Raw genomic sequence first — 96015 nt, 5'->3', positions numbered from 1 at the left:
TCTATTCCACCGATTTAAGAAAAAAATAGGGTGAAAACAAAGAGTATTTGAAAAGCATTGAAGATGCTAACTTTATTGAGAGGGATAAAAATGAAGTTAATAGAGGTTCCCATAAATATATTGTTTATGAATTACTCGATGAAAAATGTAGAATTTACGATAGTTGAGGATGAATTTATCCCAACAATTAATAGTAAGTATTATTATATTATGAGTAAAAAATAAAATTAAAGCATGAAACTAGAAAAAGTCTTTAAAGATAAAAAAATAGTTATTACCGGACATACAGGATTTAAAGGATCCTGGCTTAGTATTTGGTTAATCAGTCTTGGGGCTGAAGTTAAGGGAATTTCATGGGATATTCCTTCCACCCCTTCTCATTTTAAGGAGGCTGGTTTGGCTGACAAATTGGAAGATCATCGGTTCGATATACGAGATGTTGAAAAGATCAGAGTTTTTTTCAAAAGTGAGCAACCTGATTTTGTATTTCATTTAGCAGCCCAACCTCTGGTTAGATTGTCCTATAGAGAGCCTCTTCTTACATATTCTACAAATGTTATGGGAACAGCAAATATCCTTGAAGGATTACGGGAGCTAAAAAAAGAATGTATTGCAGTTCTTATAACCAGTGATAAGTGTTATGATAATGTAGAATGGGTTTGGGGATATAAAGAGACCGATGCTCTTGGTGGACCGGATCCATATAGTGCTTCAAAAGGTGCAGCAGAGCTTATAATCAAATCTTATATTAAATCCTATTTTCAATCAAAAGATAATTTAGTTAAGATCGGAATTGGAAGGGCAGGGAATGTGATTGGTGGAGGAGACTGGGCAGGAGACAGGATTGTTCCTGATTGCGTAAAAGCCTGGTCAAAAAATGAAGTAGTGCAGCTGCGAAATCCGATGGCAACAAGACCCTGGCAGTTGGTGTTAGAACCTTTGAGCGGATACATCAATCTTGCAATGGCTTTGCAAGAAAATTCTAAGTTTCATGGAGAGGCTTTTAATTTTGGACCTCCTTCTGAAAACAACCAGACAGTTCTTGAACTCGTAAAAGAAATGCAAAAACATTGGGATCAGGTGAGATATGAAGATATATCCGAAAGCCATGATGGTCCCTACGAATCAGGACTTCTAAAGTTGAACTGTGATAAAGCACTCTTTTATCTGAAATGGAAAGCAGTCCTGGACTTTGAAACTACGATTCGTATGACTTCTGAATGGTATAAAAATTTTTATAGCAGAGGTACGGACGTCTATGAATACAGCAAAGCTCAGATCGAGGAATACACAGAAATAGCCAGAAGGAAAGGGTTACTCTGGGCGAAATAAAAAATCAATCATTTTATTCATGAACACTAACCCTCGCTAGTAAAGAAGTGAGTAATAAAATTAAATGAAAGAAATTAATGAAATAGATGGAATACTCCTAACCCCGTTAAAAATCATTCCCGGTGAAATGGGGAATGTATTACATGCCATGAAGAAAACGGATCCCGGTTTTTCAGGATTCGGTGAAGCTTATTTTTCTACAGTTGAAAAAGGGAAAATAAAGGGCTGGAAGAAACATCTGGAGATGACTCTTAATTTAGTCGTTATCAGTGGAATAATCAAATTTATAGCTTATGATGATAGGGAAGACTCAAAGACAATGGGCGAGTTTGGTTCTGTGGAATTGTCACGTAATAATTACTATCGTCTTACAGTTCCTCCTAAAATCTGGTTATCCTTTAGTGGAATTGGTGAAGAAAATATTCTTTTGAACATAGCTAATTTATTACATGATCCTAAAGAAGCCAACAATATGCCGATAGAAAATATACAGGGTGGATGGTGAATTTATGAAAACAATACTCCTCGCCGGTGGATTCGGTACGCGACTTGCGGAATACACTGATATGATTCCAAAACCTATGGTTCCGATTGGAGGAAAACCTATTCTCTGGCATATCATGAATGCATATTCTAATTTTGGACATAAGGACTTTTATCTGGCTCTGGGGTATAAATCGGAATATGTGAAGGAATATTTTTTGAATTATAAAACTCTTAATTCTGATTTTACAGTTGATTTGTCAACAGGTGCAATTTCTACACATTCTTCCTCTTCTATGGATTGGAGAATAACGCTTGTTGATACAGGGCTGAATTCAATGACGGGTGGGAGGGTGAAGCGACTACAATCGTATATAGGAAATGAAACCTTCATGCTTACTTACGGAGATGGAGTTTCAAATGTTAATATAGAAGAATTAATTAAATTCCATAAGAACCATGGAAAGATGGTAACTGTGACCTCCGTACATCCGGCGGCTCGATTTGGAGAATTGGATATCAAAGAAGGTGCAGTAAAAAGTTTTCAGGAAAAGCCACAGACCACTCAGGGCTGGATTAACGGAGGGTACTTTGTGATTGAGCCTGAGTTCTTTGATTTAATCTCCGGGGATTCTACAATTTTGGAAAGGGAACCGCTTGAACAGGCAGCGAAGATGGGGGAACTCATGGCATACCAGCACGATGGATTCTGGCAATGTATGGATACGAAAAGAGATAAGGATTATTTGGAAGAACTATGGAGTTCGGGAAAAGCTCCTTGGAAGATTTAAACTATGAATAAACTAATCCGACTTTCAAAATCCTGTTTATCCGATTCTGAAAAACAAGCAGTATTAAGGACATTAGATAAAGAGTTATTAGGGATGGGGGAAGAAACAAAGCTCTTCGAAACCATGCTCGCTGATTTTTTTGGAAGAGAAACAGTGTGTGTTAATACAGGAACTGCTGCTTTACAATTAGCAATTCAAGCCTGCGGTATAGGAAAGGGTGATGAAGTTCTTGTTCAGTCTCTAACTTATGTTGCCAGTTTTCAGGCAATTTCTGCTACAGGTGCAAAACCGGTTGCCTGTGATATAGAACCAAAGTATTGTTCCATCGATCTGGACGATGCTATAAAACGTCTGACTCCAAATACTAAAGCTATTATGCCCGTTCATTACGCGGGTCAACCGGGGAATTTGGAAGCCATTTATCAATTTGCCGAAAAAAATAAACTTAGAGTGATAGAAGATGCTGCTCATGCTTTTGGAACCGTATACAAGGGACAGAAAATTGGAGCATTTGGAGATGTTGTCTGTTTTAGTTTTGATGGGATTAAAAATATTACTTCCGGAGAAGGTGGATGTATTGTTTCTTCAGATGAAGGTGTTTTAAATAAAATTAAAGATTTACGGTTATTAGCAGTAGAAAAGGATACTGAGAAAAGGTATAGTGGTCAAAGGAGTTGGGAATTTGATGTTGTTGAGCAAGGTTGGCGATACCACATGAGTAATATTATGGCGGCAATAGGTATTGAACAACTCAAGCGTTTTCCTGAGATGGCTAAGAAGAGGCAGGAGCTTGCAAAGCTTTATGATAAAAAGTTTCAGAATCATTCGAGCATAAAAACATTCCAAAAAAATTATGATGAGGTCGTTCCACATATATATCCGGTTCTCATTTCTGGAATGAAAGACAGGGAATCCTTAAGAAAACAGCTTCTTGAAAAAGGAATTCAGACTGGCCTACACTACCAACCCAATCATTGGTTAACATATTATAAAGATCTGAAACCAAGTGCATTTCCGAATACTGAGAAAATATATAGTGGACTTCTGACCTTACCATTGCATTATGATTTAACAGTAGAAGATGTTGAGTATGTGGCGGACGAGTTAGAAAGAGCGGTCAACCTTAGATGAAAAGTAAAAGATAAAATGCAAACGGTAAATAGAGATTCGAAAAGTAATCCATTAATCAGTGTAATCATGAACTGTTATAATAGCTCGAAGTATTTGAAAGAAGCTATAGATTCTGTTTTGGTCCAAACCTACACTAATTGGGAGATTATTTTTTGGGATAACCAATCTACAGACGAAAGTGCTTCTATATTTAAGACTTATAAAGATGAACGCATGAAGTATTTTTATGCACCGGAGCATACCACTTTGGGTGCTGCCAGGAATTTAGCTGCTGAAAAAGCCAGTGGAGAGTGGATAGGGTTTTTGGATTGTGATGATATTTGGCTTCCGGAAAAACTAGAAAAGCAGGTAGCTATTATTGCAGAGGAAGATGATAGTTTGGGGTTGGTTTATGGGAAGGTTATTTCATTTATTGTTCCCGAAACAGAAAGTAATATTTTAAGTTCCGGTGCTGAAAGATATAACAGGGAAGTCTTAAATGAAGTTTTACCTGAAGGTAATATCTTTAATCGATTAATCTATGAGAATTTTATTTTTTTAGTATCCGGTATGGTGAAAAATGAATTCTTTTGGGGAGTTGGAGGTATAGATTTTTCTTACAAGCAAGCTGAAGACTATGATTTGTTTGTTAAGATTTCCTATAAGTATAAAGTTAGAGCTGTTCAAGAAGTTATATGTAGATATCGTATACATCAGAATAATAATTCACATTACCATGGGAGGTGTGGCTATGAGGAGTCTATTAAAGTATTGGAAAAGTTTAATGAACCGGAAATAAATCAGGCCATTAAGACTTGGTATACTGGTTTGGCTATTTATGAAATTAAACAGAAAAAAATAACTAAAGGTTTTTTTATTCTTATGAGAGATGGAAGTTTTATAGTGTTTATGAAAAAACTATTACGAATACTATTGTTAGCCTCTAAGATATAATAAAGGATTTAAAGCTAAGTGGAGACATTATTTAACAGAAAAAATCTTAAAAGTATAATAAATAAAATCTTAATTAGTTTAAGCGTTATATTTACTTCATTTACTTTTTTTTTCCAAGTAACATTTAATAGTGAGTTATGGGCTTTAGTTCCTTATATTTTACTAATGCTTTTGGTTTTTCTTAATATTGGTAATGTTATAGAGTATTTTTTTTTAAATTTGTATCCAAAGCAAAAATATATAGATTTTTTTATTGGTATTTTTTGGATAATTATAATAATTAAGATAATTGTTACATTTCTTGAATATCGGGAAGTCGGCGAGATCTTTAGGTATCTATTTTTATATGCAGCTCCGGTATTGTTTTATTTTTTTGTGGTAAGTATTAAGAAAATTGAATTAATTACAGTATTGTTAAAAATGATAGTAATCTGTGGTATGATAATAAGTACACAGTTTGTTTATGAATCCTATAATAAATCTGTTAATGATAAACTTACGAATTTTTCTGAAAAAGCTTTTTATTATTCAATGAAGCGAATGAAGACAGAAGATATAGGGAATGCAAATCAAGCAAGATTAAGTACTGGTTCGAGAGCGCAAGGTATTCTATCAAAGCACAGCATGACTTCTGCATATATAATAATATGTTTTTATACTCTATTGTCTTTAATCAGGGAATATAAGAAGAAAATCAAGTTTTTTATTTGGAGTCTGGGCTTTTCTGTTCTTGTATTGGGGATGAATACTACATCTATCGTCGTGTATATGATAGTTGGTTTATGGTTTTATAAAGATATTTTTAAAATATCAAAGGTGCGTAAGGATATATTTGTAAAGCAATACCTCTTCCATTCGCTTTTAATAATGTTTCTTCTTCTAAGTGTTTTTACAGTCTTCTTCTTTGAATTTATTTCTTTGCTTATTTATAGAGCGTTTAATATGTTGGTTAATCAGCTTTTATTTGTTTTTACATCTTCAAAAGATAGCTACACAGTAGGTATTATATTTGAAGAAATTTTACATTTTTTAGATTTGTGTTTGGAATATCCTTATTTATTAGTGTTTGGAGATTTATTTAAAAAACCAATATATGCAATTGGTGGTGATGTTGGCTTTTTGGACTCAATAACATTAATTGGATTTCCTCTTTATCTTAGTATTTTTACAGGTTTTATTCTTTTTGGTATGAAGTTAAGGTTAATTAAAGATATAGTTATAAATGATGATACCTGGAAACAATTGGAGTTGTCCTATGTGAGTATAATGGTATTTTTTTTGATGGATATACATTATTCAATATGGTATGATAAGTCGCTAATCATTATATTCTTTATTCTATGGGGTATTTTTAGAAGAAATTTATACTTATTAAGGTTTAAATAGAGGGCAAATTAGGCTTGTACTTAGCTTGGGCTTCCCCTTAAGAAAAATAGGGATGACGAATCCCTTTATCAAATTTACTGTGAAAGTTTTTTATATGAACTCTGAATGGTTAGAGAAAAATAAAATTCAAGTAGTTTTAACAAAATGATCCTAGGAATCGACGCATCAAATATTCGTGGTGGAGGTGGAGTAGTTCATCTTGTAGAGCTTTTACGAGCTGCTGAGCCTCAGAAATATCAATTTGAGAAAGTCTTTGTTTGGGGTGGTACTTCTACTTTAGATAAAATAGAAGATAGAAATTGGCTTGAAAAAGTATATGAACCTTTATTGAATAAGTCTTTGTTACACAGAACTTATTGGCAAAAGTTTCTACTAAGTAAACGAGCTAAGCAAGTTAATTGTGATATTTTATTTATTCCGGGTGGAACTTATTCAGGTGGTTTTCGTCCTTTTGTAACTATGAGCCAAAATCTTTTACCTTTTGAAGTAGAAGAAATTAAAAGGTATGGGTTCTCTTTATTTGCGATTAAGATGAAAATGTTAAGAATTACTCAATCTAAGACTTTTAAAAGTGCTGATGGAGTAATTTATTTAACTGAATTTGCGAGAGAGAGAGTATTAACTCAATTAAATAAAACTAAAGAAAATACTGTAATTGTTCATCATGGTATAAACTCGAAATTTTACGGTAAGCCTAAAGAGCAAAAAGAAATTTCTGAATATTCAACTTCAAATCCGTATAAACTACTCTATGTTTCTTTTATTGGAGAATATAAACATCAATGGAATGTTGTAAAAGCGGTGGATATTTTAAGAAGGAAAAACATGCCGTTAGAGTTAACTTTAATTGGGAATCCTGATGAAAAAAAAGCATTTATAAAATTAAAAGAAACAATAAGCAAAGTGGATCCTGAAAATCGGTATATAAAGTATTATAGTGGTATTTCTCATCAAGAAATAGAAAGCTTTTACAAAGGATCTGATCTATTTGTTTTTGCATCTTCTTGTGAAACTTTCGGACAAATTCTAACAGAAGCAATGGCATCAGGATTACCAATTGCTTGTTCTGAAATGTCTGCCATGCCGGAGTTATTAGGTGAAGCCGGAGTTTTTTTTAATCCACTAAAACCGGATTCAATATCGGATTCCATTGAAAAACTAATTATGAATAAGAATTTTAGAGTGGAATGTTCTAGTAAAGCATATAACAAAGCCCAAAAATTTTCCTGGGAAAAATGTGCTGAAGAGACATTTTTATTTTTTAATAGAATAGCATTAACAAATATAAGTAGTAATTAAACCAATGAAAATATTAATCTTAGGTACAACTGGGATGCTGGGTAGCACCCTATTCAAATACTTTTCTAACTCAGAAATCGATGTGTGGGGAACGGTTAGAAATTCTGTCATGCTTGATTTTTTTACTTCTATACAGAGAAAAAAAATAATATTAGATGTTGATATAACTAAACAAGATAATCTTGTAAAATTGTTTAAAGAAGTCAAACCTGATATAGTAATTAACTGTATAGGAATTATAAAACAACAGGGAAATGCAAAAGATCCTTTAACTGTATTACCAATTAATTCTATGCTACCTCATAGATTAAGTGGATTATGTGAATTGATGAATGCTCGTTTGATACATATAAGTACTGATTGCGTATTTTCCGGTAAGAAAGGTATGTATATTGAAGAAGATATCTCTGATGCAGAAGATTTGTATGGCAAGTCAAAATACATAGGCGAGATTCATGATAAAGAGCATGTTTTTACAATCAGAACATCAATTATAGGACATGAGTTAAATTCAAATTATTCTTTAATAGATTGGTTTTTGTCTCAACAAGGAATTGTAAATGGATATAAAAAGGCTATATTTTCCGGTTTTCCAACAATAGAATTAGCTCATATCATTAAAGAATACATACTCCCAAATCCAAACTTATATGGTCTATATCATATATCCACTGAGCCAATAGATAAATATAATCTATTACAAATAGTGAAAAAACACTACCGGAAAAATATTAATATTATTGAAAATCAAGAAGTAATTATTGATCGTTCTTTAAATTCAGAAAAATTTAGAAAAGTAACGGGTTATGTTCCTCCGAATTGGGATGAGTTGATTCAGAGAATGTTGAGATATAAACTTGATTATATGGATAGAAAAAATGTTTGATAATAAAGTATTGCTTATCACCGGTGGTACAGGCTCTTTTGGAAATACTGTTTTGAAAAGATTTTTAGACACGGATGTAAAAGAGATTCGTGTATTTAGCAGGGATGAAAAAAAACAGGAAGATATGAGAATTTCCTTATCTAATGATAAGCTTAAATTCTATATTGGTGATGTTAGAGATTACGACAGTATTTACCAGGCTACTATTGGAGTTGATTATATCTTTCATGCTGCCGCTTTAAAACAGGTGCCTTCCTGTGAGTTTTATCCAATGGAAGCCATTAAAACCAATGTGATAGGAACAGATAATGTATTGAGTGCAGCTATAGCTAATCAAGTCAAAAGAGTAGTGGTTCTTAGTACTGATAAAGCTGTTTATCCTATCAATGCAATGGGGATATCAAAAGCTATGGCAGAGAAAGTGATGGTGGCAAAATCCAGGAATATTATGAATGATATAACAGTTTTGTGTGCTACCAGATATGGGAATGTAATGGCCTCAAGAGGTTCGGTCATTCCTTTGTTTATTGAACAACTGAAAAAAGCTGAGCCATTGACGGTCACAGATCCGAATATGACAAGGTTCTTAATGTCTCTAGAAGATTCTGTAGACCTGGTATTGCATGCGTTTAATCATGCAAAGCAGGGTGATCTATTCATTCAAAAAGCACCGGCCTCCACTATAGCAGATTTGGCATTGGCTTTAAAAGAACTTTTTCGGAAACAAAATGAAATAAAAATAATCGGAACCAGACATGGTGAAAAATTATATGAATCCTTAGTATCGAGAGAAGAAATGGCCAAAGCAGAAGATATGGGAAGATATTTTAGAATACCCGCAGATAATCGTGATTTAAATTATAAAAAATATTTTGTAGAAGGTGAGCAAAAAGTTTCTGAATTAGATGATTATACTTCACATAATACAGAAAGATTGAATATAGAAGGAATCAAAACTTTACTTTTAAAACTAAGTTATATACAGGAAGAACTTAATGCTTAAAGTGATGACCTTGGTCGGAACTAGACCCGAATTGATAAAAATGAGTAGAGTGATTGCTGAGTTGGATAAATATACCAGCCATACTCTGGTTCACTCCGGACAGAATTATGATTATGAATTAAATCAAGTTTTTTTTGATGATTTAGAAATTCGAAAACCGGATTATTTTCTAAATGTTGCATCAGATACCGTGGCAAAGACTATTGCTGAGGTAATCACCAGATCGGATGAAATTTTTGAGGAAGTTAAACCGGATGCTCTTATGTTGTATGGAGATACAAATACATGTTTGGCCGTAATACCTGCTAAAAGAAGGAAGATTCCTGTATTCCACATGGAAGCAGGAAATCGATGTTTTGATCAAAGAGTTCCCGAAGAGTTAAATCGTAAGGTGGTGGATCATCTGAGTGATATAAATATGGTATTAACAGAACATGCCAGGAGATATTTGTTAGATGAGGGTATAAGACCTGAGACAATTATAAAAACCGGTTCTCATATGGATGAGGTTATAAACTACTATTTACCTAAAATAGAAAAATCAGAAATACTTGATTCATTAAGATTAAACAAATATCAATATTTTATAGTAAGTACCCATAGGGAAGAAAATGTTGATACAAAAGAAAATCTATTAGATTTGTTGATCTCCTTAAATTCAATAGCAAAAGAATACCAATATCCGGTGATAGTTTCTACACATCCAAGAACCAGGAAGCGATTGGAATCTTTGACTGAAATTGAAGTCCATCCGTTAATACAGTTTATGAAGCCATTCGGATTAATAGATTATCTTTCATTACAGATGTCTGCTTTTTGTATTCTTTCTGATAGTGGTACTATTACAGAAGAAGCATCTTTACTTAATTTACCTGCGATAACTATAAGAAATGCTCATGAAAGGCCAGAAGGTATGGATGAAGGAACTTTAATTATGAGTGGGCTAAAACAAGAGAGAATATTGGAATCAATTAAAGTTATTACTATGCAGCATGACTATAAAAAGAGGACGATACCTATAGTAAAAGATTATGAAGGTGGTCCTGTTTCTAAACAAGTTGTCCGCATTATCCATAGTTATACCGATTATGTGAATCGGACAGTCTGGAAGAAATATTGATAAAGTAGAAATGAGTCCGGAAGAATTATATAAGATCATACAACAGCCTGAAAACTCATTAGTTGAATTTAAAAGGGATGATATAAGACCGGAGAGTCTGGCTAAGGAAATTGTTGCCTTTGCTAATTTTAAGGGAGGACATATCATTATTGGTGTGGATGATATAAGCAAAGAAATCATAGGCCTTCAAAGGAAAAACTTTGAAGAATGGCTTATGGATACTGTGTTTGCTAAATATATCACTCCCTCAATTATACCGATATACCAGGAAATTAGTTTAGAAAATGATAAGAAACTTGCTGTAATCACTGTGGAGCAGGGAAGTCTCAAACCCTATGCGGTTAAAAAATCAGAAACCGAAACAATTTATATAAGAATTGGAAGTACCTCTCGAATTGCAGATAGAGAGCAAATTTTGCGAATGAGCCAGGAGTCGGGTTATTATCACTTTGAGATTGCTCCTGTATCGGGAACTAGTATTCATCAGATAGATAGTGAACTTTTTTCCCATTTTTACAAGAAAACTATGGAAGAAGAAGTTGTAGACTGGAATGATTTTCAATTAAGGCTTTCCCAATTAGATTTCTTAGTTGCAGGGACTCGTTCTGAGTTTGTTTGTAGTATTGCAGGACTTATACTTTTTGGAAAAGATATTCTTCGCTTTTTACCACAATATGGTATTCGCATCATTCGCTATAAATCTACAGAAGTTGAATTAGAATGTATAGAAGATAAGTTATTTACAAACCCCATTGCCAGAATTAAAAAGTTAGCAGAAATTGAAAAAAACGGAATTGTTGATTCTGCCATAACTTATCTGGCTGAGCATCTTTCTGAGGTGAAAATTGATAAAGATGGGATTACAAGAATCCGAGAGTGGAGAGTTCCGGAATCTATTTTAAGAGAACTTATTGTAAATGGATTAATTCATAGAGATTATACGAAAAGAACTAAAAATGAAATACGAATTTTCTCTGATAGGATTGAGTTTGAAAGTGCAGGACGACTTCCGAATACTTTAACTATTGAAAAAATAAAAATAGGCCAGAAATACCCCAGAAATCCCATTTTGGTTCAGTATGCTCAGTATTTAAATCTGATGGAGCATAAGGGTTTAGGAATTCGTAAAGTTGTTCTGGCTGAACTGAAAAAACATGGTTTTGCAGAGCCTATTTTTCAAGAAACGGAAGATAGTTTTTGTGTTATTGTCTATTTTAAATGAGAGAATCATTTTGAAAATCTGTATAATCGTAGATGATTACTTACCCGGAAGCATTAAGGTAGCGGCTAAAATGATGCATGAATTAGCTGTAGAATTTGTTTCCCAGGGGCACGAAGTTATGGTAGTAACACCGGGTATCGGGATAAAAGCTAAATATGAAGTTTTAGACTTGGATAATGTAACAGTATATAGGTTTCGCTCCGGTGAGATTAAAAATGTATCAAAAGTTAAGCGAGCGATTAATGAAACTTTGCTATCTTTTAGAGCCTGGCATTTTTTAAAACCAGTTTTTAAAGAGAATCCTCAGGATTATATTATTTATTATTCTCCTACAATTTTTTGGGGATACCTGGTAGGCAAATTAAAAAAACTGTGGAATGTGAAAAGTTATTTGGTTTTGCGAGATATATTTCCACAGTGGGCAATTGATAATGGAATTTTAAAAAAGAATTCTATTATAACCAAATATTTTTTATGGTTTGAAAAAAAGAATTATTCTTCAGCAAATACTATCGGATTGATGTCAGCTAATAACTTGAGATGGTTTTCTACTTATTATAAAGGAAATGCAAAATTAGAATTACTGTATAATTGGGTTGCAGATAAGCCTGTGACTCTTACTGATAAGCCTTACAGGAAAAAACTAAATATAGAAGATAAGGTCGTTTTCTTTTATGGTGGGAATATAGGTCATGCCCAGGATATGAGCCAGATATTGCGATTGGCTAAGAATATGCAGGAATACAGGGAAGCTTATTTTGTATTGGTGGGAGCAGGAGATGAAGTTGAATTAGTTCGTAATACAATTATGAATGAAAATTTGACTAATATAACTCTATTAGATCCTGTTTCTCAGGATGAGTTTAAAAAAATGATGGCTGAATTTGATATTGGATTATTTTGTTTGAATAAAAATCATACAACGCATAATTTTCCTGGAAAAATACTTGGCTATCTGGTGCAGGAGATGCCTATATTAGGAAGTGTTAATCCGGGGAATGATCTGAAAGAGGTGATTGAAGAAGCCGGAGCCGGATTTGTAGTAGAAGCCGGAAATGATGAGGCTTTGTTAGAAAAGGCAGTGATGTTGTTGGATGCTAAATGGAGAGAAAGACTTGCCTTGAGAGGTAAGAATTTGCTTATAAAGGAATTCTTAATTTATAATACGGTTAGTAAGGTTTTACTGGATAAATAGTATTTTGAAAAGAATGATTATATTAGAATTATTTTGGGGTTGGATTCCAATCATAATTTTATTTATCTATGGTTTAGAAAAAAATAATTTTCTTATTGAGTGGGGAAGTTCTTCTAAATATTTTTCATATACAACGATTTTAATTTCATTTATTCTTTCAATTACTTACTTATATAAGCTAATTTTTTCCTTTAAGTTTAGTAAAAAAGAAGGATTATATTCTTTTTTTTTGGTCATTTCTTTTGTTTTTTTAATTGGATTATTAGGTCCTTTTTTTATTCCCCCTGCTGATACTATATATCACCTAAATGTTCTTTGGGATTTTCTTTTTTTTAAGACAACAAAGGATTATCCAAATAGAGAGTTTATCGGCAAGATAATATTTGAATCCATATCTTTCTTTGCTCAACCTGTTAAGTGGAATGAAAGGTTAAATATTGTATATGCTTTTCATCTCATTGTATTTTCTAACTTAGTTCTATCTGCTTATATTTCATCACGACTATGTTTTTTAAATGTAAAGTGGTCAGTTGTGTCTGCGGTGCTAATGATTTTATTTTTCGGGACAAGTCAATTTAGTTATATAAGTTATTATACTTTAGCTCCAACTTCGATTAATATAAGTATATATTGGCTGTTATGTTCGATGCTAATCTCTTTAATTATAAATAAATGCGAAAAGGATCAAATAATCCAGATTGGAATGTATACTTTATATGGATTATTGTTTACTCCAATATTGTATTTTCATCATAAGCAAGAAATAGGATTTCTATTTTATCTTTATCTACTCGTCTCAATCATACTTTCCTTTAAACTAATTACACACTTCGAATGGTTCTTTTTTAGAAAGTATATTTATTTACCTCTGATATTTGTAATATTATTTTTCCCGCATCTAACTCCTCTTAAGAAAATCTTTTCTATTTTTGATTTGTCATTAAAAGAGGAATTATTTAATCATGTTATGATTATAAAAAATTTATTCATTATTGGGAAGTTAAATGGACCTAGGATTTACGATACCTTATCATTCTATGGTTTTATTCCACTGATAGTGGTAAGTATTTACTTTCTATTGCCTAAGCAATATAAATTCAATAATAAAAAGAAAGAGGAAACGTTTTTTATTGCTATGCTTCCTGGCTTAATGCCTTTTTGGATACTGCTTGTTCCATTTAATGTTCTAATATGGGCAAAGTCTATAACTGCTGCAGAAGTTTTTTGGCGTGCTACTTATACCACACAATTTTGGATATCAATTGCTTACTTACTCCAGATTCTTGAACCTAAAGTAACCTTATTCATTCAGAGAAGATGCAAGCAATTATTAATAAGATGAAAAAAAAAATCTTTAATCAGTTATTTTTTTTTATAAGCTTAATATTTCTAATTGCATTATCTTATATCAGTCGCCCGCCAATTTATGGAAAATTAAAGTTTATCTTACTTAATACTTTTTGGCCTTATTATGATATAGCAAAAGAGTTGGATGAGAATTCATTAGTTAATACTAACACTTTTTTCTATTCTGACCCTGTTTCGGAATATTCCTTTTTTGCTGCATTTGGGATGCAGGTAAAGATAATCTGGAGAACACTTGATCCAATGTATGATCACACCATTCCCATCCAGACTCTCATTTCCCAATCCAATCCTCCTTCCAGGCATTGCCTCATCAACCTCAAAGGCTTTCCAGACACCTGGGTTCCCCATCTCACCGGACACTGGGATCCAATCATTTCTAACACTGCCCGCTTTTACGAACACAATGGCTATCGGGGGAAAAAGCTTGCCATTACTATAGAGAATCAATTCAAAGATAAGTGTATTGTCTTGAAAGACAAAGAACTTCCCTGGGAAGCAGGAGAAAACTTCCGCTATAGAGCTCCTAATCTGAATTATTCTGAACAACAGCAAGATGTTCATATTTTACAATTTCGTAAGAGTCTCTTTCATGATAAGTATACTATTCTAATTGATGCAGGCTTTATAACCCAGACCAGAGAAAAGCTTCTGGACTATCTTGCTGTAAATGAAATTTATCGTATTGATGAGATTTTTATTACCCATCCCCATAAGGATCATTACTCAGGACTTTATGAACTGATTCAATTTGGGATTCCTATCGGTAAGGTATGGATGAATATACCCCTGAAAGAAAACTGTGACCGAGAAATTCCCTGGGGCTGTGATTATCAAGATTTACTAAAGTTGCAAAATCTAATGAAGGAAAAAAACATTTCTTATTCTGAAATTCATCATACAGATCCGAAAAATCCTAAAGTTCTGTATCAGGATGAGTTTAATAAATTGGAACTACTCTTTGCCAGTCCTCCTGTAAATCCTCAGGCCGGGAATGTCGACATTAATGATTTATCCATGATTATGAAGTTAAAAACTAATAAAACAACCTATCTTTTCACCGGGGATTTAAATAGTTCTTTAAGTGAATACTTAAAGTCTGAACCGGCTTTTCAGGCTGATATTTTCAAAGTGTCTCATCATGGAACGGAAGGAACAGCTTCTAATAACTTTTTTGATAGGGTAAATGCTAAAGTGGGTATAGTTCCCGGACCGAAGCATCTGTGGTGTGCAGAGAGAAGTGTCCGTATACGGGATTACTTTAAATCTAAGAAAACAAAAATGTATATTTCCGGTTTTCATGGAGATATTCTAATCAGACATTTTAGAGATAAAGAATATAAGATTTCCACGGAAATATCGCCTGAGGAAATTTGTGGAGAAAAGAAGTCTCTCTTTCGGAGAATTTTGGAATTTACTTTTACATTTGACTGAATTCAGGAAGAAAAATTAAATAATACGTAAAATGAAGTCCCGACGATTTTTTAATACATCTAATTAGACCTAAGTTCTAATAAAACTACCTACCGTGAAAGAATGAGAGTCCGAATTTGATTTAGAGTATGGCTTGACTTGCCAGAAACAATAAAAAAAATGAACTGATAGTTCCAAAATGAATAATATCAGGCCCTATCCTCCATCTTATACCCGCAGGCATTCCCGTATCCATGAGAGAATTCTTTTAAGCTTTTTCTTTCAGTTTGTTGTGGGGGCTTCTCTTGTCATATTTTTATCTACCTATTTTAAATGGGGCTTCTTTTTTTGGAAAACGATAGATTTAAATAGTAAAAATACGCTTATCGGGATTATTGTAGCCTTTTTTGGAATAACTTATACCTTGAGAAGGCTACTTCGGTATCCCGGAGCCCAGTCGGTCGCTTATGTCTTACCTACTGTTGCCATTGGTTATGGTTTGTTAATACCCTATTTTCTTGTCGAGAGGCTGGCGTATAGCTCCCAGGTAATGTTGATAGGTTTCAGTGTTACGCTTTTCTGGTGTTATGTCGGATATTTTATAGGAAATCGATATCGCTTGGTTCGCTATGCCCTCGTGCCCCTCGGTGAGGCAAAAGAGCTAAAAGAAACCCATGGCGTTTTATTTCTCAGGCTTTCGAAACCTGATTTGACCAATGAAAGAGTGAATGCTGTAATTGCGGATCTTCGGAGTCCGGAGCTTTCAGCGGAATGGGAGAAGTTTTTAGCCCACTGTACCTTAAGTAGGATTCCGGTTTTTCATATTAAACAGGTAAAAGAATCCCTGACCGGCAGGGTAAAAATTAACCATCTTTCAGAAAATGAGTTTGGTTCTCTTCTTCCTTCCCGATTTTATGAAAAAGTGAAACGGTTAATCGATATTTTCGCGGTTCTTTTTTTATTTCCCTTTTTAATACCCTTCCTTGTTTTTGTGGGCATATTAATTAAATTGGAAAGTAAAGGGCCCGTTTTTTTCTTACAGAAGCGCATGGGTTTTCGAGGCCGTTCTTTTACTATGTTTAAGTTCAGGAGTATGTATACGGATAGGAAAGGAAAAGGTTTTACAGAAGGGGGAGGTGACCCACGGATAACAAAGGTTGGGAAAGTTATACGTAAATACCGTATTGATGAGCTCCCTCAGGTTTTTAATATTCTTATCGGACAGATGAGCTTTATAGGCCCCAGACCGGAGTCTCTTGAGTTATCAGAGTGGTACGAAAAAGAAGTACCCTTTTTTAGTTACAGGCATGTGGTGAGGCCCGGAATTTCCGGTTGGGCGCAGGTAGAGCAGGGATATGCAGCCGAAGTCGAGGGAATGAACGTGAAGTTGGAATATGATTTTTATTATATAAAGCATTTTTCTTTTTGGTTGGATACATTAATTACCTTTAAAACGATTAAGACAATTTTAACAGGATTTGGTGCAAGGTAAGAGTTTTAGGAGATATTATTATGTGTGGAATTGTAGGATATATAGGTGAAAAAGAAGTTACTCGAATTTTATTGGAAGGCTTGAAGCGTTTAGAATACCGCGGATATGATTCGGCGGGAATTGCTATTTTAGATAATGCTGAAATTTCAGTTGTAAAAGAAAAAGGCAAGATTGCAGAGCTTGAACGATCGATTCCTCAGAAAAAATACGAAAACAACATTGGTATTGCTCATACCCGCTGGGCGACTCATGGAGAGCCTTCTAAGGCAAATGCACATCCTCACCTAAGTTTTGATGGAAAAATTGCCGTAGTTCATAATGGTATTATTGAAAATCATGCCATTTTAAAAAAGAGACTTCAGGCGGAAGGTGTAAGCTTTAAAAGTGAAACCGATAGCGAAGTCCTACCTCACCTGATAGCTAAATATTATAACGGGAGTATAGAAAAGGCAGTTCAAAAAGCTCTGCTGGATGTGGAAGGAACATTTGGTATATTGGTTCTCTGTTTAGATGAACCTGAGGTGATTATAGGTGCGAGGCATGGTTCTCCTGTTGTATTAGGAATCGGACATAATGAAATGTTTATTGCCAGCGACATTTCTGCTATAGTCTCTTACACTCGAAATGTGGTGTATTTGGAAGATAATGAAATGGTTGTTCTAAAGAAGAATCAATATCGGACACTTTCCCTAACTGCAACCGAAATTATTAAAGAAGTTCATGAAATTGATTGGAATATTGAACAAATCGAAAAAGCTGGTTTTGAGCATTTTATGTTAAAAGAAATTTTTGAACAACCGGAAACTATCCAAAACGCATTTCGTGGTCGAATGCTTATGGATGAAGGGATTTCAAAATTAGGAGGGATTCCTTTTAATAGTTCGGAATTTCATAAAGTGGATAGGATTATCATAATCGCCTGTGGAACCAGTTATTATGCGAGCCTTGTAGGAGAGTATTTGCTTGAAGACATCGCTGAAATTCCTGTTGAGGTAGAATATGCATCCGAGTTTCGTTATCGTAACCCAATAATAACTCCCAACACGGTTGTATTTGTTATCAGTCAATCGGGAGAAACAGCTGATACCCTGGCTGCTTTACGGGAAGCAAGGCGAAAGGGGGCTAAAGTTTATGGCATAACCAATGTGGTGGGTTCTACTATAGCCAGAGAAACAGATGGTGGAGCCTATATTCATGCGGGTCCTGAAATAGGTGTGGCTTCAACGAAAGCCTTTACTTCTCAATTGGTTGTTTTGATTTTAGTTACATTAGCTTTCGGAAGGAGAAGCCGTCTTTCAAGAGATAAAGGTATTCGTATTCTTAAAGGTCTAAAAGAACTTCCTGAAAAAGTAAGAGAAGTATTGGCTCAGGCTGAACATATTAAGAAAATCGCAGAGAAGTATCATGCCTATAATAATGCACTGTATCTCGGAAGAGGATATAACTATCCGGTTGCTTTAGAAGGTGCTTTAAAGTTAAAAGAAATTTCTTATGTGCATGCAGAAGGCTATCCGGCGGCTGAAATGAAACACGGGCCAATAGCTCTTATCGATGAGAATATGCCGGTGGTAGCCATTGTTACGAACTCAAGCATTATCGACAAGGTGATTAGTAATATACAGGAAGTAAAAGCAAGAAAAGGGCAGGTAATTGCTATTGCTACAGAGGGGAATGCTAGTATTCAAGAACTTTGTGATGATGTAATCTATGTTCCCGATGTAATTGAACCTCTTTCTCCTATAATTAATACGATCCCTTTGCAGTTATTTGCTTATTATATTGCCGTGATGCGCGATTGTACAGTTGACCAGCCGAGAAATTTGGCGAAAAGTGTTACAGTAGAGTAAGGATACTATTATATAACCAGTAATAAAGAAATTAATTTATGAAAAAAGCACTAATAACAGGAATAACAGGTCAGGATGGTTCATATTTAACAGAACTATTATTAGAAAAAGATTATGAAGTATACGGAATTGTCAGGAGAGCTTCACTTTTTAATCGTAATCGTATAGAACACCTTCGTGGAAATAAAAACTTGAATTTGATTTATGGAGATATGACTGATTCTAGTAATCTAAATCGAATATTAGAAAAAGTTCAACCTGAGGAAATTTATAATCTCGCTGCACAATCACATGTTCAGGTTTCTTTTGAAGTTCCGGAATATACAGCAGAAGTGGACGCGGTAGGAACTCTTCGTTTATTAGATGCAATTAAACAAACCGGTGTTAAGTGCCGGTTTTATCAGGCATCTACATCTGAGCTCTATGGTAAGGTTCAAGAAATTCCTCAGACAGAAACAACCCCCTTTTATCCACGTTCTCCTTATGCAGTAGCCAAGTTATATGCCTACTGGGCGGTAGTGAATTATAGGGAAGCCTTTGGTTTACATGCTTCAAATGGAATTTTGTTTAATCATGAATCTCCCAGAAGAGGGGAAGGTTTTATTACCCGAAAAATCACTCTCGGTCTCGCAGAAATTCTTTCCGGTGAAAGAGACGTATTGTATCTGGGGAATATAGATGCAAAACGAGATTGGGGTTATGCTCCTGATTATGTAGAAATGATGTGGATGATGTTACAGCAGGATACGCCTGATGACTATGTAGTGGCTACTAATGAGACACATACGGTAAGAGAATTTGTAGAAAAGTCTTTCTCCATTGGTGGAATCGATATTGAGTGGCAGGGAAAAGGTGTGGAAGAAAAAGGCGTTGATAAGAAAACGGGAAAGATTCGGATAGGGATTGATAAGAAGTATTTTCGACCTACAGAAGTGGATATTTTAATCGGAGATCCGAAAAAAGCAAAAGACAAACTTGGCTGGGAACCTAAAGTGAAGTTTGAAGAATTGGTAAGAATTATGACCATAGCTGATTGTAAGGCTAAAGGGATAAAGCTCTAACGTTATTAAAGTGTTTATGAGAATGAGAAGATATTTCAGGAAAATCAATACTGCTATAAGAATCTTAAGAACGCAAGGATTTCGAGCTGTATTCTTACAGATCAAATTAAAAATATTCCATAAGCGAAAATATGAAATTTGGATAAAAGAGATTGAAGGAAGGAATGAAATAAATATTTTATCTGATTTTAAAAAGAAGCCAAAAATATCTATAATATTAGCTACGTATAATAGTGATTTGACATATCTGGAAGAGTGTATTGAATCAATTTTAAAGCAGAAATATAGTAATTGGGAGTTATGTATAGCCGATGATGCTTCTACAGATGTTGAGGTTAAAAAGGTATTACAGGCATATTCAGAAAGGGAGGAGAAAGTTAAAATAATATTTAGAGAAAAAAATGGACATATTTCTGCTGCTACAAATACTGCTTTGAGTCTTGCATCTGGTGAATATATTACAATGGTGGATCATGATGATATTGTACCTTCACACGCACTTCTTGAGTTTGTTTCTTTATTGAATAAAAATCCGAATGCGGAATTGATTTACTCCGATGAAGATAAAATAGATAAAAATGGAAAGCGATTTGGTCCTTTTTTTAAACCAGATTTTTCTCCAGATACATTTAATTCAATAATGTATATAGGACATCTTACGTTATATAAGAGAAGTATAGTTGAAGAAATAGGTGGTTTTCTGGAAGACTATTGTGGTTGTCAAGATTATGAAATGACAAGAAGATATATTGGAAAAGTTGGTTATTCAAATATATATCATATACCTAAAATATTGTACCATTGGAGGGTTGCTGAGGGTTCTATAGCTGAAAATCCGGAAAATAAGCCATATGCATTTGAGAATGCTAAAAAAGCAATAAAACGTGATTTGAAAGAGCAGTGTACTGTTGAAAATGGAGTATTCAAAGGAGTTTATGTTGTTAAATATAAAGCAGATTTTAGTAAGAAAGTTTCCATCGTTATTTGTACTAGAGATAAAGTTTCTTTATTAAGAAGTGCGATAAATTCTATTCTTAACAAGAGTACTTATACAAATTATGAAATAGTCGTTGTGAATAATAATAGTATTGAAGAAGAAACTTTAAATTATTTCAAAGAAATTGTAAAGTTAAAAAATCCTATAACTATAATTGATGATTATAGTAAGTTTAATTTTTCAAAACTTAATAATAAAGCAGTATCTATGTGTAGTGGTGAATTTATAATTTTTTTAAATAATGATACGGAAATTATATCAAAAAGTTGGATAGAAGATCTTTTAGGTTATGCACAGAAATCACATATAGGTGCAGTTGGAGCGAAGCTTTATTTTGAGGATTACACTGTTCAACATGCAGGAGTGATAGCAGGACTTGGTAGTGAAAATATTGCCGGCCATGTTTTTCGTGGAGTAAATAGAGAGCATTCGGGATATTATGGTTCTTTAATGGTTCCATATAACTACTCTGCAGTTACTGCTGCTTGTATGATGGTGGAAAGAAAGAAATTTGAAGAAGTTGATGGTTTTGACGAAGAACTGGAAATTGCTTATAATGATGTAGACTTATGTTTCAAACTTTTGAATAAAGGTTATTACAATGTAGTATTACCTTTTGTTGAATTATTTCACTATGAATCAAAAACAAGAGGTATAGAAGATACAAAAGAAAAGCTTAAAAGATTTGAGAAAGAAAGAAATTATATGAGTAAAAGGTGGAAAAGTATAATTGAAGGGGATCCGTATTATAATAAAAACCTTTCTTTGCATTATGGAGAAGAATATTTACCATCATTTTATACTTGAATAACTATGAATAATATAAAAATTATAGTTGCTTATCACAAGGAATCTTCAGTGTATCAGAGTAATGTTTATATACCTATACATGTAGGAGCAAAGATATCTAATATAAAACTACCATTTATTCGGGATGATAGTGGAGTTAATATATCAGAAAGAAACGAAAGTTATTGTGAATTAACTGCCATATATTGGTCTTGGAAAAATTTAGATACTGATTTTATAGGTTTTATGCATTATAGAAGATTTTTATTTTTTAATTCTAGTTTTTTATTTAACCTCAAGAGATATTTTTATAACTTTGGAAGATTAATACATTCTCGATTAATTATTAATAAAATATTAAATATGCCTGAGTTATTTCAATTTAAAACATCTGATTTTGCAATTATAACTGAAGAATTAAGAAAAAGCGAAAAGATAATCCCATTATTATTACAAGAGTATGATGCTATCTTGCCAAAGAAAGAATATTTAGGAAAAAAAGTTATTACTCAATATGCTCAATGTCACGATGAAGTGGATCTAAAGATATTTTATGAAACAGCCGGAGAATTGTATCCAGAGTTAGGAGAATATATTTACGATTCAGTATTACAAAGATATTTATATCCAGCAAATATGTTTGTAATGAGAAGGGTACTGTTTCAGGAATATTGTGAATTTCTATTTAACATACTTTTTGAAGTGGAGAAAAAAATAAATATCAATGAAAAGATAGGTTATCAGAGAAGAGTTATTGGATTTTTAGCTGAACGATTTATGTTCCCTTTTATTGAGTATAAAAAGCATACATCAAAAATTAAAGTCAAAGAAGTTGATATAATTTTGTTTCAAAGTTGAGGCTATGGTGAATTCTAAATTTGTATCTATTATAATGCCGGTTTATAATTCTGAAAGATTTATAGCTCAAAGCATTGATAGTGTGCTGAAACAGACATACAAGAATTACGAACTTATTGTAATAGATGATCTTTCAACTGATAATAGCCGGGATGTAATTGACAGGTATCAGAAAAAAGATAAAAGAATAATGCCTATTTTTAAAGCTCAAAATTCCGGTTCAGCGGACACTCGAAATAAGGGAATTGAAAAAGCTTCTGGAAACTACATTGCTTTTCTTGATTCTGATGACATCTGGGATGAACATTTTCTTGAAAAGCAACTTGTATATATGAAAGAAAAGGGTTCTGTTTTTTCTTTCTGTAGTTATCGAATTATTGATGAAGAGGGAGTTGAGGTATTAAAACCACATATTGTGAAACCGGAACAAGTTGACTATAAAACAAATCTTCTTTTTAATAGGGTTGGTCTTTTAACAGCTATTTATAATGCAGATTACTTTGGAAAATTATATTTTGATGTTTCTTTAAAAAGTATAAGGGATGATTATGCCCTTTGGTTGGATATATTAAAAAAGATTCCTTATGGTTATGGGAATCCTGAAATTCTTGCTAGCTTTAGGCAGAGAAGGGGCTCGATTACCTATTCTAAAAAAAAGTTATTCTGGCCGCATTACAGAATGCTAAAGAACCGAGAAAAACTGGGTATATTTCGCTCTTTATTTTATACACTGCATTTTTCTTATTATGCCTGGAAAAAGTATTTTTTTAGAAAACGATGAATCCTGAAATAAAAGTTTCAATCTTACTTTCAACTTATAACAGTGAAAGGTATTTGAAAGAGCAATTAAGTTCTATTATAAACCAGACTTATGCTGATTGGAATTTATTGATAAGAGATGATGGTTCCACAGATTCTACTCTCGAAATAATTAAATCATTTAATGAACTCAGGTTTAAGGTTTTAGAAGTGGGTCCAAACCTCGGAACTATAAGAAGTTTCTCCAGACTATTGGAATTAGATACAGACTCCGATTACTTTTTCTTTTGTGACCATGATGATATCTGGAATGAAAAAAAAGTGGAATATCAGTTGTTAGAGATGATTAAAATTGAAAAGGAAAAAGGAAGTGATTACCCTATATTGATACATTCTGACTTAACCTTAGTTGATGAAAATAACACAATCATAGCAGATTCTATGTGGAGTTATGGGAAGTTTTTTCCACATAGAAAAAGTGTTCCACAACTAATCGTTCAGGGAACAGTTACCGGTTGTACTATAATTGGAAACAGAGCACTTCATAGTAAAATATTTCCAATACCAAATACTGTATTAATGCATGATTGGTGGGCAAGCATAATTGCTTCCCTTTTTGGATGTATAATTTCTGAGAATAAAACTACAATCTTTTATAGATTACACTCTACAAACCAAATAGGCACTCAAAAGTCTTCCATATTACAGACATGGAATAGGATAACAAAACCAGATAAGTTTATAAAATATTTTTATGGAACATTTATGCAAGCTGAAGAGGTATATAATCGATTTCAGATAAATCTAAATAAACAGCAAAAAGAGATATTCTTAGTGTATATAAATTTGTTGGATTATAGTCGATTTAAAAGAATTTATCTTGCACTAAAGTATGGATTTGTTCGTTCCACATATTATCGAAATATATTGTATTATATAGTTCTATTTTTTGCTTCCAAAAAGAAATTAGATGAAAGACGAGATTACTTGAAGAGCCAAGGTAAATGACAACGATTAAAAAATACAATATACCCGGTCCTATCCTAATAGAACCAAAAGTTTTTGGTGACGAGCGTGGATTTTTTCTAGAATCATTCAAAGCTTCTTTATTTGAGAAAGAAGGTATACCTTCTTTTTTTCCACAGGATAATCACTCCCGCTCGAAAAGGGGAGTCTTACGTGGCTTACATTTTCAAATTCCTCCTTATGAACAGGGAAAATTGGTAAGAGTTGTGAGGGGGAAGGTTTTTGATGTGGCTGTAGATATTCGCAAAGGATCTTCATACTACGGACAATGGATAGGTGTTGAGCTATCAGGGGAGAATAAACATATTTTTTGGGTTCCGCCGGGTTTTGCTCATGGCTTTTTAGTTCTGGAGGATGATACCGACTTTTTATATAAGGTTACACGGGAGTATTCGCCGGAGCATGAGCATGGAATTATATACAATGATCCTGATATTTCTATACCCTGGCAGGATATTCTGAAAACAGGAGATATTGCCTTATCAAAAAAAGATATGATATTACCTTCATTAAAGAGTTTTACTACTCCATTTAGATATTAAATATAGAGGAAATTATGTTATGAAAAGACATATTTTAGTTACAGGTGGTGCCGGATTTATTGGAGTAAATTTTGTTTATGATATATTAGAAAGATATAAAGATATACAGGTCACGGTTCTGGACAAGTTGACGTATGCGGGAAATCTGAAGAGTCTACAGGTTCTTGAACAGGATGAACGATTTAGATTTATTCATTCCGATATCGCAGAAAAGGGAGAGTTATTCCGTGATCTGGTAGAATGCGATTATAGTGAGGTGGTGCATTTTGCAGCTGAGAGTCATGTGGATAGATCTATAAGTGGGCCGGAAGATTTTGTCTTTACAAATGTGGTGGGTACTTTTAATTTATTAGAACATGCAAGGCAGAGGTACGAAGCAGGGAAGTTAAATCGATTTTTACATGTATCTACAGACGAAGTTTTTGGGAGCCTTGAGAAGGATGGCTTTTTTACAGAAAAAACATCCTATGCACCAAATTCTCCTTACTCGGCCAGCAAAGCTTCTTCGGATCACTTTGTTAGAGCCTACTATCATACTTATAAATTGCCTGTTGTAACTACAAACTGTTCTAATAATTACGGGCCCTATCAATTTCCGGAAAAATTAATTCCCTTGATGATCTTGAATTGTTTGCAGGGGAAAAAATTGCCCGTATATGGAAAAGGTGAGAATATTCGAGATTGGTTATATGTCAAAGACCATTGCTCAGCTATCTCTACTGTATTAGATAAAGGGAATTTAGGGGAAACTTATGTAATTGGAACCCGTAATGAAATGAGAAATATTGATATTGTAAATCTGATTTGTGATATCATGGATGAAAAAAATCCAGAAGGAAAACTGCATCGAAACTTGATTGAGTATGTGAAGGATAGACCCGGTCATGATTTTCGCTATGCCATTGATCCTGCAAAAATCGAAACAGAACTTGGCTGGAAGCCACAATACTCTTTCGAAAAAGCTATTCGTGAGACAATTAATTGGTATTTGGAAAATCAAAGCTGGTGGAAGGAAGTGTTGGATGGCTCCTATCAGCAGTATTATGAAAAACAATATGGGAGTAGGTGATCGTGTTAAAAAAGGTATATGAAATTACTTTTCAGTGGATTGAACAAGATGAAGACATTCTATCATAAATCTTTAACTCCGGAAAAATGGAGTGAGAAACCTATGGAATATCAGATTATGAGTATCGGAGTTGAAATATGAATCGTAAAGGAATTATTCTTGCCGGTGGTTCCGGTACCAGGCTTTATCCTGTTACTTATGTGGTATCTAAACAGCTTTTGCCAATCTATGATAAACCGATGATATACTATCCCTTAAGTATTCTAATGCTGGCTGGAATTCGAGAAATTCTTATTATTTCTACACCTGAGGCTACACCGCTTTTTCAACAGTTATTGGGGAATGGAAAAATTTGGGGTATAGATATACAATATGCAGTGCAACCCTCACCTGATGGTCTGGCTCAGGCCTTTTTAATCGGTGAAAGGTTTATTAATGGAGCTGAATCTTCCTTGATACTGGGTGATAATATATTCTTTGGTGATGGGATGGAATCTTTATTGAAAGATACAAATGCTAACAAGGATACGGCTACTGTTTTTGCTTATCATGTTCATGATCCGGAAAGATACGGAGTTGTAGACTTTGACAAAACCGGAAAAGTTTTATCTATAGAAGAAAAGCCTAAAGTTCCCAAATCAAATTATGCTGTAACCGGTTTGTATTTTTATGATAAGAATGTGGTGGGATATGCTAAAAGCTTAAAGCCTTCTAATCGTGGAGAATTGGAGATAACTGATTTAAACAAGTTATACTTGGAAGCAGGAAACCTGGATGTACAGCTGATGGGAAGGGGTTATGCCTGGCTGGATACGGGAACACATGAATCCTTATTAGAGGCTTCTAATTTTGTGGAAACAGTAGAAAAAAGGCAGGGTTTAAAAATTGCCTGTCCGGAAGAAATTGCTTTTCGCAAAAACTTTATTACTGCCGAACAATTAGAAAAACTCGCAGAACCCTTAAAGAAAAATACCTATGGTGAGTATCTTTTACAAATTTTAAAGGAAGAATTGCGATGAAAGTTCTGTATACGGGTTCTCTGGGGCAACTTGGGTATGAACTGCAAAAAGTATTTAATAAAAAAAGCATATACTCTAAGGGCTATGACATTCAAGATTGGGATATTAGTTCATATGAAATATCTAAAAAAGTTTTATTGCAAGAAAAGCCTGATATCCTGATTAATTGTGCGGCCTATACTGCTGTAGATAAAGCTGAGGAAGACATAGAGTTAGCTTACAGGATAAATGCAGAAGCCGTCAAGGCCTTAGCAGAACTCTGTCAGGAATTTAGAATATACTTTATACACATTTCTACAGATTTTATTTTTACCAGAAAGACTAGGGAGGATGTACTTCCTTGGACTGAAAAAGATTTTTCTGAGACAGAAGGAGTGTATGCTCTTTCCAAAAAGCAGGGGGAAGAAAAGCTTTTCGAAGTCTTAAAGCAAACGGACAGGCTAAGCAATATCGAAGATTTCACAACAGCTCTTCTTATTCGAACCAGTTGGGTTTATTCCTCACACGGTAAAAATTTCCCCAAGACTATTCTGCGTTTAGCCGGAGAAAAAGAGAGCTTAGGAGTCATTGAAGAGCAAATCGGAAGACCGACCTATGCAGAAGATTTAGCTGAATTTATAGCAAGATACATTGATATAAAACTAAAGGGTTCTGAGAAAACTTTTGAACTCCTACCCGGTGGTATCTATCATTTTTCTAATTCCGGTGTGGCAAGCTGGTATGATTTTGCTTATGAAGTATTAGAAAAATATTATGAAAGAAATTCTCATGCCATTAAAATAAATCTTCGTCCTATAAAATCCTCTGAGTATCCGACTCCTGCACTAAGGCCTTTTTTTTCCGTGATGGATTTAAGTAAAGCAAGGACTATCTGGCCTAATATTCCTCATTGGAAAGAAGGTGTTTCGAGGTTTTTAGATGAACTATCGGTCTTATAAATCAGGAGTAGGGAATAAGAGTAAAAATAAAACAGGCTCCTTCTCCTACTTTTGAGTTTGCATGAATTTTTCCACCGTGTAATTCTACAATTTGACGGGTTATGCTTAAACCCAGGCCCTTACTTTCGGAAGATATGGCTTCTTCTTTTTCGTAAGGCATAAATATTCTTTCAAGAAACTCTTCCGGAATCCCCACTCCTGTATCCGAAACTTTCACTTCAATAAACTTTTCTTCGGAAAGAAGATCCCTGCGATTTTCTTCTTCTACTTTTAGGCTAATACTCTTTGCCTCAATAGTAATTTCCCCTTCATTTGTAAAACGAATCGCATTTTCTAAGAGATTATGAAAGACCTGTATCAAGCGATTTTCATCCCCTAAGACGGGAGGTAGTTCTTCCGGAATATTATTTCTTACATATAAGTTTTTTCTGCTAAGAATTGGTGAAAGGAGATCTAAAGCAACTGTAGCTGTAGCCTTTAGGTTTACAGGACCTGTCTGAAGTTGAATTTTCTTTTGCTCAAAGGAGCTAAAATCTTCCAGTATTTTGGATAGATGAACAATTTGTTCGATTCGTTTTTGTATTTCACTGAGTTTATTTTTGTATTCCTGTATTGTTTTTCGTTTTTTAGAACTGAGAGTGATTTGGATTAATCCCAGGATTTTTTCTCCGGGGGTTTTTATTTCTTCCGCAGTTCTGTGAAAAAGAATTTTTGCATCATTTAAAGATTCCTTTAAATCCTGAACTTTTTCTGAGGATTGTATTACACTGTCTTTTTGGGAAAGAATGACTTCTTCCTGGGTTTGAATCACTACTTCTCTGGCTTTTTGTTTCTCGGAAAGTAAGCTGTATTCTCGATATACCATTCCTAAAAATAAAAATAAAACACCTAAGATTTCAAAACCATTTGAAATGAGAGGAGTCTCGATTTTGGATTGATACACACCCGGTAAGACTAATAGAGCCGTAAAGTGAAAACAACTTGCAAAGAGCATAAATATGGCTGGTTTAAATAGCTGTAAAAGTGATCGAAGACCCATAAGGGAGAATATAATAAAATAAAAAAGAATGAATCCCGAATTAAGCCTGTCCTGTATTCCGGGAAAAAATGGAAAAAAGAGAAACACTATAGGACTAAAAAATAAGAGTTTTGAGTAAGATGTTTTCTCTTCTAATTCATATTCTAATAAGAGATATTTGGTGGAAAATATAAAATATAAAATTGCACTAAAACTTAAATATAGTTGTAAATAAGTTGGTAAAAAAAGCATCCAGGAGGGAGGATTGCTCAGAATAAATAAAGAGAAGAAGATACTTGTTTTATCTTTTGTTTGTCTATACTGAAAAACAAGATAGAAAAATACGGGTAAACTCAAACCAAAAAGAATATAAGGATAAAATGTTTGCATAGTTTATGTTAAAAATAATTCTGAAACGATATTTGATCTTTTTTAGGCGAAAAAAAGGATAAATTAGTAAGGTAAAACTTACGTCTCAGCATTAACAAAATAGTAGAGTATAAGTTTGATACAAATGCAATCAAAAAATAGGGATTGAAAGGAATATTCTTTTTGCATCCTCTAAGAAAAGATGATTTTTAATTGAAATATATCCTTAAAGAAATATGATAAAACTCAGCTTAGAGGAAATGATATGGTGCTACACGAGTTAAATGGTTATATGCGAGTAGAATGGTTAGAAAATGAAAAAGCCATACTCGATAAATGGTATAGTTTATTATTAACAGTAGAACAATTTGAAGAGGCGGTTCTTGTCAAGGGTCTTGAATACAGTAAAAAACATGCTGGAAGAGCCTGGATCGTTGATATGACAGAAGCCAGAGGGGCCTTCAGTCCTGAAATTCAGGAGTTTATTAAGGATAAAGTTTTTCCGGAATTTACGAAGAATGGAGTTAAATACTTTATAACAGCGAAAGGTGAGAGTGCGATTACTCGTTTAAGTAACCAGATTTACGAGGCACAACTCGGACCGGCAGGAATTATGCTTTTAGAAGTTCCATCTTTTGAAGTAGCCAAGCAATGGTTAAAAGATAATTAATTTGAGTAAGAATGATATGTTTGAAATAACGTTTGTTATTTTTTAAAAAAGCTTCTAATAAAAAACCTATTGACGTTTTATACGAATCCAATTTCCTAGCAGACAAGAATGGTGCAAAACCTTGAAGATAGCCATACCTAAAGAAACGAAACAATTAGAAAGAAGGGTGGCACTCACTCCTGATGTCATAAAAAGCCTTATCAAAGCGGGCTTTTCCTGCTCTATCGAAGCAGGTGCCGGGGAACAATCAAATTTTCTCGACAATGTTTATAAAGAAGTAGGTGCCGAGGTAGTATCGGACAAAAAGAAACTCTTTTCCGATGCAGATGTTATTTTGCGCGTGAATGCTCCTGAAGTCGAGGAAATAAAGCTTTATAAAAAAGGAGCCGTACTGATATCCTTTTTATATGCCTATACCATCCCGGATGTTATAGATGCTCTTTCGAAAGCAGGAGTTCAGGCATTCTCAATGGATGCTGTCCCTCGGATTTCTCGCGCTCAGAAAATGGATGCCTTAAGTTCTCAGGCTAACCTTGCAGGTTATAAAACTGTAATCTTAGGTGCAAATGCTCTCGGTAAAATTTTTCCTCTCATGATGACGGCTGCCGGTACTATCACTCCTGCTAAAGTTCTAATTTTTGGTGCAGGTGTTGCGGGTCTGCAAGCCATTGCAACTGCCAAAAGGCTGGGGGCTATAGTGGAGGTAACCGACGTTCGTCCGGAAACCAAGGAACAGGTTGAATCCCTCGGAGGAAGGTTCCTGGAGGTTGCGGGAGAAGGAGTCAAAACCGAAGGTGGTTATGCCAAAGAGGTTTCTCAGGAATACCTCCAGAAGCAAAAAGAGATGATTGCCAAACATATTAAAGAAGCTGATATTGTGATTACAACAGCTCTTGTCATTGGTAAAAAAGCTCCGATTCTTGTAACGGAAGAAATGGTGAAATCTATGAAACCCGGTTCCGTTGTTGTGGATATGGCAGTTGAGTCCGGGGGAAACTGCGAAGTGAGTGAATTGAATAAAACCGTGGTGAAGCACAATGTCACTATCATCGGGCAGGCAAATTTACCCTCTTCTCTTCCTGTAAATGCAAGTGAGTTATATGCGAAGAATATCAGCACTCTTCTTCTGCATCTGGCCACTAAAGATGGGTTTAAATGGGAAATGGATGAAGACATTACCAAAGGTAGTTTGATTGTTCATAATGGTGAATTGGTGCATGCTTTCACAAAGGAAATTTTAAAGAGATAAGTTATGGAGTTAATTTATATTCTAATACTGGCTATATTTGTGGGGTTCGAGTTAATCTCTAAGGTTCCTCCTACCCTGCATACACCTCTCATGTCAGGTTCTAATGCGATTTCCGGGATCACGATAGTTGGAGCCCTTATCTGTGCGGGTCGAGTGGAAAATTATCCTGTAAGTAAGATTCTGGGTCTGCTTGCACTTTTCCTGGCAACTTTGAACGTTGTGGGCGGATACCTGGTAACAGATAGAATGTTACAGATGTTTAAGAAGAAGAAATAGGAGGGAGAATGGAAAATCAAATTGTAAAAATCGCATATCTCGTTGCTTCCGTTCTCTTTATTTTCGGAATCAAAATGCTTGGAAAAACCTCTACTGCAAGAAACGGAAACCTCGTTTCTTCTCTGGGTATGCTCGTAGCGGTCGTAGCGGTTCTTTTTGAAAAAGAACTCGTGGGTAAAATCGGTATTACTTTTCCGGAAATTCTGGCTACTTTTCTTATTTCTTCTGTAGTAGGGATTGTAATTGCGAAAAAGGTGGAAATGACTTCCATGCCGGAGATGGTCGCACTTTTCAACGGGTTTGGAGGAGCTGCTTCTGTTTTTGTCGCTGTTTCCGAATACTGGAGGATGTACGATCAGAATAGCTTTGCTACGGAAATGAACGCTGTAGTAGGGATATCTATTATCCTCAGTATCATTATTGGTGCAGTTACTTTAACCGGTTCTCTAATTGCTTTTGGAAAACTGAGTGAGAAAATCACCGGAAAAGCGATAGTATTCCCCGGTCAGCATTTACTGAACCTTCTATTCTTCCTCGCTTCTATCGGAGCCAGCATAATGGTACTTCTCCAGCCCCAGGATCTGATGTTTGTTATGATTGTGGTTGGAATTGCTTCTCTTTTAGGAGTTTTAACCGTGATTCCTATCGGTGGTGCGGATATGCCGGTGGTGATTTCACTCTTAAACTCTTACTCAGGAATTGCAGCCTGTACCACAGGATTTGTTCTGAATAACCAGCTCTTAATTATTGCAGGAGCTCTTGTGGGAGCTTCGGGAATCATCCTGACTCAGATTATGTGTAAGGCCATGAACCGTTCCCTTATGAATGTGCTCTTAGGTGGCTTTGGGCAGACTGTAGGTGGAAGTACCGGTTCCGGACAGGAAATCGTGGTGAAAGAAGTGGATGCTGAAGGTGCTGCTATGATCTTTGATTCTGCTTCTACAGTGATTATTGTTCCCGGTTATGGAATGGCCGTAGCTCAGGCTCAACACGTAGTTCGTGAATTAGCCGACCTGGTCGAAAAGAAAGGTGCTTCTGTAAAATTTGCGATTCACCCGGTTGCGGGTAGGATGCCCGGTCACATGAACGTTCTTCTGGCTGAAGCCAATGTAAGCTATGATAAGTTAGTAGAAATGGAACAGATAAACGACGAGTTTAACTCCTGTGACGTTTGCCTTATCATTGGAGCAAATGATGTGGTAAACCCGGCTGCCAGGAATAACCCGGAAAGTCCGATTTATGGAATGCCTATCTTAAACGCAGATAAAGCCAGAACGGTGATTATGTGTAAACGGAGTATGGCTTCCGGTTATGCGGGTATACAGAACGAATTATTTGGTTATGAAAACTGTCTGATGCTTTTTGGAGATGCCAAAGCATCTATGACTAAAGTTGTTTCCGAATTAAAAGAACTCTAATCTTACTCAATGCACAGAAGGTTTTATTTTCTGTGCATTCTTCCTCAATTCTCAAGCCTTTTCTACATAAAACTGATTGATTTCCCTGAGCTGGATCTTACGATTACCCATAAAGTAAGAGAAAGGGAGAGTTTATGTTTTTCAGAAAAGCATTAATTTCTATTTTAGTATTATTTACCTTTTATAACTGTTTCAGGAGTTTTCGACCGGCAGAAAATGTAAAAGAGAAATATACCCTCATGGTCTATATGGTTGGAAGCGATCTGGAAAGTGATCCTGCTCACGGAGGAGCTGCCACCCGTGATATAAAAGAAATGCAGGCCATTGGTTCTACTCCAAATATGAATGTGATCGTGGCTACAGGTGGGGCCAAGCAGTGGAAAGATCCGGAAATTGATCCTACAAAAATCCAACGCTGGTATATCACAAATGGAGGGAAAAAGAAGTTAGACGATGGTGAAGGGAATAATATGGCCCAAACCGATACTCTCTATAAATTTATCCTTTATTCTATGGAAAAATATCCGGCAGATAAGTATGGTTTAATCCTCTGGAATCATGGAGCCGGTTCTATTGATGGTTATGGATTTGATGAAAATAACGGAGAGCAATCTTTAAAGCTTTATCATATCCGCGATGCTCTTGATATTATAAAAAAGAAAACCGGAAGGACTATGGAGTTTGTAGGTTTCGATGCCTGTCTGATGGCAAATTTGGAAGCAGCCTATGCCCTTTCTCCTTATGCCGACTTTTTAGTAGCCTCCGAAGAACTTGAACCCGGACATGGTTGGGATTATAGAACCGTACTCAAACCTATTGCAGAAAATCCAAATATTAGCGGTCGTAAATTAGGTCGTGAAATTGCAGTGGGATACGAAGCCCACGCACTGGTTCATTTTACTTTTTCTTCGATTACACTTTCGGTTATACAATTAAAACAGTTAGAGGATGTAATATCTGCTCTCGATGTTTTTGTAAAAAAAGCCGGATCGGATATAAAAAATAAATCTTCCATGAAACTTATTACCAAGGCCAGAGCCAGGGCTGAGGATTATGGAAATGCTCCTTTTGTTTCTTCCGATATGGTGGATCTGGTAGATATGGCTTATAATCTAAAAGATAAGTACCCCGATGAGTCTAAAAAACTGATCGAGGCAGTAGGAAAAGCGGTGAGTTATAAAATCAGGGGTAGGGGAAGACCGAGAGCGAATGGGATTTCCATATACTTTCCATCCAGGAGTCGCGATAGGTTTATCCATAATTCCTGGATGTATCAGAATCTTCCTTTTTCCGAGCCTTACAAAGCTTTTATTAAGGACTATTCAAATAAACTGGTTGCTGACAAATATCCCGTTCGATTTGCAACTACTCCTAAAGCAGAAGGAAGTAAATCCGGTAACGGAAAAGAAAAGATTTATTCTATAGAGTTTGATCCCCGTGAAAGTGGAGATGTGGCGGAAGTTTATTCCATACTGGCTGTTGCCGGGGGAGCAAAAAATCCTCATATCAAGTTTTTTCTCGGACTCGATGACAATGTAGCACTGAGTGGAAATACGGCCAGTTATCGTTTTGAAGGCCAGTGGCTGACTTTAAATGGTAACTATGCTCCTATGTTTTTACTGAATAAGGTAAAGAATGAGGAAGGAGCGGAAATAAAAAACTACGCTATCCCTGTTCGTGTGAACGGAAACAAGATGGATATCATGGTTTTATATGATAGCTCTACTAAAAAATATGAGATTTTAGGAGCCAGGAATCCGCCCGATCCGAAAACAGGAAAGGTAAGTCGCTTTCTGAAAAAGTTGGAAAAAGGAGATAAAATTATCCCACAGTGGAGGTTTTATGATTCAAAAAAGAATTATAAAGGAACCAAGGATGGAAAAGAATTTGTTATAGAAGATGAACTTCAAATTTCCTCCAAAGCACTACCGGTAGATAAAGCTGAATTTTTTCTTGGATTCTATTCTATCGATGACGCACGTAATGAATCGTATTCGGAATATATCAGGATAGAATAATGCGATATATACTATTTCTTCTTTTTTTTACTTACTGTTCTTTTCCGGCTAAATTTAAAGCCGGAAAAGCCGTACAGATAGAAGGTGAAACCTTTGATTCCAATGTAAAAACCCTGAATCTTTCCCAGTATGATCTCAAGAAAATACCGAAAGAAATTCTTGAATTTACCAATTTAGAAGTTTTAAATTTGGAAGAAAACTATATAGAAAAGATAGAAAACCTGGATAATCTTAAAAACTTAAAGGTTTTAAAATTGAAAGGTAATTTCATTCAGAAATTAGAAAATCTCGATTCTCTGACAGAATTAGAAGAGCTTGATCTCTGGAATAATAAGATAAAGAGAGTGGAAAATCTTTCTAAACTTAAAAAACTTCGCAAGCTCGATTTATGGGCCAATCCCTTAGAGGCAAAAAGCCATGACTGGGAGGGACTTATTTCTGTAAAAGAATTGAGCTTGAATAATTGCGGTATCGAGTCCATCTCTGGCTTGGAAAAGCTTGATTCTCTGGAGAGCCTTTCTCTGGATGAAAATCCTTCACTTACTGAGTTAGATGGACTTACCGGTCTGAAGAATTTAAAAAAGTTAAATATTGCCGAAACAGGTATCAAAAAAATGAAGAAATCTACAGCAAACTTCTTACAAGAAAGAAGAATTCTTATTAATGGAAAAAAAGCGGAAGAGTTTCTTCGTGAAACTTCTATTCGTATTGAATAATTATTTCAAAAAGTCGGGGAGTTCTACATCCTCGTCTTTTTCTTTGTACCAATCGAGATTGCTGAAGTCGCCCAGAGGTTTCATATTTTTTTTCTGAAGTTGCTCTAAAGCTGCTTTCTGACAGGTTGCATCAAAGCTACCATTTTCCGAAAGTTTAATGGATTTGCGAAAACTGGCTATGGCTTTTTTTGTCGCTTCATTCATTTGACCGTTTACTTCTGCACCGTAGAACCCGAGTTGTTTTAGAGTAAGTTGTGTATCTTTTACTTTCCAATCCATTATCTTTTCCTGTAGGTATCTTTTTAAAAGAGGTATTCAGGGAAACAAGAAAAATTATATTTAATAAAAGTTTTTTGCGTGAAAATTATTAGATTGTTTTTATAAACTTCTGCTATGCTTTTTAAGAAAAATTTCTTCATATTTTTGCTTTTGGGTTTTTTACAGGGTCTCAGTGCTGATTCATTTCGCTCCATGAAAAATTGCATTTTTAATTCTAATATTAGCTGTCTGAAACTCTTTTCAAAAAAGAAAGGTTTATTAAAGAAAACCGATGTTAACGGTTGGAGTGGTCTTCATTGGGCCGTACATGCTCGAAAAGAAAAGATCGTCGAATTTCTTTTGGAAAATGGACTAAAACCGGAATCCGGAGAAGCGGGAACTTCTCCACTTCACCTTGCCGCCTGGAATGGTAATTTGAACATAAGCAGACTTCTTCTGGATGCCGGAGCGGAAATAGATAATCAGGATAAATATGGAGATACTCCGTTAATGTCAGCAGCAATTGGGGGGCATTTTAAACTTTTAGAACTTTTGATACAAAAAAAGGCAGATGTAAATCGACAAAACAAACAGGGAAAGACTGCTCTAATTCGAGCTGTTGAGTTTGAACAAATAGAAATAGCTAAATTGCTTCTGGATAATCAGGCTAAGTTATCTCTTTTAGATGGAGAAGGTAAGTCAGCTATGTTGTATGCAGTAGAATCCGGGAATAAGGAAATGATTCGTCTTTTGAATCGTTATGGAGCCAACAATCCCTATAAAGCTTTATATTCCTGTATCAAGGCTAACAATCTTCCCTGTTTTCAAAAAAGTTTAATTTCTGAAGATATGCTATCTTACCGAGAAAATGGAAAAGATTCACTTTTGAAAATAGCCATTGCAGAGGGAAGCACAAATATAATAAACTTTATTCTTCAACATGAGCTTTCGGATTCTTTATTTTCCGACAAAGAGGGAAGTGAAATGTTGCTTTTGGCTTCAAGGCTTGGAGATATCAAACTGGTTCAAAAGTTACTTGATAAGGGAGCCTCTCTTCATTATTCGAATGCAAAAGGAGAAAATGCCTTATATATTGCCTGTCAACACAAACATACTCAACTTGTTTCTCTTTATCTGAATTTAGGTATAGACTATGATAGTCATAATTCCCATTCCAAAAGTTGTTCTTCTCTCATGAAGAATAAGGAATATGAAGATATTGCAAAACTTATTCAAAAGCATATAGATAAAGAGAGAATGGAAGAAGCGATAGAGAAGGAAGATATGTCTTTTATTAAAGTCCATATACTAGACTGGAAGAACTCGACTGTATTTTGTGGAAATGAAACACTACTCGGTTGCGCAATTTTAAAGAAGAAATACTTGGTAATGGAGTATTTAGCTGAAGATAAGGATTTACAAAATAAAACAAATCTGAGGAACAAATCACCCTTATTTCTGGCAGCGGAGGAAGGAGATGAAAAAGCTATTTCTATTTTAGTTAGAAATAATATTCAGATTAAAGAGAATTCTTTTCTGAAAGTTTTCTTTGAAAACGCTTCTGCTACCTCGATTGAAGCATTATTGAAAGATGAAAATCTTTCACCCTATTTAAAACCTTTAATGAACCGCTTATTTCTATACGTTCTTGAACACAAATTGGGTGATTCTGTTTATCAGTCTTTTTTAAGTTCTTCGTTTTTGGAAACTTATACAGAGACTAATGAAGATGGCAAGACCCTATTGCACCTATCTTTGGAGAATGGAAATAAAGAACTTGTGGAAACCTTAATCCGTAGAGAACCCAAACTTTTAGAGATGCCGGATTTAGAAGGAAGGCTCCCTTTGCATTATGCATCTTTAAGGGGAGAAGAAATGTTACGTTTGTTGAGCTCAGGCTATTCCAATTTAGATATACAGGATAAATATGGATATACTCCTTTGCAACTTGCCTTATTGCAGGGCGAATATGATAGCTGTTTTTACTTATTAGAGAAGGGTGCATCTCCTTATATTACAAACAAAGAAGGAGATAACCTATTTTCTCTTATATACCAACAAAAAGATATTCCAAAAGCGTTTCTGCAAAAGATCCTGAGCTTTCATCAAGAGTATGAAAAAGAAGAAGTCGATAAAAAAATGTGGATGTTTCTTTATGCCCGTGCAGCAAACTTTGAAGGGTTTGTAAAGCATTTTTCAACAGATATACTAAATGAAAGAGATCCATCTTCTATGACAATACTTATGAGAGCGGCTTCTGTTTCTGATAATGGAAAGATTGTAAAATTTTTGTTAGATGCGGGAGCAGAAAAAGAAGAAAGGAATTATTCCGATAGAGAAAATACGGCATTATTGTATGCTCTTTTGAATAAAGCAGATGCTTCTGCTATAGAATTAATTAAAAGAGGAGCATTTTATTTTCGTTCCAATCGAGCAGGGATGACTCCTTTACAGGCCGCTATCCTGTATTCAGGAGATGAGGTTATTGATTTACTTATAGAAAAAGGTGTGGATATAAATTACCTGAGTCTGTATGGCTCCCCTTTACATGTAGCTGTAAAACGAGGAAGTAAAAATTTGGTTAAAAGACTGTTGGAAAAAGAAGCTAATCCTGACAGAAGAGACTCGGAAGGATTCACTCCTTTAATGTTGGCAGCTAAATTAGGAAAAGAAGAAATTTTACAGCTTTTACTTTCTAAGGGAGCTTCGAGGGAACGTTTGAATCCTTTTACGGGTATGTCTGCCCTGCATTATGCCTGTCTCAATGGACATGAAAAGACAGTTGCGCTTCTTATAGAAAAGGGGAGTAGTGTTAATCGACAGGTGCCTGGAAACCACTCAAAATATTCCGGATATACTCCCCTACATTTTGCCAGTATCAGTGGAAATGTAAAAACAGTGCAGCATTTGTTAAATTCCGGAGTTTTACCTTTTGAAGAAGATGCTGAAGGAAATACGGCCTTGCATATTGCTGCAAGCGGACATGACCCGGTAATCTTAAAATTGCTTCTAAAACGTTTTTCAAGTTTTCAAAGGTATCCTTCTCCTGAAAACAAACATAAACAAACCCCTTTAATGTTTGCCAGCGAAAATTCACTTTCATTTGTTCGCCTTTTATTAGATTATGGAGCCAGCATTCGAGAAGAGGATGAACAGGGTAGAACTGCATTGTTCTATGCTCTTGAATCGAATAAAGAAGATATAGCTAAGTATTTAGTATTAAAAGGATCTGAAATACAGGTGGAAGATATTTATCGAAATACTCCATTATTGATTGCTGTGAAACATTCTAACTTTGAAATAGCAAGGCTTTTAATAGACAATAAAGCGGATGCGAATATTCAAAGTCGGGATAATTGGGGAATTAGTAATAGATGGACACCACTCATGTGGGCTGTTCATAATAAGAAAAGGGATCTGGTGAAACTTCTATTACACGCAGGAGCGAGAGTTAAAACACGAGACGCCTCAGGAAAGAATGCTCTTCAGTTAGCTACTGAAGTTGGTGCTGATAGCGGAATTATGAGTTTACTCGAAGTATATTCTAAGAAACAGAGGAACTGAAAAAGTAAAGTGGATTTTTTGCCTAAATATTTAAAAAAAAGAATATAGCAAAATAGAAAGAATAGAAAAATTTCTTGAACTCTTCTCTTGATAGAAGAAACGTTTTCCCATCTTATAAAAAAGGATATGAAAATGTTTCAAGTTCGAAAAATACTATTTTTTATTTTGCTTATCTCCTTAAGCTGTCATAAAACTGAAAACAAACCTTTTGTTGTTTTACAAAACCCGACTGCTATAAAGGCTTTGATACCTGAAAGTCCGCTTTCTTTTTCCCTGGAGGGGGGAACTTATTATGGAGAGCAAGAACTTAGCCTCCGAATTAATTCTGATGGTACAGAGAATGGAAAAATTTTCTATAAACTACAAAAAGTATATTCGGTATATAAAGAAGATGCGGAAGATTTTATTGAATATTCACAAGCTATAAAATTAAAGCCATCTAACTCTATAATCTATGTTTTAAAAGCCTACCTAAATATAAATGGGCATAGAACCGAAACTTTACAGAAAACGTATTCGGTTCGCAATAAAGTTCTTAGTCCTGTAATGTACCCTCCGGGCGGAACTTTTCTAAAAGCTCAGAATCTTAGATTTGAGTCTCCAACAGAAGGAGCGATAATTCGCTACAGCTTTGGATCTGTAAAGCCGGATATGGAAAATGGAATCATTTATAAGGGAGAGTCTATATTTGTAGAATCGAATACTCTTGTTTCGGCTGTGGCGTATTTTGAAAATAATCCCGGAAGTATTTCCTCGATAAAAGAAGAATTGTATTCTTTCGTGAAAGAATTACCACAACCTGTATTCAGTCTAAAAGAAGGAGAATATAAGGAGTCTAAACTACTTTTTATTAGCCCGCCTGTAAGCTCTGCTTCTGTACGTTATACTCTAGATGGAACGGAACCCACGAGAGAACAGGGTATTTTAATTGATCCGAATAGTCAGTATGAAAACAACAGCAATGAAATATACTTAAATCAAAACTATTATATACGGGCCATTGCTTTTACTGAAGATGAGATTTCAAAAGTCAAAGATTTCAGATTTATTTTAAAAGTTCCGGATGAGCCTAAACTTAGCTTGTCTGAGGGTACTTATACAGGAAAGCAAGTAATTTTAATAAATGTAGTGGAAGACGATGTCGACGTATATTATACTACAAACTCTAATCTTCCCCGGATTCAAGCGGAGTATCTATATAGGGAGGCTATAGAAATCTCAAATAGTCTTACCCTCAGGGCAATGGCTTGTTATAAGAATACACAAAATTGTTCTTCTACAGTCATTAGAAACTATGTGATAGAAGGTACACTCTCGCAACCTGTGCTTTTTCCCCCGGCCGGCGACTATGATGTACCCGGAGAAATACAGTTCATTGATATAGAAAGCGGATCTCAGATATACTATACTTTGGATGGAACTGAACCTAAACCCGGCGAAAGTCTGCTCTATATTTCCCCCATTGTATTTGATAAAACTCTTCATCTTCGAGCAGTAGCTTACAAGCCCGGCTATAGTCTATCATCTGAAGTTTCAGGTTTTTATAATTATAGAGCTTTTCGTCTTGAGGACATACAGAAATTATATGCTAATGCAAACCTAGAATATGGACAGAAAGCCGGAGAAGGGCTTACATCTGAGGTACTGAGAGCCATTGAACTCGTACAGACACATCCTTCCCTGATTCAGGATTTAAATAAACGACAAAAATTTGTAGAACAAAATGCAGCTCTTGCCGCTTCAGAGCTCTGCACTTCTATTGTAAGATACCTGTATTTAAAAGCCTATTCTAAGATATATCCTGAAAGAATATTAAACCTTCCTCCTGGCTTTGCAGAATTTTATATCTACGGAGTTGATAAGGGCTATATTATCACCGACTCAGGGGGGCAGACTTTTAACTGGGTTTTAAAAGGAACCGAACTGGTGAAGGGCTTTTTAAATGAAATCTATTATAATTCCTGGGACAAGTATAGGTATGAAGAAGGTTATAATACAGACGCTGCATTATTAGATTATGCTAATTCATCTGAAAAGCAGATATTCTTCTTACGCGATGGCCCGGATGTGAACACGGCAAGCCACACCTTTCTTGCTATTAAACATCCTACAGATGGATTTAAAATGCTGGACACTTACCATCATCCCTGGACAGGAAAAGGATTCTATGAAAACGCAGCTTCCGGCGGTATTTATAAAGTACGCTTTGGTCCAAGCGGTACCCGCTGGTTACACATTGTATACTCGTATACGAAAAATTAGCATAAGAATAGTGAACTTTTATCTGCTCTTTTTTTTAAGAAAAACATTTGACCTCTTCCTTTTGTATGTTAACTTAGGGTAAGGAGGTCTTATGTTTACATTCATTTTTTTATCTCTACTGTTTTTAACTTCTCCTATTCTTTCTGAAGATAAAGCTACGGGTATCATTAAAAAATTAGAGTCTACTCTCTGGGGTGAGAAATCTTCTTCCGGACGAATAAAGATTATCATCAAAAAGCCCCGTTTTAAGCGTACAATGGAGTTAGAATCCTGGGAAAATCGTAAAGAGAAAAAAACATTCATCCGCATCTTAAAACCGGATAAAGACAGGGGAATCACTTTTTTAAAATGGAAAAACGAACTCTGGCAATATTTACCCTCTATAGGAAAAGAAATAAAAGTTGAGGGTTCCTTAATGCAGGATTCCTGGATGGGATCCGATTTTAGTAATGATGATTTGGTTCGTTCTTCTTCTATCACGGAGGACTATTTTCAATCGATTCAAAAAGAAGATAAGGATATATACGAAATTTTGCTCCTTCCCAGGCCGGGAGCTCCTGTAACCTGGAAGAAGATTCTCTATAAAATCCGCAAAAGTGATTTAATGCCGCTTCGACAGGAGTTTTACGATCACAGGGAAAATCTGGTAAGGATTCAAAAATTTTCTTCTTATAAAAAGATGAATGGCAGATTAATTCCTTCTCTCATGCAGATGGAAAGTTTAAAGGCGAACGGAAAAGAGAAGTCAAGAACCATTATGATTTTGAAGGATATGAAGTTTAATCAGAATATTGATTCTTCTGTATTTTCTAAAGCAAATTTAAGGAAATAGTTATGTTCAAAACAGCCATCCGCTATGTTCTCGGTTATAAACACCGAACTCTTTTGACTTTCTTTTTAATTCTAATTGGTAGTTTCTTAATTTCTTTTCTGCGTTTTTTTTCTTATGGGAGTCATGAACTTATGATATGGAATGTGGTTGGTCTACATTCCGGTTATGTACAGATAGCTGCAAACGGCTGGTTGGAAAGTTTGACTCTACAAAGGGCCCTGGATACAGACGAAAAACTTATAGATAGAATTTCAAGTATAAAAGGAGTGCAGGTAGTATCTCCTCGAATTTTTAGCTATGCCTTAATTAACTTTAAAGAGAATTCCAAATACGTTTCGGTATTAGGAGCCAATCCGGAAAAGGAAAGATTCGTTACCACCGTGCATGAAAAAATAAGAAAAGGAGAATATTATAAGAATACAGAAAGTGAACATGAGGCAAATATTGGCCATAAACTTGCCCGTAACCTCGGTATGCAGGTAGGAGATTCCGCCTATCTTATCGGTTCTCAATTTGATGGTTCCATGTCCGGTATCAAGATAAAGCTGGTAGGAATTTTCCAGGCCAGCGATACAGAGTTGGATACTTCGAGAGTTTTTATAAATCTTAAAAGTGCGAAAAAACTCTTTGCTCCGGATAACTCGGAGGAAAATATTACTCGATACACTTCTCTTGCTCTCGGAATTAGAAATCACCGTGAGGCTGAGCTAATATTCCAAAACCTTAAAAAACAATATCCCCTGCCTGCTTTAGAAAAGGGAGAACTACGGGAAGAATCGGAAAATTTTGAACCGGTGGCTTTAAACTGGGAAGATTTGAATCCGGGGATTTTACAATTTGTTTTGTTAGACCAAATTCAGGGTGAGATGAGTATTGCTTTCTTGATTCTGATTTTAGCTTTTGGTGTATTGAATACAGTACAGATGTCTATACAGGAAAGAATACGGGAGTTTGGCAGTTTATTAGCCATAGGAACAAAGCCTTTTGATATTCAAAAGATGATAGTATATGAGGTATTACTTATATTAAGTCCGGCTATTTTTTTAGGAAATCTCATAGCCATCTTTTATGCAAACTATCTGGATAAGCACCCAATAGTCCTTACAGGAAATACAGCAGATGCCTATGCAGATCTCGGTTTCTTACCCGTACTGAAAGCTATAGCAGATCCAAAAGAGATGTGGATTGGAGTCCTGAGCCTTTTAATCCCTTCCCTTATATTTACAGTATTGGCTACCCGCAGGCTCTACCGTTTAAATCCTGTAGAGATAATCAATTCCTGAGGAGGAAATATGAATTTGAAGGATAAGCTACTTCTTCTTTTCAGGCTGGGTTTACGAAATATACTCAGGCAGAAAAAGCGTTCCTACCTGGTAATGTCTACGGCGGCTGTGGGAATGATTGGTGTTTTATTTACTCTTGCTTCTATAAACGGCTACTATAATTCAATGATCCTGGTTGGAATTCAGTCGGGACTCGGGCATATCCAAATACGTCCTGATGGTTATCAAAAAGAAAGAAAACTCGGTATGTATTTTACAAGACAAACAGAGCTCGAAGAAGAATTTAAAAGAATCCAAACTCTCTTTTTTTCAGCTCGATTTGAAAGGGAGGGCTTACTCAAAGTAGGAGCCCGTTCAACCGGGGTTGTCTTAATGGGCATAGAAGAAAAAAGTGAAATAAATGTGAGCTACTTTTCTAAATGGTTAATAGAAGGAAACTTTTTCGAAACTCAAACGGAAAAGGATAGGCAAAGTGGGACTATTCCCTGCCTTATAGGCAAGGTAAATAGCTTGAAGTATGATGTAAAATTAAATGAAACCCTGGTTCTTTCCTTTTCAGACAAAGAAGGTGATTATAAACCGGTACTCTGTCGGATACAGGGAGTTTTTCAATCGCCTTCCGAGCCTGTAGACAAATTTACAGTCCTCTTACCAAGAAAAGATCTTTCCAACTTATATGCAGGTAGGGACGATTATTTAAGTTACTATGTGGGTTTGACAGAATCCATAGATAAAGCACAGGCTATGAAAGGAAAGCTTTTGGAACTTATCGGAAAAAATTCAGCTCTTGAGGTCTTGAGTTATAAAGACCTCGAACCCTCTCTGGTATGGCTTATGGATGTATCTGTACAATTTGGCTGGATTGCCAATATAATTATCATGTCAGGCTTTGCTTTAGTTCTTTTTGAATCCATATCCATGTCTGTGTTTGAGAGGATAAAAGAAATAGGAATTTTACGGGCCATAGGTTCCTCGCCTTCCCTTATTTTTTGGATGGTTTTATTTGAATCCAGTCTATTAAGTATCGGTGGTTCTATACTGGGCATATTAGGAGGAGGTCTTGTTTCAGTATATTATTCTTACAAAGGATTAGATCTTTCTAATTTTGCAAAAGGTTTCGAAATGATGGGTAAGTTTTCCAGCACCATATATCCCACATTAAGCGTAAATGATATATTAGGAAGCTTGCTTCTGGCTATAGTAATCGGGATAATTTCTGGAGTTTATCCTGCGATTAAAGCCATACGGGTAGTTCCGGTAAAAGCAATTTATAACAGGTAAATGAAATGGATATTATAAAGATAGAGAATGTAAAGAAGCAGTTCAAGCAGGGTGAAAATGTAGTAGAAGCTTTACGGGGTGTTAGTTTTAGCATACAGGAAGCCGAATTTGCCGCACTCGTGGGTCCATCCGGATCAGGAAAAACAACTTTGTTAAATATTATCGGGGGACTTGATTCCCTGACAGAAGGAAAAGTTGAGGTAGATTCAGAAGATCTTAGCACAATGAAAAATAAGCAGTTGAGCGAATTTCGTCTGAATAAAGTAGGATTTGTTTTTCAGGCTTATAACCTGATACCGGTTTTGACCGTTCTGGAGAATGTTGAATACGTTCTTATGCTTCAAGGGAAAAAGCCAAAAGAAAGGAAGGAAATTTCGCAAAAACTTCTTCATGAAATGGGACTCTCTGAACTTGAAAACAGATTTCCTCGCCAGATTTCCGGTGGACAGCAACAACGTGTAGCTGTATGTCGTGCTCTGGTCTCCGATCCGGCTGTTGTTCTGGCAGACGAACCAACTGCAAATCTCGATGGGAAAAATGCGGAATTACTTCTGGATATTATGCAAGAAATGTGCGAAAAGAAGAAGAGAACTTTCCTGTTCAGTACACACGATGAAAGGGTAATGAAAAGAGCAAAGCGATTAATAATATTAGAAGATGGTAAAGTACTTAATTAAGCTATTCTTATTTGCCTTTCCATTTCTTCTTTTGGCCGAACCCGTCCAACTCGAAGAGGAAATTATTCTTGATGAAGAAGATCTTGTAACAGAAGAAAAACCAAATCCAATTGAAATGAAAGGTTTCTTCCGGGAATTATTCTTAACTACAGAAAAAGAAGCGGAGAATCAGAAATCTCTTACTTCCTCTTACAGCCGTCTTCGCTATGGATTTCAATATAGGACGGAAAAAATGCAGTGGGAAGTATTACAAAACCTTGATACCATTATAAGTTCGAATAAGGATTTTCCGCTGTATGATAGCTATTGGAATATGCGGGTAAGAAACCGCTTACTTCCTCTTGAAAAAAGCTATGATCAGATAAATAGTACAAAGCTACGGACGGACACACATCGTTTATCTTATGCTTATTACGGAAGAGATTATACCTTAAAATTAGGAAGACAGGTTATAAGTTGGGGACAGGGAAGATTATTAAATCCTATCAATCTGCTTACACCTATTAATCCATTTCTTCTGGATCTGGAAGATTTACAGGGCACCGATACTCTTTATTTCTTAAAAAGTTTGAACGCTCTTGATTTAATGGAAATACTCATAACACCCATCCGGAGGAACTCTGAGAATAAAACAAATAGTCTTTCCTTGAAAGATACAAATATATTGCTTCGTTACAAAGTAAGCAGGGATAATATAGACTATTCTGTATTGGGAGGAATTCATTATCACTCTTATGTCTGGGGCTATGACCTGGTACTGACAAAGTGGGATGCTTCTTTTCGCATGGCCTATCTCGGTCGGCGAGAATCCGATCCGGAAAAGAATCCCTTCTATAATCGCTATGAAAATCCCATACCACCGGCAACAATACATCAGGGAGTATTAGGATATAGTTATGCATTTTATGGAAAATACAGGTTTAATTTTGAGATCTTTATGAATTCGGGGAATTCAAATTCAGATAAAGCACTCAGGAAAAATATGGAATATGAAAGTCTTGTCTCCATGTCTTATCTTCCAGCTTCGCAGGATGAAGCAAGTTTTTTCAGAACTTCCGGTAGGATCATCACAAAAAATAAGGTATTACCGGAAGTTTCTCTGGGTTATACAATTTCCCAATTATGGTCTATGGATAGTTTTATAATCTTAGACCCTCATCATAAAAGTGGTTTTTTAGGGTTTATCGTATCGTATAATTTAAGCGATAAGGGAATTTGGAATAGTGGCCTGCAAACATTTTTCTCTCAAACAAAAAGTGAAGAAGCAGAGTTTGCCAATTACCAGTCTATGTTTTATACCTTCGTACGCTGGAGTTTTTGAAAATTCTAAAAATCTTATATAATGATTAAATCATTAAACATTTGAGAGTTTTAAATATGATCATTTTTTGACTTGAAACTTATATACCTGTATATATATTGGAATCTCTTTTAGAAATTCAAAAAAGACGTTTAACAATGCAGGCCAAAATCATAGAGAATAGTAGTTTACCCCTGGTTCTAACTTATATGAGTCCACTTTCCTGGTATAGAATGATGCGGAGAAAACCTGTATTTCAAATTCATGCAATCACGCTCTGGCCTTTTGTTTTTTGCCGTGGAAAAATTGGACCTGTAACCCGCAATCATGAGAGCATCCACATTGCCCAGGCTACAGAAACTCTGGTATTTTTCTTTTATATTATTTATCTCTATGATTGGCTTAAAGGCTTATGGAAATATCGGAACGATTATAGAGGGTATAGTTCTCGTTTTGAAAAAGCTTACTATCGTATTCGTGCAGAACAAGAAGCCTATACAAATGATAAAAATCTGAATTATTTTTCCGTAAGAAAATCTCGCGAATGGTTGTGGAAATACAAAGTATAAAGTAGCCGCCTTATTATCAGCGGCTAAATCATTATTTAAACAATCCCGTACTTTTCAAACGCTCTTTTTGTCTCTGTATGGATTTGGGCGTTCTTTTTAGACTTTTAGCCAGTTCCAAATTGGACTTATTATAGTTTTTTTTGAGTTTGTCCAATTCTTTTCTTGTCCATTTTGCTCCATTCTTTTCAAGTGAGATGCCAAATTCTTCCATCCTGATACTTCTTTTTTTGGCATTTATGGATTGCAGGGAGCGATTAAACATTTTGAGTAATTCTCGTTCCGGTTTATCTATATTCTTTTTCAGTTTTTGAACTTCTTTATTTGTCCACTTCTTATTCCGATTCAGAAAATTGTCTTTTGTTTCGAGTGATAGCCTTCTTTTTTTTGTACGCTCACTGACCATTTTTTTCCAGGTAAGATTATTTTTTCTGGCAAGATCTAAATCTTCCTTCATAAAACCGTTCTTGTTAAGCCAGATCTTTGTTAAAGAGCTTTTCTTCTGGGGCAGAATGGATGAACTAAGAATAAATTCTACCCAGGAATCCAAATCTTTAATAGAAGATAGCTTCTTTTTAAGGGCTTTATCTTCCTGCATACGATACTCCTTTATGTTATGATAAAAATCATAATTTTATCTGTCTGGTTTTAATTATTTCATATTGGAGTGTTTTGATTTGGAATTTTCAATTGGAGGGCTTATAGCTTGTTTCATTATACTATAAAAAGTATAAAAAAGTTACATGAATTGAGAAAAAAATAAGACTGCTAAATATCACAAAAATTCTATTGACCTACTTTCGTTTAGTAAAACTCTGGGGACTATGGCAGGACTCTCTCTATTTACAGACTTCTTAAAGAATAAGTTCAGGGGAAGTATCAAGCATTTTTATACCACCGAACCGGAAGAGGGGAGTTTTGCAGATTTTCCGCAGGAGCTTGATCCTCGCCTGATTTCTATTTTGCAGGCAAAGGGGATTCATTCTTTGTATTCCCATCAATTAGAGGCTTTTCTTGCAATCAGGGAAGGAAGTGATTGTCTTATGGTTTCTCGAACTGCCAGTGGAAAAACCCTTTCCTTTTTATTGCCTGTTTTAAACGAATACTTGAAGGAAAAAAAAGGTTTTTCTGTTTTAATGCTATATCCTACCAAGGCACTTTCTCGTGATCAGGAAGGAACCCTCGGAAGTCTTATAGGGTCGGTTTTTAGAGAACAAAAAATCGGGACTTATGATGGAGATACACCGAGGGGTGAGCGAGAAAAAATTAGAAAGTCAGCGGATTTTATGATTTCGAATCCTGATATGCTTCATTCCGGTATATTGCCAAATCATAATAGACAGTGGAAATCTTTTCTTTCGAGGCTTAGGTTTATTATTGTGGATGAAGTGCATATATACCGGGGCGTATTTGGTTCCCATGTCGCGAATGTGTTTCGAAGACTTTTGCGTATCTGTGAGCTGCATGGTTCCAGGCCTATCTTTATTTGTTCTTCTGCAACCGTGGCCAATCCATCTTCCCATGCGTTTTCTTTGTTCGGTAGAAGTTTTAAATTAATCGATGTGGACGGCTCTCCGAGACCTAAAAGAGAACTGTATTTTCTAAACCCACCTCTTTATACAGCAAATTCAGGTGTAACGTATAGAAAAGGAACACATTCTATCTCTGTTCCCCTGATCCGCGAAGCGGTTCGAGAGGGGCTTCGACTGATATGCTTTTGCCGGGGAAGGCAGGAAGTGGAAAGGTTGTATAGAGCCGTACTTGATGTAAATCCGAGATTGGCCGAAAAGGTTAAACCTTATCGCGGAGGTTTATTACCGAATGAAAGACGAAACTTGGAAAAAGATTTGTTTGAAGGGAAGTTAAACGCGATTATCAGTACGAATGCTCTGGAGTTAGGTATAAATATAGGCGATCTCGATGTATGTTTATTGAACGGACATCCCGGTTCTGTAGCGAGTTTCTGGCAGCAGGCCGGTAGAGTGGGAAGGAGCGGTAAACGTTCAGTAATTGTTTATATAGCAAGGGAAATGCCGGTAGACCAGTATATTGTAAATCATCCTGCATTTATTCTGAAAGCACCAGTAGAAGAAGCCTGGTTGAACCCTGAAAATCCATACATATTTCTTCAACATCTTCCCTGTGCTGCATACGAAAAACCTTTAGAAGACCAAGAACCTGTATTTAAAGATCCGGATATATACCGAATGGCTCTGGATACACTTTTAAATAATTCAACTCTTTCTCCGTATCATGGTGTCTATCGTTATTCTTTGTATGATTATCCTTCAAAGGGTGTAAATCTTAGAGGAATGACGGATTATAACATTCAAATTATACATAATGATGTGGTTATTGGAGAGTTGGATCCGATAGGCGCAAGGGGGACACTTTATAAAGATGCCATATACCAGCACCTCGGTAAAAAGTTTATGTCCCTGGAATTAGATCTGGAAAAGAAGTTTTGTCGGGTAGAAAGGGTAGACTTTGACTATTACACAGAAGCTGTTTGGGAAGGTATGGTGCAGATAAAGGAAGTTTACGAAGAGAAAAAAGCTTATTCTTCTACTTTACAATTTGGAGAGATTCAGGTAAATAAACAGCCCAAGCTATATAAGAAGATCAAAGAAAAAACCCGTGAGAATATAGGATACGGCCCGATAAGTCTTAGTCCGTTTATGTATGATACAACGGGTTTTAGTCTTCATCCCGGTAAAGAATGGTCAGAAGCGATGGAAAAGGTTGATAAACGTTACGAAGCGGCTGCGATTTACGGACTTAGTTATATTTTAAAAAGAGTAGCACCTTCTCTTTGTATGGGAGATATACAGGATATCCAGACGGATGTTTCTTTGTCTGAGGAAGGAAAGTCTTCCTGGAAAAGTGCCTTATATTTGTATGACTCTCACGAAGGGGGAGTTGGATATGCTGAAAAAATATATGAAAAGTCTTATGCTGCATTTTTATTTTGTGAAGAGCTTATCAATGCTTGTGAGTGTGAATATGGCTGTCCTTCCTGTGTTACACCGCAACCTCCGGGTGTTGAAAGTCATACAGAACTGGAAGAATTACTTTTAGAGTCGGATGCTTCGAGGGCCTGCACGAAAAGTTTATTAAGTTTTCTTACAAAAGGAGAGATTATTATTCCGATAATCAAGGAAAATAAAAGAACCCAGAGTTCTGCTTTCATGAACCAGATTCAGGATATCGAAAGAGAAAAAATGCAGAAGAGAATGGAAAGAGCTTCCGGCATACTGCAAAGGAAGAGAGAAAAAAAGCATTGATCGAAAAAGCATTTTTGCATTTTAAAGGTGTAGGAACTAAAGTTCGTGAGAAATTAGAAGAAGAAGGAATTCAGGATTGGAAACATTTTTTACAATACAATAAAGAAGATAAGAAACTTCAAAGACTTGCCGGGAACTTGCAATTTGAATTACAGCGGTATCTTAAAGCAAAAGAAGAAAAAGACATTGCATTTTTTGTAAAACATATTCATCCAAAAGAGAGATTTCTTTTACTTGCAGAATACTTTGATGACTTAAGTTTTTTTGATATTGAAACAAACGGGCAGACATGGGGAGACTGTATTACCACGATTGCCTGCTTCCATAAGGGAAAGATATATAACTTCGTAAGTGGAGAGAATATGGAAGAATTTTTACAGCTCTTAGAAGATGTAAAACTTTTAGTTTCCTTTAACGGGGCTTCCTTTGATATTCCTATTGTATTACAATACTATCATATACCATATTTAGTATGTCCGCATATAGATCTTCGATGGGTGTGCCATTATGCCGGAATTAGAGGGGGTCTGAAACTGATTGAAAAAATATTTGGCATTAAGCGTCCTGCAAATCTGGAAGGTGTTGATGGATTGGATGCTATTATACTCTGGCATAATTGGATAACAAGAAAAGACCGCTCTTCCAGAGAGAAGCTGATTCGTTATTGTTCCTGTGATGCGATCAGTCTGAAAATTTTATGTACAGAAATATTGAAAGAATATGGTTATACCCATTTTTCTGTAGACAGTAAAAGCCTATTCAAACTTTTGGAATAAAGTTACAGTCGATTGATAATTTTCATTCTAATAAAATTATATTTTGATAGTCATAAAAAGCTTAATATGCTAAGCTATCCATAAGAGGTGATTGCCATGCCAAATAGAGCGATACTTTTGAATAGAGTTCTACCGGGCTACGAATACTATGTCAATCAGGAAGATGAAAGACAATTTGAAGAAGAAGATTACTTCAGGCTAAAAATGAACTATGCCAGGATTCTGATTAGCCTCTGGTCTCATGCCTGCTTAGCGGACGGAGTTTTTCATAACCAGGAAGCGAATATAGTCGGAAAAATGATAGCAGCTTTCTTTCAGAGGGGAAGTATTTTTGAAAGCTATATTGAAATTAAGGATGATATTTTACAGGAACTATTACAAACTTTTGATTCGCCACTTCCTATAAAAAGCATAAAAAGTTTTGCGGAAGGGAATCCTGTTATGGCTACCAATTTTTATGAAGATGCTGTTTGCATTGTGTATGCAGATGGAGCTCTGGCCAACGGAGAAAGGGAGTTTTTAGATGATCTGGCACAGGAATTGGAACTGAGTCGGATGGATAAAAAACGGATTGAAGCGAGGTATATTCCTTCCTAAAAACGAAGGCGAAATCCGAGGGTGCTTCTGGCATTAAGCTTTCCCCCCGGATACTCTTCTATGTACTGACCGAACTCAAAGCCTTCATGGTTGTGTCCGAGCCAGAGAAAGGTGAAGGCACCGATAATCATTCCTCCTCCAAGAATAGCACTCCTGTCACGCAGGTTCTCCCAGTTTTTAATTTTGGATTCATTCTTAATAATTTTCATCTGCTCATACATAAAGTTGGTGGTATATTCGGACTGTGAAGACTGACTTAAGTTGGAAAAATTTGCAATGCCGGAATAGAGATTTAGCATATTCAACCTGACTTCGGTTCTGAGTTGGTCTCTACCGCTACTGACCCGATACTGACCGTACATATAACCCCCGTAAAACATCAAAGCTGCGGAAAGGGAATACAGCGTAAAATCGTAGTAATCATGGTCTAAAAATATATGGAACTGATTCTGGTAAAAGGCTTTACTTTCACCCGGAGAAAGTTGTGTTGCGATTTGATTTGTCTTTCCCTTCGAAATATTGATACCTTCAAAATGGGTAACAAATCCTTCTTTTTCAATACGCAGGCGATTTAAACCGAGGGGAACTTGCACTTCCTTTAAAGGTGTTTTTCCGAGGTATATTGAACCGAGATAAACATCCGCACCTTCCGGTTCACTTTTTACGCTAATAAAGCCTTCCTTTTTCAAGGGTTTCAATTCTAAGACGAGGTTGTATTTTTTTTTCTTCTCGAATGAGTAAACCTTTTTGATTTTTTCAAAGCCTTCTTTCTGGATTTCAAGACTATGAATACCTTCGGTTACCCGGATATCCTCAGCCGGGGTTTTTCCCATATATACTCCGTCGATATATACCAGGGCATTCTTTTCTTTTCCGGTCTGGATGCTGAAACCGGCCTCCTCTCGGTTGATCAGATACTTTCGAATGTCATTGTTATGGGGTTCAATTTCTTGAAACAAGCGTTTTAAGCTGAGTTCCGTAGTAAAATTTTTCTGTCGGTTGTAGCGCCTTTCAAATACAAAGGTCTGGATTTGTATTTTATTGGCTTCTGTCTGGTAGTATTCCCCTCCGACAAGGTAGAAACACTCATGTTTTTTTCCAAGGGATAGTTGCATTCCGGGTACCAGGGGATTGGAGGAGGATATAAGGACAGGCTTCAGTTGAATAAATCGGGGATCTTTCTCCGGAGTTAATTTTTTTCTTCCAAAGTTGAGAGCCTCAATAAATTCCCGGTTATGAAAAGATTCAAACTTTTCCCTATCAAGTTTGTATTGTTTTCCATGTGAATGAAAAATCGTAAGAGGCATTACATCTTTATCAAAAACATAACGGGTTTTATTAAAACCGGAATATAGTACCGAGGGAATGCCTTCTGAGAGATAAGAAATATCTTCAGTTCCATTCACATTTTTATAGGGAAAAAAACAGAGTTTTCGCTCTGTTTCAAATTCAATTACTTCGGGTAGAACCTGCTCTTCAAAATTAAAAATTTCATCAATAGCCAGAAGGGGCGGAGTAAAAAAAGACAGGCAGAGAAAAAAAGCCATACAGCGGGTCAATATAGGAAAAACGGGTTTCTTTGAAGACATCTTTTACCTCTTCCGGAAGGAATAAACCAGAAGAAAAATTCCGATAGTAGGCATAATGAGAGATAAAGGAGATTTGTCAAAATAATCTTTAGAAAAAGAAATCTGTTCTCCGAGACCCGGCCCGAAGACATCTGCTGTAAAATCGATCCCGAGAAAGCTAAAGATGGCGATTGTCATGATAACCGAAGGAATTCCAGTAATAAACAAAACATAAAAAATGGAACGGGTTTCGGGTAAAATATGATTTTTAAAAATATGAATTTTTCCGGCTCCCATAGCTCTCGAAGCAATTGCCTGTCCGCTTCCTAAAATTTCCCTGATTTTACTTTGCACGGATTCATAAGTCATGGCCCAATCCGAAAGAATAATGGCCAAAAGCATAGCAAAAAAACCTGTGTTCAATGCGTTTACTACGACAAGGGCGATCAAGAGAGAGGGCAGGGAGATTAGCACAGAGGAAAACATTTGTAGAACGGTTTCAAAATATTTTCCCAGGGAAAATGATAAAAGGGAGCTTAGAGCAGCTAAGCTCAGAGTAAGTAGTCTTGCCGGAATGGCTGTAACAAAGGTACTCAAGATTCCATAGGAATAAAGAGCATATATATCTCTACCCAGCCTGTCTTTTCCTAAAATATGATATGGATCCTGAAACGGAGCTTTTAGAGCAGTTTCAAGCTCCACTTCTGTGGGTGGATAATAAAGAACCAGACCGATGAAAACCGATAAAAAAAAAGCCAACCTGAGTATTAGATTTAGCTTATTCATCAGGCATTCACCTTTATTATTCTTTCCTGTATAAAACGAGATAAACGGGTAAAGGAATAAAAGATCAGACCGCAATAAAACAGCAGGGCTCTTAATAAAGCTTCATCCATACTTTGAATGGAATAATACAAAGACTTTCCTATTCCAGGAAACAGGAAAATTTCTTCTACAATGATGGCTCCGGAAAGAAGAGAACTAAAATCTAAAAAAATGAAGATGAGAAGAACTGGGAAAATTTTTAATAAGAGATGTTTATAAAGAATAGTGAAACGGCTGAAGCCCCTGGACTTTAAAAAAAGGATATAGTAGGTATCTTCTTCTTTCTTTCCCTCGGCATAGGTAAAAAAGAAAAGTCTGGCAAAAATTCTCGAACCCAGGGCAAGACCGGGAAGAATCAGGTAGCTGAGGTCACCTGCTACATAACCTCCCGGAGGAAGTAGTTCCCAATACAGGAAAAAAAGAAGTAAGAGGAGGATGGCTACAACAAAAATAGGAGTCGAAAGAATGAAGCCGGCGAGACTTAAAAGTAAACTATGGAAAAGTTCTGAGCGGAAATATAGAGAAGTAATCCCGGCAAGTATTCCGGTAAAACTCCCAATTAAGACCGAGAAAAGGGCAAGTTGCAAAGTAGGAACAAGCCTTGTGCCTATGTGATTCAGGATATTTTCACCGGACTGTGAGTTTCCCAACTGAAACCGGAAAATTCCCAGAACAAATTGGGAATAAGATGTTAAAAAGGATGGTTTCTCGTTTTCCATTTCTTTCAGATACTCTTTTGAAACCCCGCTATCAGCATGGAGATAAGCTCTATCTTTTATTCGAAAACTGGCCAGCGAAAAGGAAACCAGACTCAGGGTGAATAGGAAGAATAGGAAATGAAAAACTTCTTTTTTCAACGGACTCCGAAGTTTAGAATAGATTGAATGTCCTGAAAGTTTTGAGCTTCTATAAGCCTGTCCCGCTCTTCTTTCTGATTCAAAGTTTTGGCAATAAGAGCAAGGGTTTTTATATGATCCTGAAAACGATCTCTCGGAACTACCAGCATCACAAAAATATGTACAGGAGCTTTATCTATGGCATTAAATTCAATACCTTCTTTTGAAATGGCAAGTAGGGTAATTTCAGATTGTATAGATTGAGCAGAGCAGTGGGGTATCGCGATTCCTCCCCCGATTCCGGTTGACATGGTATTCTCTCGATTAATTAAAGCCGTAGTTATTTCCTGGCTTTGCTCTGCATTTAAAGTTCCATTTTTACGGCAATGTTCTACGAGTTTTCGAATGAGTCCATGTGGATCCTCTGCTTTCAGGTCGTAGATTACATCTTTCTCCTGTATGAGTTCTAAAAGTGTCTTCATGTTTTATCCTTATCCTGAAAAATGTAAAACCTTAAGATAGTTTTTATGATTTAAATATCTGATAATTCCATCTAACAGAAAGAAGACAAAGATAATGGCCATGGGAGGTAAGCGATTCACTTGATTAGAAGCTGCAAAGAATAGTAGAAGGATAGCTGAAATAAATAGAGCAGTTAAAGAAGGAATAAACCCTCGATTGGAATTTCTTCCCGGTGAGGAATATGCCAGATACCAGATAACGGTAGCAGAAATTAAGGAGGGGTATTCCAGTAGGAAGTCGTACCTATAGGCCAGGGTTAGAAGAAGAAAAAATAAAATGCAGAGGCTTAATTCTCTGAGTGATTTTCCCTGTTTTAAGAAAAATAAAGGAATGAGCACAAGGGAAAAAGTGCCGAAACTTTCCATTGCACTGAAAATGGAAAAGGCCGGGAAGTAATTACCGGGAGAAAACCTCGTAAAAAATAAACCCGGCATAAGAGCGGAAGGAAAAATTTCAGGAAACATTTCTATTTCTGTCAGAATTGGAATCTGCAGGTATTCAAAATGGTGAAAAATAAAACCCAGTCCGGAATTTATCCCGGCTAAAAAAATTCCCAGCGGAAAGGGGATTTGTCGAAATACACTTTCAAATGCATAAAAAGGAAAGAGAACCAGGGCAGTTAATAGAATTAAATACCATTCTTGAAAGACCTGCGGAGTAATTAAAAGATAAAGGAATATTTGGTATATAAAACCCAGATTGTAAATATAACCTACCCTGAACCTGTAATAAATTAAGATAGGTATAAAGAGGGAAAAAGCAAGCAAGGTTGAGAAAATAAAAGAAGGTTTGATGAAGGAAAAAAACGCCAGGCAGATACCTAAGATTAAGGTCGAAAAGATATCAACATAGAATTCTCTTGAAAGAAGTTTGAATCCCTTATTTGTAAGAATATAGCTGTTAGCCGACACCGGGTTTTTCCTTTTTTATCTTTGAAATCCTCTCTGAGAAATCAATATGAGCCGGACAGATAAAACTACAAATTCCACATTCAATACAGGTAGTATGCTGAAAGGAGCTGGCTTGTTTGTCAAAAATACCTCTCGGATTTGCATGAACCGGACAGAGAAGGGTGCAATCATCACAATCTATACAGACTTTTTCGAAGTTCTTTTCTTGAATATCCTGACAGATAATAAATGAATTGTGTGAGTATATATCAAAACGAAACTCTTCTCCTACTTTAAAAATTTCAGTAGGATGGTAGAAAGAATTCAGGGTAAAATAAGAAAAATTCTCTTTAAACTGATGTAAAAATTCTTTTAAATTCCAACCATTCTTTAAACTGCACTTTTGATTGATGGACTGAATCTGACCGGAAGATTCCTGTATAAAAAAACTTACATGTCTTTCCACAAAAGGAATATTTAAATAGAGCGAGCGAAGAACATGGTAGAGAGTTTCGGCTCCCAAAAAAAGAGTATTTTCCAGAACCGTTTTTTCATCTAAAAGAGTAGAGTCCGTATAGCGGTAAAGAAAATATCTGGGAGAAGAAGCCGGATATTGAAAACGAAGTTCTTTTCCGGAAATATAATCCTCAAAACGAGCCTGTGGTGCAATTAGTAATAGGTTTTCTTTAAAAAGAGAAAGATACTGACCGTATTCTTCCAGGATAAGTTTTCTAAAATCAATAAAGTTCTCACCAGAAAAGGGAGATAAAATAATCCGAAATTCTTTCTTTTCTTTTAATATGGAAAAAATGTCCTGGATAGGAACTGTCGGAAATTCAAAGGAAATTAAACCGGAATTATAAAGTTGGGCTTGCATTTCTTTGAGTTCATAGACTTTAGAACTCGGATTTTCCCGTGCTAAAAAAGAGCCATCCTGTAAAATTGAAACGGAATCGCTTTCGGGATGATAATGAGCTATCCCATTTGCGGGTGAAGATTTTTGACATTTATCATCACCCATTAGAATGTCACCTATTTCTACCCGTCTTGGGTATTCTCCCCGAATGGTTAAACGTCTATCCTGATATATCGAAGAAATTAATAATTTTCCGGATAGAGGTGGCAGGGAAAAGGCCCGACTTTTTTTGCTTAAAAAGCCGGGATTTTTTATGTTACCCAGGCTAAACAAGGGAAATTCCTGTATTAAAAATATCTTTAATTAGTAGGGGTTTTTACTACGTAAATTTCGTCTTTAATTGGAAGCTCTTTTTTCAGATTCTTGATGTAAGGAAGTATATCTCCCATTTCTTCGTAGTATTCGCAATCTGCTTGCATTCTTCTGGCTACCGTAAAATATTTATATAACTTCTCTTCGCCTGAGCGTTTAGACCATTTTTTTTTGGAGCATTTTACACGAAGAATGTACTTATCCTGTTCGGCTTCAAAGTGTCGTACGACAATACAGTGTAGGCAGTTTGCACAATAAACTTTTTCAGAACTCATTAAAAAGAATCTCCCAGATTATCTAAGTATGGATATATAAGCTAAAACAAAGGCTTTTTGCCTGTCAAGTAAAAACAGGATTATTTCTGTACCCTTCGATATACGGTATTTATTTAAAATAGGTATATCGAAGGGTGAGGCTGACTCAGGCTAAGACGTTAAAATTGATACATGAGAGTCAGGTATAGAGACTGGATTTCTGTGGAATCTGATTTTCCGTAGAAAATTTTATCTGTAATAATTTCCCAGGGACTTACTGTCGCACCCCCATTAAAAGCAAATAATTCTATATTTGTGAAGGTCGGGTAGGATACGTTCAGGGTTTCGTTTCTGTAACCAATGCGGAGTCCGAGGTTTCCGAAGTTATGCTGATAACCAAAGTCAAAAACATTGCCTTTTACTTCCTGTTTGCCATTAAAGGAAATATTTAATCCGAGACTTGTTGAGTTTAGGTAAAGGCTGTCATATTCTACACTGCTGGTAAGTTGTCCGAGAATTGGAGAATCAAAGGCTAATTCTAAATAAACAGAAGAGGCTTCATTGATGAAGAATTGTAAATTTACTCCCAGGAAGGTTGTCCAGGCAGAACTATTAAAGGAATGCTCCCGGTAGCCACCCCAGCCATTTCCCAGGTAAATTCCGGACTCTTCGAGTTGAGTTCGGAAATTCCGAATTTGCAGTTTGGGCGTAATCAGGAATTGGTTAAAACCTAATTGATAACCAACATTAAAATCTATGTTTTTATATTTCAAATCCGCAGTATGGATACCTACAGCTCCTCCGCCCAGACCGAGACTTATATAATCATAATTTGGAACAAAACCGGTTAAATCAATTCCGGGAAAACCACGAAATTCTAAGCCCAAAAGAAGGGAACCCGAACCAATGCCACCCATATAGTAGTCCAGACCTATAGGATTTAAAAGATAGAACTTCTGCCCTGCATCCCATTCGAGATTGAGTTGACTGCTGACAATATCATCAACAAAAAATTTGTCTTCCAGTTCATGCTTGAAATTGCCGGCAAGCCCCCAGAGGCCCCCTTTTAAAACCAGGCCTGAACCCGGTTTGGCCTGAGCGAATACTGATGACGAAGTGAGGAGTGAAACGAACACCATTGTAAAAATAAATAATTTTTTTTTCATCTCTTTCATACCCAATTATACAAACCAAATATCCTTTTTTTTCAGTTTAATTTCAAAATACGGAAAGGGCAAGTGTTTTAAATATTAATAAAATTTGGAGGAAAATAAAAAAGGCTACCTTCCGGTAGCCTTTCTACAAATAGTATAATGAACGAGAGCTTAGAAGCCCGGAACTTTTTTCTTTAGGTCATCAACTTTTTTATTAACATCTTTTGTTGATGGAGTCGGAGCTGAAGACATGCCAGCGAGTTTTTTACCGCATTCTATGCCTTTTTTATCAAGTTCGGCAACTTTAGCTTTGTCAGTTTCAGCCAGAGAATCTCTAACTTTAGCTACTTTTGCAGCAGTTTCAGTAACGGAAGTTTGTGTTTTTGCTAACTCGATTGCCATAGTTGCTTGAGTAGCTTTATCAGCTGATTTTGCTTTGTCTACATTTGTACAGAAAGAATTCACAAGAGTTTCATATTCAGAAACTAATTTGGAATTATCTCCTGTAGCAGGTTTTGTTTCTTCAGTTTTAGCTGGTTCGGTTGTTTCTGTTTTAGCCGGCTCTTCTTTTGGTTGTTCTTTTTCACCACAAAAGCTTAGAGTGAGAGAAAGGCCAAAAAGAAGGCTAATAAGGGTAAGTTTGGTACTAAGGTTTTTCATTCAGTCTTCCTAAAAGATAGTATGATTTCACTATACATTTCACTTGTTTAGCGATAGCAAGCTTTTTTCATTTTTTTATCTTTACTTTTACTAAAAAAATAGATAGACTTGCATATAAGAGGTGTGTACTGGTATTGAATACAGGCATTTTTAGCTACAGGTTCTAAATGGAAAAAAAGAAGAAAAATAAGAATCATTCCTTTAATAAAAAATATCAGAAGGTTTACCAGGCTATTCTGGATGATATGGAGGAGGAACTGGAGTTTTTAGATAATGAGGCCGATTATGACAAGGACCTGGGACTTATAGATATTGCTGAAGATACGAAGACTTCTACTTATTCTTACATAAAAGAGCTGATTCGGCTTCAAATCAAGCTGGTAGAATTACAGGAATGGGTACGGAATACGGGCTATAAACTGGTAATTATTTTTGAAGGAAGGGATGCCGCCGGGAAAGGAGGAGTTATAAAACGTATCATGCAGCGTTTAAATCCGCGTGTTTGCAAGGTGGTTGCCTTGCCTGCTCCTACAGAAAGAGAAAAATCCCAGTGGTATTTTCAAAGGTATGTGTATCATTTACCGGCAGCCGGAGAAATGGTCTTATTTGATAGGAGCTGGTATAATCGGGCCGGGGTTGAACGGGTTATGGGATTTTGTTCGGATGAAGAATACTGGGAATTCCTGAATACGGTTCCTCAATTTGAGAGAATGATCTGCCGCTCGGGAATCCACCTGGTGAAATATTGGTTCTCTATTTCTGATAAGGAGCAGGAGTTTCGTTTTAATTGCAGGATTAACGATCCCCTGAAGCGCTGGAAGCTTAGTCCAATGGATTTACAATCCAGGATACGCTGGGAAGACTACACAAAAGCAAAAGAAGTTATGTTAGAAAAAACTCATATAGAGGAAGCTCCATGGTTTATCGTACCGGCAGATAGTAAAAAGTTAGCCAGACTGAATTGTATCTCTCATTTACTCTCTGTTATTGATTACCATAAAATTGATACGGAAAAAGTTACCTTACCGGAGCGAAAACATAATGAGGGGTACAGAAGAAATCCAACTCCCAAAGAATTAATTATTCCACAGGTATATACCTGATTCTAAAGAGTATAATTTTTTATATATTCTCCAAATTTTCTGTCAGAATTCATTGTATGCTGTTCGAGCCAGGAATGGATAAATTCCAGAACCTTAATGGTAAGGATGGCACTTCCTGCTTCTAATTTCATTCTAAGGCCTATGATTTCTTCAGCTAATTTATTGTGTTCCTTCTGGTGTTGAATTTTTTGAGGAAAGCTATATTTTTCAAAAAGTCTTTCTTCGGTATCGAAATGAAAAATGGTATATTCGATGAGTGCATCTAAAGCTTTTAGTAAAACATTTTTCTCTTCCCCTAAGGAAAACGTGGCGTGCAGGGTATTTAATAGATCAAATAGGTGTTTATGCTGATTATCTATTATTTCAATACCAATTTCATTTTCTTTTGTCCATAAAATAAAAGGCATTTATTTACTTTTCCTCTAAGCATTGTGTGCTTTAGACCGGGACGGACATAGTCCCGGTTTTTCAATAAGCTTAGTTGTGAGAACTGGCAATCAGATAAAACGCGGTATTTCTGTATACGACAGATTGGGGTAATTGAGACGGGTCGATTTGCGAAACCCCTTTACCATACTCATAAATATAAGTTAAGGTAATGGAAGATTTTGCAGTAGCCCAGCTGATACCCAGGCTATAACCTGTATTATTGATGTATTCCAGTCTGGTTTTTGCCTGTAACACTTCAGGTTGATAGATTAAATTGTTTGCTAAACTAATGCTATTTCTACTTGTTTCTGTAAGGTAAAGGTCAACTGCCGCATCCCCCCATTCTATAGGTTTATTGTTGGAGAAGTTTGTGTACATCCCAAAACGAAGTGCAAGAATATCTATCGGGAAAAATTCCAGACCGAAAGCATAGTTGAGAGTGGGTTCACGACTTAAGAGTGGATCTTCTGTATCTTTAATAATTAAAGTTCCGGTTTTTGCTTCTAACAAACTTCTACTCAGGCTGGAACTGAATCCATCTGTAAATATCATATCAAAGGAAGCAATAAAAGACTTGTTGGCAAACCAGGCCAGCCCGGATCGGATTTCTGTAATTTCCGGGATTTTACCACTGGCTGCCGGACCTGCATAAATCAATCCATTGCTTACAATAGACGAGGAATTCTGTGAAGCTGTAGATAGGGTGGTTTGGGTATAGTTTGAAGAACTACTTTTTGAATTAAAGGAAGTGATGCTTCTACTCTCAGCTGTTACAAAATGTCTTTTTACAGAAGCACCCAGGGCAAATTTATCGGTAGGCATGAACTGTAAACCCAGTGCCGGTGTTAAACCCAAAGTTTTTCTTCTATCCTGAGTAGATATGTGACTGAATGCACCATCTTTTCCTTCTATAATCTGGGTAGATTGAATTCTGGAAGTATCGTTGAAAAAGAAAAGAGAACCTCCTATCGCCAGTTTATTAGAAAGAGGATAACCGGCACTTAAACCGATGTTATAAAGTTCATTACTTTCTGTGTAATCGATACGGTAACTGGATAAGAGAGGACGGGATTGGGGTAAGTAGAAGAAGTCTGCCTGATCAAATTGCTCGTTGTTCGGGCTTATAACAGAAAAGCCGACTTTCAATTTTTCAAAGGATTTAATGGTACCGATGAAGTTCGGACTAAATCCGCGTGACTTTCGAACATAATCCTGACCTGGACCAAAAACATTCTGGTAACGCTTTTCGGTTTCTTTGTAGGTGTTTGCGGAGATGGATACAAAGTTGTCGTAGGCAAATGCAATACCAGCCGGGTTGTAAAATGCTCCCGAAGGGTCATCGGAAATTGCAGAAAAGGCCCCCCCCATACCAGCAGCCCTTTCTCCAATTAAACCATTAATATTATGGTAGGTGTCTGACAAGATGGAAGAAGAGAAAATTACCAATAGTAGCAAAAAGATATAAGGCATTCTATTCACCTTTATTATTTTATTTAAAGTCTATAAACTATTAAAAAAAAATACCCCCTAACAAACTGAGAGTATTTTTTTTATCATAGGCGAGCCATTACAGGCTCGCTTGCTCCCTAGATTACATCCAAGTTGTTTAAGCTCAAAAAATTAACCAGCAGAAAAAACTGTTTTCTTTTATTCCTGAGAAATATCAATCACAAGACCATCTAACATTTCTCCTCTTGAATTCTTACTCACTATAAGGAGATGGGTTACATTGGAAGGGATGGCTGTGTCATTGGCCATTATATAAATAATGTCATTTCCGGTCTTGTTGAAATCTGCAATTTCTCCAAGTCTATCATACTGTACTCCATTTACATTGAGCTTGGCCCAATACATTTTGTAGGAGGTTATATTACTTTCTGAAGCTGCTTTTTTTATGGTTATTGTTCCGCCAAGTTGTTTTGGATCCGTATCGGTTGAACTCAAGGTGAAGCCTGTTGGCTTATCTGTCAAATCACTGGAAATTTGTAAGATTTCGGATACGAGAGAATCCGGACTTATGGTTTCTGATGTAACTTCGGTAGCGGGTTTTTGGGTTACACTTGTGACCTTGAATGTTATTTCACCCAGACTTTCGCCGCTCGAACTGGTGACAGTTACTTTGAAATTTCCTACTTCAAGAACAAGGGTGTAATTACCGGTAGAATCTGTCTTAACGGTAGTGGTTTCGGCGGAACCGGAGCTGGTTTGAGCTAAAACAGACAGTCCCGTACTAATTCCACTACTGGAAAGTGTCATGGTTGCATTGGAAATAGGTGTCCCATCCTTGCCTTTAAGTTGACCGGTGATAGAAAGTTTCGGACTCGCTATCGTAGTTACGGAACCATCAGGTAAAGTGGAAGCTATGGCTCGAATTGCATTTTTACTATTGCTATCGTCCGAATTTTTAAGACAAGAGACTAAAGTAAAAGATATGGAAATAACAATTAATACTAGAGTTTTCATTCAAAACTCCTCCCGTTTCATTTGACTATTATAGTATATTTTATATAACATGCAATAAAAAATAATCTTTCTTGTTGTGATAAAATAATAAATCTATATTTCCTCAAAAAATCAGGGAGATATTCCCTTGATGCCGGTTTAAACCGGTTGTCAATAATCCCGGAAAAAATGAGCGGATACATAAATCTTATGATTTCAGAAATCGTAAGAGGCGTTTGGCTGATTTATTTTCCGGATCTTTTTCTAAAGCTCTTTCTGAGTAGGAAATGGCTTCTTCATATTGTCCGACCAGCCTGTAAATATCTGCCATATTCACAAGATTCATTACATTTCCTTCCTCTCTTCGCATGAGTTGTAGGGACGATTCTAAGGCTGAATTGTATCTTCCCAACTTCTTATGAGAAACGGATAAATAATACCAGTAGTCTACATTATCCGGATCAATTTTTAGATAGGACTCTAAAATTTTTGCTGCGTCTTCGTAATTTCCGACTTTAAAGCAGACAAGTCCAAATAGTTTGGAAATTTTAGGATTACTCGGATCTTTTTGGTAAGCTGTATCTAAAAGAAATTTAGCATTTTCTAATTTTCCATCATTTAAGAGAAGTTTGCATTGTTCGTAAATATAATCTGTATTGGAGAGTTCAATTTCATCTGCACCAAGTTCAACTTCAGATTCCTTGAAAGCCAGACGTAGAAGGGACAGGTCATCGATTAAGGAACCGGTGGTTAGAATGCTGGCTTTAATTTGTTCCAGCTTGCCCTTCCCTATACGAACATGGTTTAAAAATAGAGAAGTATCTTCATTAATTGTGCGTATTACTTCGTTCGGACTCATATCAATATCATCTCTACCATCAGAACCCATGATAATGACATCACCGGGGATTAATTGGTATTTGTAGACCTGGAACTCTATTTCTGAATCGAGACCCAGTTTTCGTAACTGCATATCCTTTTCAATAAAGCGTACATCTCCGTTTCGATACAATACACAGAAGGGATGTTCGGCGTTGAAATAAAAGACTTCTCCGGTTTCATCGTCTATGAGCATGATTACACAGGAAATGACCATGGTTCCGTTAAAGGCTTTGAAAATTCCGTTTATTTCGTGATAAACTTTCGTAAGCCATTCCTGCGGACTGTTCGGGATAATTCCTTTATCGGCAGCCCTTCTCATAATAGAATTAATTACAACTCCCATTACGAGACTTCCCCCGGCTCCTTGCATGGATTTTCCCATTGCATCTCCATTCATAGCCAGGGTATAACGTCTAAATTCTTCAGTATCCGGATTCCCTAATTTAACATTTCCTGTAACACAAATATCTCCTCCGAGATCTGCTTTTCTGTTTCGAAATTCAAACTGCTTTTTTTGATAGATGAGAAATTCGGTTTTTACACTTTGGGACTTGTTTGCATTCAGGAATAAGGGTTTGGCGAGTAGGGAGGTCAGGTAATAGTCACCATCCTGTTGCACTTTCAGTTTTTTGATCTCTTCCATTCTTTCTTCTACTTCACGGGTTCTTTCCGCCACCTTTTCTTCAAGGTTTTCGGCATAATCCTGTAATTCCCGTCTGGCGGTACGAATTGAATTAACCATCGAATTGAAAGACTCTGAAAGAAAGCCAATTTCGTCATGGAAAATAACCTTAATTTCGAGATCCAGATCTCCTTTGTTTACTTTACGAACCCCCTGTAAAAGGTTTCTTAATGGATTTAGAAGGCTTCCCTTAAAGAAGAGAGGATAGAAAACGGTAATAAAAATAACAGCTATTAATAAGATGAAGGTTTGAATTTTAAAAACACTGTGCATTTCTTCTCTGTATTCTGTATAAGAATAGCCTACTTCCGTGAGGACCTGTGCGAAACGGTCATAGAATCGGAATACTATATAATGCTTTTGTTCCCGGTAAGGATGTGAGCTAAGGCGGTAGTGTCGACTTAGAGCTGGAGTAAAATGCCGTAGATGCTTGTAAACATTACGTCTGTATAAAGCTACATTTTCCGGGCTTTCTTCCCAGGTGCAGGATTTAAGCTCTTGCAGGATAGGTTCTCGAAAGTATTTAATACTGCTGGCACTTCTTTTAATGAAACTTTCCAGTTTTTTGCAAAAACCTTCAGTAGCAAAATTACTAATTTTATTGGCATGAATGAATGTTGCACGGTTTAAGCCCTCAAGGTAGGAGAATAATTCTGCTTTTAATTCTTGTTTTTTTAGCTCAGGATGTTCTTTTACAAAATTTAAAATGGATTTTTTGTATCCAATAAATTCCGGATGTGTGGTTTGTAGGTATTTTAAAAGTTCTTCTTTATAGTTTTCTACATCCAGATTTTGAAGGTCTTCGAAAATGATAGTGTTTTTAAAATCGGCTTCTACCAGGGATAGATCTAAGCGGGTGATAGAGGGATAGCGGGTAAACTCAATTTTTTCAGAACCTTTCGGATACCGAAGGATATATTCTACACTTTTGGGAGCAAGGCCTGTATCCAGAACATTAAAAAGTTTCTCTATTTTTAAACTGTTGTATTCTCCATCCTGCTCCTGGGCCATATAGAAGCCCCAGGCCTGAACAACAAGGAGAATGGAAACCAGGGTTAAACCTACTATCTTTGCCATAAAGGTCGTGGTTTCTTTAGTGGAATTAATATAAATAATCGATACCATAAAGAATCCAATTACAAAGCAGAGTACTAAGGAAATCAGGTAGGTAGAGCGTTCCATTGCTCCATCCCGGCTCATGATGTTGGTAAAATTGGGAAGAACTCCCGCAATTAACATAGCAAACATCATGTAGAGAATTGTTTTTTTCTCTTTTTGGTTTTTTATCTGGTAATATTTCCAGATTGGTATGCTTATAAAATTAATAAATATATAAACTGCAATGAGAACAGCCAGAGCAACGCTCAGACGGGGGGAATCGAAATCCCAGTAATGGCCTGTAAAATGATACTTTTTATCAGCAAAAGCGGTTCCTCCACAGAATACAAGAGCCGCAAAAATAGCAAAAGAATAGAGAACCTTGAAGGCATTTTTACTTAGTCCGGGATTTGTATCCCTGGGGTATTTTAAGAAAAATTGACCTAAATGGGTAATTAGAGGTAAAATTAAACCTCCGGTTAGCCAGCGATGAAAAGCTGCGTTCGGAGAGTAGTAAATCGCGGCTAAAAAATATCCGAGGCTGAAAATAAACAAAAAGAGAAAAGCCATTCCAAGGTGAAAGGTACTTTTGGATTTTTTAGGAAGGCCTAAAAAAAAGAGGGAGAGTAAAAATGTAAAAATAGCTACGACCAGGGTTCCAAACGAATAAAAGTTTAGATATAAATTTTGAATCAGGTCAGAAAAAACTCCCAAATTACGCTCCTTATCACCGAGTAAGGCGAATCTAAGATTATTTGTAAACTATAATTATAAGCATAAGAAGTTTTTTTATCTTCACAATTATCTTTGAAGTTGAAAAATGTTGATTTTTCAGAAAAAGAACGTGTCTTTTAAAGTTATTGGAAAATAATAAAAAAAGGCAGGGGGCCGAAATTCATGTTAGAACCTAAAAAGAATCCAGATAATAGTATCTTCAAGATATTTACAAGAATTTCCTTACGAAAGAAAATGAATATCGCCGGTTTACTGATTATCTTTATTTTTTCTATTCTTTTGTTTACAAAAATTTTACCCCTTTTGGAGAGCGGTAAGTTAGAGGAGAGGAAAGGAAAGCTGCGTGCAGTTGTAATGTCTGTGGTTTCTCTGATTAATTTTTATGAATCCCAATTGAGAATTTCAAATAGTAAATTAAAAGACCCAACTATGCCTTTAACAGTGGAAAATGCCAAACTGGAGGTGATTCGAAATCTCCGACAGATGCGTTACGATAAAACCGAATATTTTTTTATTCTGGATGGAAAAGGAAATGTAGTCTTGCATCCGGTGAAGCCGGAATTGGAAGGAAAGAACATTTTGGATTTAAAAGATCCGGAGGGAAAATATATTTTTCGAGAAATGGTAATCGGTTCCCAGCGCGACGGAGAAACCTTTGTAAATTATACCTGGCAGGCTAAATACAGTAGGACGGTATATGAACCGCAGACAACCTTTGCTCGCTATTATTGGCCCTGGGATTGGGTCATTTGTTCGGGTGTTTATACACAGGACATTTTAGATTCCATGAGGGATATATATTCAAAATCGGCTATGTTTGTAGCACTGGCTTCGGGTACGACTATTTTTATTATGTTTATGCTTGTGTTTTTTAGTTTAACACGGCCTCTTGAGCATTTAACAAAAGGGATTTCGGAATTACGAAAAGATAATCTGGACTATGAAGTAGAAGTGATATATGAAGATGAACTTGGTGATATAGCGAAAGAATTCAATCAGATGACCAGGCATAGAAAACTAATTCAATCAGAATTGGAAGAGTTAAATTCAAATCTTGAGGATAAGGTTGAAAAGAGAACCTATGAACTCAGACAGACTTTAAATGAAGTTCGTAACTTAAAAGAGAAACAGGATGGAGACTATTACCTGACTTCGCTCCTTCTAAATCCTCTCGGTAAAAATTTAAATAGGGATGATAAAATTCACATTACCACATTGATAAAGCAGAAGAAACAATTTCGATTTAAAAAACGAGAGCATGAAATCGGAGGAGACCTCTGTGTATCCAATAATCTAATTTTACATAACAGAAAATATTCGGTATTTATCAATGCGGATGCTATGGGAAAATCCATTCAGGGAGCTGGTGGAATTTTAATTCTGGGTTCTGTTTTTGATTCTATTATAAAACGTTATTCCTTTGAAAGCGAGGTAAATAAAATTTCTCCTGAGCAATGGCTGAAGCAATGTTTTATTGAACTCCATAAGGTATTTGAGGGTTTTGAGGGTTCTATGATGGTTTCTGTTATATTAGGAATTATTGATGTTCAGACCGGTTTACTATTATTTATAAATGCGGAACACCCTCACCTTATTTTATACCGTGATAAAAAAGCCTCCTTTATAATACCTAAAATGTATTACTACAAACTGGGTTCTCCAATTTACAGTAGGAAAATTGAGATTGAATCTTTCCAGTGTAAGCATGGAGATATACTCCTTATGGGTTCTGATGGCAAGGATGATATATTGATTCAAGTTCCCAATGGTGAAAGAGCTTTTAATGAAGATGAAAATTTGATACTGAAAAAGATTGAAGAGTCTGATGCTGATCTGGAAAAATTGCTAACTCTGATAGCAGGGGAGGGTGAAGTTACGGATGATTTGTCTCTTATGAAAATAGAATATAATAATCCAAATGCAATACCGAAGATACAGATACCGGAAATGGATTTTCTCTCTATTCAGAAAGAAGCGAATGAATATATACAAAAGGGTCTATTGGAGAATGCTCTACAACTTATTGAAGAACAACTGAAAAAGTATCCCAAAGAAACTCGTTTTCAAAAAATACAACTTCGAACACTTATAAAGCAGGGAAGTGTGGAAGAAGCTTCCCAACTGGCAGAAATATATTATAATGAGAATCCTTCAAGCCTTGAATTAGCATTTCTGTGTTCGTATTGTTTTAAGAAATTAAAACGTTATAAGAAAGCGATGGATTACGGGGAAAGGGGAAGATTGAGAGATAAGTCTAATGCAAAAAATCTTTTAAATCTTATAGATATTTATTATCTTTCCGGGAATATTGAAAGGGCAATAAAAATATTGCCTGAGGCCAGAAGCCTTCTGGGAGGAGAACATGAACATATCCAAAAATGGGAAAATACTTTGAATCTTTCTACTTTAGGTTAACTGCATACACGAAAGGCGGTAATTATCTTACCGCCCGGGAAAGTGTTATTTATCTTTCGCTATTTGCTGTTACGGAGTGAACCGGAATCCATTCACCGGAAAGGTTTTTAAATTTTTCCTGTCCTTTTTGAATGGCATCCAGTCTTTTTCCTTCTTCTAGTATTCTGACCGGTGGTGTTTTTAAATCCCAGACCAGGCCTATCCAGCTCATCATTTTTAAAATGTAATAGCTCATATCTACTTCATACCAGTAGAAGCCCTGATTGGCTGTATGACGATAATAATGGTGGTTGTTGTGCCAGCCTTCTCCCATAGTCACAAGCGCAAGAAGGAAGTTATTGCGACTGGTATCACCTGTAGTATAACGTTGCTTTCCGAAAACATGGGAAAGAGAGTTGATGGTCCAGGTTCCGTGACCGAGAAAGAATGTAGAAACCGCATAGCCCCAGGTAAGAACAGAAAAGGCATACAGATGGTTCTGCCCTCCAAAGGCATAACCGAGGCCGTAAAGCATAAACGCATAGCTAAGAGGGGGAATCCAGTAGTGCTTATCGATGAAGACTAATTCGGGATATTTTGCATAATCTTTGATTTTTTTTACATCGTAGGTATTGTGCTCACTTCCTAAAAACCAGAGCATATGAGAATGCCAGAACCCGTGTTTGGGAGAATGAAGGTCTTTGTCGGTATCGGAATACCTGTGGTGATCTCGATGATGAGCTCCCCACCATAGGGCACCTTTTTGCATAGCCGTGCCACCGAGCCAGGCAAAGAAAAATTGCATGGGCCTGGAGGTTTTAAAGGCGTTATGCGCGAAATACCTGTGGAAGCCGGCTGTAATTCCGAACATTCTCAGGTAATACGAAAGGACAGCAATTAAAACCAGTTCCCACGAAAAAGGAACAAAAAATGCAATCAGAATGGTTGCATGAACAAGGGAAAAAACTGCAAAAGAGAGTAAAGAAATCTTGGTTCTTTTAGGTTTAAATTCTACTTTTTCTTCCATAAAGGTAAATGCCTTCGTTGTTTTTTAATCTTTAAGATTCAGTTTTTTGGATAAGGTTGCAAAAAAGTTAGGATTTTTTAAAGAAAATTAAGTAGGCGAGCCATTGGTGGCTCGCCCGGTCGCAATAACTTGAGGGTGAAAGTCCCTTACGGACAGCTATGCCCGATAGGGATATTGTATTTAGAGGAGAGGTAACATTCTACTATATGTCTATCCTGCCAGGTTGCCCCGTAAACACTGTTAGCATTGATCGCACGGTTAAATACCAAAACCTCACCAATTAAACCCTGAAAATAACTTGTAGCTGTTAAATCACTTCTTACACCAACAGTCATATTGGCTGTACTTGTACAACTAAGAGTTGTACCACCAGAACTGGATGTACTACCTGGCATATCTCCATTTTTTCCTAAAAACAGGTTTCCACCGGCATGGTTCATTCCGGTGAGCATAGATACTTCATTCAATGAAAATGCAGTGTTTGTATTTGCCATTAAGGGAGCATCTATTTCAAAGAAATAATCTGTAGCCGGAGAAAGGTTTTTTGCAAGATTGAACCTACAGCTAATATTATTGTCTTTTGAAATGATTTCTCGATAATTTCCATTACTGGCAGAATTTTTTGTGATAGCAAAAACGGTAACTCCAGTTCCATATGTAATCGAAGACGCTCCTGCATTAAAATATTGATTTGTCCCATTAAACTCTATCGCCGGTTTGCCATTGATTCCATTGATCCCGGTTCTAAAAACTGGCCCGTTGTATTGGGTACCTAAAAAGCCATTTCCACTTAAATCAGGCCAGTTTCCGACAGTTGCAGTATCTGCAAGGTTACTAAAACTATCAGCAGCAACGTGGAATTTTAAACTACTGCTGGCAACTGCTGGATTCCAGGTTGTTACCTGCATCGGATGATAGCCACTCAAAGCACGGATTTCCGCTTCGGTAAGAACACGGTTGTATACCCTTAGGTCATCTAAAGAACCATCATAAGCTGCCCCCATTAATAAACCGGCATTTCCTGCGGATACAGTTGCCATGGTAAGAGGACTTGTAATTTGAAGCTTTCCATTCATATATATCTGACCATTTGTACCATCATAGGTTCCACAAACATGATTCCAAATATTTGTTGAACTTAGATAGGCTGTTCCAGTTGAACTTCCATAAGAGTCATAGTTTATATTTGTCATATGTAAAGTTAATCTCATCATTTGATTTGTCGTCTCTACACCGTACTGAAAAATATATCCCTGATAACCAGCACCAAAAACATTTGGTTTTACCCAGTAACAGACCGTTCTACTACCTGTACCTACTGGTAAATGTGCATCTGAAGCGGTTACTGAACTGGAAGGTGTAAAAGAATAAGCACTACCGCTTATTCCAAACCTATCAGTAACCGACGTTACAGAAGTAGTATTTCCATTCGCAGCAAAGCCACTCACATCATTCGCATCGCCATTGAAGTCATAGTGTGCAACAAGACCTGCCGGAACTTGCGTGGCAAGCTGGCGAATCTGTGCAAGGCTTAATGCGTTATTGTATACCCTCACATCGTCAATCTTTCCATTGAAAAAATTTCCACCAGTGGGGGACTGTCCGATTGTAAAGTTTGAAGTTCCCGTTGTAAGGGCAATCGTATTAGAAGCTATTTGTTTGCCATTTACAAATAGATAAGCAGTTGTTCCATCATAAGAACCACAGATATGAGACCAGGAATTCAAAGGAACAGAATAAGGAGCATAGGCAGCTGCATTGATAAAGTCTAAAGTCACATTCTGTACCCCCGCATTATTCCAGAGTCCTAATTGGAACTGGTTATTCGTTCCTGCGGATCCATAACCGGTAAAGATAGTCCAGCCACCCGGCACCGGATGAGCGGTTGGATTTATCCATCCACAAAGAGTTCTGGGTGCATTGCCGTTAGGAAGTCCGTACGTTACTCCTGTAAGAGCGTGAGAACTGGGGGCGTCGAACAATCTTGCTCCATCGGTATTTCCATCTTTTCCAGTTACATTGCTACCAGTTGAACCGGAAAGACCCAGATCAGGAATAGCACCACTACTATTGTTACTACCACCATCCAGATGGAAGTCTGCCAATAGCCCCGTTGCTCCTGTGCTATAGGCTGAACCCACCTGTGCCGGTGTAGCATTTTGAGCTAATTCGTTGATTTCCCCTTCATTTAAAACACGGTTGTAGATTCGGACATCGGCTATATTACCGTTGAAATAAAAGGTTCCACCTCTACTTCCTATTTCCATTCCTCCGCCCGAATCTACGAGACTACTTGTATCGTTACGTGTCGCCATTAACTTTCCATTTAGATAAAGGGAGGCAATCGTCCCTTCCTGGGTTACAGTTATATGTGCCCACTGATTCAGTGCGAGAGTATAATAGCCTGTGGTTGTGAATCCACTTCCATTTATCCAGGCAATAGACTGTTTTCCGGCATCATTCCAAAGTTCAAGAGTGTATCCATTAGGAGAACTGTTTGCATATTTTTTGTCTACAATTCCAAATACATTCCCTGATGCTGGAAGAGAATTCGGCTTTATCCAGACCGATACACTCATATTGGAATTGGACAAACTGGTATTATGGGGAACACTGATATTCTGTGTGCTACCATTAAAAGTAATCGCCTGATTAACCACACCAAATCTATCAGCAGCAGTAAATGCAGGGGCTCCGTTTAAGGTTCCGTTGTTACTACCGGCATAATCAGCGGCACTCGCTGTGAGAGGCCAGTAGCCAACGAGACCGTTGTTTTTGATCTTAACAATTCGATTACTCTCATCCAATAAAAGGTTTTTTCCATCAAAAAGAATTGTGTAAGGGTAATTATGGGTAGCAGAAACCCCCACTCCTGCCTGGAATGCAAGGATTCCATTTCTTCCTGAGATGGTATTGACCATGCCGTTCGAAATATTTAAAGTTCTAATGGTATAATTTCCATTATCTGATATATAAATATTATCTACTCCATCGGTAGATAGACCCCTGATTAGACCAAATTTAGCTGAAGTTCGATAACCATCTACAGTACCGCTTGCATCGGAAACACCGGCAAATATATCCATCGGATAACTTGTGCCATCCAATAGAATTCTTGAAATTACTCTGCTATCACTTGCGACATAAAGATAATTTCCAACGATTGTCATATAAGTCGGAGAATAAATTGTGGCAGATGTTCCCGGGTTTCCGGCTGTTGTTGTGGCTGTTCCATTTCCAACAATCGTTGTTACCTCAGTAGTTAGCAGGTTTAACTTTCTTATTCTATGATTGTAAACATCAGAAATATAAAGAAAACCGTCTTTATAAATAATTCCATGAACTCCATTAAATCTAACGTTAGTTCCTGTTCCATCCAAAAATGCACCCGCAGGAGAGGCTGTAGTGTTATCACCTGCAAGAGTCGTGACTTCCCAGGTTCCTATTTTTATTCTACGAATTCTATTTCCATCTAGTTCGGCAGCATATAAATATGTACCATCAGTTGTAAGATCAAAAAGATTTGAAAAGCGTGCTGCTGCCTGAGTGCCATCCGCAAAACCTACAGTACCACAAATTCCAGCAGCCGTTGCAATGTCTGATGTTGCAACACGAATCTGGCGTATGCATGTTCCTGAGTCAACAAAATAATAATTGCTTCCATCAAAGGTAAGTCCTTTGTTATAGGAAACTTTAGCTGTTCCCGCGATGGCTCCATCTACCGGTCCTGATGCTGACACCCCATCTCCAATATAACTGACAACTTCCCCCTGATAAAGATGAAAAGGAGCGGGTGCAGGAGGTGCAGATAAGATATGACCACTCACCAGATAGCCGTTCACACAGTTGATGCCGAAGTTGTTAAGGTTCGAGTTTGTCACAGTCCCGGAAAGTAGGGTCTGCATGACAAATACACAGTACTGTCCCGGAGGTTGTTGCACTATTGTATAGTTGTACGAAGTGCCACTGTTTAGATTTTCCGTATAATTGTAGTCACTCGACTGACCGGTAAGAGTCACATTGGCTGTACCATTATTGATGATTAAAGTCGAAGTATTTGCCTGTCCCGATATAAAACCCGACATGGTATAGGTATTCACAGTGCAGCTAATACTTACATTCGTTATATTCGCATTTGTTAAATTACCGCTACCATTGGTCACCGTACAGGTCTGCCAGGGAGAAGTCGGCTGGGTCGCAATAGTCACACTGTAGCTACTGCCACTATCCCGCAGGGGAAAAGTGAAGGTGCTGCTTCCTGCAGGCAGGGTCAATGTATTACCGGCTCCATCCGTTATACTTAAGTCCGTTCCCGAACCAAAACCACTGATTGTGCCTCCCATCGTATAGGTGTTGGTAACACAACTGACTGTTACATTCGTCACATCAGAAACGGTTAAAGTCCCGCTACCGTTTGTAACTGAGCAGGTCTGCCAGGGATTTGTTGGCTGTGTTGCCACTGTCACGTTATAACTGAGACCGGAAGCCCTTGCCGGGAAAGCCCAGCTACCATTGGCTGTGGGGCTTATCGTATTCGTTCCATCGGAAAGCTGTAAGCCACTTCCCAGAAGACCCGATACGGTAGGCCTCACCACGTAATAGGCAGTGGCTACTTCCAGACTAAAGCTCGCTGTAGTGGAGCCGTAGCTATTAGTAGCCGTTACTGTGTAGGTCTGGCTTACGGCACTGACCTGAGGGTTCCCCGATAGAACCCCGGTCGTTGCATTTAAGGATAAGCCCGATGGCAGAGACGGTGTTATGGAGAAAGACGTAGCAGTTCCTGTGAGTGCAGGTGTAACCGGACTCATGGCCAGGTTCTGGGTTAAGACATAGGGAGAACCCGCATACACAAGCGAACTCGGTGCTCCCTCCGTTACCTGTATGCTAAAGCTATAGGCAGTAGAGCCCGATGGATTCGCAGCCGTTACCGTATAGGTATTCGATGCAGATGCCAGTTCAGGTGTTCCCGATATTACTCCTGTGCTTACGTTCAGAGATAAGCCCTGCGGTAAGGCAGGACTCACCGAATACGAACTCACCGTGCCCGTTACCGTGGGACTCAATGAAGCTATCGTAACTCCCCTTGTGTAGGTATAGGAAGAAGAGCTGTAGGAAAGAGTGGTGGGGGCTCCTTCCACTATGGATAGATTCAGAGAGATACTCGTAGAACCCGCTGAATTAGTCGCGACTACCAGATATGTTGTCGTGCCACTCACAGCAGTCGGTGTTCCGGATATTACCCCTGTTGTCTGGTTGATGCTTAAACCGGATGGCAGGGCAGGGCTCACCGAATACGAAATTACAGTGCCGGAAATCGAGGGGCTTAAAGCTGCAATACTGATACCTTTTGTAAAGATATAAGCAGACTTTGAATACGACAGGGAATACGGGGGGTAGTCGTTCACTGTGAGCTGTAAAGGAAAGCTTACACTTCCATAGGCATTCGAGGCTGTTACTGTATACGTAGTATTTGCAGCCAGGCTTAATGGTGTTCCCGATATTTCTCCTGTCACCGAGTTGATGTTTAAACCCGAAGGCAGAGCAGGACTCACTGTATAGGAGGAAGCAGTTCCCGTTAGATTGGGCTTCAGGGTCTGAATCGGAGAAGCTTTGGTGAAGATATAGGGTGAGCCCGCATAGTTTAAACCCGAAGGGGCTCCCTCCGATACGGTAATACTTAAGGGAAAGCTGATACTTCCTTTCGGGTTCGAAGCTGTCACCGTGTAAGAAGATATGGTTGTGGCTGCTTCCGGTGTTCCTGATATTACTCCTGTTATCGAGTTGATGTTTAAACCCGCCGGTAAAGAAGGTGCTACACTGTAGCGGGTCACCGTTCCCGTTACACTCGGAACTATAGGACTTATGGTCACTCCCTTTGTATACCGGTAACTGGAGTTCACATAGCTCAGGGCCGAAGGAGCTGTATCTTCTACAGTGATATATAAGGGAAAACTCACGCTTCCTTTTGTATTCACCGCGGTGATGGTATAGGTCGTTACAGACTGGGGACTCTGAGGAATACCACTCAGTTCTCCCGTCCTCGTGTTCAGGACAAGTCCTGAGGGTAGTGAGGGCGATACCGAATAGGCTGTGACAGTCCCGCTTACCACCGGGATAATAGAAGAAAGACTTACTCCCTTTGTAAGGCTCAGAGAAGATACGGGGTAGCTCAGCCCCTTAGGTGCTGAATCTTCTACCGTAATCTGGAAGCTATACACACTCGAACCCGATACGTTACTTGCTGTCACCGTATAGGTCTCGGGTGTAAGCTGCAAGGCAGAAGGAGTGCCGTATAACTTACCCGTAGACGGGTCTAACTTCAGCACCGGAGGAAGAGAAGGACTCACCGTATACGCCGTCACCGTTCCCGTTACACTCGGCATTATCGGGCTGATACTCACGTCTTTCGTGAGAAGAAGAGACGAGATTCCATAATTCAATGAACTCGGAGCCGCATCATTCACCGTCAGCACAAGCTCTGTGCTGATAGAACCCCCTGTATTCGTGGCTGTCACGGTGTATTTAGTAGATGCGTTTACGGTAGAGGGAATCCCGCTTATCACACCCGTCTTCGAGTTTAAAACAAGTCCTGAAGGTAGAGCTGGCTCCACTTTGTAGGACAGACCCGAACCCGCTATCAGAGGACTATTCGGCTGGATTAAGGTATTCTGTGTGTAAGTGACAGCCGGTTCTGTGTAGCCCAGATAGGTCGGGGCCTCTTCGTTTACCGCTATCTGGATTTCCGTTTTGGTTTCACCTGCCGTATTCTTCGCGGTCACGGTATACTTTAATAGCTCGGAAGAGGATGTGGGTGTGCCCGTGATACGACCCGTTACCGTATCAAAACTCAAACCCGAAGGTAAATTCGGACTTACAGAAAAACTCAAATTTTCCCCGCTGACCGTAGCAAAGTTCGGAAGAATACTTCCATTTTTAGTATATACAGAACTCGTGCTTGCATAGCTCAGACCGTAGGGTGGCTGAATGATGCGGTAGCTCTTTACCACTTCTCTCGACTCTTCGAGGCTTCCATTACAGGCTATCGCGCTTAACTTGAAGGATACATTCATGCTGATAGCAGCAGAATACTCGGTTCCGGAGCTACCATCACAGGAAGGAAGGCTTCCATCGAGGGTGTAGTATATCTTTGAACCCGCATTCAGGCTTAAAGTTACACTTACACTGTTGTTGTATTCTCCTGCATCCGGTGTTACCGAGGGTTTCGCAATAATGTTTTTGACTATTTTGTAAACACCGCTTCGAATTTTCGATGACTGTGAGTCTTTGCAGGCTATGGCTTTTAGAGTCGTTTCGCCTAACTTATCTAATATTACGGGTTCTGTATATACGGAACTCTTTTCACATACGGGACTCGTTCCGTCTGTTGTGTAGTAGATCTTCTGAGCGGGATCTACACTCTCGATCTTGATTTCCTGCTTGCCGGAAAAGGTAGCAGCCGAGGGAGTAAAGCCGGGTTCTGAAGCATCAAAGAAAGTCACTTTCTCTGCCACTTCTTCTATACTCAGGCTCAAGTCTTCCGCTCCTCCTTCCCTCGCATATTGAATCGTAGCTTCCTGTAACACGTTTTTCAGGGGAGATTCTCCCAAATTCGTCTCGTTCTCATCCAGACCGATTCGAATCGCTTCCCCGTTCTCATCCGTAGACTTGAACTCTCCGCTCTGCATCGACTTCTCAAAAGCCTGTATGACATTTTCCACATCGCCACCGGTTACCGTCGAGGTGTTCTTCACGTTATTCGCTACCTGTGAGATTCCTCCTAAAATAAGCTTCATCTTCTTTGCTTCTTCCGAGTCGGAGGATAAATCCACATTGTAGTTCGAGATTTCCGGAACTGTATCTGAAATGCTTAAACTATTATTTCCTTCTTGCACCTGGAACTTCGGTGCATCTACCCCGCTCGGAGTATTCGTATTGATGCTGCTTGCAGAATTACTGAATAAACCAAAACGAAGCACTACTTCCTGGTTCGCCTGTTTGGAGAGTTTATCTAAATTGTCTCTGGAAGAATTATCTTTTCCCAGGGTTTCCAGCCTCTTACTCGCTATCCTTGTCAGGGGGCTTACATTCGCATAATCTAATTTCGTATTCATCTTGCTTGCGGAACTTAGGTCAGAAGCGTCCGGTTTTACCGTTGCCGGCTCCCTTGTCACCGATTGCAGGTAAAAGGAAGAGTCCGTCCAGGGAATGTCTTTTTTGGATTTTTCGTCATACATGGTGCTACCCCCATCCGGGTGAGGACTCACTACCACGCAGACAGGCTGTCCCGAACGGGCATAAGTCACCGAGTATTTCCCTTCACTGTCCGTGTAGGTCCGGGCTAATACTTTCGCCGAACTCGAACGATCACAGCTTCCATCCACTCCGAGGGGAATGATTCGCACCAGGGCATTCTTAATCTCCCCTTTCATTACCTTGCCCTTTACATTCACAGGGTCGCCGGATATGAGGCTCAGATACGTTAAGAGATTTTGACGAAAATCATCCGCCTTATGTCTACTACAGGATATAACAAACAATAACACCAACACGATTGATAGTATTCGCGCTTTCATCTTTGCCTCTTTTTTTTAAAATAGGGAGGGCATACAGCTAGCCCCTCTCCTCATTTCATGCACTATATAACAGTTGTTTAAGGTGATTTTTGCAGATTATTCTTTTTTTGTAAAGATATTTCTTGATTTTCTGTTTTACTTTTTTGTAACAAACAGGTAAGAGGTGGCTAAGGTGCATAGAAGAGTAAAAGAATTCAAAAGTATGGTTTTCCTTTTCTAATGTTTAATTTTATGGAAAATTAGGAAAATCTAAAATACTTTAAATAGCTAAACTGTTATTGATAATAAGGCTATCGAAGATGCAAAAAAAACGAAGGCCGCTATATAAAAGAAATTCTTCTCCTGGTTAGAGTCTTTTTTGAACTGAGCGTCGCTATAATTTGAGATAATCATTTTACCCTGTTCATTAGCACAAAGAACATATCTATCAGAAATTTTTTTAAGCTGGCCTGTAACGAACACAGTATCATGGTTTTTAATCTGATATTCTTTACCGGGTGTTGTAACTCCTGCAGGTCCGGGGACATAAACATCTTTAAATTTAGCTCGAAATTTTGCACCTTTCGGGTTAACCCAAATATTAGTTTTATTTTTCTTAAGATAAAATGGTGTCACTTTACTTTCTACAACCCAAAATCGAATATAGTCATCATCCGAACCAAGTTGACGGTCAAAACCGTTGCAAAAATATATATAGTTGTCCCGGCTGGCCGAACTATAGACAAGCTCTTCAGCTATTGCTTTTCCAAATATGGTAACGACATTTCCAATTTTAACTTCTCGATTCAGACCTTTGCGATACATGGAATATAATGTAGATGCTTTTGAACCCAAAAATAATGAGATTAAACCTCCCAAAAAAAGGCCGCCTGTAATCGAAAGAAATTCTACAGATTTTTTATTCGAGCCGGTTGAGTTGATAGCATAATATAAAAAATAAAAATATATACTGGTGATAGGAATACTTAGAACGAGAAATCTTGACCATGAAACCATTTTATTCAAATCCATCCTTTGATTTAGTTAGTAATATAGGAACGTGCATGACACCGTGTTAAATGTGGTATTGAAAAATTATACTGCCGGTAATTTTCTTGCAATATAAAATCCGTAACTAAAATAATCCTTATATTTTTTGTATAAATATATTTCGTGCTTTTCACCTTCTACAATAGCTTCTGCTATATCAGAATTACCATGTTTTTTTAAAAAAGTATCAAACCTCTTTTCCATTGGACTATAGTAATTATCAATCCAACTTTTTTCAGGTAAGAAAAAGAAACCCATCGGTGAGAAACCATTTTCTTCGAGTATTTTTATTTTTTCTGATGCTGTACCAATTTCTGGATATTCATTATTCCAGTGTTCTTCTATTTCTTTAGGTCTATACATTGTTTTCCAGGTAATCTCACTTACAGCAATATAAGCACCTGCTTTTAAATATTTATTCCAACTTTTTATTCCTGACTCAAAGCCAATATTATAAATTGCACCTTCCGACCATAAAAGATCATATTCTTCTTCATTAAAAGGAAGTTCATTCATAGACTTTTCAATAGTAGAAATTCTATCTTCAAGATTTAAGGTTTTTGCGCGCTCATTAAGTTTTACTAAGAAATCTGAAAATAAGTCGACAGCTATTATCTTACCATTAAGACTTTTAGCAAGTCTCATTGTTTGAGCTCCGGAACCACAGCCTATATCAGCAATTTTTAATGAACTATCAACGGGAATGTCAATAAAACTTAATGCTTTTAAGGTATCTTCATCACTACCTGGTCCCTGTCTTTCAGCATCAAGGTGAAAGTCAATTAGTAGTTCCATTTCTGTCATTCTACTCCTCCTTTCGCTAAGATACCAAAGATACTAAACGAAAGTTATTGAGGCAAGCTTTTTTTGCTTGACAAAATATAAATATATCAGTACCTACCAATTGGTAGGTAGATGTTAATGAATGAAACCAAAGAGAAATTATTAGACTGCGCCTTTTCTCTGGTACAACAAAGAGGTGTTAATGCTGTTAGCTATCAGGATCTGAGCGACAGAATTGGTATAAAAAAGGCTAGCATACATTATCATTTTCCTAAGAAGGAAGATTTAATCCTATCTTTACTGGATCGCTGCCAGAATAATTATGGAGCTGAATATGAAAGTATCGCTAACAGTAAGGATAAACCAAAAGTGAAGTTGGAGAGAATCGCCCAGATCTATCGATTGGGAGTTTTGGAAAACAAACTTTGTGTCATAGCCATGCTCAGTTCAGAGAAAGACTCACTCGAGCCCGAAACCCAGAATCATTTAGCCCAAGCGATAGAAGAAACCATTTGTATATTTGAAAAAATATTTATTCAGGCAAAAAGAGAAAAAGGCAAGCAGCCCAGGGGACCGTCAAAAGTACTGGCCCGGACGTTTTTCCATCTACTGATCGGAAGTCAGATCATGGCACGAAGCAGTAATACTCTTGAGAGTTTTGATAGCTCAATAGCTTTCTTTTTAAAAACTGTCTTTGATTAATTTTTTATATATAACCTACCTAACAACCGGTGCAGAGGTATCTTTAAGACATTTGCTGGAACAAGGTCCCGTAGTGATAAGCTTCTATAGAGGCGGGTGGTGCCCCTATTGCAATTTGGAATTGAGAGCATTACAACAGGCCCTGCCTGAAATAAAAAAACTCGGAGCACAGCTCGTCGCCATATCACCAGAAAGTCCGGATAATTCCCTAACAACAAAAGAAAAAAATGAATTGGAATTTCAAGTACTTTGGGATCAGGAAAATATCATTGGAAAGGAATACGGAATTGTTTTTGAATACCCGGAATACCTGGTGGAAGCATACCGGTCCTTTGGATTAAGCATCGCTCTCCGTAATGGATCCTCCAGGCATCAGTTGCCGATTCCTGCAACCTTTGTTCTGGATCAGGATGGAATTATACGCTTTGTCTTTGCAGAAGAGGATTATACTCTAAGGGTGCAGATTAAAGAAATCCTCGATTGTTTGCGGAAAATCAAATTATAATTCACTGAGTAAGTATTTGGGTAAGCCTCCCTTGTTTGTTTCTGCCTGCAAAAGCTCGGGGAGTCCAATCTGCCGGATTGAAATCCGGATTATGAATGATTTCATGAAAGAGGGCCTCAGGGTATTTCTGGGGTCAAGCTCACTTCCCGGTTTTGTGCTGTCTTCATGAAACTGGTATAGCATACTTCCCGGAATTTGAAAAGCTGGGGTTACCGAAGGCTTACATTTTTTCTTCACTTATTACTTCTATTGGCTCTATTCTTGCATTATAAGTGATATAGACAAATAAAGAAATTTTTGTAAATAATATAATCTACCTGCTTATGAATTAAGCAACAAGAAGAGCGATGTATTATTGCAAAGCAAGAGGGTAAAAAAAATGACAATCCCCGAGAACTACCCGGACGAGTTTATTTTTTATGATGAAATGTTTTCCGGTAAAAATATACCCAGACCTCATTATCAGGAAGTATATGAAAAAATTTCATCTATTGACATTCAGGGAATAAAAGAAAAGGAAAACTATGCCCGTCTTTCCAATATAAACCAGGGTATTACGTTTACGGTTTATAACGATGGAAAAGGTATTGAACGTATCTTTCCTTTCGATTTAATTCCAAGAATTATCCCCAGAAAAGAATGGGATTTGATTGAATCAGGTATCATTCAAAGAATCCAGGCTTTGAATCATTTTTTAAATGATATATATGGAGAACAGTCAATTATACAGGATGGAGTTATTCCTGAAAATATAATCCTAAGTTGCCCGGATTTTATCAAAGAGATGAAGGGCTTGAGAGTTCCACATGGAATCCATACCCATATTTCAGGAATCGATATTGTTCGAGATTCTAATGGAGAGTATCTTGTCTTAGAAGATAATTTAAGAACTCCATCAGGAATTTCTTATGTATTAGAAAACCGTATTACGATGAAACGCATCTTTCCTGAAATATTCAAAGAAAGTAATGTTCAAAGAATTGATAATTATCCTGCCCTTCTGCACGAGATGCTTCGAACGGTGGCTCCCAATAGTAGTGATAATCCAACGATTGTTCTTCTTACACCGGGAGTATACAACTCTGCTTACTATGAACACGTTTTCCTGGCATCTCAGATGGGAATACAACTGGCAGAAAATAATGACCTCTTTGTTTCGGATGACAGAGTCTATTTGAAAACGATTCGAGGGCCTCAGCAGGTTGATGTTATATACAAGCGGGTTGATGATATTTTCTTAGATCCCAAGGTTTTCCGACCTGATTCCCTATTGGGGGTTCCGGGACTTTTTGAGTGTTACAGGAAAGGCAATGTGTCTTTAGTGAATGCAATAGGAAATGGAATTGCGGATGATAAAGCTATTTATTCTTATGTTCCGGATATGATCCAATACTATCTTCATCAAACACCTATTCTCAAAAATGTTACAACCTATAGATTGGACATCGATGAAGAACGGGAAGAAGCTTTAAAAAATATCGATGAGATGGTCATCAAGTCAACCAACCAGTCAGGTGGTTACGGAATGCTCATAGGAAGTGCTGCAACACAGGAAGAGAAAGAAGAGTTCAAGAAAAAGATTCTTCAAAATCCAAGAAACTATATTGCCCAGCCAATTATAAAACTTTCTACCTCTCCCTGCTTTACAGGTGAAAGTGTTTCTCCAAGGCATATCGACCTTCGTCCCTTTGCCATTTATTCCCCTGCTGGAATTAAACTGATTCCCGGAGGACTCACAAGAGTAGCTCTGCGTGAAGGCTCCCTGGTAGTAAATTCCTCTCAGGGCGGTGGAAGTAAAGACACATGGGTGGTGAATATATGACTTTGACAATGTTAAGTAGAATTGCCGAAAACCTTTTTTGGATGGGTAGACTCATAGAAAGAGCCGAAGGTATAGCGAGGGCTCTTACCGTACAGTATTTTTCTACCCTTGAAGAGAATATAAACCCGACCTGGGAACCCATTTTAAATTCTGTCGGGCAATTGGAGCCTTTCTTTGAAATTCAGGATCTGGCGAGTCCGGCAAATGTAATTGAATATCTAATCTTTTCCGAAACAAATCCCAGCTCAGTTTTTCAGTGCATTAGTAAGGCCAGGGAAAACGCAAGGGGAGTTAGAGAAATGATTTCTAAGGAAACCTGGGAGATTCTTAACGTCACATTTCATGAAATCGAGAATTACAGCCGGGAAAAAAAAGAACAGATCAAAAATAAACCGGATGGGCTTTTTCTATTTTTGAAAGAGCGAAGTTTTTTATTCCAGGGAGTAACGGATAACACGATGTTTCGAGGAACAGGCTTTCATTTCCTCGAAGCCGGTAAATTCATTGAACGCGCCGATCAAACGGCCCGTATTCTGGACGTTAAATACCACATTCCCTTGAAACGGATTGAAGATGTGGGTAACCCTGTAGATATATTCCAGTGGAAAGCTTTGCTGGACTCTATCGGGGCCTATGAAGCCTACCTGAAATGTTATGGTACTAAGATTTTACCCATTCAGGTAGCCGAGCTTCTTATCTTCAACAAAGAAATGCCCCGCTCCCTGATTTTTTGTATGGATAAGGCCCTCATCTCGGTAAGAGAAATTTCTCAGGAAATTAGCCGAGAAAAGGGTAGTATGTATATGAATAGAGCTGAACAGAAACTTGGCAAGTTGTATTATCAATTAGCTTATAGCAATATAGAAGAAATATTTTTCTTCGGTTTGCATGAATACCTCACCAATTATATCAACGATTTGATAGGACTCGGAAGTCAAATGAATTACACCTTCTTCGGATATAGTTACTGAGGCACTCTTTAAATTTACCCTTACTTACCTTTACACCCCGGTTTTTCCGGGGTATTTTTTTACTTGAAGCTTCACGAGTAAAATTTTCCGATGCCTGTATGTGGTCACAGGAATCATACAGAAAAGCTCTTTTTTTTGCTGCTTCATATCATGCAGAACAGAAATATCCGGGAACTGAGTTTCCCTATCTTATACACCTGAATCTTGTTGCTTCAGAAGTGATAGCTTCTTTTTCTTATACAGAGGCTAAAAATGAAGATTTAAGTCTCTGTGCAGCCTTATTACACGACGTATTAGAAGATACAAACTGTACCTTCAAAGCCCTTAGTATTGAATTTGGTAAAGAGATTGCCGATGGAGTTTTAGCACTCAGTAAAAATAAAGAACTCCCCAAATCAGAACAAATGCGGGATTCACTACAAAGACTTTTACAGCAACCGATAGAAATACAAAAAGTTAAACTGGCCGATAGAATCACTAATTTATCAAGTCCTCCCCCTTACTGGACGAAAGAAAAAATCAAAGAATATAGAGAAGAAGCCAGGGTAATTTATGAAACCCTTAAACACGCAGACGTATACCTGGCTTCACGTTTACTTTCAAAAATCCAGGACTATGCAATTCACTTAAATAATTAGGAAATCTATATGGAAAAAATTTTACTTTTGGGTGCGAGTTCTACAATCGCTGCTGATATGGCCCGCCTATATAGAAAGCAGGGAAAAAAGCTTTTTTTAGTAGGGCGAAATCCGCAAAAAATAGAAGCTCTCTCCAATGAACTGGGAAGTTCGATATTGGGTACAGCCAATATCGACTTTAATAATTTCGAGGAAGTTCCCGAGTTTATAAATAACATTATCCAAACCATGAGAAGTATAGATCTCGTTATCATAGCACATGGAGATTTAGGAAACCAGTTAAAATCCGAAAAAAGTTTTGTTCATGCAAAAGATATTTTTTATACAAATTGCCTTTCTGTAATTTCTCTTTTGATTCCGATAGCTAACTTTATCGAAAAACAGGGTTTTGGCCAAATTGCAGTTATTGGTTCTGTTGCCGGGGAAAGAGGCAGGCCCAGGAATTATACCTATGGTGCAGCCAAAGGTTCTATACAAATATATCTTCAGGGGTTACGTTCCAGGTTGTGGAAAAAGGGAATCGGGGTTCATTATATCAAGCTCGGCCCGGTGGATACTCCCATGACTACCCACCATGAAAAAAACTTTTCTTTTACAAGCTCAGCACTGGCAGCCAGAAAAATTATAGAAGCTATTGAGAAAAATAAGAAAGAAGCTTACGTTCCCGGTTTCTGGTATTTTGTTATGTTAGCCGTTCGTAATATGCCCGAAATGATTTTTCAGAAGTTAAAATTCTTATCAGGAAGGTAAAATATAGTCGGAATTTTTTTATTGGCGAGCCATCGGTGACTCGCCTGCTTCTTTTTCCCTATACCCTATAGAAAACTTTCAGGTTAAAGTTGAAAGTAGTACTCCCGCTGCCACAGCCGAACCAATTACTCCCGACACATTTGGTCCCATAGCGTGCATGAGTAAAAAGTTATTCGGATCTGCTTTTAAGCCTTCATTATGTGAAACCCTTGCAGACATCGGCACAGCCGAAACACCGGCAGAACCAATAAGGGGATTTATTTTTTCTTCAGCAAATAGGTTCATCAGCTTGGCCATGAGAACTCCTGAAGCAGTTCCTATAGAGAAAGCAATCACACCCAGAAATAAAATACCCAGAGTTTCCCACTTTAAAAATTTATCAGCCGATAATTTGGTCCCTACTCCCAAACCTAAGAATATGGTCACAATATTGATAAGAGCATTCTGAGTTGTATCGGAAAGTCTATCCACTACACCGGAAACGCGGAGAATATTACCCAGCATGAAAAAACCAATTAAAGGTGCTGCCGATGGAAGAAATATTACGCATAACATAAGAACAGAGAGAGGAAATATGATTTTTTCCCGTTTGCCCACGTAACGTAATTGCTTCATCTTTATTTTCTTTTCGTTCTCGGTAGTCAGTAAACGCATGATAGGGGGTTGAATAATCGGAACCAGAGCCATATAAGAATACGCTGATACAGCAATAGAACCCATTAAATCTGGGGACAACTTGGAGGACAAGTAAATCGCCGTTGGCCCATCTGCTCCCCCGATAATTCCTATAGCAGCTGCATCCTTCAGATCAAAGTTAATAGCAGGAAAAACTTCGGATAGAAGAATTGCTCCGATAAGGGTTAAAAAGATTCCTACCTGTGCAGCCGCTCCGAGAAGAGCTGTCTTCGGATTGGCTATCATAGGTCCGAAGTCGGTCATGGCACCTACTCCCATAAAAATCACCAGAGGGAAAACACCGGTTTCGATTCCTATCTTATACACATAGTGGAGAATCCCCCCTTCCGTACTAATACCTGCAAGAGGAATATTAGACAGAAGGCAACCAAAACCTATAGGCAGCAATAACAGGGGTTCAAATTGCTTCTTTATAGCCAAAAACAGAAGCAGTAAACCTACAAGAAGCATAAACAGGTTTCCGAAACCTATCCCATCGGTAGAAGCGAAGAATGCATACAGGCCTGTGGAAGTCCAGAGGTTTTCCAGAATCTTTGAAAAACCCGGAAGCTGTGTCACATCAGGTCCGGCTGCGAAAAGCCCGGCCGTGAAGATAGAATATACAAGACTTATATAAAGAATCTTAATTAAGAATTTCATACATTAGCCTTTTTGTATATATAGAAGTGTATCATCCGTTTGAACGACATCTCCTTTCTTAACTACGACTTCTTCAATAGTACCGGAACTGGGAGCTGCTATTTTTGTCTCCATTTTCATAGCTTCAATAATGATAAGAGTGTCTCCCTCTTTCACCGAAGCACCGGCTTCCACCAGAACCTGGTATATGTTACCGGGTAGACTGGACTTCACCTCTACAGATTCGCCTTTACTCTTCTTTGGTTCTTCTGCTTTCTTAATGGAGGCAATTTCCCCTGTGTCTTCTTCCAATACTACCTTATATTCCTTGCCATCTACGGTGACTTTATACTGAGAAGGACCTGAAGCTTTTACGGTTTTTGGTTTAGCAACCTCTACCGGCTTTTTCTCTTCAGCTACATTTTTCTTTATGTTTACTGTATAATTTCCTTTTAAGAAATCCAGTCCCTTATTTCCACCCGGAGTTGCATGAGCTCCAACAATGAAAATGTTTTCTTCGGTTACAGGAAGTCCCTCTTTTTCTAATATAGCTTTTGCTAACGGAATTCCCGGTTCCAGAATCTCTACCGGGTCACCGTTAAAAACAGAAAGACCGAGCTGTTCAGCGGCAATCTTTACGATTTCCGGATCCGGAGGGAGGGGAGTTTTTCCGAAGTATCCGAGGACCATTTTACCATAACCATCGATAATTTTCTTCCAGCGCCCCTGTGTTACGTTAGCATAGGCCTGTTGAAAATAAAACTGGGATACAGGTGTAACCGAAGTTCCAAATCCACCTTTCAGGATACAATGCCCCATTTCTTCAATAACTTTCGGAAAAAGATGCAGAGTATTTGTGTCCCGCATCATCATTGTATTGGCTGTATAGGCTCCACCCGGCATGGGAGAGTATAAGACTTCAGGAGTTAATGCCATTGCTTCCGGTGGGAAGAAATAGTCCTTGAGACATTCTTTCACGGCATCATTTGCCTTCAGAATTTTATTTGTATCGATATCGAGTGTAAATTGGGTACCTTTTAATACATGCGATAAAGCTAATAAATCGGGTTGAGAAGTTCCGCTCGAAATAGGAGATCGTGCAAGACAAACCCCATCGATACCGGCTTCTATGGCTGCTTTGTACTGACTGATCCCGATTCCAGCCGTATCGTGCGTGTGTATCCACAATAAAGCATCTTTGCCAAGAGTATTTCTGGCTCTTTTTACAGTTTCATAAATAGTGGCCGGATTTGTAATACCGGATGAATCCTTAAAGCAAATAGAATCAAAAGGAACACCTGTATCGAGCATATCCTTTAATATTTTCATATAAAACTCAGGGTCATGAGAACCACTTACACCGGGTGGAAGTTCCATAATTGTAATACAGGCCTGATGATGAAGACCGGCTTTTTTTATAACTTCTCCCGAATATTTCAAGTTACGCATATCGTTCAGTGCATCAAAATTTCGAATATGACTGATTCCGTGACGTTTGAACATCCTCGCATGAAGGTCTATCATATCTTTGGGTTGTGCACTTAAGGCTACCACACTGATTCCCCTTGCAAGGGTTTGCAGATTTGCATCCGGACCGGCGGCTTCTCTAAATCGGTCCATCATGGTGAAAGCGGATTCCCCACAGTACATAAATAGACTCTGAAACCTCGCTCCTCCTCCCGCTTCAAAATGTGTAATACCGGCTTCTTTTGCAATAGAAACTGCATCAATGAAATCGTCGGTTAAAACCCTGGCGCCAAAGAAAGATTGGAAGCCATCTCGAAATGTTGTATCCTGAAATAAAATTTTTTTCATGCAAATTCTCCTTTTTTAGTAAATGACTGTATCTTCCCAAAATACAAATTAGCTTTTTGTTTGTTTATCAATAGGCAGTAAGGAAGATATTTCTATTTTATAATTTCTGCCTGTGTGCGTGTATAGCCGCGGTAATGGCTGCGATCAAATTCTTATCATCGAGCGTATCTTTTTCTTTACTGAGGGTTCTTTTTTTAAGGGAAGCCGCTTTTTTTAGCTCCTCTTCTTCTTGTAAAGTATTCTTTTTACTGAATTTATAAATGAGTTGGATGGCGGCTACAAGCAGAAGAAGGTAAAGATAAACAACGCTGAGGCCGAGAATGGTTAGCTTAATTCCTTCAAAGATCATACAATTCCTCCTAACAGGAATCCTTACCATCATTTTACATCCATTCTTTCTGTCAATCATGGAAAAATGAACAGACCGTCTTTTTATATTTTATATACAAAAAAAACAACAGCCCTTTTCTTACGTCGCGGAGGAATTCCCTGTCATAGTATTAGTCCAGTCGACGCTTACCCACCTTCACGATTAGTTGAACATTCCTTTTATAATAAAATACTGAATTACTACTGTCATATTCATATATAGAAACTCCGCATGGCTCGGAGCTGGGAACTTCTTTTCTTTCTCCGAAATATTCAATCTTTTGAATACAGGCATTATCTTCTTTTCTTCACGTTTAAAGGAAGAAAAAAAGGGTAAGGAAACCTAAAGATAAAAGCCGGAAAAAATTTCATGAGAATAAATTGTTTGACGGGTTTTTATGAAAGATTTTTTTATAGCCATGAAGTTTTACTTTCGTATCCTGTTTTTACTTTGCTTTTTTCTTATGTCCTGTGCTCAAAAAGAAAAACAGGTAAAAGTTCCGAAAGCAGTTAGAGGTCTTTTAGACCTTTCTTCTTTATCAATAGAAGAGGATACTGTAGTTTCTCTCTCCGGAGAATGGGAATTTTACTGGAAACAATTTTGTCAACCCAACTATCCTCACAAAAAAGGTGAACTACAATGTAGTTCGGACAAAGCGGCCCAACTCCCGGTTTTTTTACCTCTTCCCTCCGAATGGCAGAATTACGGTTTTCCGGTCAGGGGTTTTGGAACTTATCGATTAAGAATAATCCTTCCTAAAACCTATCCTTCCCTGAGTCTTTTTATGACTGATGTTGGAACGGCTTATGTTATCTACTTAAATGGAAAATTAATTTCTTCGAATGGTGTACCGGCTAAAACCAGGTCAGAATCCAAACCTTACATGAAACATCGCTATTTCGATATAAACTCTTATCTTAATCATCATCGAGTCGGAGAAGAAATTGAGCTTCTGATTCATGTATCTAATTTTCATTATGCAAATGCAGGAATCTGGGATAAAATTCAGCTTATTTCCCGGAAGGGAGAAAAGAAGAGCAGGATCCATAAGATGATCCTCGATATTGTTGTTTTTAGCTCTATTCTTATTATGGGGCTTTATCACCTCGGACTTTTTTTTAGTCGGCGCAAAGATTATTCACCTTTATACTTCGGAATTTTTTGCATCCTGATTGCTCTACGAACTGTATCTATATCCGAACGCTACATTCTTGATGTTTTTCCTTATATGCCTTTTCCCCTGGTTCATAAAATTGAGTATATAAGCTTTTATTATGGATGCCTTACTTTTTTACAATTTTCACGGGCCCTCTTTCCTGTTGAATGCCCTAAAAAGGTTTATCGCCTATTCTTTCTAACAATAGTACCTTTTATTCTTTCTGTTATCTTTTTAGATATGCAGGCGTATACAGGTACTTTACAATATATGCAAATTATTTTGCTATTAGAGATCATTTTTTTAATATACATGATTACTTTAGCAGTTTTGCATAAACGACTTGGTGCAAAACTATTATCACTCGGTTGGCTTTTTTTCTCTATCGCAATTATTAATGATCTATTAAAAAGCAGGAGTCTCGTATTTACTCCTTATCTTTCGAGTTATGGACTTCTTATTCTTATCGTTTTTCAAGCTACTGTTATTTCCAGGCGCTTTGCTTATAGCTTTGAACAAACAGAAAAATTATCTTTTGCCTTGAAACATAAATCCGATCGTCTCGAAGAAACAGCTCTTGAACTCAAAAAACTTACCGAAAACCTTGAACTCAAGGTTCAGGAAAGAACCAAAGATCTCGAAGACTCGAAGTCTGAAATTGAAACCTTAAACCAGTTTACCAGTTTGATTAACTCTCATTCAGATCTGAATGTAATCTTTATTGAAATTTCCAAATATGTATATGAAAAATTTCATATAACAGCCAGCTGCTTATTACTACCCGATGAAAATGGAGAAAATTTACAGACATTTAAAGCTTTTAGTTACGATAAGCTATCTGAACAAAAATATCAAAAATTGTTAAATTCTAAAATTCCTATTAATTCCAGAGGGGGAATTATTTATTTGATCTGGAAAAAACAAAAGCCATTCTACCTTTCTGAAACATCTAAATTAAAAAAAATGAATATAGCGGAAGAGCTTTGGACTAGCCTTATAGGAGCTTCATTTCTTGCTGTCCCTCTATGTCTAAAAAATCAATCCATAGGTCTATATGGTTTTTCTAATTTATTGAAACCTATGAATTTATCTAAAACCGATATTTTGGCTATCAATTCTTTTTGTGCCCACATTTCTGGAGTGATTTATAATGCCAGTCTTTTGCGGCAAACAGAAGAAGCCAAAAGAGAAATTGACAAGCAAAGAAAACAAACAGAAGAATTAAATCAGCTAATAAAGAGTTTAAACGAAGAAGTTGATTTAAAAGAAAAAACTAAAAAGTTCTCTGATTATATATTCCGTACTTATAAGATAAAACATTATGCTTTATATATTACATCCAAGGATAAAAAATTTATAGAACTTTTGAATGCAAATTTTCCTGCGCATATAACGAAAGAAGACAGGCAGATGATAAAAAACTCACTTATTCCAATTGATACTGAGATAGGAGCACATTCATTCACATTCAAATACAAGAAACCTTTCTATATTCCAAATATACGTTCAGAAAGGTCTATAAAGAATAGTACAAAAGAAGAGTTATTCGTCATTGAAACCTGCAAATGGGATTCCATGCTCATGCTACCACTGATTTTACAGAATGAACCCATTGGAATTTTAGACTTTACTAAAGAAGGTAAAATGGATCTTTCGAGAGATGAAATTAACAAACTTTCAATTCTCGCGGAACAAATCGCAGGAATCATTAATTCCTCAAACCTATTTGAACAGTTACAAATAGAAAAAGAAAAAGTTAACAAAGCCAGAGAAGATGCAGAAAAGGAAAGAGATAAGTCTGAAAAGTTACTCTTAAACATTCTTCCCAGGGATATTGTAAGAGAACTCAAGCAAAAGGGAGCAACGGAACCTGTACACTATGATTCCGCTTCTGTGATGTTTACGGATTTTAAAGGATTTACAGGTATCGCCGAGTCTTTAAGTCCATCGGAACTTTTGAAAGAGCTGGACAAATATTTCATAGAATTTGATAGAATAATAGAAAAATATAATTTAGAGAAACTTAAAACAATAGGTGATAGTTATATGTGTGCTGCCGGAGTCCCACGCAGTACCAAAACTCATGCGAAGGATTGCATTTTAGCTGCCCTGGAAATACAGGAGTATATGCTAAAAACAAATGTGCAAAAAAAAGAACAGGGACTTGAGGCCTGGGAACTTAGAATTGGAATCCATTCGGGTCCCCTGGTAGCCGGAGTTATCGGTAAGAAAAAATTTGCTTATGACCTCTGGGGAGATACGGTAAATATTGCATCTCGCATGGAATCAAGTGGTTATCCGGGAAAAATCAATATCAGCGGTGTTACTTATGAATTAGTAAAAGATTTTTTTGACTGTGAGCATAGAGGAGAGGTTGCTGCTAAAAATAAGGGTATGATACAAATGTACTATGTGAGTAATGTTAAATTCAGATATTCTTAATTATTACTGGTAATCTTTTTTATCACCACACTTGTTATTTAAGTATATTTATTTGGCACGGAGATTTATTTCGCGGGATAGACCGAAGCGAAAAAAGGTAGAACGAGCATATAATTGCCTTGGTAAGAGGTTATAACTATTATAAAACTGCACTTTCACTTCATTGAAAGCTGTTGAGTCTCCACTTACTTCACAAAAAATATACATATTATAAAAAATAGGATCTTCCAAATGTTTACCAAGATTATAACCCGTGAGAAAAGACCAACCACCAACCACCTTTTCTCTGTCTTTAACATTAGAAATTATAGTGTTTCCATTGGAAATAAGCAAACTATAATTCGACTTACCTATATAGGGACCGAGAGCAATAAAGAAAGCTTCGCTTCCGAAATATCCCATGTATAAAGTTCCGAAGTAACGATATTCAGTAAAAATGAAGTCAAGCCGCTTTGAGAAAATAGGAGGAATGGGAAATAAGTGATTGGAAAAAGCAGCAAGAGGATCTATGTAGCTGATTCCATTATCCGGGTAGTTTAATAGAGTACCTCTTCTTGTAAGTGGAGAACTGAGAGCGAAATTAAAAGCGAAAACTGAATCTAAGAATGTATCCCCCGGAAAAGGAATGGATGTGGGTCTTCCTCCACCTATAAAAAGACGTCCCACACTATTTGCTTTTAAAAAATGTATTTCTTCTCCATTCTCTCGAATATTGGGATCCATGTTTAGAGCAACTTGAAAAGGAGATGCTTTGCTATAGAATTCAAGACCGTTAGATTCTATAGCAAGAGACACATTAACCTTGAATAGCTCATTCAGATCAACAGCCCTAAGTGAGAATGCTAAGAAGATGCTAAAGCTAAAGAAAAAAAAAATTAAGATAAAACATTCAGAGAAAATTCACTTTCTTCTTCTTCGAAATCTTCAAACACTCTTCGAATTTCTTTAACTTTATTTCCTAACTTATTCTTCGATTCTCCGTAACCGGACCAGCTTAAAGTAGCCGGAAGTTCAATATCGCGTAAACAATCCCAGAGAGCATCCAAATTTTTTCCATAATAAGAAGGAAAGCTAAACGCCGTAGCTATAGACTTATGTAATTCATCAATAGAACGAATAGAAGCCGTATTCAGGGAATATTGTTTCATCGGATTTCCTCAAACGTTTTATAGTGGTTTTCTGTTTTATAAATATACACATTTTTATTCCCCTGAGTAAGACAAAAGACGATTCGTTTTGCTCCCCTTGTTCCACCCTTATAATCGATATCAGCTTCATACCACCGGGTTCTGTTTCCGCATTTATTTCGAGGCAATTTTCCTTCCCTGTTTCCAAAATAATCTCCTCCGATACTTTTTCCGGGCAACACGGTCCAGAGGTTTCCCTTTCTTGGATTCCAACCCCTGCGGCTTGCTTCACTTTTTCTAATATAATTCGAAGGAAGCTTCTTATTCACTTTTAAATAGGAACTAACTTCCTGGAATGAACTGGGTAACCTTACATCTTTTGAAGCTAACGAAAATGTAGCTAAAAAAAAGAGTAAAAAAAGGCTAAGTTTTTTCATGTTTTGTATCATCCTTATTTTATGATTTGGAAAGAAATTCTTTCCGAGCTAAAACCTTTTAGCTTCTTATCTTTTACTTTTACAGAAATCCCTCTGTATAAAGCCGAATTTTCTCTACCTATAGACCGGAAGACTTCGTTCCTACCGGGATGTTTTCTCGGTAAAGGTTCTGATTCATCTGAAGTGGCGATGGCCTGTATATGTTCAAAGCCCGGTTCTCCATTTATAATCCAATCGAAATCATCATCGTTTTCCGGGAAACGGTATAGCTTACCGAGACTTATTTTTTTATTCTTTGTGAATTTGTTGGGATAAATCTGGATAATCTGACCTTTCGTATCTACTGAATAAAGTTTTAAATAACACTCTTTAAGGCTTTCATCTTTAGACTCCACCATAAACTCAAGTTGAATCTTATCATTGATTTTATAATTTTTCTTATCCAGCTTCAAACGAATAAGAAAAGGACTATCAGGGTTATC

Annotated in this window: 79 protein-coding genes (1 of these 79 only partly in view); 51 read left to right on the top strand and 28 right to left on the bottom strand. The window is 37.0% G+C overall.

Annotated features, from left to right (window positions below; all coding sequences use genetic code 11):
• Positions 1 to 234: 234 nt before the first annotated feature.
• The 25 genes from rfbG to rfbD all read left to right on the top strand — a co-directional run bounded on the left by rfbG (position 235) and on the right by rfbD (position 27956).
• Entirely contained in the window at positions 235 to 1332 is a 1098-nt protein-coding gene (gene rfbG, locus H7A25_25815; GenBank protein MCP5503342.1) for a CDP-glucose 4,6-dehydratase, read from the top strand.
• A gap of 64 nt (positions 1333 to 1396) precedes the next feature.
• A complete protein-coding gene (locus H7A25_25810; protein MCP5503341.1) occupies positions 1397 to 1837 on the top strand; it encodes a dTDP-4-dehydrorhamnose 3,5-epimerase family protein in 441 nt (146 codons plus the stop codon).
• Between the two features lie 4 nt (positions 1838 to 1841).
• On the top strand, positions 1842 to 2606 hold the full coding sequence (rfbF, locus tag H7A25_25805; GenBank protein ID MCP5503340.1) for a glucose-1-phosphate cytidylyltransferase: 765 nt from the start codon (positions 1842 to 1844) through the stop codon (positions 2604 to 2606).
• A gap of 3 nt (positions 2607 to 2609) precedes the next feature.
• Positions 2610 to 3737, top strand: coding sequence for a DegT/DnrJ/EryC1/StrS family aminotransferase (locus H7A25_25800; protein ID MCP5503339.1), 1128 nt, complete (start codon positions 2610 to 2612; stop codon positions 3735 to 3737).
• A gap of 66 nt (positions 3738 to 3803) precedes the next feature.
• On the top strand, positions 3804 to 4670 hold the full coding sequence (locus H7A25_25795) for a glycosyltransferase (protein ID MCP5503338.1): 867 nt from the start codon (positions 3804 to 3806) through the stop codon (positions 4668 to 4670).
• Between the two features lie 18 nt (positions 4671 to 4688).
• The gene (locus tag H7A25_25790) at positions 4689 to 6056 is read left to right on the top strand and encodes a hypothetical protein (protein ID MCP5503337.1); all 1368 of its coding nucleotides are present in this window, start codon (positions 4689 to 4691) and stop codon (positions 6054 to 6056) included.
• Between the two features lie 144 nt (positions 6057 to 6200).
• Complete coding sequence (locus tag H7A25_25785) at positions 6201 to 7355, top strand: glycosyltransferase family 4 protein (GenBank protein ID MCP5503336.1); 1155 nt, start codon at positions 6201 to 6203, stop codon at positions 7353 to 7355.
• Between the two features lie 4 nt (positions 7356 to 7359).
• Complete coding sequence (locus tag H7A25_25780; GenBank protein ID MCP5503335.1) at positions 7360 to 8241, top strand: SDR family oxidoreductase; 882 nt, start codon at positions 7360 to 7362, stop codon at positions 8239 to 8241.
• Positions 8234 to 9244, top strand: coding sequence for a polysaccharide biosynthesis protein (locus H7A25_25775; GenBank protein ID MCP5503334.1), 1011 nt, complete (start codon positions 8234 to 8236; stop codon positions 9242 to 9244). Before H7A25_25780 ends, H7A25_25775 begins: the two co-directional genes overlap by 8 nt.
• Complete coding sequence (wecB, locus tag H7A25_25770) at positions 9237 to 10364, top strand: UDP-N-acetylglucosamine 2-epimerase (non-hydrolyzing) (protein ID MCP5503333.1); 1128 nt, start codon at positions 9237 to 9239, stop codon at positions 10362 to 10364. The genes H7A25_25775 and wecB overlap by 8 nt, the downstream gene beginning before the upstream one ends.
• 10 nt (positions 10365 to 10374) lie before the next feature.
• Positions 10375 to 11586: a putative DNA binding domain-containing protein gene (locus H7A25_25765; protein ID MCP5503332.1), complete on the top strand. Its 1212-nt coding sequence runs from the start codon at positions 10375 to 10377 to the stop codon at positions 11584 to 11586.
• A gap of 10 nt (positions 11587 to 11596) precedes the next feature.
• Positions 11597 to 12781 (top strand): glycosyltransferase family 4 protein, encoded by a 1185-nt coding sequence (locus H7A25_25760; protein ID MCP5503331.1) that lies wholly within the window; start codon positions 11597 to 11599, stop codon positions 12779 to 12781.
• A gap of 13 nt (positions 12782 to 12794) precedes the next feature.
• On the top strand, positions 12795 to 14123 hold the full coding sequence (locus H7A25_25755) for a hypothetical protein (GenBank protein MCP5503330.1): 1329 nt from the start codon (positions 12795 to 12797) through the stop codon (positions 14121 to 14123).
• Positions 14120 to 15580, top strand: a complete 1461-nt coding sequence (locus tag H7A25_25750; GenBank protein ID MCP5503329.1) for an MBL fold metallo-hydrolase — start codon at positions 14120 to 14122, stop codon at positions 15578 to 15580. Before H7A25_25755 ends, H7A25_25750 begins: the two co-directional genes overlap by 4 nt.
• 178 nt (positions 15581 to 15758) lie before the next feature.
• Positions 15759 to 17051: an exopolysaccharide biosynthesis polyprenyl glycosylphosphotransferase gene (locus H7A25_25745; protein MCP5503328.1), complete on the top strand. Its 1293-nt coding sequence runs from the start codon at positions 15759 to 15761 to the stop codon at positions 17049 to 17051.
• A 20-nt stretch (positions 17052 to 17071) separates the two neighbouring features.
• Positions 17072 to 18898 carry a glutamine--fructose-6-phosphate transaminase (isomerizing) gene (gene glmS, locus H7A25_25740; GenBank protein MCP5503327.1) on the top strand — a complete coding sequence of 609 codons (1827 nt, stop codon included), beginning with the start codon at positions 17072 to 17074 and terminating at the stop codon, positions 18896 to 18898.
• Between the two features lie 38 nt (positions 18899 to 18936).
• A complete protein-coding gene (gene gmd / locus H7A25_25735; protein MCP5503326.1) occupies positions 18937 to 19959 on the top strand; it encodes a GDP-mannose 4,6-dehydratase in 1023 nt (340 codons plus the stop codon).
• 16 nt (positions 19960 to 19975) lie between these two features.
• Positions 19976 to 21763 (top strand): glycosyltransferase, encoded by a 1788-nt coding sequence (locus H7A25_25730; protein ID MCP5503325.1) that lies wholly within the window; start codon positions 19976 to 19978, stop codon positions 21761 to 21763.
• A gap of 6 nt (positions 21764 to 21769) precedes the next feature.
• Positions 21770 to 22603 (top strand): DUF4422 domain-containing protein, encoded by an 834-nt coding sequence (locus H7A25_25725; protein ID MCP5503324.1) that lies wholly within the window; start codon positions 21770 to 21772, stop codon positions 22601 to 22603.
• A 34-nt stretch (positions 22604 to 22637) separates the two neighbouring features.
• On the top strand, positions 22638 to 23384 hold the full coding sequence (locus H7A25_25720; GenBank protein ID MCP5503323.1) for a glycosyltransferase: 747 nt from the start codon (positions 22638 to 22640) through the stop codon (positions 23382 to 23384).
• Positions 23381 to 24370 carry a glycosyltransferase family 2 protein gene (locus H7A25_25715; GenBank protein MCP5503322.1) on the top strand — a complete coding sequence of 330 codons (990 nt, stop codon included), beginning with the start codon at positions 23381 to 23383 and terminating at the stop codon, positions 24368 to 24370. Before H7A25_25720 ends, H7A25_25715 begins: the two co-directional genes overlap by 4 nt.
• The gene (gene rfbC / locus H7A25_25710) at positions 24367 to 24930 is read left to right on the top strand and encodes a dTDP-4-dehydrorhamnose 3,5-epimerase (GenBank protein ID MCP5503321.1); all 564 of its coding nucleotides are present in this window, start codon (positions 24367 to 24369) and stop codon (positions 24928 to 24930) included. Before H7A25_25715 ends, rfbC begins: the two co-directional genes overlap by 4 nt.
• 19 nt (positions 24931 to 24949) lie before the next feature.
• A complete protein-coding gene (rfbB, locus tag H7A25_25705) occupies positions 24950 to 25999 on the top strand; it encodes a dTDP-glucose 4,6-dehydratase (protein MCP5503320.1) in 1050 nt (349 codons plus the stop codon).
• A gap of 137 nt (positions 26000 to 26136) precedes the next feature.
• Positions 26137 to 27018 (top strand): glucose-1-phosphate thymidylyltransferase RfbA, encoded by an 882-nt coding sequence (gene rfbA, locus H7A25_25700; GenBank protein MCP5503319.1) that lies wholly within the window; start codon positions 26137 to 26139, stop codon positions 27016 to 27018.
• Positions 27015 to 27956 carry a dTDP-4-dehydrorhamnose reductase gene (rfbD, locus tag H7A25_25695; protein ID MCP5503318.1) on the top strand — a complete coding sequence of 314 codons (942 nt, stop codon included), beginning with the start codon at positions 27015 to 27017 and terminating at the stop codon, positions 27954 to 27956. Before rfbA ends, rfbD begins: the two co-directional genes overlap by 4 nt.
• Before the next feature lies 1 nt (position 27957).
• Here the strand turns inward: rfbD and H7A25_25690 are convergent, their stop codons facing one another.
• Positions 27958 to 29364, bottom strand: coding sequence for a hypothetical protein (locus tag H7A25_25690; protein MCP5503317.1), 1407 nt, complete (start codon positions 29362 to 29364; stop codon positions 27958 to 27960).
• A 244-nt stretch (positions 29365 to 29608) separates the two neighbouring features.
• Here H7A25_25690 and H7A25_25685 point away from each other — a divergent pair, with 244 nt between their 5' ends.
• From H7A25_25685 to H7A25_25660, 6 genes are all read left to right on the top strand, one after another.
• Complete coding sequence (locus tag H7A25_25685; GenBank protein MCP5503316.1) at positions 29609 to 30013, top strand: hypothetical protein; 405 nt, start codon at positions 29609 to 29611, stop codon at positions 30011 to 30013.
• A gap of 121 nt (positions 30014 to 30134) precedes the next feature.
• A complete protein-coding gene (locus H7A25_25680; GenBank protein ID MCP5503315.1) occupies positions 30135 to 31262 on the top strand; it encodes a Re/Si-specific NAD(P)(+) transhydrogenase subunit alpha in 1128 nt (375 codons plus the stop codon).
• A gap of 3 nt (positions 31263 to 31265) precedes the next feature.
• Positions 31266 to 31538: an NAD(P) transhydrogenase subunit alpha gene (locus H7A25_25675; GenBank protein MCP5503314.1), complete on the top strand. Its 273-nt coding sequence runs from the start codon at positions 31266 to 31268 to the stop codon at positions 31536 to 31538.
• Positions 31539 to 31546: 8 nt separating this feature from the next.
• Entirely contained in the window at positions 31547 to 32956 is a 1410-nt protein-coding gene (locus H7A25_25670) for an NAD(P)(+) transhydrogenase (Re/Si-specific) subunit beta (GenBank protein MCP5503313.1), read from the top strand.
• A 134-nt stretch (positions 32957 to 33090) separates the two neighbouring features.
• On the top strand, positions 33091 to 34974 hold the full coding sequence (locus tag H7A25_25665; protein ID MCP5503312.1) for a hypothetical protein: 1884 nt from the start codon (positions 33091 to 33093) through the stop codon (positions 34972 to 34974).
• Positions 34974 to 35690, top strand: coding sequence for a leucine-rich repeat domain-containing protein (locus tag H7A25_25660; GenBank protein MCP5503311.1), 717 nt, complete (start codon positions 34974 to 34976; stop codon positions 35688 to 35690). Before H7A25_25665 ends, H7A25_25660 begins: the two co-directional genes overlap by 1 nt.
• On the opposite strand, the gene H7A25_25655 is transcribed toward H7A25_25660, so the two are convergent.
• Positions 35691 to 35969 (bottom strand): hypothetical protein, encoded by a 279-nt coding sequence (locus tag H7A25_25655; GenBank protein ID MCP5503310.1) that lies wholly within the window; start codon positions 35967 to 35969, stop codon positions 35691 to 35693.
• Positions 35970 to 36119: 150 nt separating this feature from the next.
• Between H7A25_25655 and H7A25_25650 the strand changes: the two genes are divergently transcribed.
• The 8 genes from H7A25_25650 (at position 36120) to H7A25_25615 (ending at position 47716) form a co-directional block, all read left to right on the top strand.
• Positions 36120 to 39512, top strand: a complete 3393-nt coding sequence (locus tag H7A25_25650; GenBank protein ID MCP5503309.1) for an ankyrin repeat domain-containing protein — start codon at positions 36120 to 36122, stop codon at positions 39510 to 39512.
• Between the two features lie 126 nt (positions 39513 to 39638).
• Positions 39639 to 41774, top strand: a complete 2136-nt coding sequence (locus tag H7A25_25645; protein ID MCP5503308.1) for a chitobiase/beta-hexosaminidase C-terminal domain-containing protein — start codon at positions 39639 to 39641, stop codon at positions 41772 to 41774.
• A 91-nt stretch (positions 41775 to 41865) separates the two neighbouring features.
• Positions 41866 to 42606: an outer membrane lipoprotein-sorting protein gene (locus H7A25_25640; protein MCP5503307.1), complete on the top strand. Its 741-nt coding sequence runs from the start codon at positions 41866 to 41868 to the stop codon at positions 42604 to 42606.
• Positions 42607 to 42608: 2 nt separating this feature from the next.
• A complete protein-coding gene (locus tag H7A25_25635; protein MCP5503306.1) occupies positions 42609 to 43889 on the top strand; it encodes an ABC transporter permease in 1281 nt (426 codons plus the stop codon).
• 9 nt (positions 43890 to 43898) lie between these two features.
• Positions 43899 to 45170 (top strand): FtsX-like permease family protein, encoded by a 1272-nt coding sequence (locus tag H7A25_25630; GenBank protein ID MCP5503305.1) that lies wholly within the window; start codon positions 43899 to 43901, stop codon positions 45168 to 45170.
• 5 nt (positions 45171 to 45175) lie between these two features.
• Complete coding sequence (locus H7A25_25625) at positions 45176 to 45847, top strand: ABC transporter ATP-binding protein (GenBank protein MCP5503304.1); 672 nt, start codon at positions 45176 to 45178, stop codon at positions 45845 to 45847.
• Entirely contained in the window at positions 45828 to 47168 is a 1341-nt protein-coding gene (locus tag H7A25_25620; protein ID MCP5503303.1) for a hypothetical protein, read from the top strand. Before H7A25_25625 ends, H7A25_25620 begins: the two co-directional genes overlap by 20 nt.
• A gap of 215 nt (positions 47169 to 47383) precedes the next feature.
• Positions 47384 to 47716 (top strand): hypothetical protein, encoded by a 333-nt coding sequence (locus tag H7A25_25615; GenBank protein ID MCP5503302.1) that lies wholly within the window; start codon positions 47384 to 47386, stop codon positions 47714 to 47716.
• Positions 47717 to 47747: 31 nt separating this feature from the next.
• Here H7A25_25615 and H7A25_25610 read toward each other — a convergent pair whose 3' ends face one another.
• Entirely contained in the window at positions 47748 to 48311 is a 564-nt protein-coding gene (locus H7A25_25610; protein MCP5503301.1) for a hypothetical protein, read from the bottom strand.
• 226 nt (positions 48312 to 48537) lie between these two features.
• On the opposite strand from H7A25_25610, the gene H7A25_25605 reads away from it, so the two are divergent.
• The 3 genes from H7A25_25605 (at position 48538) to H7A25_25595 (ending at position 52370) form a co-directional block, all read left to right on the top strand.
• Positions 48538 to 50997, top strand: coding sequence for a DEAD/DEAH box helicase (locus H7A25_25605; protein MCP5503300.1), 2460 nt, complete (start codon positions 48538 to 48540; stop codon positions 50995 to 50997).
• Positions 50994 to 51773, top strand: a complete 780-nt coding sequence (locus H7A25_25600) for a ribonuclease H-like domain-containing protein (GenBank protein MCP5503299.1) — start codon at positions 50994 to 50996, stop codon at positions 51771 to 51773. The genes H7A25_25605 and H7A25_25600 overlap by 4 nt, the downstream gene beginning before the upstream one ends.
• Before the next feature lie 90 nt (positions 51774 to 51863).
• Complete coding sequence (locus H7A25_25595; GenBank protein MCP5503298.1) at positions 51864 to 52370, top strand: TerB family tellurite resistance protein; 507 nt, start codon at positions 51864 to 51866, stop codon at positions 52368 to 52370.
• Here the strand turns inward: H7A25_25595 and H7A25_25590 are convergent.
• The 9 genes from H7A25_25590 to H7A25_25550 all read right to left on the bottom strand — a co-directional run bounded on the left by H7A25_25590 (position 52367) and on the right by H7A25_25550 (position 60307).
• Positions 52367 to 53917 carry a PEGA domain-containing protein gene (locus tag H7A25_25590; GenBank protein ID MCP5503297.1) on the bottom strand — a complete coding sequence of 517 codons (1551 nt, stop codon included), beginning with the start codon at positions 53915 to 53917 and terminating at the stop codon, positions 52367 to 52369. The genes H7A25_25595 and H7A25_25590 overlap by 4 nt on opposite strands.
• A gap of 45 nt (positions 53918 to 53962) precedes the next feature.
• Complete coding sequence (locus H7A25_25585) at positions 53963 to 54724, bottom strand: ABC transporter permease subunit (GenBank protein MCP5503296.1); 762 nt, start codon at positions 54722 to 54724, stop codon at positions 53963 to 53965.
• Positions 54724 to 55620 (bottom strand): ABC transporter permease, encoded by an 897-nt coding sequence (locus H7A25_25580; GenBank protein ID MCP5503295.1) that lies wholly within the window; start codon positions 55618 to 55620, stop codon positions 54724 to 54726. Before H7A25_25580 ends, H7A25_25585 begins: the two co-directional genes overlap by 1 nt.
• Complete coding sequence (locus H7A25_25575; protein MCP5503294.1) at positions 55617 to 56081, bottom strand: PTS sugar transporter subunit IIA; 465 nt, start codon at positions 56079 to 56081, stop codon at positions 55617 to 55619. Before H7A25_25575 ends, H7A25_25580 begins: the two co-directional genes overlap by 4 nt.
• Before the next feature lie 9 nt (positions 56082 to 56090).
• Positions 56091 to 57032 (bottom strand): hypothetical protein, encoded by a 942-nt coding sequence (locus H7A25_25570; GenBank protein MCP5503293.1) that lies wholly within the window; start codon positions 57030 to 57032, stop codon positions 56091 to 56093.
• Positions 57022 to 58200, bottom strand: coding sequence for a hypothetical protein (locus tag H7A25_25565; GenBank protein MCP5503292.1), 1179 nt, complete (start codon positions 58198 to 58200; stop codon positions 57022 to 57024). The genes H7A25_25570 and H7A25_25565 overlap by 11 nt, the downstream gene beginning before the upstream one ends.
• Before the next feature lie 26 nt (positions 58201 to 58226).
• Positions 58227 to 58514 (bottom strand): hypothetical protein, encoded by a 288-nt coding sequence (locus H7A25_25560; GenBank protein ID MCP5503291.1) that lies wholly within the window; start codon positions 58512 to 58514, stop codon positions 58227 to 58229.
• Between the two features lie 158 nt (positions 58515 to 58672).
• Positions 58673 to 59668, bottom strand: coding sequence for a hypothetical protein (locus tag H7A25_25555; protein ID MCP5503290.1), 996 nt, complete (start codon positions 59666 to 59668; stop codon positions 58673 to 58675).
• A gap of 150 nt (positions 59669 to 59818) precedes the next feature.
• Entirely contained in the window at positions 59819 to 60307 is a 489-nt protein-coding gene (locus tag H7A25_25550; protein ID MCP5503289.1) for a hypothetical protein, read from the bottom strand.
• A gap of 167 nt (positions 60308 to 60474) precedes the next feature.
• On the opposite strand from H7A25_25550, the gene ppk2 reads away from it, so the two are divergent.
• Entirely contained in the window at positions 60475 to 61410 is a 936-nt protein-coding gene (ppk2, locus tag H7A25_25545) for a polyphosphate kinase 2 (GenBank protein ID MCP5503288.1), read from the top strand.
• A gap of 2 nt (positions 61411 to 61412) precedes the next feature.
• Here the strand turns inward: ppk2 and H7A25_25540 are convergent, their stop codons facing one another.
• The 4 genes from H7A25_25540 to H7A25_25525 all read right to left on the bottom strand — a co-directional run bounded on the left by H7A25_25540 (position 61413) and on the right by H7A25_25525 (position 67657).
• Positions 61413 to 61817, bottom strand: coding sequence for a hemerythrin family protein (locus H7A25_25540; GenBank protein ID MCP5503287.1), 405 nt, complete (start codon positions 61815 to 61817; stop codon positions 61413 to 61415).
• 70 nt (positions 61818 to 61887) lie between these two features.
• Positions 61888 to 63309 (bottom strand): transporter, Ompp1/FadL/TodX family protein, encoded by a 1422-nt coding sequence (locus H7A25_25535; GenBank protein ID MCP5503286.1) that lies wholly within the window; start codon positions 63307 to 63309, stop codon positions 61888 to 61890.
• A gap of 177 nt (positions 63310 to 63486) precedes the next feature.
• Positions 63487 to 64302, bottom strand: a complete 816-nt coding sequence (locus H7A25_25530) for a carboxypeptidase regulatory-like domain-containing protein (GenBank protein ID MCP5503285.1) — start codon at positions 64300 to 64302, stop codon at positions 63487 to 63489.
• A 187-nt stretch (positions 64303 to 64489) separates the two neighbouring features.
• Entirely contained in the window at positions 64490 to 67657 is a 3168-nt protein-coding gene (locus H7A25_25525; GenBank protein MCP5503284.1) for a SpoIIE family protein phosphatase, read from the bottom strand.
• 183 nt (positions 67658 to 67840) lie between these two features.
• Here H7A25_25525 and H7A25_25520 point away from each other — a divergent pair, with 183 nt between their 5' ends.
• Entirely contained in the window at positions 67841 to 70093 is a 2253-nt protein-coding gene (locus H7A25_25520) for a cache domain-containing protein (protein MCP5503283.1), read from the top strand.
• A gap of 49 nt (positions 70094 to 70142) precedes the next feature.
• On the opposite strand, the gene H7A25_25515 is transcribed toward H7A25_25520, so the two are convergent.
• The 4 genes from H7A25_25515 to H7A25_25500 form a co-directional block, all read right to left on the bottom strand.
• Positions 70143 to 71099 carry an acyl-CoA desaturase gene (locus H7A25_25515; protein ID MCP5503282.1) on the bottom strand — a complete coding sequence of 319 codons (957 nt, stop codon included), beginning with the start codon at positions 71097 to 71099 and terminating at the stop codon, positions 70143 to 70145.
• Positions 71100 to 71245: 146 nt separating this feature from the next.
• Complete coding sequence (locus tag H7A25_25510; GenBank protein ID MCP5503281.1) at positions 71246 to 79672, bottom strand: putative Ig domain-containing protein; 8427 nt, start codon at positions 79670 to 79672, stop codon at positions 71246 to 71248.
• A gap of 267 nt (positions 79673 to 79939) precedes the next feature.
• Positions 79940 to 80668 carry a hypothetical protein gene (locus tag H7A25_25505; protein ID MCP5503280.1) on the bottom strand — a complete coding sequence of 243 codons (729 nt, stop codon included), beginning with the start codon at positions 80666 to 80668 and terminating at the stop codon, positions 79940 to 79942.
• A gap of 78 nt (positions 80669 to 80746) precedes the next feature.
• Complete coding sequence (locus tag H7A25_25500; protein ID MCP5503279.1) at positions 80747 to 81505, bottom strand: class I SAM-dependent methyltransferase; 759 nt, start codon at positions 81503 to 81505, stop codon at positions 80747 to 80749.
• A 117-nt stretch (positions 81506 to 81622) separates the two neighbouring features.
• On the opposite strand from H7A25_25500, the gene H7A25_25495 reads away from it, so the two are divergent.
• Both H7A25_25495 and H7A25_25490 read left to right on the top strand, forming a co-directional pair.
• Entirely contained in the window at positions 81623 to 82186 is a 564-nt protein-coding gene (locus H7A25_25495; GenBank protein MCP5503278.1) for a TetR/AcrR family transcriptional regulator, read from the top strand.
• Positions 82173 to 82691, top strand: coding sequence for an AhpC/TSA family protein (locus H7A25_25490; GenBank protein ID MCP5503277.1), 519 nt, complete (start codon positions 82173 to 82175; stop codon positions 82689 to 82691). Before H7A25_25495 ends, H7A25_25490 begins: the two co-directional genes overlap by 14 nt.
• Here the strand turns inward: H7A25_25490 and H7A25_25485 are convergent.
• A complete protein-coding gene (locus tag H7A25_25485) occupies positions 82686 to 82928 on the bottom strand; it encodes a hypothetical protein (GenBank protein MCP5503276.1) in 243 nt (80 codons plus the stop codon). The genes H7A25_25490 and H7A25_25485 overlap by 6 nt on opposite strands.
• Before the next feature lie 142 nt (positions 82929 to 83070).
• Here H7A25_25485 and H7A25_25480 point away from each other — a divergent pair, with 142 nt between their 5' ends.
• The 4 genes from H7A25_25480 to H7A25_25465 all read left to right on the top strand — a co-directional run bounded on the left by H7A25_25480 (position 83071) and on the right by H7A25_25465 (position 86872).
• On the top strand, positions 83071 to 84513 hold the full coding sequence (locus H7A25_25480; protein MCP5503275.1) for a circularly permuted type 2 ATP-grasp protein: 1443 nt from the start codon (positions 83071 to 83073) through the stop codon (positions 84511 to 84513).
• 41 nt (positions 84514 to 84554) lie between these two features.
• Positions 84555 to 85484, top strand: coding sequence for an alpha-E domain-containing protein (locus H7A25_25475; protein MCP5503274.1), 930 nt, complete (start codon positions 84555 to 84557; stop codon positions 85482 to 85484).
• A 98-nt stretch (positions 85485 to 85582) separates the two neighbouring features.
• Positions 85583 to 86122, top strand: a complete 540-nt coding sequence (locus H7A25_25470) for a bifunctional (p)ppGpp synthetase/guanosine-3',5'-bis(diphosphate) 3'-pyrophosphohydrolase (GenBank protein ID MCP5503273.1) — start codon at positions 85583 to 85585, stop codon at positions 86120 to 86122.
• Between the two features lie 9 nt (positions 86123 to 86131).
• Positions 86132 to 86872, top strand: a complete 741-nt coding sequence (locus H7A25_25465) for an SDR family NAD(P)-dependent oxidoreductase (protein ID MCP5503272.1) — start codon at positions 86132 to 86134, stop codon at positions 86870 to 86872.
• A gap of 78 nt (positions 86873 to 86950) precedes the next feature.
• On the opposite strand, the gene H7A25_25460 is transcribed toward H7A25_25465, so the two are convergent.
• The 3 genes from H7A25_25460 to H7A25_25450 form a co-directional block, all read right to left on the bottom strand.
• The gene (locus tag H7A25_25460) at positions 86951 to 88207 is read right to left on the bottom strand and encodes a sodium ion-translocating decarboxylase subunit beta (protein ID MCP5503271.1); all 1257 of its coding nucleotides are present in this window, start codon (positions 88205 to 88207) and stop codon (positions 86951 to 86953) included.
• Between the two features lie 3 nt (positions 88208 to 88210).
• Entirely contained in the window at positions 88211 to 90001 is a 1791-nt protein-coding gene (locus H7A25_25455; protein ID MCP5503270.1) for a biotin attachment protein, read from the bottom strand.
• 97 nt (positions 90002 to 90098) lie between these two features.
• Positions 90099 to 90350, bottom strand: a complete 252-nt coding sequence (locus H7A25_25450) for an OadG family protein (GenBank protein ID MCP5503269.1) — start codon at positions 90348 to 90350, stop codon at positions 90099 to 90101.
• A gap of 418 nt (positions 90351 to 90768) precedes the next feature.
• Between H7A25_25450 and H7A25_25445 the strand changes: the two genes are divergently transcribed.
• A complete protein-coding gene (locus tag H7A25_25445) occupies positions 90769 to 93969 on the top strand; it encodes a hypothetical protein (protein MCP5503268.1) in 3201 nt (1066 codons plus the stop codon).
• A gap of 48 nt (positions 93970 to 94017) precedes the next feature.
• Here H7A25_25445 and H7A25_25440 read toward each other — a convergent pair whose 3' ends face one another.
• From H7A25_25440 to H7A25_25425, 4 genes are all read right to left on the bottom strand, one after another.
• Positions 94018 to 94764: a hypothetical protein gene (locus H7A25_25440; GenBank protein MCP5503267.1), complete on the bottom strand. Its 747-nt coding sequence runs from the start codon at positions 94762 to 94764 to the stop codon at positions 94018 to 94020.
• Between the two features lie 80 nt (positions 94765 to 94844).
• A complete protein-coding gene (locus H7A25_25435) occupies positions 94845 to 95117 on the bottom strand; it encodes a barstar family protein (GenBank protein ID MCP5503266.1) in 273 nt (90 codons plus the stop codon).
• Positions 95114 to 95545 (bottom strand): ribonuclease, encoded by a 432-nt coding sequence (locus H7A25_25430; GenBank protein ID MCP5503265.1) that lies wholly within the window; start codon positions 95543 to 95545, stop codon positions 95114 to 95116. Before H7A25_25430 ends, H7A25_25435 begins: the two co-directional genes overlap by 4 nt.
• Positions 95546 to 95547: 2 nt before the next feature.
• Positions 95548 to 96015 carry the 3' portion of a DUF4384 domain-containing protein gene (locus tag H7A25_25425; GenBank protein ID MCP5503264.1) on the bottom strand. Its footprint extends 459 nt past the window's final position, so 468 of the gene's 927 nt are visible here — the last part of the coding sequence; the start codon falls outside the window, past its right edge; the stop codon is at positions 95548 to 95550.

Source organism: Leptospiraceae bacterium (genome assembly GCA_024233835.1).
In the GTDB taxonomy this organism is placed as follows: Bacteria; Spirochaetota; Leptospiria; order Leptospirales; family Leptospiraceae; genus JACKPC01.
This window is presented reverse-complemented; position numbering and strand designations above follow the sequence as displayed.

What these genes read in the sequence shown, in the direction of transcription:
- rfbG (MCP5503342.1), top strand. Translation starts at nt 235, where the DNA reads ATGAAACTAGAAAAAGTCTTTAAAGATAAAAAAATAGTTATTACCGGA.
- H7A25_25810 (MCP5503341.1), top strand. Translation starts at nt 1,397, where the DNA reads ATGAAAGAAATTAATGAAATAGATGGAATACTCCTAACCCCGTTAAAA.
- rfbF (MCP5503340.1), top strand. Translation starts at nt 1,842, where the DNA reads ATGAAAACAATACTCCTCGCCGGTGGATTCGGTACGCGACTTGCGGAA.
- H7A25_25800 (MCP5503339.1), top strand. Translation starts at nt 2,610, where the DNA reads ATGAATAAACTAATCCGACTTTCAAAATCCTGTTTATCCGATTCTGAA.
- H7A25_25795 (MCP5503338.1), top strand. Translation starts at nt 3,804, where the DNA reads ATGAACTGTTATAATAGCTCGAAGTATTTGAAAGAAGCTATAGATTCT.
- H7A25_25785 (MCP5503336.1), top strand. Translation starts at nt 6,201, where the DNA reads ATGATCCTAGGAATCGACGCATCAAATATTCGTGGTGGAGGTGGAGTA.
- H7A25_25780 (MCP5503335.1), top strand. Translation starts at nt 7,360, where the DNA reads ATGAAAATATTAATCTTAGGTACAACTGGGATGCTGGGTAGCACCCTA.
- H7A25_25775 (MCP5503334.1), top strand. Translation starts at nt 8,234, where the DNA reads ATGTTTGATAATAAAGTATTGCTTATCACCGGTGGTACAGGCTCTTTT.
- wecB (MCP5503333.1), top strand. Translation starts at nt 9,237, where the DNA reads ATGCTTAAAGTGATGACCTTGGTCGGAACTAGACCCGAATTGATAAAA.
- H7A25_25765 (MCP5503332.1), top strand. Translation starts at nt 10,375, where the DNA reads ATGAGTCCGGAAGAATTATATAAGATCATACAACAGCCTGAAAACTCA.
- H7A25_25755 (MCP5503330.1), top strand. Translation starts at nt 12,795, where the DNA reads ATGATTATATTAGAATTATTTTGGGGTTGGATTCCAATCATAATTTTA.
- H7A25_25750 (MCP5503329.1), top strand. Translation starts at nt 14,120, where the DNA reads ATGAAAAAAAAAATCTTTAATCAGTTATTTTTTTTTATAAGCTTAATA.
- H7A25_25745 (MCP5503328.1), top strand. Translation starts at nt 15,759, where the DNA reads ATGAATAATATCAGGCCCTATCCTCCATCTTATACCCGCAGGCATTCC.
- glmS (MCP5503327.1), top strand. Translation starts at nt 17,072, where the DNA reads ATGTGTGGAATTGTAGGATATATAGGTGAAAAAGAAGTTACTCGAATT.
- gmd (MCP5503326.1), top strand. Translation starts at nt 18,937, where the DNA reads ATGAAAAAAGCACTAATAACAGGAATAACAGGTCAGGATGGTTCATAT.
- H7A25_25730 (MCP5503325.1), top strand. Translation starts at nt 19,976, where the DNA reads ATGAGAATGAGAAGATATTTCAGGAAAATCAATACTGCTATAAGAATC.
- H7A25_25725 (MCP5503324.1), top strand. Translation starts at nt 21,770, where the DNA reads ATGAATAATATAAAAATTATAGTTGCTTATCACAAGGAATCTTCAGTG.
- H7A25_25720 (MCP5503323.1), top strand. Translation starts at nt 22,638, where the DNA reads ATGCCGGTTTATAATTCTGAAAGATTTATAGCTCAAAGCATTGATAGT.
- H7A25_25715 (MCP5503322.1), top strand. Translation starts at nt 23,381, where the DNA reads ATGAATCCTGAAATAAAAGTTTCAATCTTACTTTCAACTTATAACAGT.
- rfbC (MCP5503321.1), top strand. Translation starts at nt 24,367, where the DNA reads ATGACAACGATTAAAAAATACAATATACCCGGTCCTATCCTAATAGAA.
- rfbB (MCP5503320.1), top strand. Translation starts at nt 24,950, where the DNA reads ATGAAAAGACATATTTTAGTTACAGGTGGTGCCGGATTTATTGGAGTA.
- rfbA (MCP5503319.1), top strand. Translation starts at nt 26,137, where the DNA reads ATGAATCGTAAAGGAATTATTCTTGCCGGTGGTTCCGGTACCAGGCTT.
- rfbD (MCP5503318.1), top strand. Translation starts at nt 27,015, where the DNA reads ATGAAAGTTCTGTATACGGGTTCTCTGGGGCAACTTGGGTATGAACTG.
- H7A25_25690 (MCP5503317.1), bottom strand. Translation starts at nt 29,364, where the DNA reads ATGCAAACATTTTATCCTTATATTCTTTTTGGTTTGAGTTTACCCGTA.
- H7A25_25685 (MCP5503316.1), top strand. Translation starts at nt 29,609, where the DNA reads ATGGTGCTACACGAGTTAAATGGTTATATGCGAGTAGAATGGTTAGAA.
- H7A25_25675 (MCP5503314.1), top strand. Translation starts at nt 31,266, where the DNA reads ATGGAGTTAATTTATATTCTAATACTGGCTATATTTGTGGGGTTCGAG.
- H7A25_25670 (MCP5503313.1), top strand. Translation starts at nt 31,547, where the DNA reads ATGGAAAATCAAATTGTAAAAATCGCATATCTCGTTGCTTCCGTTCTC.
- H7A25_25665 (MCP5503312.1), top strand. Translation starts at nt 33,091, where the DNA reads ATGTTTTTCAGAAAAGCATTAATTTCTATTTTAGTATTATTTACCTTT.
- H7A25_25660 (MCP5503311.1), top strand. Translation starts at nt 34,974, where the DNA reads ATGCGATATATACTATTTCTTCTTTTTTTTACTTACTGTTCTTTTCCG.
- H7A25_25655 (MCP5503310.1), bottom strand. Translation starts at nt 35,969, where the DNA reads ATGGATTGGAAAGTAAAAGATACACAACTTACTCTAAAACAACTCGGG.
- H7A25_25645 (MCP5503308.1), top strand. Translation starts at nt 39,639, where the DNA reads ATGAAAATGTTTCAAGTTCGAAAAATACTATTTTTTATTTTGCTTATC.
- H7A25_25640 (MCP5503307.1), top strand. Translation starts at nt 41,866, where the DNA reads ATGTTTACATTCATTTTTTTATCTCTACTGTTTTTAACTTCTCCTATT.
- H7A25_25635 (MCP5503306.1), top strand. Translation starts at nt 42,609, where the DNA reads ATGTTCAAAACAGCCATCCGCTATGTTCTCGGTTATAAACACCGAACT.
- H7A25_25630 (MCP5503305.1), top strand. Translation starts at nt 43,899, where the DNA reads ATGAATTTGAAGGATAAGCTACTTCTTCTTTTCAGGCTGGGTTTACGA.
- H7A25_25625 (MCP5503304.1), top strand. Translation starts at nt 45,176, where the DNA reads ATGGATATTATAAAGATAGAGAATGTAAAGAAGCAGTTCAAGCAGGGT.
- H7A25_25620 (MCP5503303.1), top strand. Translation starts at nt 45,828, where the DNA reads ATGGTAAAGTACTTAATTAAGCTATTCTTATTTGCCTTTCCATTTCTT.
- H7A25_25615 (MCP5503302.1), top strand. Translation starts at nt 47,384, where the DNA reads ATGCGGAGAAAACCTGTATTTCAAATTCATGCAATCACGCTCTGGCCT.
- H7A25_25610 (MCP5503301.1), bottom strand. Translation starts at nt 48,311, where the DNA reads ATGCAGGAAGATAAAGCCCTTAAAAAGAAGCTATCTTCTATTAAAGAT.
- H7A25_25605 (MCP5503300.1), top strand. Translation starts at nt 48,538, where the DNA reads ATGGCAGGACTCTCTCTATTTACAGACTTCTTAAAGAATAAGTTCAGG.
- H7A25_25590 (MCP5503297.1), bottom strand. Translation starts at nt 53,917, where the DNA reads ATGGCTTTTTTTCTCTGCCTGTCTTTTTTTACTCCGCCCCTTCTGGCT.
- H7A25_25585 (MCP5503296.1), bottom strand. Translation starts at nt 54,724, where the DNA reads ATGAATAAGCTAAATCTAATACTCAGGTTGGCTTTTTTTTTATCGGTT.
- H7A25_25575 (MCP5503294.1), bottom strand. Translation starts at nt 56,081, where the DNA reads ATGAAGACACTTTTAGAACTCATACAGGAGAAAGATGTAATCTACGAC.
- H7A25_25560 (MCP5503291.1), bottom strand. Translation starts at nt 58,514, where the DNA reads ATGAGTTCTGAAAAAGTTTATTGTGCAAACTGCCTACACTGTATTGTC.
- H7A25_25555 (MCP5503290.1), bottom strand. Translation starts at nt 59,668, where the DNA reads ATGAAAGAGATGAAAAAAAAATTATTTATTTTTACAATGGTGTTCGTT.
- H7A25_25550 (MCP5503289.1), bottom strand. Translation starts at nt 60,307, where the DNA reads ATGAAAAACCTTAGTACCAAACTTACCCTTATTAGCCTTCTTTTTGGC.
- ppk2 (MCP5503288.1), top strand. Translation starts at nt 60,475, where the DNA reads ATGGAAAAAAAGAAGAAAAATAAGAATCATTCCTTTAATAAAAAATAT.
- H7A25_25540 (MCP5503287.1), bottom strand. Translation starts at nt 61,817, where the DNA reads ATGCCTTTTATTTTATGGACAAAAGAAAATGAAATTGGTATTGAAATA.
- H7A25_25535 (MCP5503286.1), bottom strand. Translation starts at nt 63,309, where the DNA reads ATGCCTTATATCTTTTTGCTACTATTGGTAATTTTCTCTTCTTCCATC.
- H7A25_25530 (MCP5503285.1), bottom strand. Translation starts at nt 64,302, where the DNA reads ATGAAAACTCTAGTATTAATTGTTATTTCCATATCTTTTACTTTAGTC.
- H7A25_25520 (MCP5503283.1), top strand. Translation starts at nt 67,841, where the DNA reads ATGTTAGAACCTAAAAAGAATCCAGATAATAGTATCTTCAAGATATTT.
- H7A25_25515 (MCP5503282.1), bottom strand. Translation starts at nt 71,099, where the DNA reads ATGGAAGAAAAAGTAGAATTTAAACCTAAAAGAACCAAGATTTCTTTA.
- H7A25_25510 (MCP5503281.1), bottom strand. Translation starts at nt 79,672, where the DNA reads ATGAAAGCGCGAATACTATCAATCGTGTTGGTGTTATTGTTTGTTATA.
- H7A25_25505 (MCP5503280.1), bottom strand. Translation starts at nt 80,668, where the DNA reads ATGGTTTCATGGTCAAGATTTCTCGTTCTAAGTATTCCTATCACCAGT.
- H7A25_25500 (MCP5503279.1), bottom strand. Translation starts at nt 81,505, where the DNA reads ATGACAGAAATGGAACTACTAATTGACTTTCACCTTGATGCTGAAAGA.
- H7A25_25495 (MCP5503278.1), top strand. Translation starts at nt 81,623, where the DNA reads ATGAATGAAACCAAAGAGAAATTATTAGACTGCGCCTTTTCTCTGGTA.
- H7A25_25480 (MCP5503275.1), top strand. Translation starts at nt 83,071, where the DNA reads ATGACAATCCCCGAGAACTACCCGGACGAGTTTATTTTTTATGATGAA.
- H7A25_25475 (MCP5503274.1), top strand. Translation starts at nt 84,555, where the DNA reads ATGGGTAGACTCATAGAAAGAGCCGAAGGTATAGCGAGGGCTCTTACC.
- H7A25_25470 (MCP5503273.1), top strand. Translation starts at nt 85,583, where the DNA reads ATGTGGTCACAGGAATCATACAGAAAAGCTCTTTTTTTTGCTGCTTCA.
- H7A25_25465 (MCP5503272.1), top strand. Translation starts at nt 86,132, where the DNA reads ATGGAAAAAATTTTACTTTTGGGTGCGAGTTCTACAATCGCTGCTGAT.
- H7A25_25460 (MCP5503271.1), bottom strand. Translation starts at nt 88,207, where the DNA reads ATGAAATTCTTAATTAAGATTCTTTATATAAGTCTTGTATATTCTATC.
- H7A25_25455 (MCP5503270.1), bottom strand. Translation starts at nt 90,001, where the DNA reads ATGAAAAAAATTTTATTTCAGGATACAACATTTCGAGATGGCTTCCAA.
- H7A25_25450 (MCP5503269.1), bottom strand. Translation starts at nt 90,350, where the DNA reads ATGATCTTTGAAGGAATTAAGCTAACCATTCTCGGCCTCAGCGTTGTT.
- H7A25_25445 (MCP5503268.1), top strand. Translation starts at nt 90,769, where the DNA reads ATGAAAGATTTTTTTATAGCCATGAAGTTTTACTTTCGTATCCTGTTT.
- H7A25_25435 (MCP5503266.1), bottom strand. Translation starts at nt 95,117, where the DNA reads ATGAAACAATATTCCCTGAATACGGCTTCTATTCGTTCTATTGATGAA.
- H7A25_25430 (MCP5503265.1), bottom strand. Translation starts at nt 95,545, where the DNA reads ATGATACAAAACATGAAAAAACTTAGCCTTTTTTTACTCTTTTTTTTA.